This window comes from Photobacterium aquae (assembly GCF_001029445.1).
Taxonomy (GTDB): Bacteria; Pseudomonadota; Gammaproteobacteria; order Enterobacterales; family Vibrionaceae; genus Photobacterium; species Photobacterium aquae.
Genome location: NZ_LDOT01000023.1, coordinates 115,344 through 230,686 on the forward strand (window position 1 = coordinate 115,344; position 115,343 = coordinate 230,686).

The 115,343-nt window shown below is 46.1% G+C and carries 103 protein-coding genes, 1 pseudogene and 2 riboswitches (1 of these 106 only partly in view); of the genes and pseudogenes, 69 read left to right on the forward strand and 35 right to left on the reverse strand.

Annotated elements, in window-relative coordinates; genetic code table 11:
- Positions 1-71 precede the first annotated feature (71 nt).
- The gene (locus ABT56_RS15875; protein WP_169753939.1) at positions 72-1,961 is read left to right on the forward strand and encodes a leucine-rich repeat domain-containing protein; all 1,890 of its coding nucleotides are present in this window, start codon (positions 72-74) and stop codon (positions 1,959-1,961) included.
- Positions 1,962-2,065: 104 nt separating this feature from the next.
- On the opposite strand, the gene ABT56_RS23315 is transcribed toward ABT56_RS15875, so the two are convergent.
- Positions 2,066-4,900, reverse strand: a complete 2,835-nt coding sequence (locus ABT56_RS23315) for a leucine-rich repeat domain-containing protein (RefSeq protein ID WP_053062523.1) — start codon at positions 4,898-4,900, stop codon at positions 2,066-2,068.
- Between the two features lie 244 nt (positions 4,901-5,144).
- On the opposite strand from ABT56_RS23315, the gene ABT56_RS15885 reads away from it, so the two are divergent.
- Entirely contained in the window at positions 5,145-5,552 is a 408-nt protein-coding gene (locus ABT56_RS15885) for a VOC family protein (RefSeq protein ID WP_047879866.1), read from the forward strand.
- A gap of 90 nt (positions 5,553-5,642) precedes the next feature.
- Here ABT56_RS15885 and ABT56_RS15890 read toward each other — a convergent pair whose 3' ends face one another.
- Positions 5,643-6,644, reverse strand: coding sequence for a GGGtGRT protein (locus ABT56_RS15890; RefSeq protein WP_047879867.1), 1,002 nt, complete (start codon positions 6,642-6,644; stop codon positions 5,643-5,645).
- A gap of 76 nt (positions 6,645-6,720) precedes the next feature.
- On the reverse strand, positions 6,721-7,413 hold the full coding sequence (locus ABT56_RS15895; RefSeq protein ID WP_047879868.1) for an iron-sulfur cluster assembly scaffold protein: 693 nt from the start codon (positions 7,411-7,413) through the stop codon (positions 6,721-6,723).
- Between the two features lie 120 nt (positions 7,414-7,533).
- Positions 7,534-7,625: riboswitch (Fluoride riboswitch) on the reverse strand.
- Positions 7,626-7,886: 261 nt separating this feature from the next.
- Between ABT56_RS15895 and ABT56_RS15900 the strand changes: the two genes are divergently transcribed.
- Positions 7,887-8,273, forward strand: a complete 387-nt coding sequence (locus ABT56_RS15900) for a hypothetical protein (protein WP_240478332.1) — start codon at positions 7,887-7,889, stop codon at positions 8,271-8,273.
- 43 nt (positions 8,274-8,316) lie between these two features.
- On the opposite strand, the gene ABT56_RS15905 is transcribed toward ABT56_RS15900, so the two are convergent.
- Positions 8,317-8,640: a hypothetical protein gene (locus ABT56_RS15905; protein WP_047879869.1), complete on the reverse strand. Its 324-nt coding sequence runs from the start codon at positions 8,638-8,640 to the stop codon at positions 8,317-8,319.
- Positions 8,641-8,657: 17 nt separating this feature from the next.
- Positions 8,658-9,371: a class I SAM-dependent methyltransferase gene (locus tag ABT56_RS15910; protein WP_047879870.1), complete on the reverse strand. Its 714-nt coding sequence runs from the start codon at positions 9,369-9,371 to the stop codon at positions 8,658-8,660.
- A gap of 343 nt (positions 9,372-9,714) precedes the next feature.
- Here ABT56_RS15910 and ABT56_RS15915 point away from each other — a divergent pair, with 343 nt between their 5' ends.
- The 5 genes from ABT56_RS15915 to ABT56_RS23320 all read left to right on the forward strand — a co-directional run bounded on the left by ABT56_RS15915 (position 9,715) and on the right by ABT56_RS23320 (position 16,285).
- On the forward strand, positions 9,715-12,087 hold the full coding sequence (locus ABT56_RS15915; protein ID WP_047879871.1) for a Lon protease family protein: 2,373 nt from the start codon (positions 9,715-9,717) through the stop codon (positions 12,085-12,087).
- 229 nt (positions 12,088-12,316) lie between these two features.
- Positions 12,317-13,075: a glycosyltransferase family 2 protein gene (locus ABT56_RS15920; RefSeq protein WP_047879872.1), complete on the forward strand. Its 759-nt coding sequence runs from the start codon at positions 12,317-12,319 to the stop codon at positions 13,073-13,075.
- Positions 13,075-14,343, forward strand: a complete 1,269-nt coding sequence (locus tag ABT56_RS15925) for an LssY C-terminal domain-containing protein (RefSeq protein ID WP_047879873.1) — start codon at positions 13,075-13,077, stop codon at positions 14,341-14,343. Before ABT56_RS15920 ends, ABT56_RS15925 begins: the two co-directional genes overlap by 1 nt.
- A 120-nt stretch (positions 14,344-14,463) precedes the next feature.
- Positions 14,464-15,387 (forward strand): DMT family transporter, encoded by a 924-nt coding sequence (locus ABT56_RS15930; protein WP_047880024.1) that lies wholly within the window; start codon positions 14,464-14,466, stop codon positions 15,385-15,387.
- 478 nt (positions 15,388-15,865) lie between these two features.
- Complete coding sequence (locus ABT56_RS23320; protein WP_053062524.1) at positions 15,866-16,285, forward strand: pentapeptide repeat-containing protein; 420 nt, start codon at positions 15,866-15,868, stop codon at positions 16,283-16,285.
- Between the two features lie 22 nt (positions 16,286-16,307).
- Here the strand turns inward: ABT56_RS23320 and ABT56_RS24525 are convergent.
- Positions 16,308-16,568: pseudogene (locus tag ABT56_RS24525) on the reverse strand (transposase); the annotation flags it as partial.
- Positions 16,569-16,885: 317 nt separating this feature from the next.
- Between ABT56_RS24525 and ABT56_RS15945 the strand changes: the two are divergent.
- The 4 genes from ABT56_RS15945 to ABT56_RS15960 all read left to right on the forward strand — a co-directional run bounded on the left by ABT56_RS15945 (position 16,886) and on the right by ABT56_RS15960 (position 19,038).
- Positions 16,886-17,323 (forward strand): hypothetical protein, encoded by a 438-nt coding sequence (locus tag ABT56_RS15945; protein WP_047879874.1) that lies wholly within the window; start codon positions 16,886-16,888, stop codon positions 17,321-17,323.
- A gap of 311 nt (positions 17,324-17,634) precedes the next feature.
- Entirely contained in the window at positions 17,635-18,087 is a 453-nt protein-coding gene (locus ABT56_RS15950) for a hypothetical protein (protein WP_047879875.1), read from the forward strand.
- A gap of 267 nt (positions 18,088-18,354) precedes the next feature.
- A complete protein-coding gene (locus ABT56_RS15955) occupies positions 18,355-18,699 on the forward strand; it encodes an antibiotic biosynthesis monooxygenase family protein (protein WP_047879876.1) in 345 nt (114 codons plus the stop codon).
- Positions 18,700-18,732: 33 nt separating this feature from the next.
- Positions 18,733-19,038, forward strand: coding sequence for a hypothetical protein (locus ABT56_RS15960; RefSeq protein ID WP_047879877.1), 306 nt, complete (start codon positions 18,733-18,735; stop codon positions 19,036-19,038).
- Here ABT56_RS15960 and ABT56_RS24620 read toward each other — a convergent pair.
- Both ABT56_RS24620 and ABT56_RS15965 read right to left on the reverse strand, forming a co-directional pair.
- Positions 19,024-19,236 carry a transposase gene (locus ABT56_RS24620; RefSeq protein WP_420835130.1) on the reverse strand — a complete coding sequence of 71 codons (213 nt, stop codon included), beginning with the start codon at positions 19,234-19,236 and terminating at the stop codon, positions 19,024-19,026. The two genes, ABT56_RS15960 and ABT56_RS24620, sit on opposite strands and share 15 nt — an antisense overlap.
- Positions 19,233-20,393: an aminotransferase-like domain-containing protein gene (locus tag ABT56_RS15965; RefSeq protein WP_047879878.1), complete on the reverse strand. Its 1,161-nt coding sequence runs from the start codon at positions 20,391-20,393 to the stop codon at positions 19,233-19,235. The genes ABT56_RS24620 and ABT56_RS15965 overlap by 4 nt, the downstream gene beginning before the upstream one ends.
- A gap of 122 nt (positions 20,394-20,515) precedes the next feature.
- On the opposite strand from ABT56_RS15965, the gene ABT56_RS15970 reads away from it, so the two are divergent.
- The 3 genes from ABT56_RS15970 (at position 20,516) to ABT56_RS15980 (ending at position 23,444) form a co-directional block, all read left to right on the forward strand.
- Entirely contained in the window at positions 20,516-21,439 is a 924-nt protein-coding gene (locus ABT56_RS15970) for an AraC family transcriptional regulator (RefSeq protein WP_047879879.1), read from the forward strand.
- Between the two features lie 158 nt (positions 21,440-21,597).
- Positions 21,598-22,302 carry an NAD(P)H-dependent oxidoreductase gene (locus ABT56_RS15975; protein ID WP_047879880.1) on the forward strand — a complete coding sequence of 235 codons (705 nt, stop codon included), beginning with the start codon at positions 21,598-21,600 and terminating at the stop codon, positions 22,300-22,302.
- Between the two features lie 188 nt (positions 22,303-22,490).
- Positions 22,491-23,444: a LysR family transcriptional regulator gene (locus tag ABT56_RS15980; protein WP_047879881.1), complete on the forward strand. Its 954-nt coding sequence runs from the start codon at positions 22,491-22,493 to the stop codon at positions 23,442-23,444.
- 76 nt (positions 23,445-23,520) lie between these two features.
- Here ABT56_RS15980 and ABT56_RS15985 read toward each other — a convergent pair whose 3' ends face one another.
- A complete protein-coding gene (locus ABT56_RS15985) occupies positions 23,521-24,330 on the reverse strand; it encodes an SDR family NAD(P)-dependent oxidoreductase (RefSeq protein WP_047879882.1) in 810 nt (269 codons plus the stop codon).
- 283 nt (positions 24,331-24,613) lie between these two features.
- On the opposite strand from ABT56_RS15985, the gene ABT56_RS15990 reads away from it, so the two are divergent.
- The 3 genes from ABT56_RS15990 to ABT56_RS16000 all read left to right on the forward strand — a co-directional run bounded on the left by ABT56_RS15990 (position 24,614) and on the right by ABT56_RS16000 (position 29,345).
- Positions 24,614-25,153 carry a redoxin domain-containing protein gene (locus tag ABT56_RS15990; protein WP_047879883.1) on the forward strand — a complete coding sequence of 180 codons (540 nt, stop codon included), beginning with the start codon at positions 24,614-24,616 and terminating at the stop codon, positions 25,151-25,153.
- Between the two features lie 408 nt (positions 25,154-25,561).
- Positions 25,562-27,193, forward strand: a complete 1,632-nt coding sequence (locus ABT56_RS15995; RefSeq protein ID WP_047879884.1) for a methyl-accepting chemotaxis protein — start codon at positions 25,562-25,564, stop codon at positions 27,191-27,193.
- 520 nt (positions 27,194-27,713) lie between these two features.
- A complete protein-coding gene (locus tag ABT56_RS16000) occupies positions 27,714-29,345 on the forward strand; it encodes a methyl-accepting chemotaxis protein (RefSeq protein WP_047879885.1) in 1,632 nt (543 codons plus the stop codon).
- An 80-nt stretch (positions 29,346-29,425) separates the two neighbouring features.
- Here ABT56_RS16000 and ABT56_RS16005 read toward each other — a convergent pair whose 3' ends face one another.
- The 3 genes from ABT56_RS16005 to ABT56_RS16015 form a co-directional block, all read right to left on the reverse strand.
- A complete protein-coding gene (locus tag ABT56_RS16005) occupies positions 29,426-29,716 on the reverse strand; it encodes a putative quinol monooxygenase (protein ID WP_047879886.1) in 291 nt (96 codons plus the stop codon).
- Positions 29,717-29,887: 171 nt separating this feature from the next.
- Positions 29,888-31,081: an MFS transporter gene (locus ABT56_RS16010; protein ID WP_047879887.1), complete on the reverse strand. Its 1,194-nt coding sequence runs from the start codon at positions 31,079-31,081 to the stop codon at positions 29,888-29,890.
- A 187-nt stretch (positions 31,082-31,268) separates the two neighbouring features.
- Complete coding sequence (locus tag ABT56_RS16015) at positions 31,269-32,465, reverse strand: MFS transporter (RefSeq protein ID WP_047879888.1); 1,197 nt, start codon at positions 32,463-32,465, stop codon at positions 31,269-31,271.
- 99 nt (positions 32,466-32,564) lie between these two features.
- Here ABT56_RS16015 and ABT56_RS16020 point away from each other — a divergent pair, with 99 nt between their 5' ends.
- The 7 genes from ABT56_RS16020 to ABT56_RS16050 all read left to right on the forward strand — a co-directional run bounded on the left by ABT56_RS16020 (position 32,565) and on the right by ABT56_RS16050 (position 40,230).
- Entirely contained in the window at positions 32,565-33,344 is a 780-nt protein-coding gene (locus ABT56_RS16020; protein WP_047879889.1) for an AraC family transcriptional regulator, read from the forward strand.
- Positions 33,345-33,441: 97 nt separating this feature from the next.
- A complete protein-coding gene (locus ABT56_RS16025) occupies positions 33,442-34,119 on the forward strand; it encodes a DUF6933 domain-containing protein (protein WP_047879890.1) in 678 nt (225 codons plus the stop codon).
- A 41-nt stretch (positions 34,120-34,160) separates the two neighbouring features.
- Positions 34,161-35,042 carry a LysR family transcriptional regulator gene (locus ABT56_RS16030; protein WP_047879891.1) on the forward strand — a complete coding sequence of 294 codons (882 nt, stop codon included), beginning with the start codon at positions 34,161-34,163 and terminating at the stop codon, positions 35,040-35,042.
- 230 nt (positions 35,043-35,272) lie between these two features.
- Positions 35,273-36,133, forward strand: a complete 861-nt coding sequence (gene yghU / locus ABT56_RS16035; RefSeq protein WP_047879892.1) for a glutathione-dependent disulfide-bond oxidoreductase — start codon at positions 35,273-35,275, stop codon at positions 36,131-36,133.
- Positions 36,134-36,528: 395 nt separating this feature from the next.
- Positions 36,529-36,741 carry a transcription antiterminator/RNA stability regulator CspE gene (cspE, locus tag ABT56_RS16040; protein ID WP_047879893.1) on the forward strand — a complete coding sequence of 71 codons (213 nt, stop codon included), beginning with the start codon at positions 36,529-36,531 and terminating at the stop codon, positions 36,739-36,741.
- A 424-nt stretch (positions 36,742-37,165) separates the two neighbouring features.
- Complete coding sequence (locus tag ABT56_RS16045; protein ID WP_047879894.1) at positions 37,166-38,281, forward strand: sugar ABC transporter substrate-binding protein; 1,116 nt, start codon at positions 37,166-37,168, stop codon at positions 38,279-38,281.
- 74 nt (positions 38,282-38,355) lie between these two features.
- Positions 38,356-40,230, forward strand: a complete 1,875-nt coding sequence (locus tag ABT56_RS16050; protein ID WP_240478333.1) for a GGDEF domain-containing protein — start codon at positions 38,356-38,358, stop codon at positions 40,228-40,230.
- Between the two features lie 44 nt (positions 40,231-40,274).
- On the opposite strand, the gene ABT56_RS23325 is transcribed toward ABT56_RS16050, so the two are convergent.
- Both ABT56_RS23325 and ABT56_RS16060 read right to left on the reverse strand, forming a co-directional pair.
- Positions 40,275-42,758: a leucine-rich repeat domain-containing protein gene (locus ABT56_RS23325; protein ID WP_053062526.1), complete on the reverse strand. Its 2,484-nt coding sequence runs from the start codon at positions 42,756-42,758 to the stop codon at positions 40,275-40,277.
- 11 nt (positions 42,759-42,769) lie between these two features.
- Positions 42,770-45,571 carry a leucine-rich repeat domain-containing protein gene (locus tag ABT56_RS16060; RefSeq protein ID WP_047879896.1) on the reverse strand — a complete coding sequence of 934 codons (2,802 nt, stop codon included), beginning with the start codon at positions 45,569-45,571 and terminating at the stop codon, positions 42,770-42,772.
- A 343-nt stretch (positions 45,572-45,914) separates the two neighbouring features.
- Here ABT56_RS16060 and ABT56_RS16065 point away from each other — a divergent pair, with 343 nt between their 5' ends.
- Entirely contained in the window at positions 45,915-46,943 is a 1,029-nt protein-coding gene (locus tag ABT56_RS16065; RefSeq protein ID WP_047879897.1) for an HlyD family secretion protein, read from the forward strand.
- 4 nt (positions 46,944-46,947) lie between these two features.
- Positions 46,948-48,486 (forward strand): DHA2 family efflux MFS transporter permease subunit, encoded by a 1,539-nt coding sequence (locus ABT56_RS16070; protein WP_047879898.1) that lies wholly within the window; start codon positions 46,948-46,950, stop codon positions 48,484-48,486.
- 163 nt (positions 48,487-48,649) lie between these two features.
- On the opposite strand, the gene ABT56_RS16075 is transcribed toward ABT56_RS16070, so the two are convergent.
- Complete coding sequence (locus tag ABT56_RS16075; protein ID WP_157037876.1) at positions 48,650-48,943, reverse strand: hypothetical protein; 294 nt, start codon at positions 48,941-48,943, stop codon at positions 48,650-48,652.
- 315 nt (positions 48,944-49,258) lie between these two features.
- Here ABT56_RS16075 and ABT56_RS16080 point away from each other — a divergent pair, with 315 nt between their 5' ends.
- The gene (locus ABT56_RS16080; protein ID WP_047879900.1) at positions 49,259-49,783 is read left to right on the forward strand and encodes an RNA methyltransferase; all 525 of its coding nucleotides are present in this window, start codon (positions 49,259-49,261) and stop codon (positions 49,781-49,783) included.
- Positions 49,784-49,970: 187 nt separating this feature from the next.
- Positions 49,971-50,117, forward strand: a complete 147-nt coding sequence (locus tag ABT56_RS24015; RefSeq protein ID WP_157037877.1) for a hypothetical protein — start codon at positions 49,971-49,973, stop codon at positions 50,115-50,117.
- A gap of 185 nt (positions 50,118-50,302) precedes the next feature.
- Here ABT56_RS24015 and ABT56_RS16090 read toward each other — a convergent pair whose 3' ends face one another.
- Positions 50,303-51,205: a LysR family transcriptional regulator gene (locus ABT56_RS16090; RefSeq protein ID WP_047879902.1), complete on the reverse strand. Its 903-nt coding sequence runs from the start codon at positions 51,203-51,205 to the stop codon at positions 50,303-50,305.
- A gap of 120 nt (positions 51,206-51,325) precedes the next feature.
- On the opposite strand from ABT56_RS16090, the gene ABT56_RS16095 reads away from it, so the two are divergent.
- The 6 genes from ABT56_RS16095 (at position 51,326) to ABT56_RS16120 (ending at position 56,598) form a co-directional block, all read left to right on the forward strand.
- Entirely contained in the window at positions 51,326-52,264 is a 939-nt protein-coding gene (locus tag ABT56_RS16095; protein WP_047879903.1) for a universal stress protein, read from the forward strand.
- A 29-nt stretch (positions 52,265-52,293) separates the two neighbouring features.
- Complete coding sequence (locus ABT56_RS16100) at positions 52,294-52,737, forward strand: phosphate-starvation-inducible PsiE family protein (protein WP_047879904.1); 444 nt, start codon at positions 52,294-52,296, stop codon at positions 52,735-52,737.
- A gap of 224 nt (positions 52,738-52,961) precedes the next feature.
- Positions 52,962-53,735 carry a molybdate ABC transporter substrate-binding protein gene (modA, locus tag ABT56_RS16105; protein WP_047879905.1) on the forward strand — a complete coding sequence of 258 codons (774 nt, stop codon included), beginning with the start codon at positions 52,962-52,964 and terminating at the stop codon, positions 53,733-53,735.
- Positions 53,735-54,421, forward strand: coding sequence for a molybdate ABC transporter permease subunit (gene modB / locus ABT56_RS16110; RefSeq protein WP_047879906.1), 687 nt, complete (start codon positions 53,735-53,737; stop codon positions 54,419-54,421). The genes modA and modB overlap by 1 nt, the downstream gene beginning before the upstream one ends.
- Positions 54,421-55,506, forward strand: a complete 1,086-nt coding sequence (modC, locus tag ABT56_RS16115; RefSeq protein ID WP_047879907.1) for a molybdenum ABC transporter ATP-binding protein ModC — start codon at positions 54,421-54,423, stop codon at positions 55,504-55,506. Before modB ends, modC begins: the two co-directional genes overlap by 1 nt.
- Positions 55,507-55,941: 435 nt before the next feature.
- The gene (locus tag ABT56_RS16120) at positions 55,942-56,598 is read left to right on the forward strand and encodes a CAP domain-containing protein (RefSeq protein ID WP_047879908.1); all 657 of its coding nucleotides are present in this window, start codon (positions 55,942-55,944) and stop codon (positions 56,596-56,598) included.
- Between the two features lie 105 nt (positions 56,599-56,703).
- Here ABT56_RS16120 and ABT56_RS16125 read toward each other — a convergent pair whose 3' ends face one another.
- The 3 genes from ABT56_RS16125 to malT form a co-directional block, all read right to left on the reverse strand.
- On the reverse strand, positions 56,704-56,985 hold the full coding sequence (locus ABT56_RS16125) for a hypothetical protein (protein WP_047879909.1): 282 nt from the start codon (positions 56,983-56,985) through the stop codon (positions 56,704-56,706).
- Positions 56,986-57,151: 166 nt separating this feature from the next.
- On the reverse strand, positions 57,152-57,835 hold the full coding sequence (locus tag ABT56_RS16130; RefSeq protein ID WP_047879910.1) for a DUF4336 domain-containing protein: 684 nt from the start codon (positions 57,833-57,835) through the stop codon (positions 57,152-57,154).
- Between the two features lie 29 nt (positions 57,836-57,864).
- Positions 57,865-60,573, reverse strand: coding sequence for an HTH-type transcriptional regulator MalT (gene malT, locus ABT56_RS16135; RefSeq protein ID WP_047879911.1), 2,709 nt, complete (start codon positions 60,571-60,573; stop codon positions 57,865-57,867).
- Positions 60,574-61,172: 599 nt separating this feature from the next.
- Between malT and ABT56_RS16140 the strand changes: the two genes are divergently transcribed.
- The 3 genes from ABT56_RS16140 (at position 61,173) to glgB (ending at position 68,098) form a co-directional block, all read left to right on the forward strand.
- Positions 61,173-63,632: a glycogen/starch/alpha-glucan phosphorylase gene (locus tag ABT56_RS16140; RefSeq protein WP_047879912.1), complete on the forward strand. Its 2,460-nt coding sequence runs from the start codon at positions 61,173-61,175 to the stop codon at positions 63,630-63,632.
- A gap of 84 nt (positions 63,633-63,716) precedes the next feature.
- On the forward strand, positions 63,717-65,900 hold the full coding sequence (gene malQ, locus ABT56_RS16145; protein ID WP_047879913.1) for a 4-alpha-glucanotransferase: 2,184 nt from the start codon (positions 63,717-63,719) through the stop codon (positions 65,898-65,900).
- A 53-nt stretch (positions 65,901-65,953) separates the two neighbouring features.
- On the forward strand, positions 65,954-68,098 hold the full coding sequence (glgB, locus tag ABT56_RS16150; protein WP_047879914.1) for a 1,4-alpha-glucan branching protein GlgB: 2,145 nt from the start codon (positions 65,954-65,956) through the stop codon (positions 68,096-68,098).
- Positions 68,099-68,953: 855 nt separating this feature from the next.
- Here the strand turns inward: glgB and ABT56_RS16155 are convergent.
- From ABT56_RS16155 to ABT56_RS16165, 3 genes are all read right to left on the reverse strand, one after another.
- Entirely contained in the window at positions 68,954-70,114 is a 1,161-nt protein-coding gene (locus ABT56_RS16155) for an MFS transporter (RefSeq protein ID WP_047879915.1), read from the reverse strand.
- A 781-nt stretch (positions 70,115-70,895) separates the two neighbouring features.
- Positions 70,896-72,221, reverse strand: coding sequence for a serine hydrolase domain-containing protein (locus ABT56_RS16160; RefSeq protein ID WP_047879916.1), 1,326 nt, complete (start codon positions 72,219-72,221; stop codon positions 70,896-70,898).
- Between the two features lie 338 nt (positions 72,222-72,559).
- Positions 72,560-74,221, reverse strand: coding sequence for an AMP-binding protein (locus tag ABT56_RS16165; protein ID WP_240478334.1), 1,662 nt, complete (start codon positions 74,219-74,221; stop codon positions 72,560-72,562).
- 539 nt (positions 74,222-74,760) lie between these two features.
- On the opposite strand from ABT56_RS16165, the gene ABT56_RS16170 reads away from it, so the two are divergent.
- Positions 74,761-75,222: a TetR family transcriptional regulator gene (locus tag ABT56_RS16170; RefSeq protein ID WP_047879918.1), complete on the forward strand. Its 462-nt coding sequence runs from the start codon at positions 74,761-74,763 to the stop codon at positions 75,220-75,222.
- 66 nt (positions 75,223-75,288) lie between these two features.
- Positions 75,289-75,501 (forward strand): hypothetical protein, encoded by a 213-nt coding sequence (locus ABT56_RS16175; RefSeq protein WP_047879919.1) that lies wholly within the window; start codon positions 75,289-75,291, stop codon positions 75,499-75,501.
- 74 nt (positions 75,502-75,575) lie between these two features.
- Here the strand turns inward: ABT56_RS16175 and ABT56_RS16180 are convergent, their stop codons facing one another.
- Positions 75,576-76,379, reverse strand: a complete 804-nt coding sequence (locus ABT56_RS16180; RefSeq protein WP_047879920.1) for a M48 family metallopeptidase — start codon at positions 76,377-76,379, stop codon at positions 75,576-75,578.
- Between the two features lie 123 nt (positions 76,380-76,502).
- Between ABT56_RS16180 and ABT56_RS16185 the strand changes: the two genes are divergently transcribed.
- The 4 genes from ABT56_RS16185 to ABT56_RS16200 all read left to right on the forward strand — a co-directional run bounded on the left by ABT56_RS16185 (position 76,503) and on the right by ABT56_RS16200 (position 79,039).
- Positions 76,503-76,937: a hotdog fold thioesterase gene (locus tag ABT56_RS16185; protein WP_047879921.1), complete on the forward strand. Its 435-nt coding sequence runs from the start codon at positions 76,503-76,505 to the stop codon at positions 76,935-76,937.
- Positions 76,934-77,170 carry a DUF3389 domain-containing protein gene (locus ABT56_RS16190; RefSeq protein ID WP_047879922.1) on the forward strand — a complete coding sequence of 79 codons (237 nt, stop codon included), beginning with the start codon at positions 76,934-76,936 and terminating at the stop codon, positions 77,168-77,170. Before ABT56_RS16185 ends, ABT56_RS16190 begins: the two co-directional genes overlap by 4 nt.
- A 273-nt stretch (positions 77,171-77,443) precedes the next feature.
- Complete coding sequence (locus tag ABT56_RS16195; protein WP_047879923.1) at positions 77,444-78,337, forward strand: phosphotransferase; 894 nt, start codon at positions 77,444-77,446, stop codon at positions 78,335-78,337.
- Between the two features lie 78 nt (positions 78,338-78,415).
- Entirely contained in the window at positions 78,416-79,039 is a 624-nt protein-coding gene (locus ABT56_RS16200; protein ID WP_047879924.1) for a putative ATP-dependent zinc protease, read from the forward strand.
- A gap of 58 nt (positions 79,040-79,097) precedes the next feature.
- Here the strand turns inward: ABT56_RS16200 and ABT56_RS16205 are convergent, their stop codons facing one another.
- The 3 genes from ABT56_RS16205 to ABT56_RS16215 form a co-directional block, all read right to left on the reverse strand.
- Positions 79,098-79,913 carry a DUF2797 domain-containing protein gene (locus ABT56_RS16205; protein ID WP_047879925.1) on the reverse strand — a complete coding sequence of 272 codons (816 nt, stop codon included), beginning with the start codon at positions 79,911-79,913 and terminating at the stop codon, positions 79,098-79,100.
- Positions 79,914-80,034: 121 nt separating this feature from the next.
- Positions 80,035-82,407: a fatty acid cis/trans isomerase gene (locus ABT56_RS16210; protein ID WP_047879926.1), complete on the reverse strand. Its 2,373-nt coding sequence runs from the start codon at positions 82,405-82,407 to the stop codon at positions 80,035-80,037.
- A 229-nt stretch (positions 82,408-82,636) separates the two neighbouring features.
- Positions 82,637-83,086, reverse strand: a complete 450-nt coding sequence (locus tag ABT56_RS16215; protein ID WP_047879927.1) for a DUF3069 domain-containing protein — start codon at positions 83,084-83,086, stop codon at positions 82,637-82,639.
- A 241-nt stretch (positions 83,087-83,327) separates the two neighbouring features.
- On the opposite strand from ABT56_RS16215, the gene ABT56_RS16220 reads away from it, so the two are divergent.
- The 19 genes from ABT56_RS16220 to ABT56_RS16305 all read left to right on the forward strand — a co-directional run bounded on the left by ABT56_RS16220 (position 83,328) and on the right by ABT56_RS16305 (position 99,046).
- Complete coding sequence (locus ABT56_RS16220; protein WP_047879928.1) at positions 83,328-84,275, forward strand: GGDEF domain-containing response regulator; 948 nt, start codon at positions 83,328-83,330, stop codon at positions 84,273-84,275.
- Between the two features lie 378 nt (positions 84,276-84,653).
- Positions 84,654-85,325, forward strand: coding sequence for a YceH family protein (locus ABT56_RS16225; protein WP_047879929.1), 672 nt, complete (start codon positions 84,654-84,656; stop codon positions 85,323-85,325).
- Between the two features lie 95 nt (positions 85,326-85,420).
- Positions 85,421-85,705, forward strand: coding sequence for a GIY-YIG nuclease family protein (locus ABT56_RS16230; RefSeq protein WP_047879930.1), 285 nt, complete (start codon positions 85,421-85,423; stop codon positions 85,703-85,705).
- Positions 85,706-85,800: 95 nt separating this feature from the next.
- On the forward strand, positions 85,801-86,340 hold the full coding sequence (locus tag ABT56_RS16235) for a YaeQ family protein (protein ID WP_047879931.1): 540 nt from the start codon (positions 85,801-85,803) through the stop codon (positions 86,338-86,340).
- Positions 86,341-86,377: 37 nt separating this feature from the next.
- Positions 86,378-87,025, forward strand: a complete 648-nt coding sequence (locus ABT56_RS16240) for a YdcF family protein (RefSeq protein ID WP_047879932.1) — start codon at positions 86,378-86,380, stop codon at positions 87,023-87,025.
- Between the two features lie 571 nt (positions 87,026-87,596).
- Positions 87,597-87,806, forward strand: coding sequence for a Flp family type IVb pilin (locus ABT56_RS16245; protein WP_047879933.1), 210 nt, complete (start codon positions 87,597-87,599; stop codon positions 87,804-87,806).
- A gap of 37 nt (positions 87,807-87,843) precedes the next feature.
- The gene (locus ABT56_RS23675) at positions 87,844-88,251 is read left to right on the forward strand and encodes a prepilin peptidase (protein ID WP_169753941.1); all 408 of its coding nucleotides are present in this window, start codon (positions 87,844-87,846) and stop codon (positions 88,249-88,251) included.
- Positions 88,252-88,261: 10 nt separating this feature from the next.
- On the forward strand, positions 88,262-89,083 hold the full coding sequence (locus ABT56_RS16250) for an RcpC/CpaB family pilus assembly protein (RefSeq protein WP_047879934.1): 822 nt from the start codon (positions 88,262-88,264) through the stop codon (positions 89,081-89,083).
- Entirely contained in the window at positions 89,083-90,417 is a 1,335-nt protein-coding gene (locus ABT56_RS16255; protein ID WP_047879935.1) for a type II and III secretion system protein family protein, read from the forward strand. The genes ABT56_RS16250 and ABT56_RS16255 overlap by 1 nt, the downstream gene beginning before the upstream one ends.
- A complete protein-coding gene (locus ABT56_RS16260; protein ID WP_047879936.1) occupies positions 90,414-90,887 on the forward strand; it encodes a hypothetical protein in 474 nt (157 codons plus the stop codon). Before ABT56_RS16255 ends, ABT56_RS16260 begins: the two co-directional genes overlap by 4 nt.
- Before the next feature lie 3 nt (positions 90,888-90,890).
- On the forward strand, positions 90,891-92,132 hold the full coding sequence (locus ABT56_RS16265) for a CpaE/TadZ family protein (protein WP_047879937.1): 1,242 nt from the start codon (positions 90,891-90,893) through the stop codon (positions 92,130-92,132).
- Positions 92,129-93,397 (forward strand): TadA family conjugal transfer-associated ATPase, encoded by a 1,269-nt coding sequence (locus ABT56_RS16270; RefSeq protein WP_047879938.1) that lies wholly within the window; start codon positions 92,129-92,131, stop codon positions 93,395-93,397. Before ABT56_RS16265 ends, ABT56_RS16270 begins: the two co-directional genes overlap by 4 nt.
- A gap of 3 nt (positions 93,398-93,400) precedes the next feature.
- Positions 93,401-94,309 (forward strand): type II secretion system F family protein, encoded by a 909-nt coding sequence (locus tag ABT56_RS16275; RefSeq protein WP_047879939.1) that lies wholly within the window; start codon positions 93,401-93,403, stop codon positions 94,307-94,309.
- A complete protein-coding gene (locus tag ABT56_RS16280) occupies positions 94,309-95,154 on the forward strand; it encodes a type II secretion system F family protein (RefSeq protein ID WP_084722337.1) in 846 nt (281 codons plus the stop codon). The genes ABT56_RS16275 and ABT56_RS16280 overlap by 1 nt, the downstream gene beginning before the upstream one ends.
- Positions 95,155-95,160: 6 nt before the next feature.
- Entirely contained in the window at positions 95,161-95,877 is a 717-nt protein-coding gene (locus ABT56_RS16285; protein ID WP_047879941.1) for a tetratricopeptide repeat protein, read from the forward strand.
- A gap of 5 nt (positions 95,878-95,882) precedes the next feature.
- Positions 95,883-96,368: a TadE family protein gene (locus tag ABT56_RS16290; protein WP_047879942.1), complete on the forward strand. Its 486-nt coding sequence runs from the start codon at positions 95,883-95,885 to the stop codon at positions 96,366-96,368.
- A complete protein-coding gene (tadF, locus tag ABT56_RS16295) occupies positions 96,349-96,903 on the forward strand; it encodes a tight adherence pilus pseudopilin TadF (protein WP_053062528.1) in 555 nt (184 codons plus the stop codon). Before ABT56_RS16290 ends, tadF begins: the two co-directional genes overlap by 20 nt.
- Before the next feature lies 1 nt (position 96,904).
- Positions 96,905-98,398, forward strand: coding sequence for a TadE/TadG family type IV pilus assembly protein (locus tag ABT56_RS16300; RefSeq protein ID WP_047879944.1), 1,494 nt, complete (start codon positions 96,905-96,907; stop codon positions 98,396-98,398).
- Between the two features lie 6 nt (positions 98,399-98,404).
- Complete coding sequence (locus ABT56_RS16305) at positions 98,405-99,046, forward strand: OmpA family protein (protein ID WP_047879945.1); 642 nt, start codon at positions 98,405-98,407, stop codon at positions 99,044-99,046.
- Between the two features lie 140 nt (positions 99,047-99,186).
- Here ABT56_RS16305 and thiD read toward each other — a convergent pair whose 3' ends face one another.
- Positions 99,187-100,014, reverse strand: coding sequence for a bifunctional hydroxymethylpyrimidine kinase/phosphomethylpyrimidine kinase (gene thiD / locus ABT56_RS16310; RefSeq protein WP_047879946.1), 828 nt, complete (start codon positions 100,012-100,014; stop codon positions 99,187-99,189).
- Between the two features lie 70 nt (positions 100,015-100,084).
- A riboswitch (TPP riboswitch) is annotated at positions 100,085-100,197 on the reverse strand.
- A gap of 170 nt (positions 100,198-100,367) precedes the next feature.
- Positions 100,368-100,931: a PhnA domain-containing protein gene (locus tag ABT56_RS16315; protein ID WP_047879947.1), complete on the reverse strand. Its 564-nt coding sequence runs from the start codon at positions 100,929-100,931 to the stop codon at positions 100,368-100,370.
- Between the two features lie 232 nt (positions 100,932-101,163).
- Between ABT56_RS16315 and ABT56_RS16320 the strand changes: the two genes are divergently transcribed.
- On the forward strand, positions 101,164-101,643 hold the full coding sequence (locus tag ABT56_RS16320; protein WP_047879948.1) for a hypothetical protein: 480 nt from the start codon (positions 101,164-101,166) through the stop codon (positions 101,641-101,643).
- 171 nt (positions 101,644-101,814) lie between these two features.
- On the forward strand, positions 101,815-103,053 hold the full coding sequence (locus ABT56_RS16325) for a trypsin-like serine protease (protein WP_047879949.1): 1,239 nt from the start codon (positions 101,815-101,817) through the stop codon (positions 103,051-103,053).
- 71 nt (positions 103,054-103,124) lie between these two features.
- On the opposite strand, the gene ABT56_RS16330 is transcribed toward ABT56_RS16325, so the two are convergent.
- Together ABT56_RS16330 and codB are read right to left on the reverse strand one after the other, a co-directional pair.
- Positions 103,125-104,411: a cytosine deaminase gene (locus ABT56_RS16330; RefSeq protein ID WP_047879950.1), complete on the reverse strand. Its 1,287-nt coding sequence runs from the start codon at positions 104,409-104,411 to the stop codon at positions 103,125-103,127.
- A 12-nt stretch (positions 104,412-104,423) separates the two neighbouring features.
- Positions 104,424-105,665 carry a cytosine permease gene (gene codB, locus ABT56_RS16335; protein WP_047879951.1) on the reverse strand — a complete coding sequence of 414 codons (1,242 nt, stop codon included), beginning with the start codon at positions 105,663-105,665 and terminating at the stop codon, positions 104,424-104,426.
- 777 nt (positions 105,666-106,442) lie between these two features.
- On the opposite strand from codB, the gene ABT56_RS16340 reads away from it, so the two are divergent.
- Positions 106,443-107,105 carry a response regulator transcription factor gene (locus ABT56_RS16340; RefSeq protein ID WP_047879952.1) on the forward strand — a complete coding sequence of 221 codons (663 nt, stop codon included), beginning with the start codon at positions 106,443-106,445 and terminating at the stop codon, positions 107,103-107,105.
- A gap of 39 nt (positions 107,106-107,144) precedes the next feature.
- Here ABT56_RS16340 and ABT56_RS16345 read toward each other — a convergent pair whose 3' ends face one another.
- Both ABT56_RS16345 and ABT56_RS16350 read right to left on the reverse strand, forming a co-directional pair.
- Positions 107,145-107,408 (reverse strand): Lpp/OprI family alanine-zipper lipoprotein, encoded by a 264-nt coding sequence (locus ABT56_RS16345; RefSeq protein ID WP_047879953.1) that lies wholly within the window; start codon positions 107,406-107,408, stop codon positions 107,145-107,147.
- Between the two features lie 184 nt (positions 107,409-107,592).
- Complete coding sequence (locus ABT56_RS16350; protein ID WP_047879954.1) at positions 107,593-108,189, reverse strand: SCO family protein; 597 nt, start codon at positions 108,187-108,189, stop codon at positions 107,593-107,595.
- 778 nt (positions 108,190-108,967) lie between these two features.
- Between ABT56_RS16350 and ansB the strand changes: the two genes are divergently transcribed.
- Positions 108,968-110,029, forward strand: a complete 1,062-nt coding sequence (ansB, locus tag ABT56_RS16360; protein ID WP_047879956.1) for an L-asparaginase 2 — start codon at positions 108,968-108,970, stop codon at positions 110,027-110,029.
- 78 nt (positions 110,030-110,107) lie between these two features.
- On the opposite strand, the gene ABT56_RS16365 is transcribed toward ansB, so the two are convergent.
- The 3 genes from ABT56_RS16365 to ABT56_RS16375 form a co-directional block, all read right to left on the reverse strand.
- A complete protein-coding gene (locus ABT56_RS16365; protein WP_047879957.1) occupies positions 110,108-111,019 on the reverse strand; it encodes a polyprenyl-phosphate transporter in 912 nt (303 codons plus the stop codon).
- A gap of 117 nt (positions 111,020-111,136) precedes the next feature.
- A complete protein-coding gene (locus tag ABT56_RS16370; RefSeq protein ID WP_047879958.1) occupies positions 111,137-112,429 on the reverse strand; it encodes a sensor histidine kinase in 1,293 nt (430 codons plus the stop codon).
- A gap of 2 nt (positions 112,430-112,431) precedes the next feature.
- Complete coding sequence (locus ABT56_RS16375) at positions 112,432-113,106, reverse strand: response regulator transcription factor (protein WP_047879959.1); 675 nt, start codon at positions 113,104-113,106, stop codon at positions 112,432-112,434.
- 140 nt (positions 113,107-113,246) lie between these two features.
- Between ABT56_RS16375 and ABT56_RS16380 the strand changes: the two genes are divergently transcribed.
- Both ABT56_RS16380 and ABT56_RS16385 read left to right on the forward strand, forming a co-directional pair.
- Entirely contained in the window at positions 113,247-114,263 is a 1,017-nt protein-coding gene (locus ABT56_RS16380; RefSeq protein WP_047879960.1) for a glycosyltransferase family 2 protein, read from the forward strand.
- A protein-coding gene (locus ABT56_RS16385) for an ArnT family glycosyltransferase (RefSeq protein WP_047879961.1) crosses the window boundary here: on the forward strand, positions 114,253-115,343 show its 5' portion. Its footprint extends 400 nt past the window's final position; 1,091 of the gene's 1,491 nt are visible here — the first part of the coding sequence; it begins with the start codon at positions 114,253-114,255; its stop codon lies off the right edge, out of view. Before ABT56_RS16380 ends, ABT56_RS16385 begins: the two co-directional genes overlap by 11 nt.

A 115,343-nucleotide genomic window follows, 5' to 3' on the forward strand; every position in this document is an offset into this window, starting at 1 on the left:
TATGAATCCCCTAAGTAAGATTAAAATGCAGAGTTATGCATATGATCTATACGCTTAAATTAAGGACAAATATGAGACTCTTTAAATCGTTTCCTGGTTTTTTGGTTATCGTCAGTTTGATGGCGTCACCATGTCAGGCGGGAACGGAAAAAATATTGACGTTGAATGAGGAGCAAACAAGAGTCATCACTGTTGATGTCGGGCAGTTAAGAACGCTGACTCTCGATGATGTCACGTTCCATGCTAGCACGGGGACTATCGTTGAATATCGTTCAGAGTATAAAAATATTATCATCCCGGACACCTTAAATAATGTCCCGGTTAAACGAATTAGCCGGAAAGCTTTTTTTAATAGTGGGCTAACAGGCCTGATATTACCTGACTCACTCGTGAGCATAGGTGCTTATGCATTTGCTGAAAATGATTTGATGGATCTGGTGATTCCCACATCCGTTACTGAACTTGGTAAGTTTAGTTTCTCTGATAACTATTTAACCCGTCTTTCACTGCCTGATTCGCTTACGGAAATTGGCTATGGGGTATTCGACAACAATGCATTGTCAAGTGTAGTGATACCAAACTCAGTGAAAAAAATTGGTCGTCGTGCGTTTTCTCAGAATGGTTTAGAGCAATTGCATATTCCTGATTCGGTGGTAACCATTGGAGAGGAGGCGTTTAGGGCCAATGAACTTGTGAGCGTTAAGCTACCGCATTTTGTTACAGACATTGGTAAAAAGGCTTTTGCAGAGAATGAGTTGACGGAAGTGGTGTTGCCGAATAGTTTGACGTTGATTAAAAGTCGTATTTTCATGGATAACCCGCTTGAGCATGTGGTGCTTCCGAATGCTGTTACAGAGATTGACGATGCAGCATTCCATGGCAATAAACTTGTCAGTATCACAATTCCAAATACGGTTACTCGTATTGGTAATTATGCTTTCGCCGCGAATAAACTTACTCAGGTCATTATTCCTGATTCCGTAACTCGCTTGGGAGTGAGTGTTTTTTCCTATAACAAGTTATCTTTGGTTTCATTGCCCAAAACACTGTCAGCGATCCCTGAAGAGGCGTTTAGGCATAACGTGATTACTAAGATAACATTGCCTGATTCCATCACAACGATTGGTGAACGGGCCTTTGCAGAGAATAAGTTAGCGGAGATCAACCTTCCACGCTTAGTGACGTCTATCGGTGAAGAGGCATTTGCCCATAATGCGCTAGCGGGTGTGACTATTCCAGCGTTAATAACGGTCATTCGTAGGGGGGCATTTGCCGATAATGCTTTGGCTTCGGTATCGATTCCAAACACTGTCACCACGATTGAGCACGAGGCGTTTATTAATAATGAGCTAACCACCTTGGTTCTTCCCAATTCGATTAAAGAATTAGGGAGTTATGCATTTGCTAAGAACAAACTAAAGAGCGTGACATTGCCTGATGATTTGCGTGAAATTCCGAATAATTTGTTTTTTCGCAACCAGTTGACGCAGGTGGTGATCCCTGAAACGGTGAAGGAAATTCACCATGGTGCATTTTTAGAAAATGCGTTAACCGCGATAGAGATTCCAGACTCGGTGACCGAAATCGGCTCTTCTGCATTTAGAGGGAATGCGCTTACGAGCGTAGAGATCCCAAGCTCGATCTCGGAAGTTGAAACGCAGGTGTTTTCCAAGAACAAGCTCAAGCGAGTGATATTGCCTAATTCCTTGAAAACGATCGGACAGAGCGCTTTCTCTTATAATGAATTAACAGAAATATCCATTCCAGACTCTGTGATTACCATTAAGCAAGAGGCCTTTAGGAATAATGCGCTAGCCAGTATCACCATTCCTGATGCGGTAGAGACCATTGGTCGTGGGGCGTTTAGAGGGAACAAGTTAACCACGGTAGCTATCCCTGCTTCAGTGACTAATATGAATGATTATGCCTTTGATCGTAATGTTGCGGTCAGTAAGCAGTAACATGATTCCAACAGTAGAAGCGGGATGATCATATCCCGCTTTTGTGTGTTTTCGTACTTTGAATCGTGGATCTTGTGGTGTGTGGGCGCTAAATGACGTGATATTTAGGCGTCTGCACCATCAAGAATGACACAATCTGGAAATGCATCGCGAAAATCTTGCGGTACAGTCACAAGGTCATACTTGGTTTGGTAGTCACCGAAAATGTCGGGCTGACTTGCACGTCTAAAGTCGAGCTTTTTCAGTGACTTCAATTTGTATAATATCGCCGGAAACTCATAGAAGTGATTGTAAGATAAATCAAGCTCTTCAAGTTTGGTCAGTTTTTTTAGGCTGGCGGGCAATTCCGACAGGTGATTGAAACGCAGGCTTAATCGAGTAATGTCAGTATAATGCTCGAACCCTTTTGGCAAGGCCCCCAGATTACAGTTCTCAAGGTTAAGTTCGCGAATAGTGCGTTCTTTAGGTAACCATGTTGGTAATACCGTTTTTAGATCTGTCACATAGCCATCAGTTAAATAATATTGTGGCCCTTGGTGACAATCTTGCCGTTGTTTCTCATTGGCATTTGCGAGCACGAGGTGAAAACCGCATCCTCGATGCCAATTGAGCGTCTCGCCCTCAACTAAATCATTAATCGCATCGACACGTATTGGCGATTCTTCGTTACGAGGCAATTCTTTACGAGATAAAAGGTATAACAAACCATCACCATGATGATGGAAATATTCGCGAGAAAATGCCAAGCATAGATCTTCACCCCAATGTTTCACCCGTCGAGACAACCGCTTATAAAATTCCCCCTCACCAGCAGGCATGCCTACATCGTTCAAGTCACGTACGTCATGGAACATCACTTTGTCGTGAACGGCCTTCTGGAACATCCCGCAGCCTTTGCCTTTGAGTAACTCACGCATTTTATTGCGAAAGGCTTTATCTGCACTGGTTTTTAGCACATAAAACATCGGCATTAACATCTCATCGGTAACACCACCTTGCTCGAGCATCGCAATAGCTACCAGATGGGCGCTCTGATCCGGTGAGCGCAGCATGGCGATAATATTATCGATCATGCCTTGCTCGCTTGATTCAGGCTGTTGCATAAACTTGGGGGCTTGGTGCTCAAACCACTCATTCAATGCCGTGTCATCAATGAGGGTATGAATAGCGTGATCAATTTGAGCGGTGGCGACAGGATCCTTACCGATCACTACATGGGTTACTTGATCGTCGAGCTGCTTGGCAAGGGTGAATTGGTATTCTTTGGCTTTTTTATTGAGTTCTGCCTGCTTAAGGTAGCTCTTGCCACAGATAAACAGTCGGCTATTGGCATCCAATGGCTTTGCTTGCAGGTTGCGTTTTGCCTGTTCACCAAGCCATTTCATTGTACCGGCATGCAGGGGTTTATAGCCTGCTTCCAAGAAGGTTAGATGCAATAGCGGATCGTCACAGACTAGCTGTGCAAGATTGGTTGTGTTGTAAAGCAGGGTGAATAAACGCGATTTGGTTGCATCTGGTAAATCGCTTTGCTGGAGAATACGGCTTTCATCAACTAGCTGTGCACCCCTGCGTGCCATTTTAGCCCGTTTAAGGGTAATGTTGTGTGCGTATAATCGTCCGTGTAAGTGCCTTAACATTTCAATCGGTTGCGATTGTGGGTGCGGTTCTAGTTTGACGGATTTTAAATCGGATACGGTGAGCAATTCATTAAACGTCATCTCTTTCGCAGCATTCGATTTTGCGTCCATAAAAATATAGGCGTACTTGAGATCGCTCATGGATGAGAGATCCCCCAAGCCAGAAAGGGCACAGTTGGTTAATGTTAAGTAGCATACGTTTTGGTGTGCTCGCAATCCGGCTGGAAGTTCAGTACCCACAGCTTTGTCGATAGATAGCGAAACGAGCGATTGCATCTGAGGCCAAATGTCGCTATTCATCGCCTGGCCTGTTATTTCTAAGTTTCTAAGCTGGGGGGCTGCGGTAAGTGCGCCAATGTTGGCCAAACTAAGCGTTGGCGCAATAAGTTTTTCAAGATCTGTGCATCGAGTGAGCAGAGGATGTAACGTCGTATAAGCGACGTCTTGCATCAGAGTCAGTTCGTACTTGATTGTCTCGATGCCTGACAAAAACGCAGGGGGGATTTCGCCAGCCATACCCGGAAGAGACAACGAAAGATAATTTATATGCTTAAGATCCGGATATAGATTTTCGGGTATGACTTTTCCGGCTAAGTGAAAGTTGAATTTGTCGCATTCAACCAGCCCATTGATTTGAATCTCGCAGCCTTTTTGGAGCGACTTAATGCCGAAATCCAGACGTTTCATCTTTTTGGGTGATTCAATCTTCGTTTCGCCAAGTTTGTGGACTTGCAGTAACAAACTGTCAAATTGGCGAGGCATTTTGTATGTTAATGAAAGTGGTGCTTTGCTTTTGGGTTGATTGATATTGAGGTGTTTCAGGCGATCACATAGTGAGAAATCAAGATTGACGTTGTCTACATCCACTAAATTCAATGACAGTTGATGTATTCGAGGTATTTCTTCTTTGGGGATGGCAATATCACCAGACAATACCGTTACCGAAAGTACTTTGTCTTGGTATCGGCTTAAAAATAACCCTAGATCTGCGCCATTATTTAAAATGGCATCTCCAAGCATATTGGTAATGAGGGGCATTTCGTCCGTATTAAGCCCCGTCAGGTCAAGTGCTGCATCTGTCGCTAGTTCATTTAAGTTAGGGAAGGCACGGAAAAAATCAGCATTGAGAGTGCGAGGCGCACACGTCACGCGGTCTAAAATCTCCCTGACATTCGGGAATGCAGCGCCAATGTCGCTCCACACAGGTTGCTCTGCTGTACCAAAATATTCAATGGTTTTGATTTTTGGGTTGCAGACGAGGCCATCAGCTATGAGTGCATCAGTGAGTTTTATTTTAGTCATTTTGTACCGTGCAGTTATTATAAAATTTAAGTGGTAGATGTAAGTTTTATTACTCTCATAATTACATGTCGGTAACAAAATAAATATTGAGACAATAAAGCAATCGAGGAACATTATAAATAATATAAATATTTATTGGGATAGACCATCAACGTAAAGTTGTTCTATCGTGATGGCGGTGGATATTGAATTCTTGCGTTATCTTGGATTCTATATGAAATAGATTAGCTAATAGGTTCGTATTATGAGTAAGTCAGTCCAGCAACAAATCGGTAATGTTGCGCTTGTTGTTGAAAATTATGATGATGCCATTGATTTTTACACAAAAAAGCTACAATTCACGCTGATTGAGGATACCGATTTAGGTGGAGGGAAGCGGTGGGTACAGGTATCACCGCCAAATTCAAACGGGACGAATTTGCTATTGGCCCAAGCGAGTACAGAAGAGCAATTGAAGTCAGTAGGTAATCAAAGCGGTGGCCGTGTCTTTTTATTCTTGCAGACGAATGATTTTTGGCGAGATTACGAACACATGAAAGCAAATGGGGTGGTATTTAACGAAGAGCCGCGTGTCGAGGAATATGGCACTGTTGTGGTATTCCAAGATCTCTATGGCAATAAGTGGGATTTGCTGCAACTCAAGTCTCGTTGATTTTGGTTCGAAATATTCCCCCTCCAACTCCCCCTTGATCTTGAAAAGAAGGGAGAGTCAGAGTCGATTTTCTAGGGAATCAGTCGCCTGTTATTTCTGCGCTTGTTCGATGGCTACAGCAACGGCTACAGTCGCACCGACCATCGGGTTGTTGCCCATGCCGATCAGTCCCATCATTTCAACGTGGGCTGGTACGGATGAAGATCCGGCAAACTGGGCGTCGGAGTGCATCCGCCCCATAGTGTCTGTCATACCGTATGAGGCTGGGCCCGCAGCAACGTTGTCTGGGTGTAGGGTACGGCCTGTACCGCCACCAGAGGCAACAGAGAAGTAGGCTTTGCCCGTTTCGAGGCGTTCTTTTTTGTAGGTACCTGCTACTGGGTGCTGGAAGCGGGTCGGGTTGGTGGAGTTGCCGGTAATTGAGATGTCGACATTTTCCCGGTGCATGATCGCAACGCCCTCGCTCACATCATCAGCTCCGTAGCAGTTGATCTCGCCGCGTGGGCCTTGGGAGAAGCGACGTTCTTCGACAACGCGCAATTCGCCGGTGTCATAGTCATACTGGGTTTGTACGTAGTTGAAGCCGTTGATACGGGAGATCAGGTAGGCGGCATCTTTGCCTAGGCCATTGAGGATCACGCGCAGCGGCTGTTGGCGTACTTTGTTGGCATTAAGGGCGATTTTGATTGCCCCTTCGGCGGCCGCATAGGATTCATGACCGGCAAGGAAACAGAAGCATTGGGTTTCTTCGCTGAGCAGGCGTGCGCTCAAGCGGCCGTGGCCAAGGCCGACTTTGCGTTGGTCTGCAACGGATCCCGGAATACAAAAAGCCTGCAGGCCTTCACCGAGATAGTCTGCGGCTTGGGCGGCTGTTGTCGCGCCTTCTTTTAGGGCAATTGCCGCACCCAGGACATAGGCCCAAGACGCATTTTCAAATGCAATCGGCTGGGTTTCCTTGACGATCTGGTATGGGTCTACGCCTTGCTCCTTGCAGTATGCCTGAGCCTCTTCGAGTGATTGGAAACCGTACTTTTCCAGTACTGGGGTGATTTGGTTAATGCGGCGGTCGTAGCTTTCAAATAGTGCTGCCATGATGATGTCCTCGATAAATCGTTGTCGTTAGCTGGCTTGGTGACGGTGTCACAGTCAATGATGCAGGTTGCACATCTCACTCATGGCGCGGGTCGATAGTGCGAACCGCTTCGTCGAATCGGCCGTATTGGCCCGTAGCCAGTTCCATTGCTTGCTCGGCGGGCGTACCTTTACCGATGGATTCCATCATTTTCCCAAGATTGACAAAGCGGTAGCCGATGATTTCGTCGTTTTCATCGAGGGCCAGTTTGGTGATATAGCCTTCCGCCATTTCCATGTAACGTGGCCCTTTGGCGCGTGTACCGTAGTGGGTGCCGATTTGGCTGCGTAGGCCCTTGCCTAAGTCTTCCAGCCCGGCGCCAATTGGCAAGCCGTCCAGTGAGAAGGCGGTCTGGGTACGGCCATAGACGTACTGAAGGAAAATTTCACGCATTGCAACGTTGATGGCATCGCACACCAAGTCGGTGTTGAGTGCTTCGAGGATAGTTTTGCCGGTGATGAGTTCAGAGGCCATTGCTGCCGAGTGGGTCATGCCTGAACAGCCGATTGTTTCGATAAGGGCTTCTTCGATAATGCCGTTTTTCACGTTCAAGGTCAGTTTGGCTGCGCCTTGTTGCGGGGCACATGTGCCAACACCGTGGCTGACACCGGAAATGGCAATTACATCTTTCGGGCTCACCCAGCGGCCTTCGACAGGGATAGGGGCTGACGCATGTTGTGGGCCACGTTGGATCGGACACATATTTTGAATTTCAGTGGAATATTGCATTGCTCTTGCTCTCAGTGTCAGCTTGAAATAGTGAGCAAAGAATGGGGGAGGATATACGAACGCTAACAACATTCCGCTTTGTTGATGAGAACAAAGACAGATCCCCGGCCATTCAGTGCCGTGTTGCTAGACGTCATTATCCTTTTTGAGCAAATGGCACAAGGCCGATCAAGAAAGGCGGTTAAAGGAGGAACATCATCTCCCGCCAAGCGGTAGGGCGCTTGGCATGGTTGTGGGTATTGCCGCAACCGATGGATAAACTATACGCCAAATTATGAAAAATGAACGTGTAATAATGGCAATACTAGATTGCATTATTGAGTGACGGATACGGAAGTGCTGCATAACGAGGGGCGAGTTAATCAACCTGCGACGAAATAAAATTTGCCAAATCCTGACGTAGTTTTACATTAGCCGAACATTGTTTTTAATTTGGGGAGCTATCCTGAGCCCAATTGTTTAGGAGAGACCCTATGAAAAAATTTGCTATCGTCCATTCTGCCTCCCCTCAGAGCGTTCCTGCCACATCAGCAAGAAAGCCGAAGCGGGCGGTGGCAATGATTGTTGCGGCGCTGGTGATGTCGCTTGGGATGCCGGGCATAGCTGAGGCGGGTGGCCGTCATCATCATAAACACCACAAGCACAAGCATAAACACCATCATCACCACCACCATCATCACCATTACAAGAAGAAGGTTGTGGTCGTGCACAAAGAGCCGAGGCACCACCATTATCATCGAAGCCGTTTGCCGGAGATCGCGACATTTGCCATTATCGCCGGTGCAACATATGCCATTATTGACAATCACTACTACAAAAAACGTGGTGATAGCTATGAATATGTCGCCAAACCCCGCTAATACCGCTTTGCCATTGCCACCTTTGGGGGTGGCAATGAGAAAGTTACCAAACGAAGCATTTGAAGATAAGCAGGATCACGGTAACGGTGATCAGCCCTAGCCATCCCAATGTTTTGGTGACTGTTTCAGGTGAGTGTGAATTGAAGTGAGGGAATAAAATCGCCCCGAAGCTGATCATCGGAAGAAAACCGTACAGCTGGCCGAAATGGCTTGAGGTTCCTATGGGAAAGGGAGGGACAAGTGTATGAATGACAATGTAAATGCCATAGACTGCCATCGCCCAATAGGCTTCCCTGCGGGATGGATTGTCCTCGCCTGACCAGAAATAAAATCCGCTTAACACGAAAAGTGTAATAAAACTCAGCAACTCATCGCTCCATCTTATCAATGGCTGTTCGCGGTATAGGTTGAATAGTAGATATCAACCTTTATCGGCAAAAGCGCATTGATACCCCCAAGTTTTTCTACCACGGATGCAAACGCACCCTGTTGGCCGAAGTGCTGGCAGAGTTGCTCATAGCGGGTAGATGAAGAAAATAAGATATGTGCGAGCTGCTGTGCATTGACATCCAGCGTTAATTGGCTGGTTATGATCTGACGTTCAACAAGTGTTTTGTAATCACTCAGGTTGATGGCGTGATCATAGTTGGATGGGGTTGCTGCAGTCTCGATGCCTAGCAGAGACATATATTCGCAGAGCAAAACCTCGAAATCGTACACAATGACGGTGGCATTGGCGGCGCAGACCCGCTCAAGCTCCGTCACTAAGGCATCGGACTTGGCATAAGAGAGCGAACCGGCGAAGGTGACGACATCGGCACAATGGTCGGGTAATGGTAGGTGTTCCCCTGAGCCCTGTGAGTAATGGATGCCATCTGCGGGCTTAGTTTGATCCAGCATATCTTGGCTTGGATCGACACCGTAAACGTTTTGGCAGTAGTGGCTAAGCGCAACGGTTGAAATGCCCGTTCCACAGCCAATATCAACGCCGCAGGCAAGGTGCTGTCCGGCCAGGATCTCGTTGAGGATCATCTGGTGGAGCGGTGGCCGATAGGCGGCATAATGCTGTGAAATTTCGCTGTTGTATTGTTCGCTCATGGGCTTCCGTCCTTGTGATCTGCTTAATTAGCGGTTTGGTTTTATCTGCATGATTTTAAGTCTGAAAATCACCAAGTCAAACGGTTAGCCATCAGGTATTTCGAGCCAAGGAGCAAGTGGCTTGTGTGCATTGCTTATGGGTAAAGTGCTGGGACTTTGCCAAGGGAGAATAAAGATATTCGTATAAGAAGTCTTGAGAGCTGTGAGTTGCGTAAATATGGTTATAAAACCACCAAACACGGTACATTTTGATGCTTGCGGCAGTAAACATCGTTTAAGTCACTAAAAAATAATAACAAGCTGGTTACACTGGTGATAAGTACCTGTTTATGGAGGGAGCCATATGAGTATTACATCGCTAGGCAGTGACAAACTGTATCGCGCTTCTGAGTTGAATGGCTTGCCCGAAGACTGCAAGTCAACCAAAAATCTAACCCCGCTTGATGAGATCGTCGGTCAGGAACGTGCCCAGAAGGCCGTTGAGTTTGCCATGTCGATCAAGGAGAAGGGTTACAATATCTATGCCATCGGCCGTAATGGTTTGGGTAAGCGAACCATGGTATTGCGCTACCTGAACCGCCATGATCCTAACGGTAATGGTCACCCCCTTTATGATTGGTGTTACGTGGCCAACTTTGACGAGCCTCGCAGCCCTCGTATTCTGACGTTGCCAGCTGGGCATGGTCAGGCATTTAAAAAAGATATCGAAAAGTTGATGACCCGTCTGGTCAAGGCGCTGCCAATGGCTTTCGATAACGAAATGTATTTCAGTCGTTCGGAAACGCTGAAAAATCAGTTGGCGGAAAAGCAGCAAGGGGCATTGCTGTCGTTGACCAAGGAAGCACAGGAAAAAAGTGTGAGTCTGTCGGTAACGCCAGCAGGTGATTACCAGCTAGTGGCGCTTAACGGAGAGCAGCCGCATACCGAGGAGTCGTTTGCCCAACTGACCGCCGAGCAGCAGAAGGCGTTTGAAACAGTCATCAATGACTTGGAATACAAGCTGCGTGGCATTGTTCGTGAGCTAACAGAGTACGAAGAAGAATTCTCTGACAAAATTCAGAAGCTCAACGAAGAAGTTGCGCTGGATGTAGTTACCCACTTTATCAAGCCGCTGCTTGAGAAATACAAGCCGTTGCCGGATGTGAAGAAGTACCTCAAGGCGATGCAGGCTGACATTCTTGATAATCTTGAAATCTTTCTTGAAGAAAGCGAAGAGCAGGTGGCACTGGCCTATGCTGCCCTCGATAAGAAGATGCCTCGGCGCTACCAGATCAATGTGTTGGTCAATCAGGGCGAAGAGCAGTTTCCTATCGTGGTGGAGGAAAGCCCCAACTACCACTCTATTTTTGGTTATGTCGAAAATGCGACCTTCAAAGGCACGGTGTTTACCGACTTCTCTTTGATTCGAGCGGGCAGCCTGCATCGTGCCAACGGTGGGGTCTTGCTGATGGATGCGGTGAAGGTGCTTGAGCGGCCGTATGTTTGGGATGGCCTTAAGCGTGCGCTGCGTTCGCGCAAGCTCAGCGTCAGCTCGCTGGAGAAGGAAGTGACCCTGTCCGGGACGATTTCTCTCGATCCTGAGCCGATCCCGCTTAATGTGAAGATCATTTTGTTCGGTGACTACCAGACTTACCAGTTGTTGCAACACTATGATCCTGAATTTAGCGAGCTGTTCCGGGTGACTGCAGATTTTGAGGATGAGATGCAGCGCACTGATGAGTCGGAGGCGCAGTACGCCAAGTTTATCTCCAGCATCGTAAATGATAACAATATGTTGCACTGTGATCGCAAGGCGATCGCCAGGATCATCGAATACAGTTCGCGCCAGGCCGATGATCAAAACAAATTGTCGTTGCATTCGGCCGATATCGCCAATCTGCTGCGCGAATCCAATTACGTTGCTAAATCCTCCAATGCAACCATGATCCGGGCGACCCATGTTGAGCAGGCGTTGCAGAGCCAAGAGAAGCGGGTCAGTCGGCTTAAAGATCATGTCATGCAAACCTTCACTAATGGTACGACGCTGATTGACACTTACGGTGAAGTCGTCGGGCAGATCAATGGCCTGTCGGTGATTTCAACGTCCGATTATCAGTTCGGTGCTCCGAACCGGATCACGGCAACCACGGCGTATGGGGCTGGTGGGGTATTTGATATCGAGCGCAGCGTTGATTTGGGCGGGCGTATTCACTCGAAAGGGGTGATGATTCTATCGGCATACCTTGCGTCGATGTTCGGCCGTGAGAACCGGATCCCGCTGACGACGCATATCACGTTCGAGCAGTCCTACGGGGGCGTTGATGGTGATAGTGCTTCAATGGCCGAGCTGTGTGCGATTGTTTCTGCCTTTTCACAGGTTCCTCTACGTCAAGGCGTGGCCATTACCGGCTCGATGAACCAGTTTGGTGCCGCCCAGCCAATTGGTGGGGTGAACCAGAAAATTGAGGGATTCTTTGATGTGTGCAGCATCAAGGGGCGTGAGTCTGGTCAAGGGGTGATTATTCCGGCCTCCAACGTACATAACCTGATGCTGCGCAAAGACATTGTGGAAGCGGTTGAGCGCGGTGAGTTCCATATCTGGGCCATTAGCCACGTCAAGGAGGCCATCTCGATTTTGACGGGCCAGCCAGCCGGTGAAATGGCACTGGACGGCAGCTATCCTGTAGATAGCGTATTGGGACAGGCTCAGCTTAAGCTCAATGCGCTAAGGCGTTAGTGGCTGGCGTATCGATCGCACTGGCTGAATATTATTGATAGAAAATCCCGGCATTGTCCGGGATTTTCTTATTTTTATCCGTCCTGTTTTGTTTTCAACATACTGAAAATAAAGGGCTCGGTTGGCGTTTTAAAAGAGTGAACAGAATATGAATATCAGCCTCAAGAAAGGTTAATACACCGTATCGTATCGTTGAGGGTAACAAAGCACAGAACACTGGGAGAAGCTCATGATTAGTGTCGTAATTATTACCCTGAATGAAGAAAAGCGTATTGGCCGTTTGTTGGAGGATTTGTCTAACCAGACGTACCGTGATTTTGAAGTGGTTGTAGTCGATTCCAACTCCGAGGACAAAACCTGCGAGGTTGCCCGTGGGTTTGGAAAGGCTTTTCAAAACTTGATTGTTCACCGTATGGATGGCCGTGGTACATCGCTCGGCCGTAATACGGGGGCGGAACTGGCAACCCATGAGCGCTTGTTGTTTCTTGATGCCGATGTGCGGTTGGCGCCGGATTTCCTCGCTAAGGCCATGCATCAGTTCAAGAAGAAACCGCTGGAAGTGGCAGGTGTCTATATGAATGGTGATGAGCTGGCATTGGGTTACCGCTTGGGTTACGGCCTGTTCAATGCGGGTTTGTTGGCAACATCGTTCTTTTTCCCGACAGCGGTAGGTGCGTGCATCTTTTCAACCAAGCATGCCCACCAGAGAATCGGTGGTTTTGACGAGAAAATAGTGCTTTGCGAAGACTGCGATTATGTTAGACGCGCTTCCCAGACGTTCAAATTCCGGATGCTGCCGCTGACATTCAGTTTTGATCCGCGCCGCTTGGAGCAAGAAGGTTTTTTCAGCATGGGGCTGACATACTTCAAGGCCAATGTCCGCCGCTTCTTCTTTGGTGAAATGCGCAACAACGAAATGGATTACAAATTCGGCCATTATGAGGATCAGACCAAGAGCACAGCGGAACAGCAAGGCGGAGCGGCGTAATGCTGTCTTGGTGGGTACTGTTTGGCGGCGCCCTGTTGGACGCCGTCATCGGTGCGAATTTTTTTGTCCACGGCGAACCGTTTTTTGTGGGCGCTGGATACCTGCTTAGTACCGGGGTCTACTATGGGGTACCGGCGGTGTTGATCGGAGGCTTTCTGGGCGATCAGATCAGCTACATGATTGGGCGAAAGTACGGCATGCAGGGGCGGCGTTACGTTACGGCAAAGTTTCCCAAATCTCGGCGCGCTTTTGCCAGGGCAAAGCTGGAGCTCAACAAACGCGGGGTATTGGTGATTGCAATGGCAAGATTGCTGGGAGCCGTGGCATGGGTGATGCCGTTCTTGGTGGGATCCTACCGAGTATCTTGGGCCAAATTTACCTTGTGGTCGAGCATCGGGCTGGTAGTGGGCATCGGCCAGTTCATTGCGTTGGGCTACGTTGGCAGCAAGGGGATATCGTTTTTGCCGCCTTGGTCTGATATTCAGCTGGTTCTTCAGGAAAACGCCATATTACTGTTCGGTGTGGTGGTGGCTGTCATTTTCAGTGTGGTGTGTTACCGCCGTTTTCGCCGCCATAAGGCGAAGTTCGGGGCGATTGTTGCCAGCTGGCTATTGGTAATGCTTGGGGTGAATTATATCCACTTTTTCAACTCATCTGCCTACCAGTTTGATGAGCCGCTGGAGCCTCATACTCAAGTGGTGAGCTCGTTGGGGCAGCTCGACTACCATGTTTACTCTGGCCTGTCGGCGGTTTATGACGACTCACAGCCCATGAATATCGTATTAATTGGCGCATCGCCTCAACAGCTGATGAAGGAGCTGGGCTGGATTCAGAACAAGACCTTTTCGCGTGACGAGATCAGCTTCAGCGTGTACTTGGACTTGCTGCGTCGTCAAGAGCCCCCGATATCCGATCTTTATTGGAACAAACAGCCGCAGCGGTTGGCTTATCAGGAAAAAGGGGATTTAGTTAAACGCAACCATATGCGCTGGTGGTTCGCTGGGGTAGATGCTGTAACGCAGCAAGATATCTGGCTGGGAGCGGTGAGTTACGATAACCGTCTGGAGCTGTCTTTCTACAAAGGGATATTAACGGTGCTACACGGTATTGACCCGTATGTGGATGTCGAACGGGACAGGCTGGCCGAACGGGCGCAGGCGCAGGGATGGCAGGTTTCCACCTACAAGGTGAGTGAGCCGATTAACTTTACGCAGGATCACGAATTTTATACTGACGGTCATGTTGTAGTGATAAAAAATAGTGCTTGAGTGATTGTCACTACCGTGGGACTCATGGGAAGATGGATACGCCCAAGTTACCTTGCTTGGGGATCTCTTTTTTAAGCGCGGCTTGTCTGCCGTCGTCCCATTTTAGGAACTATTGATATGATGCAGGCAGAACGCCGTGCTGACCTCATTTTGCTCGCGACCACCGTACTGGCTGCCGCAGGATGGATTTTTTCGAAGGAAGCGATTGCCGGATTGCCGCCGTTTGGCTTTATCGGGTTGAGATTTTTTATTGCCTCTTTGTGTCTGCTACCCTTTTGCTGGCGCTCGTTTCGACATGTGAGTCGCTCGGACATCGCGAAAGCCATGGGGGTGGGGTGTTTGCTAGGTACCGCGCTCTTGATGTGGATTTATGCGATTTCAGCCAGTGATACGCTGGGGGAAGGGGCATTTATCATGAGTTTGTCGATGCTGTTTGTGCCTTTGGTAGGCTGGCCGCTGTTCAAGCAGGCACCGCCAAGAATCTTCTGGCTAGCGTTGCCTATCGCCGTGATGGGACTATTGATGCTCTCGTTAGGGGGCGGTAATGGTTGGCAGTTCTCCTTGAGCCAGAGCTATTTTATGGCGGCGGCCGTGATGATTGCCGTGCATTTCAATTTCAACAGCAAGTATGCCCGTCGCCTGTCGACATTGGTGCTAACCAGCTTGCAGTTGTTTGTTACCGGTTGCCTTGGTTTGTTGGCCTCACTGTTTTTTGAATCTGCACCTGTGAGTGTCAGCGCGGAGATCTGGGGTTGGTTCTTGCTAAGTACCTTGGTGGCAACCAGCCTGCGCTATGTGATGATGACCGCCGGGCAGAAAGACAGCAGCCCGGTTAATGCGGCGATTATTATGATTTTGGAACCGGTTTGGACGGTGGTTCTGAGTGTGGTGTGGTATGCCGAAGCCATGCCGGATTATAAGCTGATGGGCTGCGCATTAATCTTGACGGCCTTGTTCACCTACCGTGGTGCGCCGCTGATTTGGCGATATCTAAAACAACGCCGAGTTGTCCAGCAGCAAGAGCGTGAAACCCAGCAGGCATAATGAATAATGGGACAATCTGTTAATGCCATTATTGGCAGATTGTTCCTATCGTGTAACGACTGATTCTGCAAAACCAACCCTATTAAAATCACCTTGTTTCTAAAGAACCTTTCCTTGTCGGTTTTAGCGACATCCCTCAAGCCTCGTAGCAATAAACTGTATATAAGCACCGTTAGAATGTTCTATCCCGAAATATACAAAATTGATTCTCTATTAACGAGCCCCCACTGGCTCACTTTTGCCCTTGCTCTTTATTTAAAATTCTGATTTATATTAGTTTATTTTGTTGTCTTGTGTGTATATGAGATCTCGTTAAATCCGAGTTCTTACTTTGCGTGGGGCTAAAAAACGCTTCATGAGAATATGCATCAATGTTAAGTTGCTGAATATAAAGGATTGGATTGGCTGTGAGTTCTGTGGAAGAGCGTGTTTAAGCCGTGGTTTAAACGAGAATTCAGGGTAATAAGCTGTTAACCGTATGACTAAGAAGACTCGATTATCAATTCAAGATGATAGCGGCAATCATATCTTAACCTCCTATGTGGCGGTGCCTGGTTGTGACTATGAGGGTGCCGATTTATCAGGTTTATCTTTCATTGGGCAGAAAGGCTTACGTGGCCGATGCTTCAGGCATTCGATTCTTTACTGGGCTAATTTGTCGAATTCAGATTTTAGCGGATGTGATTTTCGTAATTGTGATTTGAGAGGTGCTATTTTGTCCGGTGCATTATTGACGAATTGTGACTTCAGAGGCGCGAAGCTGGGAAAAGACAATTTAAGTGGTGAAACCGAAGTTGATGGTGCGAACTTTGAAGGCTCACTATATGACAAAAATAGTGAGTTTCCTGAAGGGTTTAGTCCGAAATATGCAGGAATGCACTATCAAGTAAACGGTTAACAAACGACTATGGCGTCAATAGCTAATTTCTGGCGATGTTTTCGTTCCACATGACTCCATCTCGAATCATCGCATTTAAGATCACAACCATCTTCTTTATACACGCAATAATGGCGACTTTTGTCGGTTTCCCTGCATCGCAGACATCATAGTCATGTAGAGAGCACGGTGCGTACATGTGCTCGTCCCCCTGAATGACTCGCTTGCCTTTATAGCGTCCATTCTCTCGATTGATGGGGGCAATACCAATGAGTGCAGCGGCTTGTTTGTTACTAATAAGCCCATAAATAAACAAGACACCCATAGTTTTGTAATTGGAACTGCCGCAGGCTTCCATTCCGATAATGGCTGGCGGCAAGTTAGCAAAAATGTGAGTACCTTTGCTCGAGATATTGTTTTGTGGATCAGGGGGTTGCCATTGGCATCCTCGCCGTGGATACTGAAGTGTGGTTTAAAGAAAAGCAGGCTTAAAGTTGATATCGCAGATGGAGAAGAATAAGGGATAATGGCTTTCTAACGTTTTCTAGTGTAGTTGAGTCTGGCTGAGGGGTTTATGCCATTTGTTATACACGCATGATAATTTAATTTGAGGGAATAAAAGTGAGGCGTTGGAATGTATTTGGTTTCTTGTTATTGCTGGTATTATTAGTAAGTTTTTGCATATCAGGTATTTCAATTTTTAAGACACAGCAGTATATCGAGTTATTAACGAATAAAGAGCAAGCATTTTCTCTCTATGATAAAGCTAGAAATAATCCTAAAGCTTCACCTCAGGACTTGACTCGAGCGACTAAATTGATCTCAGCTGAACTATATCTTCTTGGTGTTGATAAGGTTTATTACATAGATCTACTAGGGAATGAGATTTTGTTTGAACCAACGGAAGCAGATGAAAAACAGAGAAAATTAAGGCTTGTTGAAAAAAATAAGGCAAGACATTATATAAAACGTCATCTTTGGCAAAATGCTTTATTTATGACGTTATTATTCGTTTATTTCTTGTTTTATAAACGTCGTAAAAATGCGTATAACAGATAAGGATGTGTGTAGTGCAGCCAATATCTGCATGAAGGGGCTGGTAGTAAAGTTGGCTACGATAGAAGAAAGTGAGCACTTTTGCCCGGGATATTGTTTTGTGAATCAGGGGAGAGGCGTTTGGTATCTTTGCCGTGGATACTAAAGGAATGATTTGGCTAAATCAATCCCATAGATAGAAAGTGACATGGTGGCCTCTGAACGTTTTTTTATTCAGACTCACTAGGTGTGGCAGAGTCTGGATGAGGGGGAGTCCATGTCATGCGTTATCTTTCTATTAACTATCGAGAAGTAAACAAAAGGCTAATCTAATAATGTCAAAGAGTTTTCTTATTGTTTTCACATCAAGTGTTCAAAAAGAGTTAATAAATGAGTTTGAAATAGATGAAGGATTAATCGCTTTACATAGAGAAGGAAGTTCAGTCTCGCCTTCCATTCGATTAATACCTACAGATAGAAACATCAACAAAGATATTGCACAAGATATCGTTGAAGGATTTCTAACGGATCAATTTAGTGTTATTGAATCAAAAATCATGGAAGATAAATATCATTATCATATGGAAGTTATTTTTCAGTTTATTTTTGAAGATTTTGTTCAAGTTACGCTATCAGGCTCAAATCTCTTCTATAAAGAAGGAGATGTGGAATATTTCTATAGTATTGAAGGTTGCTTCTGCAAGGCATTTGCTCATTCACTCACACAAAATATCAATACAGGCTTCCCTATATCTATTACTTGTGAAAAACCGACAAAAATTAGTTGACTTAAAATATCACTTTAAAGTGCAGAAATGTAGCAGGTAAGTAAATATAACAACACGCCCTGAAAGGCGCTGCATATTAGGATACCATGATCAGCAGTGTGGCCGAGCTTGATTAACTCCCGCACCCAGTAATGAGAACTGCCGCTGGCTTCCATCCCGACAATGGTAGGCGGTAAATTGACAAAGAACCAAGATGGCATGGAAAAAAGACTTTCTGTGCTGGAAAATGGTTAGAATAGATAAAATTATTCAGTTGGTTGGTAAGTTATGATTGCTGTTATTTTTGAAGTACAAGTTGCAGAAGGTAAAACTTCAGAATATCTGGATATTGCAAGTGAAATTAGGCCACTGCTTTCAGAAATTGAAGGCTTTATTTCAATAGAACGTTTCCAGAGTCTTACAAACAATGGCAAAGTACTGTCGCTATCTTTTTGGAAAGACGAAGCATCTATTCAGGAATGGCGTCGTTTAGAGGCCCATCGGTTTGCGCAAGTCAAAGGGCGAAGTGGAATATTCGAAAGTTATAGACTGAGAGTGGCGGGTGTTATTCGCGACTACAGTATGGACGAACGTACTGAGGTACCGACAGACAGTGTCAGAGTGCATGGATAGAGACTAAACATCATTGATGAAGTGGAGCCGTTTATGGGTGACTATGAGACGTTATTTGAATGTACAAGGCCAGAATTTATTTCTGAGTTAACAGTGAGCCGAGTAAAAGAACAGGGCATGATAAAGGTTCGTCTTCAGAGCGAAAACACTGTCCTTGAGCTGTTTGGTTTTGAGGATTTGGCTGATTCTATTAGTACTATGCTATCGGCAGAGAGAGTAGTCATTTCAGAAGAGCTCAATACTGGCAACAAAGAGTTTGGCACGATTAGAATCGAATGTTGGGCGGATGAAAGTTACTCAGAGTATTGGTGTGATAGTGCAAAACTAAATCCAATATAACGTTAAATTTTGGTGTAAGTAGCGTTGTTCGTAATTCCGCACCAGCCGTAATCTATTGGGCAATATATGCTGCACTATGAACCACAGGCATTTCACCATCGGCAAGGTGCGGATTTTCATTGTTTGTGTTTGGCTGTTATGGTCGCGAAAAGCGACCAGCCCATTTCTATACGATTGCTGTTTTAGCGTGATGCTCAAATAACCGCTAGCGTATTGTGCAGTACATCGGTAAGTCGTCTTACCGCTTCTTGTAATTCCTCGGCAGTTGCGTTGGTAAAGTTCAGTCGCAGGGCTGCCTGGGCTGGGTGTGCTTCGGGATAGAAGACAGGGCTGGGGACAACGGCAACACCATTGGCAAGCAGGGTTTTGGCGAGTGCAAATGTGTCACATTCTGGCAGGGTCACCCAAATAAACATACCTCCCTCTACGCTGTTCATCCCGCAAGTAACGGGTAGTTGCTGTTGCAGCGCGTCAAATAATACTTGGTAGCGGGTTTTGTACAGCGCACGGATCTTGTCGATATGTAAGCCAAAGTTATCATGTTGGAGCAAGCCGAGCAGCAGTGCCTGCATCGGTACGCTTGAATGGAGATCGGCCCCTTGTTTGACTTTGATCAGTGGGTCAAGGAAGGCAATCTTTCCGCTGACCGCACCAAGACGCAGCCCCGGTGAGGCGATTTTGGAAAAGGATCGCAGGACGATAGAATGTTCAGGGCAAAAATCAGAAACTAGCGGAATCGGGTTACCGGAAAAGCGCAGTTCGCGATAAGGCGCATCTTCAATAAAGGCCACATTGTATTTGATGCAAAGCGCTGCGACTTGCTGGCGGGTTTCTAGCGACCAGCATACCCCCGTTGGGTTGTGGAAGTCGGGTACCGCATAGAACATCTTTGGGGATTGCTGTTCGAAGCACTGTTCCAATTGCACAAGATCCGGCCCGTGGGCGTTTTGTGCAACGGTAACGATATTGGCGCTAACCAAGCCAAATACCTGCATCGCTCCAAGATAGCTAGGGGCTTCCATTACCACGGTGTCACCGGGGTTGATATAGGCGCGAGCGATAAGATCCAGCCCTTGTTGGGAGCCGGTACACATCATGACTTTATGGCTATCAGGCAGCGCGAAATGGTGCTGGAGGAAGTCAAGAAGCGGGCCATAGCCAGCAGTAGCCCCATATTGGAATACATTGGGCATCTCGGCCAGTTGTGTCAGCGTGGGTCTCATCAGGTCAATCGGGAAGGCTTGTTCGTCCGGCAGTCCGCCAGCGAGTGAAATAACGTTCTTGTTGCATGCCGCACTCAGGATCTCTCTGATATACGATGATTGGATTTGTTGTAGTGACTGCGCTATTTCCATGATGATTCCTGTGTTTGCATAATTATTTTACGAATAAGTATGAAACGATAGTACTCGTGATTGCGCGGAAATAAGTTGTCCGTTTATGCTGTAAAACATGTCCATTTATGCGATTTTGAAGTATGAGCAGGGAAAGCCAGTCACGACAGCATCAATCTCGGATCAACGATGTCCTTTTTTATATTCATCAGGATATAAGTAGGGCGCTGCCCGCCAGAGAGTTGGCGGATATAGCGGCCTATTCCGAGCAACATTTCCACCGTATATTCAAGCAAGTGGTGGGGGAGTCTATCCATCAGTATATTCGCCGTACCAGAATGGAGTATGCCGCTAATCAGCTGATGTTTGATCCCAAGTCTTCGGTTGCCGATATTGCCAATGACTGCGGATTTAACTCTGTATCATCGTTTAACCGTGCGTTCAAGGCGACGTTTACGATGTCTCCGGGAGAGTGGCGTAAATACGATTTGCAGTTGGCCGACAAGCCCTACCAGAAAGATCCGGACGTTGCCGCGGGCTATCTCCGAATGGCACACACGCCATTACCAGAGCCTAAAATTATGGAGGTACCGCCACGGTTAGCCGCTTATGTTCGCCACGTCGGCTACAATCGCTCCATCCGTTATGCCTGGTTGGTACTCAAGGCGTGGGCTGCCGAGGAAAAGCGATGTTTTTCTACCCAGTTTGGCTTGCATCATTCAAATCCGGCTTGGGTTGATTTGGACAAAAGTCGCTATGTGGCTTGCATTGAAATCGATCGCCCGCTTAAGTTGCGGGGTGTCGTTAATCAAATGGTTATCCCCGGTGGTTTGCATGCTGTATTTCGGTTAGAAGGGAGATACGGTGATTTATTGCCGCAAATTAGCAAGGTGATGGCGCAGTGGCTGCCTAAATCGGGGTTCAAGTTACGATCAACGCCCGCCTATGTCCATTATTTGCAAAACCACTTTATCCATGAAAGTGAAGTATTCGTTTTGGATTATTATGTACCTATTAGTTTTAGCGTGAACTCAGGTTCTGCTTACCATAGGAAAAAAGTACTATAATCGCTCGTATTTGCGCCACTTTGATAGGTGTGCTGATAGATTATGGAACAAAAGTTCCAAAGTAATTGGGTGCTGTGAGCCTTTTTCTGGGGGATGGATTTCGCCATGATAGCGCTATTGAAATAGACAACATCCCAAGGTTTACAGGAGTGCTTGCAATGACTGAAGCGACTAAAACAAACGATCTTCAAAAGCAAATTATCGACGCCTTCAACTTCCGTCATGCGACCAAGGTGTTCAACCCTGACCGCAAGATCAGTGACGATGAATTTAACACTATTTTGGAAGCGGCCCGTCTATCACCTAGCTCGTTTGGTTTTGAACCGTGGCAGATACTGGTTGTGCAGTCACCTGAAAAGCGTGAGCTGTTCCGTGACTTTAGCTGGGGTGCAAACGGTGCATTCAATGGAACGGCGGGCCAGTTGGGCACTGCGAGCCATTTTGTGATCTTCCTTGCGCATACTGACGCAACCATGAAGCACAACTCCGAATACCAACAGCAGTTCATGAAGGAAGTGAAGCAACTGCCGGATGACGTCATTGGCTTCATGAATCAGGCATTCCAGAAATTCCAAGAGCACGACTTCCATATCGAAGGCGAGCGACAGATCACCGATTGGTCAGGCAAGCAGGCTTATATTGCGATGGGTAATATGATGAGTGTTGCGGCTATGCTGGGTATCGACTCATGCCCAATCGAAGGTTTTGAAGTGGATAAGGCTACCGAGGTATTGGAGACACACTTTGGTGTTGATCCTAAGCTTTACCGCCCGGCGGTCATGGTTGCTTTTGGGTACCGTGCTGGTGAGCCAGCTTACGACAAAACGCGCCGTACAACTGAGCAGATGGTTAAGTGGTTCTAATCGACTAATATAAATACCCCCAGAAAAGGTCGGCTACGATGTAGTCGGCCTTTTCTTGTTTATGGCCTGCTATCTCGTCTTTGAGATCCTTGGTATGAGGCCCTGTTTGGGGATATTAAGGGAGTTGGCGTATTATGGAGAGCAAAAGCCAGTATCGACTGGATGATAGAATGTGTGGAGGATAGTGTTTGTCTTTAACTCAGCAGTTAGCCCTGTTTTTGGATGTTGTACAACAAGGTTCATTCAGTAAGGCCGCCGTAAAGAATGAGATGGATAACTCTTCGCTATCCAAGCAGATAAAAAAGCTAGAAACAGAATTGGGTGTGAGGCTGCTCAACCGTTCGACCCGGTCATTCTCCTTGACGCCTGCCGGAGAAGAGATTTTGGCCCAGACCTATACCTTGGTCGATACGTTGGGGCAAATCCGAAGTATTGCCGATTCTTACCAGTCGATGCCGAAAGGAATGCTTCGTATTACATCACCGGTGTTTTTCGGCCAGCAGTACCTCCAACCGGTTATTAGCCGATTTATGAAGATATATCCGGAAGTTCGGATCAACTTATGGTTGGATGATAAGAAAAACGACATTATTGCCGATCATTTTGATTTGGCATTTCGGATTGGCAAAATGGCTGATTCGAACTTAGTGGCAAAGAAAATCGTTGATGCCCATTATGCCTTGGTGGCCTCGAATGAATTTGTAGAGCGCTACGGGATGCCAGATAGCCCCGAAGCCCTCTCCCAACTTCCGGCTGTGATATATAGCAACGGCATTTTCAATCTGGATCAAATGGGCTTCATTGATGCAAGTCATGCCGAGGGAATTAAGCGCTATACCATGCAGGGTAACTACAAGGTCAGTGATTTGCGGGTATTAATGGACGCAGTCAGAGATGGTCTTGGCTACGGTATAATTGATGTGTTTTTCCTAGAGCGGACGCTCAAGGAGATGGGGCTGGTTCCTTTACTCACGGACTACCCGTTATCGAACATGGACAGCGGGATCTATGCCGTTTACCCCCATCGCAAACAAACGATGTTAGTTACCGAGTTTATTAAAGCCGTGCAGGCTTATATTGGTACACCGCCATTTTGGTTGGATTATATTGAAGAATATGGGCAATTGTACCCAAGCTCCTAGATAGGTGGCGTCACGGCCGAAGAAGCCTGGGCATCATTTTGGTTAACGCATGCAGTCAACCTACAAAGCTGGGTTGTTAGTTAATTAATGAGTCCAACTTTGCTTCTATGGCACTGACCACTTCCAATGCCTTGCGATCATCCAGAGCATCAGCATGGGGATCGCCAAATTGACCGATGTCGTTGTCAAAGTATTTGCCACCGGCATCGGCAAACTCGTCTGAAAGTGCGGCTCTAACTAGAATGTCCGCACCATCCTTGATATCCCCGCCTGTAATGCCAAAGGCATCTTTGACCATTTTGCTGCCCAGCAATGATTTAGGATTAACGGCAACGACCATCGGCCCATGTTGTTTTAGAGCCTCACCCATGAGTCGAGACCACATTGTTAATGCCAGTTTGCTTTGAGCGTAGGCATCGCCGTCAGCCATTGGTTGAAAATGGCTCAGAGCCTTCAGATCGACACTGGCTTGTGCGGCAGAAGAAAGGTTGATAACTCTGCCGCCTTCGCCGAGTAAGGGTAACAGTTCACGGGTTAGCAAAAATGGGGCGTAGGTATTAACAGCAAAGCGGCTATCCAAGCCGTCATCGGTACGGGGGGCGGGGATATTGAACACACCAGCATTATTGATTAGAACATCAATTGTCCCGAAGCGTTGGGTTATCTCCTTGATCATGTTATTGACATCTTGTAACTGGGAGAGATCTGCGACAATGGTTTCAATCTGGCTGCTATTGCCTATGGCTGATAACGCTTTTTCGACGTCGGCAAGCTTCGTTGGATTACGGCCATGCAGAATAACCAGATGCCCATCGCTGACAAGTTGCTTTGCTGTTTCGAGTCCGATGCCATCTGTAGCACCTGTGATAAGAATAGTTTTGGGCATGATATGTTCCTTAGTGGTTTTCTGTCATCGCTCTGTTGCGCATAGGTATTAGTCTAGGCAAAAGCTAGCCATATCTGTCTCTATTTCCCCGCAATGAATTATTAATTCTCAGTATATTAAGTTCATATGGGGAGAAGGTCGAAGAGAAACTGTTTCAATGAAACCTTGAGAATTGAAAGAGGCGGACGTTATGTATGGCTCGGGGATGACTTGAACAGTGGCAAAGCGCCGTCCACACTCATAGATTGATATCTTGTTAGGTGATCATTATGAGGGAGTGATTATGGCAATCTCAGCAAAGTTAAAAGCGGGTGACAGTTTCCCAACCATTGAGGCGACTTTGCTTGATGGTAATAAGGTGAGATTAGGCCAACCGCAAGGGGAGGCGACATGGCAGGCAGTTTTTGTTTACCGAGGGAAGCATTGTCCGCTTTGTACAGCGTATCTTAATGAACTGGAAGGTTACAGGCAGGCATTTTCTGATGCAGGGGTTGATATCTTGGCGGTTTCAGGTGATGCCAAAGAGCAACTGGAAGTACATCTAGAAAACTTGAACATTTCATTTCCTATCGCTTATGGATTGACAGAATCACAAATGAAAAGTTTGGGGCTGTATATTTCCTTGCCACGTTCTGAGCAAGAAACGGATCATAATTTTTCTGAGCCGGGATTGTTTGTGGTCAATGAGCATGGAAATTTACATGTGGTGGATATTTCGAATAATCCTTTTGTCCGCCCAGAGCTTGGAGCGCTGTCCAGAGGATTGGTCTGGATTCGCAATCCGGATAATAATTATCCTATTCGCGGTACGCTTGATTATTAATGAGTGTATTTTACCCGGTTGTTTAGTACCTATTACGATTAGTGATAGGTACACTTAGTTGTGAAAACTGCATAGTTAAACGTTTTTATGATCTTTGGATAAATGGATATTTGACGCATATGAGTAAAGTTGGCAATGAAATATTTATTTCATCGCCAATTTATAGGAAAAATTCTTATTTTATCCAATCTGCCGTGTCGTTTTTGACTCAAAATACTGTAATGAGAGCAATCGAGTGAAACATTTTGATACAAATTGGTATTATCTTGAAAAAACAATGCTATTATCGATAGGTTAATCACAAGATTTTTGCTTGAAAAATAATCAGCAATCTTAGTGAGAAAGCGTTTATTGCATTTTAATAATATGACTTCTTCTGCCAAGCCATATTTAAACGGAGCTTGATTCATGCGTTTTAATAACCTTTCTGTTGGTAAAAAGATAGGTGTCGGGTTTGCGATTGTCTTTTTTTCTGTTGTCGCTATGGGCATTTTTCTTGTTTCTGAAGTTACAAAGTTGAAAGAGAGTATATTGGTTTTTACTGATGCAACTTTGCCAAGCATTGTATTGGTAAAAGATATGCAGTTGGACTCCGAACATATACGCCGGCAACAGTTTTTTCTGGTCTCTAACGTAAATAATTCAAATATTGATCAGTCATTGAATGATTACGCGGAACAACTGGGAGATATGGCCAAGAAAGTCAAAGAATACCAAGATAGTGTTTGGGAAGAAGAGGATCGTCGTTTTTCTTCTGCTGTGACGAAAGCATGGCAAAATTATTCGTCAGATCAAAGTGAGTTCATAACGGCGATAAAGAATAAAAATATAACGAAAGCAAATGCGATGGTTGTTAATAGCCTTGATAGTTTTAATAGCTTAATTAAATCGCTGGATAGTTTGCTTGAATTAAATCAGTCTTATGTTCACTCGGATCGTAAATTGGTTCTAGAGCAGGTTTATCAAACCTATATGCTGACGATCGGAGGTATTGTCGCCATTATGCTCTTTACGATTTTTATTACGACACGAATTACCCGTCAGATTTGTATTCCTCTTAATAAAGCGAAGGATATGGCTGAGCGTATTGCGATGGGGGATTTGACATCTGAGTTGGATCGCAGCTTGCTAGGTCGTGATGAACTGGGACAGCTCTCATTGGCATGTATTGGGATGCAAGATAAGTTAAGGGACTTGTTGCACGAAATTTCAAGTGCTGCAACTCAGTTAGGGGCTGCAATTGAAGAGGTAAGTGCGGTTTCCGAGCAAACGTCACAAGGTATGAAGCAGCAGCAAGATGATATTATTACCATTGCTACTGCGATGAATCAGATGCAGGCAACCGTGAATGATGTTGCAGCTAATACAGAAGAAGCATCGAATTCAGCTAGCGCAGTGACGGATAGTGCAGTTCAGGGCGGTAATAATATTCGCCAGAATATTGATAGCATCCAAACTGTGGCTAAGGTGGTTGCTGATACAGAGAGTATTGTGACTTTGCTGGAGAAAGATTCAGCGAGTATCGGGATGGTCGTGGATGTGATTAATAGCATTGCAGAGCAGACGAACCTGTTGGCATTGAATGCGGCTATTGAAGCAGCCCGAGCTGGTGAGCAAGGCCGAGGTTTTGCCGTTGTTGCTGATGAGGTAAGAACTTTAGCGGGTAGAACACAGGCATCAACAACAGAAATAACATCGATTATTGAGCAGCTTCAGGCGCGTGCAGTAAAAGCTGGCGATGCAACAAGGCATAGTAGCCAGTTGATTAATGACTGCGTCTGTCAGTCAGAAGAAACCGGCAAGAATATTACTGAAATTGAAGAAGAAGTTCGTCAGATGGCGTCGATGAACATTCAAATTGCCAGTGCATGTAGTGAACAAAACTCTGTTACTGAGGACTTAGGCAGGAATGTTGAAAATATTAGCCTAGCATCTTCACAGATAGCATCAGGAGCAGATCAAACCGCTCAGGCTTGTGTCGAATTAAGTCAATTGGCGACAAATTTACAGGATAATGTTGGTCGATTCCGTTTGGTTTAAGTTTACTGATTGAAAATGAATGGACACCAGCTTCGAAAGAGGCTGGTGTTTTTTATGGGAACTTAAATTTCATTTTCAGTATCACTTTAATGTTTTGTTATTTATATCTATATGGTTTTCATATGACTGTTACATGCTAACGGCAGCCGAGATAGATAGAAAATTGAATAAAAAGTGAAGAAATACCCGATATAACCTAAAAATTATTCATGGAGGAATAATTTACACATGGTTATTTTAAATATGAAAAAAAGAATTCTTAAATAGGATTATAAAAAGTAGGAATATTTCCAATAAGATTGAGATTGCGTCATGATTATCTCAAAATGCGTGTTTTTATCTAAAATTGAGAACGTAAAGCGACACGTTATTGAATTTTCTTAAATGGGTAATTTGATTATTGCTACCTACATCACGAATGGGATGTTTGATAATTGAACAAGTACAAGCAAAAAATAGCATATGGCTCATTTTCTAGAATCTGACTGAAACAAAGTCATTGATTAACGGAGTTGAACTGATGCTTTTTAAGAACCTTTCGGTCGGTAAGAAGATCGGCACCGGGTTCGCGATTATCTTTATCGCAGTGATTGTCTTGGGTGCATTTTTGATATCAGAAGTAACAATGTTTAAAAATAGTGCGCTCGCACTCACCGATAAAACGCTGCCAAGTATCTTTCTGGTGAAGGACATGCAAAAAGACTCGGAGCATATCCGACGAGAGCAGTTTTTTCTTGTTGCCAACATTGATAATAAAAGTGTCGATAAGGTACTGAGTAATTATGAAGTTATGCTTCAGGAAATGGAGCATAAATTAGCAAGGTACAAAGATAGCCTGTGGGACGAAGAAGATGGAAGGTTGTTTGCTGATGTGAATACCGCATGGCAAATGTACTTGGCCTCTCAGAATGATTTCATCTCGGCGGTGAGGGCGAAAAATAGTGTCGAGGCGAACTCATTGGCGATGGGGAGCTACCGCGGTTTTAAAATGCTGAATGACTCGTTAGAGAAATTATTAAAATTGAATGAGTCGCAGACGCAAGCCGATCGCCAATCGGTGCTGGATCGTGTTGCTCAGGCTTACCTTCTGACGAGTAGTGGCGTTATCGTTATTATGATCTTTATTATTGTCATGACAGTCTTTTTGACCCGTCAGATTTGTACCCCCCTTCGGGCAACGATCAATATGGCAGAACGCATTGCCAAAGGGGATTTGACCTCTGAGTTGGATCACAGCTCCCTTGGGCATGATGAGCTAGGGCAGCTTTCTCTTGCCTGCGCCGGTATGCAGGATAGATTGCGAACGCTACTGCAGGAAATATCCGGAGCCGTCACCCAATTGAGTGCTGCGATTGAAGAGATGAGCTCAGTTTCAGAGCAGACGTCGCAGGGAATGAGGCAGCAGCAAGACGACATTACCATGATAGCTACTGCGATGAATCAGATGCAGTCAACGGTCAATGATGTCGCGGCCAATACCGAGCATGCATCCCATTCGGCCAATGCCGTAACGGAGAGTGCGGCTAAGGGGGGCGGTAATATTCGCCATAATATCGAGAATATCCAAAGTGTGGCTAAGGTGGTTTCTGATACCGAAACAATCGTGGCACTGCTTGAGAAAGACTCGGCCAGTATTGGTATGGTGGTGGATGTGATTAACAGCATTGCCGAGCAAACAAATTTGTTGGCACTGAACGCGGCAATAGAGGCGGCGCGTGCTGGGGAGCAAGGTCGCGGATTTGCCGTAGTTGCCGATGAAGTCAGAACGCTGGCAGGTCGAACACAGGCTTCAACAACGGAAATCACCACGATTATAGAGCAGCTGCAAACTCGAGCAGGGAAAGCGGGTGAGGCGACAAGGCAGAGCAGCCAGCTGATTAATGCGTGCGTTGGTCAATCTCAGGAAACTGGGCAAAATATCGCTGAAATTGAAGAAGAAGTGCGACAGATGGCGTCGATGAACATTCAGATTGCCAGCGCTTGTAGCGAACAGAACTCGGTGACCGAAGAGCTGGGACGAAATGTTGAAAATATCAGTCTTTCGTCGTCACAAGTTGCGTCAGGTGCTGAGCAGGCTGCGCGTGCTTGCGTGGAGCTGAGTCAGTTGGCCGCAAATCTACAGGACAACGTAGCTCATTTCCGCTTGGCATGATTGCGCATTAGGCTTCCCCTATAACACTGTTCTTTTTAGGCTGGTGTTATAGGGGGAGATGCGAGACTGTACCTGAAATACTAGTTAATTGGGGTCATTTCATTGACGACAAAGCTCTCGACTGCACCGTCGGTGGCTTGCAGATACTCAGCCAGATGCTGATTGTTCATGTGAGCCTGCCAGAGTTCGCGTGAGGCCCAGTTTTCGTAAAATAGGAAGTGTGCTGGGTTTTCGTTGTCTTGATGGAGGTCGTAGTTGATGCAACCGGCTTCTGCACGGGTGAATTCGATAAGTTTGAGGAGTTCGCTTTTGACGAGCTCGATACTGTCAGTTTTTGCGATAATGTTGGCGACAATGGTCAATTGGGTCATGGTATTTTCCTTTAAGTAAATACAGAATAAGTACCTTGAAGTCAGAGTTCTTCGTTGTTGGATGATTGCACTTGGATATAACCCAGTGTAGATGACTATGGTTGATGATCCTGAAAAAACCACCCGAGGCCATTATGGCCTCGGGTAGGTTTATTGATATTAGAGCGATAGTTAGAATGAAGCTGCTTGGTTGCCTAATTGGCGTTGCTGTATACGGTCGAGCCTTCCGCTAAAGCCGGTTAGTCCAAGGGCAATGAGTACCACAACGGCTCCGACCCAAGGGGTTTGCATCACTCCGGCTTCGGCGACGATGTGACCACCACCCCATGATCCCAGAGCGATGCCAACGTTGAAGGCTGCGATATTAAGCCCCGAAGCGACATCAATAGCATCCGGGGTATATTTCTCCGCTAGGCTGACCACATATACCTGTAGCCCAGGCACGTTGCCGAATGCAAAAGCACCCCATACCAAGATCGTCAGCACAGCTGTTATCGGATTGTGTGCCGTTACCGTAAAGGCGAGTAGAACCATCGCCAATCCGGAAAAAATGATTTTCAGTGCTTTGACTGACCCCATTTTGTCGGCCATCTTTCCTCCCCAGATATTGCCGACGGCAACAGACACACCATATACCAGCATAATGAGGCCGATGGCATTGGCGCTAAACCCTGATATATCTTGCAAAATAGGTGCAAGGAAGGTGAAGGCAGTAAACGTGCCACCATAACCCAATGCGGTTATTGCATACACCAGCAGGAGTCGGGGCTGGGTGAGCACCTTAAGCTGTGCCGACAGTTTCGTTGCTGGTGGCTGTTGTAGATTTTTCGGCACGAGGAAGGCACTACCAATCAAGGCAATGAGCCCCAGTAGCGCGACAACCAAGAAGGTGGCTTGCCAGCCAAATGTTTGGCCGATGTATGTTCCAAGAGGCACGCCTGTCACCAATGCTACGGTTAAGCCGGTGAACATAATCGCAATGGCGCTTGCAGCCTTGTCTTTGGCGACGAGTCCAGTGGCGATGGTTGCCCCGATGGAAAAGAAGACACCGTGTGCCAGTCCGGTCAGGATCCGCGCCGCGATCAATGTGCTGTAGTCTGGCGCCTGCCAGGCCAAAAGGTTACCCGCGACAAACAGAGCCATTACGGCCAGTAGGACATTTTTTCGTTTCCAGTTCCCAGTTAATGCCGTCAGTACCGGAGCCCCGATGGCGACACCTAGAGCGTAGAGGCTGACAAGCAAGCCTGCGGATGGTAGCGATACGTTTAGATCCGCTGCCATGGTGGGTATGAGCCCGACAATGACAAATTCTGTCGTGCCGATGGCAAAGGCACTGAGTGTCAGAGCGAGTAGTGCTAGTGGCATAGTTTTAAGCCCTCAAGATAATGAGTGCAGGGCATATAGCCGAGTAAGGCGCCCTGCGGAATGGGCGCATTATTGGAGATATTGCTTTTGCGAAAAACAGCGTTATTGGCAAATGACTTTTGTCAAAAATGACAGTTAAGCGCGTGTGGGGCAGTTACTAGGAAAGAGTGCATGCGTTGTTTGGTTGTTAGTGATGACGATCAGTAAGTGTCTTATTACTATGCTGAGATGTCTGAACATTTGTCATACGGGGCAAACTGACAGCTGCTGCTAACGAGAGCGCCGCGATACAAGAGAGGGTATGGTATAGGCCGATGAAGTGTCCGGTTGTCTGATAGGTTTGAGCAATTAGCCAGTAAGCGATAGGGCCAGTACTAAAGCTCAGAGTGTATTTCAGGGCATAGAGCCTTGCTCGCCATGATGAATGTGCATATCGGCCGATGAGCCAGTCGTTGACAGGGATTTGCGCGTAGACGAAGAATAAGAAACCGGCGAGTGATAACGTCAGTGACCATTCAGATGACTGTGCTGCCATTAGCAAAAATAGGCATTGACCTGCAGTTATGACCGTGAGGAGTATTCTGGTTGAAACCTTACCGATGAGTTCACCAATACCAATTTGGGCAATGGCTGCCACGAGAAAAATAACCGTACTCAGGGTACCGGTTTGATTCAAATTGGCATTGAAGGTGACGTTTAATATTTTCGGTAAGGCGGTTGTAGTGCTTTGGAATAAAAGACCGCCAGCCGCCGCAATAATGGCAATGATGGTGAACAATCTTAATGGCTGTGTAACCGTAGATGTATTTTGTTCCATTTCTGTATTGGTATTGGCTTTCCCTGACAGTCGCTGTGATGTCCATGCATAGACACCTCCCAAGAAGCAAGACAGCATACCCGGGACAAGAAAAGCATACTGCCAACCATAATGCGAGGTTAATAGCGCTGTTGTTATAGATGCACAGGCGAGACCGATATTGCCTGCCACTCCATTGACAGCGACTGCTCGTCCTTTGTTTCGGACAATCTGAAACAGTAATGCCATGCCGACAGGATGGTAGATAGAGGAAAAGAGGCCAATGGCAACAATGCCGAGTGCGAGCTGTTGGGGGGTATGTGCCAACGTCGTTAGAATGGCAGAGATCCCTGTTCCAAAGAAAAACAGTACCATCATTTTTTGATGGCCCCATCGATCGCCAAGCCAGCCTGCAGGTAAAGCGCCGAGGCCGTAAGCCAGCATGCCCCAGCTACCGAGCTGAAGAAGGTCTGCATAGTGAGTCTGCCATGCCTCGCTAATAGCAATGATTACGGTTGGGAAAATAAGAATGATGTAGTGATTGAGTGCATGGCCTAAGTTAAGCAAGGGCTGGTGGTAGTTGCGCATAGTGGTATCTCGATAATAGCGTGGATACGAGACAGTTTAATTGCGGCAAATTTGGCGTATAGTCACAATTAAGACAACTCTTTGCTCAAATGAGCCAATATGGAAAAACGAGATTTTGCGGTTGGCCGTCCCGATAAAGCTGTAGTGATAGCGAAATCTTATCCGGATGGTTACTTGATAGACTGGCATTATCATGATTTCTCGCAGCTTGTGTATGCCTGCCGAGGGGTGATGACGGTAGAGACGCAACGTGATTTATGGGTGATCCCTCCCCAGCGGGCGGTGTGGATACCTGCCGGGGTGAGGCACAAAGTCGTCATGCACGGGTGTGCGGAGATGCGTAATTTTTATGTGCGTCCCGATCTATATCCGCAGCTACCCAATGAAAGTACAGTGATATCGGTAACAGCTTTGCTGCGAGAGTTGCTTTTGCATTTGGCCTCGCCACAGGCCAAGACCTTATCTTCTGATGTACTGGACCGGCTGATAGAGGTGACACTGGATCAGTTTCTTGTGGCCCGTCATGTATCATTCAACTTGCCGGTTGCTTCTGATCCGCGGCTGAGAAAAGTGTGTGAGGCGATTGCAGAGAATCCTAACCATCAGGACTCCTTACTGCAGTGGGCGGAGAGAGCGAATGTGAGTAGTCGGACATTAAGCCGATTGTTCAGAGCTGAAATAGGGCTTTCATTTGTTGAATATCGCCAGCAAGCGAGGCTGTTTGCAGCGCTTATTTTATTGGCGCAAGGAATGCCTGTAACTCGGGTTGCCTTGGAGGTGGGGTTTACCAGTGTAAGTGCATTTAATCGCCTTTTTAAGCAGAGTTTTGCCGTCACGCCGGGGGCTTTTATGCAGATCGAATTATCTGAGGATCGTTGATCACACCTAAGTTGTTTTAAGTTTCAAGATTTAGACAACATGAGGGAATATATAACTATAAGTCGAAATAGCACTGAAGCGGAAAAAGGATGTTTCCATGTTGATATTCAATTGCACGAAAGCGGCGGCGGAATTTTTTAGCAAGATGCGCAAAGGCGTTAAAACGGGCCCCATTCAGCCAACCCCTGATGAACCATTGATAGGGCGTGTCGGTTGCCTTGACTCTGCCTGGTTGGTTCATGTTGTGCGCGTCTACAGTAAGCCAACTGTCATTGCGATGCATATAGAGACCCGTTACTGCATGTTTTTTAACTGCGTGCGAAAAGGAGACTCAGATGCATTCATCAATATGCTTCTAGAGAGGCTGATTAATAATATGCAGCGCCTTGGTGAGGCTGTGTCTGTGATGGATGACTCGACGCTTAATCCGATGGCTGACACATTCTTGCAATCTCACCGGGAGTGTCATTTTTATCTTCGTGGTGATCGGCGTACTCAAGGCAACCTTAACGAGGCGGTTTGGATGTACAAGTATCATTTGATGGAGATGGGCGATATTCCTCAAGGCGGCGAGCATGCGGCAATGCTCGATACCTTGATCAACCATCAATTACGTAAAGCATATCTGGGCAAAGACTATATTTTTCCAGATGAAGAGATGGTTGTGAGGTGGCTAGGTGACTATTGTCGGGTATCGGAGACGATGCAGAGTCAAGTTAGGCAGCGTTTTCGTTACTTGCGCAGAGAGGCTTATGATGAACAAGTTATGCATTGATTGATGGGTAGATATGGTTGGTTGCTTGAAGGGGTCAAAGTATGTTGACTCGATCTGATGATTTGTCGATTTTGCTGACGGTGGTTGATACTGGCGGTTTTTCTGCGGCCGCGCATGCTCTGGACATTCAGGTGGCCAAGGTTTCGCGGGCGGTAAGTCGAGTTGAGGCCCAATTGGGGGTGTCAATTTTAAATCGGACAACTCGACGGGTTGGATTAACGGAAGAGGGGCGTCAGTTTGTCGATGCCGTGCGGGATGGCCTGGCGCTTATTGAGAAGGCAGAAGAAGATCTGACATCCCACGGTGAGCGACCCAAAGGGCGTTTACGGGTGGATGCGGCAAGTCCGTTTGTTCTGCACCAGTTGGTTCCGTTGGTTCAGCCTTTTAAAGCGGCTTATCCGGATATTGAGCTGGAATTGACCTCGAATGAAGGCTTTGTGGATTTGTTGGAGAAAAGAACCGATGTGGCTATTCGTATCGGGCGGTTAACAGATTCGACCTTGCATGCTCGTCCGCTAGGTAAAAGTCAGCTCTATATTGTGGCGTCACCTGATTATTTGGCCAAGAACGGCTTTCCCGCTCTACCCGTTGATTTGAACCAACATCAGCTGGTGGGATTTACGGAACCCAAGATCCTCAATGACTGGCCATTGCAGGGAATGGGAACGATAACTCCAGCGTTGGTATCGAGCAATGGCGAAACGGTACGGCAATTGGTTCTCGCCGGAAATGGTATTGCTTGTTTGTCTGGTTTTATGGTGAAGCGGGATATTGAAGCTGGGCGTTTAGTGGCGCTGTTCGAATCGGAGAAACAAACTGATACTGGGCGTGAACTGGTTAATGCCGTTTATTATAAATCATCGGCAGTATCTAGGCGGATATCTGCTTTTATCGATTTTGCACAATCCAGACTGACGTTGTAGCGGTTGCCTAAGTAACCTCCGTTGCTGGTAGAACGACATATATTGAGGGACACACCCTAGTCGCTATAGCGCTTTCGGTTATACCAAGGATGGAAGGGGTTATTATTATGGATTATCAGGCATAAATCTTTGGATGGTTTTGCCAAAAATATCCGTTTGTGCCTTTGCTAATATGATGCAACATTTGGGTCGAGCCACGCCGACAGGCAATCACGAGAAGGATGATCAATATGGGTAGTGAATATGTACCGCCAAGTGTTTGGACGATGAACCCTGATATGGGTGGAGCATGGGCTAGCATCAACCGGCCCGAAGCCGGGGCGCGTTATGAAAAGGCATTGCCTGTGGGGCAACACCCGTTGCAGTTGTATTCGATGGGAACGCCAAATGGCCAAAAAGTCACAATTATGCTTGAGGAATTGTTGGCGCTGGGCGTGAGCGAGGCTGAATACGACGCCCATCTGATTCAGATTGGCGAGGGTGATCAGTTTTCATCTGGCTTCGTCGCGATTAACCCGAACTCAAAGATCCCGGCATTGGTCGATAACTCCCAGAGTGAACCGATTAATGTTTTTGAGTCTGGGGCTATATTGCTCTACCTGGCGGAAAAATTCGGACACTTCTTGCCTGCTGATAGCGAGCAGAAAACGATGGTGTTGAACTGGCTGTTTTGGTTGCAGGGAGCTGCGCCGTATCTTGGTGGTGGTTTTGGTCATTTCTATGCTTATGCCCCGGAAAAACTTGAATACCCGATAAACCGTTTTACGATGGAAGCTAAACGTCAGCTTGATTTGCTGGACAAGCAACTAGCACAACATACTTATATTGCCGGGGAGTCCTATACGATAGCGGATATGGCTATCTGGCCGTGGTATGGGAATTTAGTGTTAGGCCGCTTGTATGATGCCGCTGAGTTTTTGGATGTGGCAAGTTATCCGAATGTTCAACGATGGGCACAGGCGATTTCCCAGCGTCCTGCCGTTCTGCGTGGCAGGATTGTAAACCGCAGTTGGGGAGAGGAGTGGGAGCAGCTTCCTGAACGTCATAGTGCACAGGATATTGATGAGGTTTTGAGTCGTCAGCCTGACTAAGTGTGGAATGCGGGTATTTGATCGTTAGGGATGGAAGAAGCAGAGCGTAGGACGTGAAGGCTTTGCTTCTCACTTTTTTTAAATCTATTTGTTTGTTACATAAAGATTTGTGAGCAAATCACTGGCGAAGCGTATAACAAATCGCCACAAGGGCAAGACTTTCGATCTGACATAAAAAAAAACTTTACAATACCCGATACTGAGGTATTATCGACTTGCTCTGTTGTTCAGGGTTATTAATGAACCATCAAGTACAAGTAAACCCTCAGTATTCTTCACTAGTGTTGTTATTCTTTGTGTTTCCCTTAGCTTTATCGTCGCATTCAATAATTCAAGCCATCAGTGCATCGCATTATGCGATTACTTCATGAACTTAAATATATAAGGGACATCACATGTCTAACAAAACAACTGGTATCGTAAAGTGGTTTAACGAAGAGAAAGGTTTCGGTTTCATCACTCAAGACAACGGCGGCGCTGACGTATTCGTTCACTTCCGTGCAATCGCTTCTGAAGGCTTCAAGACTCTAGCTGAAGGCCAGAAAGTATCTTTCGAAGTTGAGCAAGGCCAAAAAGGCCCACAAGCTGCTAACGTAGTTAAGCTTTAATTTCGAGTTGGCGTAACTGGCTCTATGCCGGTTACGCCGATTTTCGTTTTTACCTTTCATCCTATCCTACCTACTTGTAAACACCTCATTTATTGCCGCATTTCTTCTGTTCTGTCCGATATTGTTTTTCCGTCTCCTTTGTCATCGTATTTCCAGTGTTTTTTGCAACATAATACGCCCGTTGTTATCACAAGTGATTGTTAGTCGGATGAATACATATTCGTTGATTGTGTAATTATAAGCGTATTTTTGAGGCTAACATTCGTATAAATCAAGCTGTTGATAGACAATGTGTATGCTTTTGAGGGAAAATGTAGAAATAGAATATTCATCTATCGCATTTTAACCTTGGCTAACCGTGATAACGATACTACTACTCATTGCTGTGATCTTTCCAACTTGGCTTTCTGCCCAAGAAATTCAAATGTGGAGCGGGATCGAATATTCGACGGTCGCTGAAATCAAGCGTCAGTTTGAATCTGAGACTGACAACACGTTGGTGATCCGTGAGTTTGACGTTAACAACATACGGTCAGAGTTATTGCTCGCCAAGCAGACAGGGATCACTGTACCTGATGTGATTTGGGTACCATCAGATTTTTTGGGGCTGCATAGTTATTTTGATCTGTCTTCTATCCCATCTAGCTGGATCGAGAAGAAAGAGATGGAGCACAAGGCGCTCGAGTTGGTGACAGTAGACGGTGCGATTTATGGTGTGCCGTTGGGGTTGGGTAACCATCTAGTTCTTTATGTTAATACTCAATTGACGCATAACGAACAGCCAACATGGGAGAGGTTGTTGGCCGCCGCCAAACAGGGGAAAACGGAGCTTGCGATGCAGCATCCGAACATGTATTTCCTGATGGCGTTTATCTCGATGTTTTGTGAGCATCCAGAGCACTACGAGCATTTAGTTACCGATATTGATAATCATGCCTTGGCTAAGGCTCTGACGTTTTATGGTTCGTTGGTTGATAATCATGTGGTGACGAAAGATAACACCCAAGATCAAGCGCGTCAGCAGTTTATCCGTGGCGAAGTACCATACTTGATTGATGGTGACTGGGCTCTAGGGGAGCTGAAACAACATTTTGGCGATGAGCTGAAGATCCGTGCATTGCCTACCTATAACAACCATACCATGCATTCTTTAAGTGGTGGCAAGGTTCTCGCCTTCACCAACGAGGCGATGGCGGATCCAGAAAAAAGACAGGCATTGAAAACGCTGACAGAGATTGTACAGCAACCTACGTTTATCAAAAATGTCATTATTAATCAGAATCTTATTTCCACTAACCACACAGTTAACTGGTTGTCATATGCTCAGTCGGCGACCTATTATGGTGCACTCTATAAAGAGCTGAAGCCGACATATACCATGCCAAGTACCGTGACGATGGCAGTGACATGGGAAGCGCTTATTCGGGGGTATAAACGTTACCGGGCCGGTATGCCTGCAGACAAAGCCGCGGTTTTTGTCACGCAATTTATCAAAAAACATACTGTTCAGATCGATAAGCGAAGAAATAACAAACCATGATGAGTTTGCGTAATATCTTGACCCTAATTGTCGTCTTGGGCTCCTTGTTACCAGCCTATTGGATGGGAATAAGTATGATTGAGAAACACCAGCATGATTTGCTGGTGGAAAAAGAGCTTAAGCTTGCCAATTCAACCAAGGGTATCCGAGATACGGTAGAGAAAGAGCTGCTGTTCAATGCCAATCTTACCCAATGGTATTCGAAAGATCGCTTGATGGTACAGGGGATGCATAATGTCCTCTATTCAAGCGTTGTTCGCCCTAAGATCGAGGATTTTGACGAACTTTCATCCAGCATTAGTGCCGCCTATATTATTGATAGAGATTGGCAGCCAATGTACGAAATTAACGGCTCTATGTATCATCTTGAAAAGAGCAAACTACTTGCCACTGTTCGGGGGGCTCAGGATCTTTATGAAAAAGGGCTGACGTTTCATACCTCATACAATGATGAGAATCTAGTTCTAGACGGTGGTCCGAGTGGTATTGTGTTTGTCAGCCCACTATTGCCTTACACTCTAGTGCCAGAGGCTTATTATGAGCCCCAAGGGTATATTATGGTGCTGGTGTCGTATGAAGATTTGGCAAAGCTTTCCCGTCCGTTTCTCTACCAGCAAGAGTCGGTGAGTTTTCAGTATGGGAAATTGAACAAACTCGGTTATAACGCCAATCGTTTCGTGACGTATTTGACCCTGAACAAAGAGGGTTTTGCTTCGCCAGTGGAACTGACCATCATTCACCGAATCTCTGACGTTGAGCGTAATAAAGAGCTGGCCCAGTCGAAAGAGCAGATGATCCGTATCATTATCGTGGCATTGTGTGTCACGTTGATTCTGGCGATTTTGGTTACGCGTTGGCTTATCCAGCCGATTAAGGAAATTGAGAAGGTGGTACGAAGTTTCAGACGGCAGATTCGCCCTGAAATTAACCCTCATAAATATCAATTTTCTGAATTTAAGCAATTGGTTAGTTTGATTGATTCATTATGGCAGCGGGTAACCAAGCAGATGGATCAGCTGGAAATCCGCAATACCGCGCTGCGCGAGGCAAATCAACAAGTACAGGATACTAACTTACAGCTGGCTGATTTTAATCAGCGTTTGGAAAACACTGTCGCAGAGCAGACCGCTGAACTCAGGGCGTCGCTTGCGCGGGAAGAGCAATACCAGTCTCGCTTGATGACATTGATTCATTTTTCCGCCGCACATACAGGGGTGAGCTACCACGATATTCCCAATGTCATTAACTCGGGCTTGGAAACATTGTTCCCGAATTATGGTATTCGATTCGGTTTTGCCAAACCTGATAGCCAAACGGTCATAACCCTGACGTCCAGTGAGGGTAATGAGCTGGGTTATTTTGATTGTGATGTACTTGCGCTGTCGTGTGACGATACGATTTTATTCGAATTGCTGAAGAAATTGCTGCATGCATGGCTTGAGCTAGAAGATTTTGCCCGCAGGGACAAGTTGTCAACCTGCCTCAACCGAACCGCTTTCGATAGTGATTTTGAACATGCGAAAGCAGAAATGCAGAACAAGAGCAGTGATTTTCTTGCTGTATTGATTGTTGATATCAATGGATTGAAAACACTGAATGACAACTATGGTCACGACCGTGGGGATACGCTTATTGTGAAGAGTGCCCAGTTGATCCGGTCTGCCTTGTCAGATCGCCAATATCTGTATCGAATTGGTGGTGATGAGTTCGCCATTGTTGCCCGGGAGTGTAATCAAGCCCAGCTTCGGCAACTGATGGCAGACTTGGCTCGTGTTCAAAATGGGCAGTGGATTGATTTGAATGATGATGAGCAATATCCACTGACGTTTTCGGTGGGCGGGGCGTCAAGCGAAACGGAGTCTCTCTCTCAGTTGATTTCCATGGCTGATAGTGACATGTATCGGAACAAACGAAAGTATTACGATATATCAGATGCCGCTATCCTATAAAAAATCCTCCCTTTTGATGGGGAGGATTTTTTATGCGGGATTGATTATACCAACTCGTCTTCTAGGATTTCGCATTCGGGGAATGCATCGCGGAAGGCCTGTGGAGCGCGGAGCGTTTCATAACCATGTTGGGTACTATAGCCGTGACGATATTCAGGGCGGCTACCTCGGCGCAGATCCAGTCGTTTGAGTTGTTTTAGCTTGAACAATACCTCTGGTAATTCATCGAAATGACAATAAGAGAGATCAAGCTCCTGCAAATGGTTCAGTTTGGCCAATGAGGCGGGTAGTGCCCGTAAAGGGTTGAAGCTGAGGTTCAGTCGCGTTACATGTGTATATTGCTCAATGTTTGTCGGTAACTTGTACAGCAGGCAGTTGTGTAAATTCAGCTCGGTGATCGCTTGTTGTTTGGGTAGCTCAGCAGGTAACCGAGTGTGCAGGCTGCTCAATTCACTGCTGGACAGATAAATTTCCGGTGCCCAATGACACTCTGTGCGTTCATTTTCACTACGGGCATTTAGCATGCGGGCAAAGCCACAGCCTTTGTGCCAATTGAGGCATTCCCCTTCAATCAGCTGCGCTATTGCCTTGTCTCGGATATCAGAATCTTCCTTATGGCTGAGTAGCCATAGCAGTCCATCACCAAAGCGGTTGAAGTACAGCAGGGAAAACGCATCGCACAGTGTTTTGCCCCAGCGTTTTTTCAACCCTTTGAGCTTTTTGAGCACCGGCCCTTCGCCGATTAGTTCGCCGTAGGTATCCGTACCACGCATTTTTCCATCGAAGAATACTTTGTCCTGTACCGCCAGTTGGAACTCGTTATTGCCAAAACCTGCAAGCAAGGCCTGAATCTGCTTGCGCAGCGATTTGTTGTCGGTTGTTTTTAGGATCAGGAATAGCGGCATTAGCATTTCATCGGTCACGCCGCCTTGTTCGAGTAGCTGAAGCGCAACCAAATGACTTGCTTCGTCAGGGGAACTCAGCATCTCCAGCATGTTTTCTTGCATAGGAGCAGCGGTGTCTTGCTGCAAGAATTTAGGGGCAGCATTGCTGAACCACTGGCTGAGGGCGCTATCGTCAATAATACAGTGCGTGTCTACATCGATAGTGGCTGTCTGTTTCGGGTTGTTCCCCAGCAGGATATGGGTGACTTTAGCATCCAGTTTCTTACTGATGCTAAAGCCCAGTTCAGCAGACTTCTCCTTTAACTCTGAAGCCTTGAAGCCGCTTTTGCCACAAAGAAATAACACCGAGTTGGCAGTCAAAGGCTGGCGGGCTATATCCGCGAGGGCGCGCTGACGTAGCCATTCTTGCGCCAGGGCCTTGAGCGGTGTGTATTTGGCTTCCATGAATGTGAGGTGGAAGCGTGCATCCAAGTCATCATTGGAGAGGTTTTTGGGCTTGTCGATGGCCATCAGCAGGTGCCAGTAGTGGCGTTTTTCCGCATTGCTCAATTCGGCGTTTTTCAGAATACCCCGCAATTTTTGCAGTTGATCGCCCCGGCTGATGTTGTTGAATATCCCCATTGTGAGTTCGATATGCTCAGGGAGGTTAATGAGATCCACAAGATTACTAACATCCTGAGGTTTGGCACTTAGCTCTATTTTCAAGGTCGTCAGTGCTGGCGCATTGGCCAGGCCACCTAGCTTGGGAGCTTTGAAAGGATTGCTCCTATCATAGGTGTGTAATTCCAATTCAAGGTGATTGAGGCTGGTGAGTTTGTCTATTTCACCCAGATCCGCAAGATTTGGGCTAAAGAGTGAGAGTCTTGTTAATTCTGGTAGCTCGGCGAGCCAATGTGGCAAGGTGTCTCCGACAAAATAGTTAAGCGTGAGCCAGTTAAGCTGCTTGCTGTATTGCAGGGCGTCAGGAAGACAGCCAGAAAGCACGGCGTAACCAAGGTTAGGTAGCGGTGAATCTAGCGTTACATTGGCGTGTAAGTGCAAATTAAGAGAGGTTACCGATGGTGGTAGTGATATGAATAGATCTCGCCCGTTACCCTCTTGTGGTCGGTAAAGGTCAAAATGGGTGAGGGCCTCACTTGGGTTGATGACCAGATGGGTTAAGTGTGCCTCTGGGCGTATCCTCAGGGATGTCAGTGATTGGCTGCGGGCTGTGGATAATGTGCAGTCTTTGCCGCAATAGCATATATCCAGCTTTCGGATAGCGGGTAGGCCGGTGAGTACCTCAAAGCTTGTTGCATCAAGAATATTGGCATTGTTGACTTCTTCCAAAGCCATCAAGTGAGGGATTTGCTCGGGCGTCAATATGAGAGGCAGCCTGGAGCACGAGAGCTGTTTTAGCTTGGGAAAGCAGGAAAACAGACCGGCATCAGGCCGGCGAGCATTTTCCTCCTCGCAATAGTAATTGAGATTTAGCTCTTCTAGGTTGGGGTACTTGCATGCCAATTCCTCCCATGCTGGGTGGCTATGGGTAAGGCGGTAGTACAGCGTAGTAACGTTAGGCTGTATGCCGCTATTCAGCGGCCAGTTTTCATCTTCAAGATAGTCGGTGATTGAGTTATTCATTATTGTGTTCATTACTGGTCTTGTAGGATTTCACATTCAGGGAAGGCATCGCGGAAAGCCTGCGGTACTGCCACAATGTGATAGTTGGCATCGTAACCGGTATTGAGATCAGGACTAGTGGCACGTCGGAAATCGAGTCGTTTGAGGTTCGTTAGCTTAAAGAGTACCTCTGGGAAGTGACGGAAATGGTTGAACGACAGATCCAGCTCTTCCAACTCACTAAAGGCGGCGACGCTCTCTGGCAGAGCCTTGAAAACATTACCGGATAGGCTCAGGCTACGAATATGACGGTAGTGTTCGATGCCTTTCGGCAGGTCACTCAGCAGGCAGTTCCCCAAATCCAAACGGGTGATATCGCTCCGTCCGGTTAGCTCTGCTGGCAGCTCAAATTTGGCGGCTCCAAGTTTGCCAAAGCGGTTGGCATAGTGTGTTGGATGCCAATGGTAGTTTGCCGGTTCTTTGTCGTGCCAGTATTGCATGATGGTATCAAAACCCGCGCCGCGCCGAAGGTCGAAAGTCCCGTTTTGGATCAGCGACTCCCAGATCGCCAGTAGCTGCGGGGTAGGTTTTTTCTGCATGAGTACATACATCAACCCCTCGCCATAACGGTCGAAGTAGCTCTTGGCAAACGCGTTACAGAGTGTTTCGCCCCATTTTTTGCGCTGTGCCTTGAGTTTCTCTACGAATTGCCCTTGCCCGTAGAAGTTGTTGTAGTCATCTCTTCCTCGAACTGAATGGAAGAGGATCCTGTCGTTGACAGCCAACTGGAATGCCTCATCGCCGTGGCCAGCAAGCAGTTGTTTGATCTGTTTGCGTAGGTTGTTGTCGGCGGTTGTTTTGAGGATCAAGAATAGCGGTAAGTGCAATTCATCGGTAATACCGCCTTGTTCGAGGAGTTGAACCGCGACTTGGTGGGTGGCTTCTTCCGGCGAGGCAAGCATAGCGAGAATGGAATCGCCCATTGTTTCATTGCCTTGCTGCTGAAGGAACTTCGGAGCCTGGGTGGTGAAATAATTCTGTAGGCTGGTGTCGTCAATGAGCGTATGGCGCTCGAGATCCAGTAATGAAATGTCTTTGGGCGCAGTGCCAATCAATACGTGGGTTACGTTGCCATCGAGCTTTTTGCTAACGCTAAAGCCTAGCTCAGTGGCTTTTGACTTGATTTCACCCGCTTTGATCCCGCTGCGGCCACAGATGAACAGTACGCTATTGGCATTGAGCGGCTTCAGCTCTTCATTGCTTTCCGCGAGCTGTCGCAGCCAGTTTTTATGCTGGGCTTTGAAGCGGTTGTATTTGGCTGCCATCAAGGTCAAATGGAACTCGGCTGGCATTTCCGGTAGTTCTCCCGGTTTATTGATGCCAAGCAGAGTATTTAGCCATTCTAGGCACTGCGTAGGGGGAAGCCCGCTGTCGCGCAGAATGGCCATTTCACTGACAATATGCGAGTGATGGATTGAAATCTCGACCTCTGGCGGCAATGCCAGCCATACCGGTTCGACATGCTTGGGGGTGATATCCAGTCTTAGCGCCTTGAGGCGTGGCAGGTGTTCCAAACCGTGCAGAGACGGGAGGTTGCAATATTCGTGTTCCCAAGGTTCGATCCAGATTGACTCCAATGAAGACATTTGGCTGATATCACCCAAGTCTGCCTTGTGACAGGCGAGCAGATTGAGCGTTTGGAGTGTTTGGTGGGTCGTGATTGCCGCTGGTAGCGAATTGCCGGCAAGCCCTCGCAGAGTTAGCTTTTTCAGTTGAGGAAGAGTAGGAAGTGCGCTGGCATCACCAATAGCGATATTCAAGTCGTTTAATTCTTGGCAGCCTGCGAGCCATTCAGGTAATCCGATTGCGTTTATATTGCCCATCCACAATTGTTTGAGCTTTGGCAGGTGCAGGTTCGCCAACGGGGCAAGATCCGTCTGTTCGCCATAGACAAACAATTCAGCAAGGGGCAGACCCAGTGGTAGCAGTGGGGCTTCGAGTTCGATATTGTCGAGCTTTAGCTGAAGTTTATGCATCTGTTTGAGATTGGCAAATAGCGCACTGGGTATGGGTGCACTCAAATTTTTGAGTTCGAATTTGCAGTGGGTGATATTGCTGATGTTAGCCAGCAACGAAGGGGCCAGATACCCGCCATGCTGCTCGATGGTTAATGACTCAAGCTGTACGTTAGTGGTCAGCATATCTGCAGGTAGTGCTTTATCCGTACTGATAGAGACTTGAAGTGCATTCAGGCTAGCCGGAAGACGAAGCGTTTTTATATCTGTAATGTTTGGTAGTTCGAACCTATATCCGTGCCCGCCGATATTCATCGAGAGTATTGCGGTGGCGGTAAGGTCGATATCTAGGGTTCGGCAGAGTGGGCTTAGGCTGATCTTTACTGTTTCGAGGCCTGAGTTGGCATCTGCATAGAAGGCAACGTCAACCGTGTCCAGAGTGATGTCCAATTGCTTTAATTGTGGCAATTGCCCAAGCAATGAGATGTTCTGGTTTGAGCATCGCTCAAGTTCCAGTGAGTATAATGCGTGAAGCATTGATGGGGTGACATCGGTGAAATCAGTATCCAGACCTTCGTCGGTATCGGTGATAAGGCATTCAAGTGAAGGGAATGCGTTGAAAAAGTCTGCATCAATGACCTGTTTGCCATTTGCACTGTCAAATTCTGCTATTTTGATTTTTTTGACATTAGGGTAAGCGGTGGCGATGGTTTGCCAGCTACCCAGAGGCTCATCCGTATCAATAACCAGATAATCGGTAGCGGGATGTACTTGGCTGAGAGCTTCGTCAACGCGAAAAGAGAGACGGGATTTTCCCATAGCGGTAAATGCCTTGTAGTTATAGTTAGCACAGGGGCGGAAACAATGATTGATGAATCTAACATTATATGGGTAATTATTTGAAAATTATACGCTTGTGAAATATGCCCGGTCTCTTGCTCCCGTCGGGGGATGGGAGTAGAAAGCGTATTCTGTACTACTAGTGAGGGGAAAAAAGTGCTCGCGTGGACGGTAATGGAATGAAAGATTGCATTATTAGTTCATGTTATTCGTTGTTGGTATTGTGATCTGGATCTAATATTTGTGAAAACAATAATATATTCAATCACGAGCGCTGAACGTTAGCGCGTCAGCCCCAAATGGCAACCAACTGGTTATAATAATGAGTGAAAATTCAACGCCTTCCCATTTTGTACGTAATTTAGCTGTTACATCCTTTGTGTTAATTATTCTGGCAGTACTGAGTTATTTCTACATTGAGCATCAAAAGAACTACCCAAGTACCGATGATGCCTATGTGCATGCCAACATTATCTACATTGCCCCGCAAGTCAGCGGAAAGGTGCTAACTACAAATATTGTCGATTACCAAAAAGTCAGCAAAGGTGATTTGTTGATACAGATCGATCCGGCCCCGTTTCAGGCTCAGTTAGACGAGGCACGCGCCGCCTATGAGATGGCCTTGCAGAATAATGCAGCGACTGATGATGCGATCTTGGCGGCGAGCGCCAATGTGAAAAGTGCTGTCGCACAGCTTTCTGATGCGCAGGCAACCTACCATCGCATTAAGGATCTGGTTACTAAACAATTGCTGCCTGCACAGCAACTTGATGACGTTCAGGCTAAGCTCTCTTCTGCGGAAGAAAATGTGATTGCGGCACGCGCTAAGATGTCGCAGTTGATCAAATCGCAAGGGGCTAAAGGCACTGAGGCTCCGGAAGTTAAGAAAGCCGCATCAGCGCTTAGCCAAGCAACATTGTCACTGTCATACACCAATATTTTCGCTCCTCGCAGTGGCAGCCTTGGTAAGTTGAGTGCGCATGCCGGTAGTGTGGTTTCACCGGGCCAGGCATTGGTACCGTTAGTTGAAGACAATACGTTCTGGGTACAGGCAAACTTCAAAGAAACTCAATTGGAGCGTATTACAAGCGGTATGCCGGCCAGTATTGAATTGGATCTGTATCCAAAAGCTGAATACCACGGCACTATTGAAGCCATTTCGCCGGCCAGTGGTTCTTCTTTTTCACTGCTACCACCGGAAAACGCGACAGGTAACTGGGTTAAAGTTCCGCAGCGATTCCCGGTACTTATCCGCCTGAGCAATGAGGCTGAACACCCTGATTTTCCTTTGCGTGTCGGGGCGAGTGCAACGGTAACGGTCGATACCGTTTCAAACCCTCAAGAGCAGTAAACATATGGCTGAAATTCCACACACTGCGAGTAACAATGATGACTCGCAGGTAATGAGTGAAGGCAGCCGTACCTTAGTGACATTGGCAGTGATGCTATCGGCAATCATGGTGTTGCTGGATATGACGATTGCCAATGTTGCCTTGCCGCATATGATGGGGGCTCTGGGTGTCACTTCGGATCAAATCACTTGGGTACTGACGTCCTACTCGATGGCCGAGGCAATATTTATCCCACTGGCCAGTTTCTTGGCTCTCAAGTTCGGGGTGCGTAAGCTCCTGCTGATGTCGGTTGTCGGTTTCGTCGTTACTTCGGCATTGTGCGGACAAGCGGATTCTATCGCCGAAATGGTAGTCTTCCGGGTGATGCAAGGGGCATTCGGTGCCTCGGTCATTCCGTTATCTCAATCCATTATGGTGCAGATATACCCGGCTAATCAGCGCGGTAAGGCGATGGCATTGTTCAGTGTCGGGGTACTTCTAGGGCCGATCCTTGGTCCGACATTGGGTGGGGTGATCACCGAGAATATGGATTGGCGTTGGATTTTCTACGTCAACTTGCCTATCGGTGCTATCTGTCTCGCGTTGATTTATTTCTTTGTCAAACTCGACGGCCGAGGTAAAACCAGCATTGACTGGCCGCTGGTGGTTGCCATGACAATAGGGATTGGCTTGCTGCAGATGGTGCTTGACCGAGGTAACGAGGACTCATGGTTTGAATCTAATATGATCCTGTTCTCGGCCATTATCAGTGCGATAGCTATTGTGTTTTTCGTGGCCCGATCCATTGTCACCAAGGGGGACATCGCGCCCGTTTGGTTGCTGCGGGACCGCAACCTTGCCATGTCGTGTATCGTGATGGCGGGTTTCTCAATGGGGATGTTCGGTATCACTCAGCTGCAGCCCATGATGCTTGAGCAGTTGCTGAACTACCCGGTTGAAACCACGGGTTTTGTGATGGCGCCTCGAGGCTTATCGTCGGCGATTGTCTTGCTATTGATAGCGAGATTTATCGATAGGTTAGATGCCCGGGTTCTGATTGTGATTGGACTTTCCTTGAATGCCCTGGGTACTTACTTGATGACCCAGTATTCATTGGAAATCAATATCTACTGGATTTTGTTGCCGAGTATCATTCAAGGCGCGGGCATGGGGTTGGTATTTGCACCGTTGAGCCAGTTGGCCTATGCGACATTGGCGCCGAAAGATACTGTGGGCGGGGCGGTGATCTATAACTTGTGCCGGACAATCGGCGGCTCTTTTGGTATCTCTATTGTGAATACCTACTTCTCGCGCACTCAGCAGCAGGAGTGGCATGCGTTAGGCGGGGCGTTGTCGCCAACTAACCCGGCGTTGCAACAGGCCGCTCAGGCTCAAGGTACAACCATTACCGATCCGGCGTTTTTGGTTCAAATCCAAAATATGTTGCACCAGCAATCTACGCTGACGGCCTTTGTCTACACGTTTGGCTTTTTGCTGATCTCATATTTGTGCCTGATCCCATTGCTGGCTCTGTTTAAGCCTAAGCCTAAAGTGGCATCATAGCGAGATCGCCAGCAAGGCAATAAATGGCCCTATGGTTTTTCTGTAGGGCCTATTTTTTTACCGAGTGCCGACGGGATGCTAACCCATAGTGTCCTAGATGGAAGAGTATCCTCAGGTATCTTGAGATAGCTTGGTTTTCACCTTGTTTATTGGGATTGGTTGTTTATTTGGATTGGGTCCAGCCTTTTAAGGCCCAAACCAGAGCTTTGGAAAGGAGTGAAAGCAAGGGCATGATCAGGAACGGTGATAAAATAGTCAGAATTACCGCAGGGATAAAATAAGGCCCATGATAATGAGTGAGCTTATAGCCGAAATAGCTCCATGACGCTAGGCAAACCGCGCCCATTAGCATACTGACATCGAGTACCCGCGCTATTTTCATTGCGATACCGCCGCCAATTAATACGCCGCAAACGGCCATAGCCAAATCGGCAAATTTCATTGTTAAAAGCATCATTGATAATTGTCACTATTATAATTGGATGATTGGTTGCTTAACCCATCGGGTATAAGTCCTTTATATCAGCGTCTTAGTATCTATGGTGATGCGTAGAAAGGCAATATATTGATTGAAATAACAATATACCTAAGTCACATCAAGATGACGCCTTCAGCGTGCGCAGAATGACATCCAGAAGGAGAGTTGGCACAGTCATCCTTGCCATGGGCGGGACTTGTTTTGCTGCGCCTTTTGAATTCGAAGTGGCTTTGGTAGAATGCCAAACCTAATCTGGCAGCCCTTGCCAGACAATGCAGATCAGAGAAACGCGACATGAAAGATACCCGCATAACCATAGGATTACTTAACCCGAAAAGCCCCGAGAATGTAGGAGCAGTGATGCGGGCTGCAGGGTGCTATCAGGCTGACGAAGTGAAATATACCGGCCAACGTTATGATCGGGCGATGAAGTTTATTACAGACACCAAAAGTGTCAGTCACACGATTCCTCTTTCAGGCGGGGACTCACTGCTGGATGATCTACCGGCGGATACGGAGATTGTATGCGTTGAATTGGCATTGGGGGCGACGCCGCTTCCTCAGTTCCAACATCCTAAGAAAGCCATTTATATTTTTGGCCCAGAAGATGGCAGCATTTCACAAGATATTACCGACAGGGCGGATCATGTTGTTTATGTGCCGACGGTTGGTTGCATGAATTTGGCCGCATCGGTCAATGTATTACTGTATGACCGTTTGGCTAAGTCTGAAAATATGGCACAAGGTGACGAATTGATTCGCAGCAGCCGTGATAACCGCAATAAACTTCGAGTGAAGAAGGTTGAACAACCCGCGTAATGAATGGATACCCAAGCTGATAAAATAAGCTTGGGTATTTTTTTATTATTATGCTGAAGGCTTTATTTTGATCGTGATTGGGAAAGCAATCAAGGTGAAAATGAAAGCATAGAAAATAGGCAGCAAGGCAACGCTGCAGCCCGCCAATACCGCATCCAGATCGATTGGATAGTGGCCAAAGATTCGAATGAGCCCGTATACCGTCGTTAATCCAGCGCTGATCCAGCAGATATACATGCAGCGCGTTGAGGTTATTGCGGCAGATTCTGATGGGCGAATGAAAAAAGCACAGAACGTCGGTAGAAACGTAGTGATGATTGATTGGCTATCATAAAACTGTTGCCATTCGGCCATATTAAGAAGATAGCCGATGGAAAAAATGCACCCGATCCAATAGAAAAGTAAACCAAGAAGTTTCAAAATTCACACCTGTTTTTATACAACCGTCATTAATAACGGCTTATTCGACGGAATTATATACCTAGGTTGTATTTGAATGCAGTATTTAGCGCGGAGGACTCAAATATTATCGGTAACATGCTTTATGAAAGCTTTGCTTAATGGGGTCTCATGGCGGTGCGGAGGTTTGACAATATGCCAGTAGGTGGTAATTGGAAATGATTTAACAGATAGCAGCTCAAATTGATTATCGATGCTCTCTTTGAGGGCGTATTCCGAAAGGATCGCTAACCCCATTCCCGCCATGACGCAATGCTTGATCGCTTCGTTGCTTTCGATAACCAGCTGCGGGTTAAACGTGATGTTGAGGGTCTTAAAATGCTGGTCAATAGCATGGCGTGTTCCAGATCCTAGCTCACGGGATAGCCATGGGTATTGGAGTAAAGATTTGGGTGAAATCTCTTTTTGCAAAGTCAGAGGATGGCCAGTGGGGGCGATGGGATATAAGCGATTGGGCAAGAAACGAGTGGCGAATGGTGGCATGTCTGGTTCAAGGTGACTAAATAGGTAGAGGTCATCGCGACCTTGCTGGTATCGGCTCAGGATTTTTTCACGGTTGGCAACTTTGAGGTCAATATCTACCAGCGGGTAGCATTGGCAAAAACTGCCTAGCAGGTGGGGGATGAAATATTTGGCTGAAGTAACGACGGCTACTTTCAATGTGCCAGCTTTGAGTTGCTTCAGGTCTGCAAGATCAATCTCCAGTCTGTCTAGGGTGTTGAAGAGTTCCTCACTGTATTTGGCTAGTATGTCGGCTGCCTGTGTAAAGACAATGCGCTTGCCGACTATTTGGTAGAGCGGCATATCAATTAAATCAGAAAGCTGTCGTAATTGGATAGAGACGGTTGGCTGGGTTAAATTTAATTGGTTGGCAGCCTTGGTAATCGATCCCGTTTCGTAGACCGTTAAAAAAACACGTAAGCTTCTGAAATTAGAGAGGCGTCGACGAAGATGCTGAGTCATAACCAGAGGTATAGATTTTTCTCAATACATACTATTTAAAGAATTAATTATACTTTAGACAGGTAATTTTGCATGGTTGCTTTAACCTTTTAGTCACATTGAACAGTGTAAGGAGGCAACATGAGTTTCAGTCCTATCCTTGTTCCTATCGCGCCTGAGCAGGCGCTCAATGATTCGTTCCATCAAGCGTTTAGATTTGCCAATCAGTGCGCAGCACAGGTAACGTTGCTGAGCGTGATAGAAGATCTTGCCGAGTTAAAAGAAATATCTCGTTATTCATGTACGACCCTTGATCTACTGGATAAGGCCACCAAGATATATCACGATGCACTCAAGGAGCACGTCCATGTGCTCAAGAAGCAATATCCAAACATCTGTTTCAATATCAAAATACGAATAGGCGTACCATTTATCGAAATTGTCAAGGAAGCGAATGCCAGTCATTCATCCTTGGTGATCATCGACTCCCACCGTGCCAACAAAACCGATGCATGCAAGCGTGGTAGTAATACTCTTCATTTGATGCGTAAATCCGCCGTGCCCATTTGGTCGATAAGTACCCATTCGCAACCTGTTAAGCAGGTTGTGGCGGCGATAGATTTGGCTAATCAGGACTATCAGGAATTTAATGCCAAAATAGTTGATTTGGCAGTGGAATTTTGTTCGGTAACTGGGGCTGAATTAACCCTTGTCCATGCATGGCGGCTTGAGTCTGAGGGTTTCCTTAGGAAGTGGAGCGGTTATGAGGACCTAGATATCGCCTTGCTGTCACAACAGATGCGCAGCGAGCGGCTTGAGCGTTTGAAGTCATTGCTGATCCCTTATGAAAATTCACCGATTGTGAAGCATATCAAGTTGCTCGAAGGTGAAACCCGTGAGGTGCTGCCCCGATATGTCGCCACAAGCGATACCGATTTGGTCATCCTTGGTTCATTGTCACGGACTGGAATTGCCGGCTTCTTGATGGGCAATACGGCTGAATCCATGCTCAATACCATGAGTTGTTCGGTGATCACATTGAAGCCAGATAGTTTCGTTTCGCCCGTGGTGGGGGAATAGGTGGATGAAGGTACGGGGAGGGGGTTGTTATGGAAATCGACAACAACGATCTATTGTCAAAGAAGTTGCAGGTGGTTATTCATCTCGCCGTACGTTCGTTATCTATTCTGATGGTTTTCGTCATTGTAATGGGCGTATTGGATGTCGCGTGGACACTATATCAACGATTGATTACGCCCCCTGTTTATATTTTGACTATCTCAGACATGCTGGCGACCTTCGGGGCGTTTATGGCGGTACTGATAGCCATAGAGATATTCATCAATATTACGATTTACCTTCGGGAGAGTGTCATTCATGTAAAGATAGTAATGGCGACGGCGTTAATGGCGATTGCCCGGAAAGTGATCATTATTGATGTGGAGCAGATGGATGCTACGTATCTATATGGTATTGCTGCGGTGGTCCTGAGTATGAGTGTCGGCTACTGGCTTATTCATTTGCTCCCCAGAAAGAGTCACCTTGAGGAATAATGGTGTGGTGCAGGTCTGTACGTGATTGAAACAATGACACGAACAAATGGCCTGCATCCCGTATTTTAATTGACCTAAACGGCAGGGGGCGCTTGGAAAAGGAGTTTGGACCTCGTTTTATTGCAGAAATAAGCACATATGGATGCAATGCTTATCTCGCGGTGTTTTCAGATAGCGTTATATACCTTACTATATATCGGCTTGAAAGGTATGAGGACAAAGCAATGAAATGTGGTTATGTAGGCAAGGTATTATGTGTGCTTGGGTTGGGATTGGCTTCTATGGTGACTCAGGCCGCCGAGACCGTTACTGTATTTGCTGCATCATCGTTGACTAACGCGCTAAATGAAGTGGCTGCGTTGTACGAGAAGCAGGCAGGGGTAAAAGCACGTATATCGTATGCATCATCGTCTACGCTGGCGCGGCAAATTGCTCAGGGGGCACCGGCAGATATCTATCTATCAGCCAACGAGCGCTGGATGGATTACCTGCAAGAGATCGATACAATCCAGCCTAAGACCCGTCAGTTACTGCTTGAAAACCACTTGGTCGTGGTTGCGCCAAATGACTATCCGAAAGATCATATTGAGGTGACAGCCGATTGGGATCTTGACCAAGCACTTGAGGGCACCCGACTCGCCGTGGGTGATCCGAACCATGTACCGGCAGGTCTGTATACTAAGGAATCGTTTGAATCCCTAGGGCTATGGCAGCAAGCGCTTCCGCTGTTGGCTCAGGCCAATAATGTTCGCTCTGCGCTACTGCTGGTGGAACGTAAAGAGGCGATGTTGGGTGTGGTTTATAAAACCGATGCCATGATTTCCCAAAAGGTAAAAATTGTCAGTGAATTGCCGGATAACAGTCATAGCCCAATTTCTTATCCTGTTGCTATTGTAAAAGATCGGGATATCGATACAGTACTCGGCTTTTATCACTTTATGCTGTCAAAACAAGCAGCAGAGGTGTTCGCCCGTTACGGGTTTGGAGAAGCGCATTAGTGTTAACGGATTATGAATTACAGGCATTGCTGTTAAGCCTGAAAATATCCGGTGTTTCGGTCTTGGTGAGTTTACCCTTGGGTATCGTCTGCGCTTGGTTGTTGGCTCGTTGCCAGTTTGTCGGCAAGTCGGTGCTTGATGGCTTGATCCATTTGCCCTTGGTGCTTCCGCCTGTGGTGATTGGCTACCTGTTGTTGGTTGTCATGGGACGCCAAGGTGTGTTGGGTAAGCTTTTTTATGAGTGGTTTGGTATTACCTTCAGTTTTAGCTGGCGAGGAGCGGTTATTGCCGTTGCCGTGGTTTCATTTCCTTTGATGGTTAGGGCGATACGCCTCGCTTTGGAGGGGGTGGATCGTAAATTGGAGCAGGCCGCTCGTACCTTGGGGGCAAGCCCGCTGAAAGTGTTTTTGACGATCACTCTGCCCTTGACGATGCCGGGGATCGTAACGGGCTCTATTCTTGCCTTTGCCCGTGCGTTGGGTGAGTTCGGGGCGACGATTACCTTTGTGTCCAACATTCCTGGTGAAACTCAAACAATCCCACTGGCGATGTACTCGTTTATCGAAACGCCTGGAGCCGAGGATCAAGCCGCCAGACTTTGTGTGATTGCCATTATCATTGCGCTGACATCGCTGTTGGTTTCTGAATGGTTATCGCGAATGGCCCGTCGTCGGCTGGAGGCTTAATGATCACGATTGATGTGAAAAAGGCACTGGGTGATTTGGATCTGGATGTTTCGCTGTCGTTGCCTATGCATGGGATCACGGCCATATTTGGTCGCTCTGGGGCTGGTAAAACCTCATTAATTAATATTATTAGTGGGTTAAGTACACCTGACAGCGGGGTGATCACGATTGGCTCGCATGTGCTTTTTGATAGCGAGCAGCAGGTCAATCTACCGCCTGAAAAACGTAAGATTGGCTATGTGTTTCAAGATGCCCGCTTGTTTCCGCATTATACGGTGAGCGGCAATTTGCGCTATGGCTGTAGCCAGCCCGATCCTGCCCAATGGGATAGTGTGGTTAACTTGTTGGGGATTGAACATCTTCTTAATCGTTATCCCGCATCATTGTCCGGAGGGGAGAAACAACGGGTGGCGATTGGCCGAGCCTTGTTGTCAAATCCGGATATGTTGCTGATGGATGAGCCTCTTGCCTCATTGGACTTGCCCAGAAAGCAAGAACTTATGCCGTATTTGGAGCGCTTGGCGAAAGAAGTCAAAATTCCAATCGTCTATGTTACCCATAGTCTGGATGAAATATTACGTCTTGCAGATCATATGGCGATGCTGAATCAAGGAAAGGTTTTAGTTTCAGGCCATGTGAACAGCGTATGGGGTTCACCGGAGATGCGACCTTGGCTTCCACCGAGGGAGCAGAGTTCATTGCTCAGTGCCAGGGTGAATTACCAACATCCCCATTATGCGCTAACTCAGGTGATGCTCAATCATGATGCGTATTTATGGGTTAAGGAACTGAAACGCCAGCGTGGTGAATGGGTGAGGGTAAGGATCCATTCTAACGATGTCTCTATTACCAAAGTTCGTCCTGAGCAAACCAGTATCCGTAATGTTCTGTCGGCACGGGTTGATAAGATCCACCCGGTCGATGATCAGCAGCAGGTGGAAGTGCGGCTTCGAGTGGGTGAGACGAATTTGTGGGCCAACATTACTTTATGGGCAGCTGATGAGTTGCGGCTACAGGTCGGCGATAAGGTATTTGCTCAAATAAAAGGGGTCAGCGTGACTCAAGATGATTTGGCTGCATTGTAAATTGGGAATAATAAATTTCTGCTAAATATATCCGTAATAATCCATATCCCAAGTCTTCAATATTATAAGAGTCGTATTATGCGGCTCTTTTATTTTTATGGTGGCAGTCCGTATTGACTATGTATACAGCCATTAGGGTTTGTGAACATCGACATAAATCAATGCAGAGTGATAATCTGTAATAGTCTTTATAAATCATGTTCTTATTGGTTTTATATTAGAGCTATGCCCTTTCGAATATGTCAGTATCGTGTCAGTTTGATTAAAAAACACCCGTTGCATATTGAAGCGTTCAGCCGGTAGTCAGTATAGTGTGCCCGCAAACATGACTGTATTACTATTATATATTACCCAGAGGAATGCCACTGCGATGACAGTGCGGGGCTTATTTTGCCTTTTATTCCCATCGGATAAACATCAACGGCTGGTTATATTATGAAACTCATTCCTATCACTGTACTGTTTTCTGCATTGGTTCTTGCGGGTTGTGGCGGAGGCGGTGGCTCTGATTCATCGTCTACGAACTCCACGGGCGGAAACAAGACGCCAACACCAACAACGCCGGATAACAGTGGTTCTGTAGATAGCGGTTCAGTAGATAACGGCAGTACTGATACCGGTAATACAGGTGATAACACCAATACTAACAATGGTGATGATGAGGTATTAGTTCCGGGCGAAACATTTGCCGAGAAAATGCTTTTTGCTGTTAACCAAGCGCGTAAGCAACAGCAAAATTGTGGTGGTGAAATCATGCCAGCCGTACCGGCGTTGACATGGAATACCCAGCTTGAAGATGCTGCTCAGTTGCATTCCATTGATATGGCCAATACGCAGAACATGAGCCATACAGGGAGTGACGGCAGTGATGCGGGTGAACGTATTTCTCGTACTGGCTACCAATATTCATCATGGGCAGAAAATGTTGCCTATGGTCAGGCTGACATTGATGCGGTAATGACGGCTTGGATGAATAGTCCGGGTCACTGTAAAAATATTATGAGCAGCAGCGTAACAGAGATGGGGGCAGGAATGGATATGGGGAACAACAACCGTAATTACTGGACTCAGGTATTTGCTAGACCACGCTAATGATTATAAAGGGACTCTGATGAGTCCCTTTTGTTTATATGCCCTGAAGATACTGGATCTTTAAACGAGAAAGCGTATCGAGGTCATTTTTTGAGGGCACGGTCTTTAATGAGTCTGGCTGAATCTTTTGGCCGCTTCTAGCTGGTAGGTTTGGATGTCATGTACCCATTGCGGTTTATTGATGACTTTAGCAAGTAGAATAGAGGGCATGACACAGCACAATAGCGGAATAGCGGTTTGGAAGTATGTTGTGGCGTAAGATACCTCGTTGGACAAATAATTAAACAGCCCAAGTATGCTGAAGATCACTCCGAGCATAACCATAATGCTTGAAATGACGAGGCCAAGGCCAAGAATATCTCTGACATATAATTTTGATGCGTTCATAATTCGATGTTCCAACAAGATTAATTGTCTGAAATATACGCCTTAATATTGAACTTTAAGTGACTCATATCACATATGAACAGGGTTGACTCGATAACTGGCGTTTTATTGATACAAGGCAAAATTGTATCAATTACAAGCATTAATGGATAATAGCGGGCATTAATTATGCTTTTAGTGCCCATTGAAACGCACGGTGAAGCACTTGTTTACCATTGGTTGGGATGTTCTTCCCATGAGCAAGGATAATTCGGTCGAAGGGCCAGGTTAGAATTTCCTGCAATGATTGTCGTAATCGTGTCTTGTTATGGAAGGTGATACGCCAGTACAGAGGCATTGATGGTTGGTAGTAGCAACCGTTCAGTACACCTAGTAATAGGGTCAGTGGGTGGCGGCTTTGGTGAAACCAAGCAAGGGTGTCGCCAACTATTAGGGTCTCCGAAATGGGATCACAAAAGATAACCTCTTCCATCCGGTCGCTCCCGCGAAGCAACGTTTGAAAAAGCTGATTGCGCCATTGGGGAGGGCAGTGGCTGCCGAGTGCATCGTCGAATGCGAGATCGGTGCGCTTTTGCTGAAGGCCGGGTGGGGCATAGAAATAGGCGTTGGGGTAGGCAAGCCACCATTCTGACAAGAATAGATGATGGTTCATATTCGGGCTGACAATGGCCGAAACTTTCCCTAGTTTGGTCAGCTCAAGTTGTATTTGGGTGGTAAGCTCAATGGGTGAATGGATCAACAATTGTTCGTTGTCGAGCTTTATCACAGTCATGCGTGTACCGACAGGAATGCCGCTCATTGTGAGCGGCATATCTTGGTACCAAAGGCGATCTTTGCACCATTCAATCATAGGTTATCCTTAACCTGATGGGCTCTTTCCTAGAATCCCATGAGTTTCAACAATTTTTCTGCTGTTTCAATGGCCTGTTGTCGGTTTGCAATATTAAGCTTCTGATATAAATTTCGGATATGGGTTTTGATGGTTGTTGAAGCCACATCCAACTCCGAGGCAATTTGCTCGTTGCTGTAACCGGTATAGATTAAACCAAGGACTTGCCATTCTCGCTGGGTAAGCGGACTGGTACGGATAAGCTCTGGTATATCCGGCAGGTTCAGCAGTTTCTCGACAAAACTCTCATCAAAGTGCACCGAGCGATTACGCTCCTTGCTCGTCATTTCCCTGAGTAGCTGACGGGCGCGGTGAAGTTCAAATTCATTAAGTGCTTTCGAGTCAACGAGCTCTTGCAGCAAATCGCAAATTTGGCTGCCGTCACACAGGAAGATGCCAATCATACCTGTACTGTTGGTTAGCGAGATTGCTTCTTTGAGCTGCGCTAGGGAACGTTCACGTTGTCCTTGCAACTTGCTCAAGATTGCTTGTATCACAAGGTTGCGATTTTTATCTGTGATCAGATTATGTTTCTTGCAACTTTCTTCAAGCATCGCAAATATTTTTTCTGCGCGTTCAAACTCTCCGAGATTGACACAGGCCCGGCCGATATTGCGCCATTGTAGTTGCTGAAAGTGGTTGCAGGCTCCGTCAGGTTGCTCGGCTTTTACTAGCCAGTTACGGATACTTTCCATGTTGTCGGTAAGTTGCCAGTAAAGCAGGTTGGCTAGATCGGTGTTGGCTCGCCAGTCGATATGATAGCAGGAACGATCCATCATGCTGTTACAGAGGTCAAGGTAACGAGCGGCCTTGTCTTGTTCGCCCCGGGTAATGGCGATGCGTGCCAGCATGGCATAGGCATGAAGCGATTTGGTTTCGTCGTAGGGCGCAAGTACTTCAAGACTTTTGTGGGCGGCTTCTTCCGCTTCATCCAAGCGGTTCCAGCACCATAGGATCTGTGCCCGTAAACGAAGGAGAAATTCATGGAGCGGCACTTGCTGGAGGTGCTGTTCGCGTACCAGTTTGAAGGCTTGGTCCAATAGTTCAAAAGCAGCTTGGGCATAGCCCTGTGCCAATAGAATTTCTGATTGTTGCAACAACGCCCATAGCGCCTGATGATAGACGTGGTATTGGCGTGCCATTTTTTCGGTCTGCTGCATCATTGGTAGGGCTCGGCTTAGATTGCCGAGGCAGTGGTGCACTTCTCCGACGACCGAGGTAGCGACAATGCGGCTGCGGTAGGTTGTTGACGGTAATTGCCCTAGCGCCTGCTCAGAAAGGGTCAGCGCTAGCTCCGGTTTGCTTTGGTTAATAGCGACTTGGGCTCGAAGTGCATTGAATTCACCAAGAATCGCATCATCCAGCGTTATATTACGCTTTTGTAACTCGGCTTCAGATTCGGTGATCATATCACCGACATCGTTATAGCGGTGCTGACTCTGTACGAGCCACATTCTCAATAGGCACAGGCGCGGGTTAGTGTAGAGTTCATCGTGACTGATGGCAGAGATGGCATCTTCGAGTAACTTCATTTCGCCGTGGTGGAACATTTCCCAGCCATAGTCGCAAAGAATATCGATGACGAGTAACGTATCTTCGCATTTTCGGGCATGAAGCAGTGCTTGCTGCGGTGAATTTTGTTTGAGCCAGGCTCGGGCTGCTTGGGCGTGTAGCTCCGCGCGCTGCTGTGGAATTTGGGCGTAGCGCTGGTGGCGGAGGAATTCGGCAAATAGGTTATGGAAGCGATACCAATTATTGTCGCCTTCAAGGGTATTGAGGAACAGGCCGAAGCGGTTTAAGGATTCCAGCATCGCCAATGCATCGCTACGGCCAGTAAGATCACTGACGAGCTGTGCATTGAACATATCCAGTACCGAGCAATGCAGTAAAAACTGCTGAGTCTCGTGATCGAGCTGATCGAACACTTCTTCGGCAAGATAGTCCCAGAGGTGGCCACGGTTGAAGCTGGCCATCGATTCAGCCGATGCCACAAGGTTGTTCGGGTTCTGCTGGGCATGGAGGGCGATGAGCTGCAAGGCGGATGGCCAACCTTCTACTTGGCGGTGCAGGGTACGAAGTACGGTTTCTTCGATATTGTCGCCGATTCGTTTGCTAAAGAAGCGTTCGGTTTCTTCCTCGTCAAAGGCCAGCAAATCGTTGTCGACCTCAATAAGGAGATCACGAATGCGCAGGTTGGCGGTTCCCAGCGGAGGCAGCGTTCGGCTGGTGACGACGAGGGTAAGGTTATCCGGCATGTTCTTGAGGAAGAAGCGGAGGCCATCGTGGATTTCGTCATTATGGATAACATGATAGTCGTCCAACACCAGATAAGTTTGTTCGCGGTAGTCGCTCAGTTCTCCGAATAACTCACTGAAGAGGGTGCTCAAGCAGGCAAATTGGCGGCGCTCGGCCATGGCTTGGGTACGTTGACAGCTGTTGTTAGTCGCTTTGTTGATTGCTTGCATAAGGTAATTGGCAAAGCGAAATGCATCGTTGTCGTTTTCATCTATGTTGAACCAACCGGTATGCGGGTGTTCATTAAGCCATTGGGCGGCCATGGTTGTCTTGCCAAAACCGGCTGGGGAGCGAAAAAGCACAAGGTGATAGAACGGTGCTTGCTCCAGCGTTTTTAACAAACGCGGGCGAAGAATGGCATTGTGAAGGCGAGCCGGTCGGGTCAGTTTAGAAGGTATCCACATAGTCTTAGCTATCTTACCTGTAAGGTTTCAGTTCCATTGTGCCCTACTACCTCAGGGATGAGTGTAGGAAAATCGTCATATACCCAAGCTACATCTAACGCGTTGTTTCCGTAAGAGTATATCTGTCTCTCATCAGGGCTCGGATTTGCAGACATAGCGATTCACTGCCGTTTGAATCCTATACCTTGAGGTAGCTTGGGTATATGACTAAGAGCGGAGAATATCTTGCATGAAAAGAATCTCACAACTTTTGATCTGGCCCATAACTTTACATTGGGCTTGAGTTAATTCAGCAAATCTCCGCATCTCACCCTTAGATTTATGAACTAAATCACACTTATTGGATCTTTCTAAAATAAATACTCACTCCATTGCACATAGAAATATACTCATTTTATATGCAGTGATTTGCATTTAAATGGTGATGATTTGCCTTCTACCCCCTGAAAACTTGCAGGTTGTCACAGAAAGTGAGGGGGTCTGGTAACTACGCCCCTGATACTCATCCCTCATCCTCCTTTTTCCGGGAGGATGTTTCGGATGATTAATGAAGGCAACATTAAACACAATTGGAAATCATCCTAGAGCGAGATTGAGCCATGTCTAAAAATGGTCAGACACAACAATTTGACAAGGCCGCTTTTCAAGCTGCCGTTGAGAAGCACCTTACGACAACCTATGCCGCAACAGTAGAGAATGCCACACCACGTAATTGGTATATGGCAATGGGCAAAGCACTGGCTGAAATCAGCACCGGCAATCTACTGGCGACCGAACAGCAATTGGCGTCAGAGAAAGCACGCAGTGTGAACTACCTGTCGTTAGAATTTTTGATTGGCCGCCTGACAGGCAACAACCTGATCAGCATGGGCTTGTATGAAGATGTGGCTGCGGCCATGGAAGAGTTGGGCCAGAACCTGACTGACTTGCTAGAAGAAGAGCGAGACCCTGCTTTGGGTAATGGTGGCCTGGGCCGTCTTGCTGCTTGTTTTATGGATTCGTTGGCTGCGCAGGAGTACCCTGCTGTAGGTTACGGTCTGCACTACGAGTACGGTCTTTTCCGTCAGTCATTTGTAGATGGTCGCCAAGTAGAAGCGCCAGATGCGTGGCGTGGTATTGAAGGCTACCCGTGGGAGGTCGTTCGTCCTGAACTGACTCAGCATGTAAGCCTTTACGGCCACGTTGAAGCCTATGTTGATGATGCGGGCAATAACTGCCGCCGTTGGGTTCCGGGTATGACCGTTGAAGGTATTGCGTGGGATTTGCCAATTGTCGGCTACGGCAACAACAGCGTTTACCCGCTGCGTCTTTGGGAGTGCCGTTCTTCTGCGCCGTTCAACCTGTCACGATTCAACGATGGTGACTATGTGGGTGCGCAATACCCAGCTTTGGAAGCGGGCAACGTAACCAAAGTGCTTTATCCAAATGACAATCACGATCAAGGCAAGGCACTGCGTCTGATGCAGCAGTATTTCCACTGCGCGTGTTCAGTTGCCGATATTCTTCGCCGCCACCTTGCGGCAGGCAACAAGATTGAAGATCTTGCAGCGCTGGAAACTATTCAGCTGAACGATACTCACCCAACGATTGCTATTCCTGAACTGATGCGTGTGCTTATCGATGATTTTAAGATGAGCTGGGATCAGGCTTGGGAAATCTGTTCGCACACGTTCGCGTACACCAACCATACTTTGTTGCCAGAAGCACTGGAAACATGGAGTGAGGCATTGATTCAGCAGATGTTGCCTCGCCATATGGAGATCATCTTCGAGATTAACCACCGCTTTATGTTGCAGGTTGAAAAAACATGGCCGGGTAACAATGAAGTGAAGCGTAAGCTGTCCATTATTCAGGAAGGCCCACAGCGAATGGTGCGGATGGCAAACCTTTGTGTGGTAAGTACATACGCGGTTAATGGTGTAGCAGCATTGCACTCAGAGCTTGTTAAGCGTGACTTGTTCCCTGAATTCAATGAGCTGTTCCCTGGACGTTTGACCAACGTGACCAACGGTGTGACACCGCGTCGCTGGATTAAGTACTGTAACCCAGGGTTGTCGGCACTAATCAGTGAGAAAGTTGGCGACGATTGGCCTGCACACCTTGAGAAGATCGCGGGCCTAGAGAAATTTGCTGATGACGAAGCGTTCCAGCAGCGCTATATGGCGGTTAAAAAAGAGAACAAACAGCGTTTGGCTGATTGGATCAATGAAAACATGGGTATCGAACTAGATACTAATGCGATTTTTGATATCCAAATTAAACGACTTCATGAATACAAGCGTCAGCATTTGAATTTGCTGCATATTCTGTCGCTATATCACCGTCTTCTGAATGATCCGACGTTCGATATGCATCCTCGCGTGTTTATCTTTGGTGCCAAAGCGGCTCCAGGCTATGCGCTGGCGAAAGATATTATTTTTGCCATCAATAAAGTGGCAGAAAAAGTAAACAACGATGAGCGCCTTGGCGGCAAGTTGAAGGTGGTATTTATCCCTGACTACCGTGTTAGCCTTGCGGAAATTCTATTCCCAGCGGCAGATGTCTCTGAGCAAATTTCAACCGCAGGCAAGGAAGCATCGGGTACCGGCAACATGAAGTTTGCGATGAACGGTGCACTGACCATCGGTACGATGGATGGCGCTAACGTTGAAATGCGCGAAGAAGTTGGCGATGACAACATTTTCATCTTCGGCTTGCTGGTGGACGAAGTACAAAAATTGAAGAACGAGGGTTATGACCCTTACCGTTATTACCATGCTGATAGCTTACTGCGTGCAGCTCTGGAGTTATTGAATACTGATGAATTCACACCAGGCCATCCTGGCCAGCTAGCGGCGATTCGCCAAAACTTGCTGGATGGTGGAGACCCATACCTGGTACTGGCTGACTTTGCCGATTACGTGAAGACTCACGAAGAAATCGATGCACAATACCGTGATCAGAAAACATGGGCCCGCAAGGCTATTTTGAACACGGCATTGATGAGCAAGTTCAGCTCAGACCGTAGTATTCGAGACTACGCCAATAACATCTGGAAACTTGAGCCAGTAAAACGCTAAACCACACTGTGGCAACAGTGTCTGAATTGATATCAGCAAAACCCTAACATCGTAGCGGCCGAAAGGCCGCTAACGGAGAGAACGATGAAAGACAATCAAGTACTAAAACAAGTTGCTGACCAAGTTGGTATTGCCGATAGCTATATCAGCGCTTGGGGAGATGAAGCGCGCGTCGATAACGAAACAATCGTTCGTTTGCTGGCGTCGCTAGGCTACGACACAAGTTCGGATGAAGCACTGCTGGAGTCTGCGAACAAGCATCTGCGCCCAGATGTTATGGCGCCGGTGAAGGTGATCCGCAGTGGCGAGCCTATGCATATTGAAATGCATCTGGGCCAGAGTGCTCGGATTAGCGATTTCAGCTGGCGTTTGGAAACCGAACAAGGTGACGTGCTGGAAGGCTGGTTGCAGTCTCAGTTGGTACAAGATGACCGTGCTGAAGGCGGGCTGTTGGTGTTTGCCCTGCCTGATAATCTGGCTTGGGGCTACCATAAACTGGAAGTGTACCGTAAGCGCCGTAAATCTCCGTTTGAAATGACCTTGATTGTCACTCCAACCTCTTGTTACAAGCAAGAAGCCTTGCTTAACGATAAGAAACTCTGGGGTACCAGTGTTCAGCTGTATTCAATTCGCACTAACCATAACTGGGGTATCGGTGATTTCGGCGATCTGAAACAGCTCGTTGCTGATGTTGCTGCCCGTGGTGGTGACTTTGTTGGCCTAAACCCGATTCACTCTCTATTTCCAGCGAACCCAGAAGGTGCGAGCCCATACAGCCCGTCTTCACGTCGCTGGCTGAACCTGATGTACATTGACGTGAGCTCGGTAAGTGAGTTTGCCCAATGTGATGAAGCACAACAATTAGTGGGAAGCGCTGAGTTCCAGAAGCGTTTGAACGCTGCTCGTGATGCCAATTGGGTAAATTACAGTGAGGTTTCTTGCCTGAAAATGGCGGTGTTGCCTTTGTTGTTCGCAACATTCCGTGAGCGCCATCTCGACAAGAATACGGCTCGTGCGCAGCAGTTTTTGGCATTTGTCGAAAAAGGCGGTGAGAGCCTGTTGCACCAAGCGGCATTCGATGCGCTTCATGCCGAGTTGAAGAAAGACGACGAGTCAACGTGGGGCTGGCCGGTATTCCCTGAGCAGTATCGTCACTTTGATAACCCTGCGGTTCAGAGCTTTATTAAAACGCATAACGAGCAAGTACAGCTATACATGTACCTGCAGTGGCTTGCTGATACCCAGTTGGCTGAAGTTAATGAATTGGCTCAGGAAAAGGGCATGGTTATCGGTCTGTACCGTGACTTGGCGGTAGGGGTTTGTGACTCCGGCTCTGAGACATGGGCGGATCACGGTGCACTTTGCCAAGATGTCAGCATTGGTGCGCCACCAGATATCCTTGGTCCTCTAGGCCAGAACTGGGGCCTTCCACCGCTTAACCCTGAGGTGCTACAACAGCGTGCCTACCAGCCGTATGTCGATCTATTGCGCGCCAATATGCGTAGCTGTGGTGCATTGCGTATTGACCATGTACTTGGTTTGCTGCGTCTTTGGTGGATCCCTAAAGGCGAGAACGCAACCAAAGGTGCATACATGTATTATCCGGTAGAAGACATGATGGCCATTTTGGCACTAGAGAGCCATCGCTACCAGTGTACGGTTATCGGTGAAGACTTGGGTACGGTACCGGATGAAATTGTAGACAAGCTGGCAACAGCAGGTATCCACTCGTATAAAGTTTTCTTCTTCGAGACAGCAGAAGATGGTGGCTTCTATTCGCCTTCGCATTACACCCAACAGTCAATGGCTGCTTTGTGTACTCATGATATGCCTACCTTGCGTGGTTTCTGGCACTGTGATGATTTGAAAATGGGCGAGGAGTTGGGCTTGTATCCCAATAAGGAACAGCTACAGGGCTTGTTTGATTCCCGTGCGGAAAGCAAACAAAAAATCCTTGATAGTTTGGCATGGCATGGTTATCTTCCTGAAGGTGTTGGGCATAATGCTGCATATGTACCTATGGACAGGAACCTTAGTGAATCGATGCAACTTCATCTGGCATCGGGCGCAAGTGCATTGCTGAGTTTGCAGCTTGAAGATTGGCTAGAAATGGATAAGCCGGTCAATATCCCTGGTACGGTTGATGAATATCCGAACTGGCGCCGTAAGCTATCGGCTTCTTTGGATGATATTTTCACCCGCCAGAACATTGTTGATTTGACTCGTCGCCTGACAGAAACACGAGAAAAAGCATCACACAATCAGTAATCAGGAGTAATGCGTTGGACACATTGAACGTGACACGCAGTGAGAAGGAATACGTGCAGCTCGAAAGGGCTGCATTTTCAGACCCATTTTCATTTTTAGGCCCACAGTACAACTCTCTAGATATCGCTTTGCGCGTATTTTTGCCGGGGGCAGAAAGCGTTGCGGTGCTGACTGGTAGCGGCGAGCGCCTGTCTCTGGAACGAGAAGGTGACAGCGGATTTGTACTGCATGGCGAGCGTGATTTTACCTCAGAGCTTTATCAATTAGTTATCTGCTGGCCGGAAGGTGAGCAGACTTTGTATGATCCCTATCAGTTCCACCGTTTGATCCCATCCTATTCTGTTGTGCAGGCGCCTGATCAAATGCATAGCGAGATGGGGGCTCAGCTAATCACTCTGAACCGAGCTGGGAAACCCGTATCGGGGGTACGCTTTTTGGTGTTTGCACCGAATGCTTCTGCAGTGAGCGTGGTGGGTGACTTCAATGGCTGGGACGGCCGCCGCCATCCGCTGCAGCGGCTGGACGATGGCCTTTGGGGACTGTTTGTTCCTGACTTGGAAGCCGATACCCGCTATAAGTTCGAGATTAAGGACAGTGCAGGCAATAGCCTGCCGCACAAGGCCGATCCATGGGGTTACCATTCTGAGCAATACCCATCTTTTGCTTCCAAGGTGTACGACCAGTCCAAGTATCAGTGGCATGATGGTGCGTGGCAGGGACGAGAGGTTACACCGAAGCATCAGCAACCGTTGTCTTTCTATGAATTGCATGCGGGCTCTTGGCGAACCAATGAGCAAGGCGAGTTCCTGAATTATCGCGAGCTTGCAGAGGTGTTGATCCCGTATTTGACGGAGATGGGTTATACCCATGTTGAGCTAATGCCGGTATCAGAGCACCCGTTTTATGGCTCATGGGGTTATCAGCCGATTGGCCTGTTTGCGCCAACTAGCCGTTACGGTACACCGGACGATTTCAAGTATTTTGTCGATCAATGCCATCAGGCCAATATCGGGGTTGTACTTGATTGGGTGCCAGCACATTTCCCGTCAGACGGGCATGGCTTGGCGAATTTCGATGGTACGGCACTGTTTAATGATCCTGACCCACGCCGTGGTTGGCATCAAGATTGGCAAAGCTACATTTATGACTACGGACGCGATCACGTTCGTCGTTTCCTTGTTGCCAACGCCTTGTTTTGGTTTGAGCACTACCATATTGATGGTCTGCGGGTCGATGCGGTCGCATCCATGCTCTACTTGGATTATTCGCGTGAGCATGATCAGTGGATCCCTAACCACGAAGGCGGTAACGTTAATTTCGATGCTGTTAGTTTGTTACGTTGGGTGAACGAGGAAGTTTATCGCCTCTACCCGAATGCGATGACTATTGCTGAAGAGTCGACGGCTTTTCCGGGAGTGACCAAGCCAACTAGCATGGGCGGATTGGGGTTTGGCTTTAAGTGGAATATGGGGTGGATGCACGATAGCCTCTCTTATATCAAAGAAGAGCCAGTGCACCGTAAATACCACCATAATACCGTGACCTTCCCGATGGTCTATGCCTTTAGCGAGAATTATGTACTGTCACTGTCTCATGACGAGGTGGTGTATGGAAAAGGATCGCTGCTCAACAAGATGCCGGGTGATGAATGGCAGCAGACGGCTAACTTACGCGCCTATATGGGATACATGTATGGCCAGCCAGGGAAGAAATTGAACTTTATGGGGGCAGAGATCGCCCAAAGTGCGGAATGGGCGCATGAAGGGCAGCTGGAGTGGCATTGGCTTCAGTATCCACGCCATAATGGTATGCAGGCGCTGGTTCGAGATTTGAACCATCTCTACACATCATTACCAGCCCTGTATGAGCAAGATTGTGATCCTGCCGGTTTTGAGTGGCGGATGCAGGATGATGCCGATAACAGTATTCTGGCTCATGAGCGATTCGCACTCAATGGTGACAAGGTACTGGTGGTAACTAACTTTACACCTGTGCCGCGATCAGGTTACAGATTGGGCGTGCCTGTTCCCGGCTGTTATGAATTGGTTCTGAATACTGACGATAGTAAGTATTGGGGGAGCAACGCGACAGTTTGCCTGACTTTGCCAACAGAAGAAGTAGAGAGCCACGGTTTGCCACAGTCAATTGCAATTGATTTGCCACCGTTGGCGACTGTTTTCTATCGTTTTGCCGGCTAATAGCCAGAAAATAAATATGAAAAGCCCGCGATATAATGCGGGCTTTTTTTATGACGGTCTCTGCAGAAAAGGATGTGGGGGAATATGATGTGCGAGATCTCTTACAAGTCGGTAGGAATATGGCGGTTTAATCATGGTGGAATAGCCATTAATTGAAATTAAAATCGTATTTTTTCAATGGCTTAACTTGGTGTTATATATGGTGGGATTATTGTGGTTGAAAAATGTGATCTTTGTCGATTGCCGAAAAATGTCAATCCTTTAATCTTACCCTTATCAGATGGAGCTGATGAATTGGAATAGAACAGCAGCCAAGGAGTGAGGCACCCTCAGGAAGAGGTCGGTAAATCAGGATGATTTGTCGAGCAGGGAGTGTAAAGGGAACATCGGATGGATCCGATAAAGTAAGTAGGATACTTGCTGGTAAGGATGACATATAGGGATCGCTTCAGGATGAGGCAACGGACACCTCCAGGATGGAGATGGGAGTCGTAACGGGATGTTGCGACGGGTCAAGGCGAGACCAATGGACTTATCCAGGACGGATATGCAAAGGAAGACGCTGAAGGACGCAGCTTGATCACGGAATGATGCAGGGAGCACCATAGTAGCGGGAATGCTGCATTAAAGACCAAGGGCGCGACGAAAGTCGCGCCCGTTCTTTTTTTGTATTCAACCCCTCACTCAGCCAACGATCATTTTTCTCCTTTTCTCCTTTTCTCCTTTTCTCCTTTTCTCTTGTTCTCCTTTTCGTATTAAGAGGTCGGATGTAGGTTGGTCTGAGCTTGTATAGAGTGGCGAAAAAAAGGCGGTATACCATAGGTATACCGCCTTTTTGTGTATCTAGTGGGTGATTTAGTGAGCCACGGCAGCCGGTTTGGTTTTCAAGCTGACAAGTAGCATATAAAGCGACGTAGCAAGTAGGATTCCGAAGAAGTAAGCCATAAGGCCTTGTTCTTGTCCCATGTAGAAATCAGCAGCAACAGGGCCCAAGGCTGATCCCACACTGTAGCAAAACAGCATGACTTGCGTTGCCGAAACAATGGACTGTGAGGGGATACCGTCACAGGCCAGGGTGATTGCGATAGGGTAGAGTGCAAATGCAGACATACCTAAGAGTGCCAGCGCAACAATTTGAGTCACGTAGCTTTGATCGACTAAGTACAAGCCCATCGCAAACACGCCTAGTAAGCACATGAGTGCCAGCAGGACAGTTTTTGACATGCGGCAGGAAAGTTTACCGACGATGGGTTGAATAACCATACCACCAAGTACTGTTGCGGCCATGAGCACACTGATTTTATCGTTACCACTGACTTCAGCTTTAAGGGCCAGAGGTAATAGCCCATAAATTGAGCCCATAACAATCCCTGAGACGATACAGCCAACAAAAGCAGGTTTGCTCAAGCCTAGGATTTGGCGCAGCGAGAGGCTGATGTGCTGTTCCACATTGGGCTTTGCACCTTTGGCGGCAATGGCTGGCAACATAGCAGCTAGCAATAGCCCAAGAACAACGGCAAAGGGGATCATTCCAGCTGTACCGAAAATACCAATGCCGAACTGCCCCAAGGTTGTGCCACCGTAAAGCGACGTCATGTATAGGCCAAGGTTTTTAGCGCGTTCTTCTTTGCTGTCACCAATCAGTAGCCATGACTCGATGACGACAAAAATCCCCGCGACCGCAATACCTGCGATAAAACGGCTGCCTAGCCATAGGTTGAGATCACCATTGACTGACATTAGCAAGACTGTTGCTGCAAGCAAGGTCAAAAAGGTCACAAAGGCCATGCGGTGACCGATGCGCTTAATCACCGGCTCAATCATCAAGGAGCCGATTAGTAAACCGATATAATAGGCACTTGCAAGCCAACTGGCTGCTTGTGTTGGCAGATTGTTATGGCCCAGTGCCAATGGCAAAAGGCTCATTAAATAGCCGGACGCAATTGCAAAAATGCTAAGTCCAGTAACCGGCACCCAGATACTAGAGCGCGCAGGGGTTGTAGCGACTTGATTCACTACCCAATCTCCAACAGAAATGTTTTTTAAGAATAAAGACGCGGCAGAAGAGCGCGCCCGCATAGGCAATAGCCGTATCCCAAACTATGGTGAGTTTGCTTGATAGCGAGAAGTACCAATATTTGGGGTGGAAAAATTGCATCGGCAAGCAGGATGAGAACCTGCCCGAAATGGGAATATGAGGCCAAAATCACAGTAGGTAAAATGAGAAAATTTTATGCGACAGAAAAGGTTAATTTATCTTTCTCTGGTGAGACAGAAATACCTTATGAAGGCTAAACAAATCTCGAGGCATTTACCAATGGTGGTTGATTTTATATTGCTGATATTAATTGATTTTTATGGCCTTTTTGATGTTCCTTATGTTTTGTGATGGTGATCATGTTTCGTGGGCTAAATGAAAAAAAACACAATTAAAGTGAGGTTGTTGTTCGTCATGATAAAAATAATTTTCCATTTGCGTAAAAAACAATCGCTTTGGTCTGATTTTAAAGGGCAGCACGCGCTGCTATTGTGCAAATATTCACCAACTTAGGGCGTGTGTAGTGGTATTTGCATCATTTCTTTAAAGTATCAATTGCTTATAACTGGTACATGTTATGCATTAGCCTATGAGGATACAGAAGGAGTGATGCCTAGATATGAGTTTGTGATGCGGTAAGAAAGAAAAAGCGGTTTGGTTCAGCGCTACACCTTGCTTGAATTCTGGAGTCAATCTTCAGTAGCGGGAAGATTGACTCTAGCATTCACAGTAGCAGGTGTAGTGCTTTTTTTTGCAGTATTAGTTAGTTATTCGTGCAAATCGGGATAGGTAGCGACCATCTCGAGAGAAGAAGATGATCTCTTCGGCAATTTCGTTTTGATTTCGTTTAATCCGGATCATATTGTCAATGCCATGGGCGACAACTCGGTTTTTATTTTCGATTGTTAATGGAATAGAAAATTGGTTCACTTTTGCCTGCAACACGTTATCTTGGAAAACGATCTGTAGCGGTATCCCATTACTGTCAAGGTAGTTTCCAACCACTTCTATTCTATGTTGCCAGCCATTTTTATCTTCTTTCGGTAGCTTCAATTTATGGTTTGGCGTTTTGTCTTTCATAATACGGACAATATCAGCAGCAAGCATTTCCAAGTTTGTGTTGAAAACGTTGCTCATTGCGATATAAACCGTATTTGTTTTGGGATGCTGCATTAGTAGCGCTTTGTAGCCATCGATCTTACCCTGATTGACGTAGTAAAACTCACCTTCGATCTCCTGCATGGTGAGACCTAGTTTTTGTTCATACATCATTTGCAGTGTATCGTGGCTTATGATTTGACCTCGACTGAGTGCTTGGTTCCACAGATAGAGATCGCGGGCGGTGGTTATTAGCTCTCCTGCGGAACCTGCACAGCCAACAGGGGTAATCTGTGCATCAATTAAGCCTGAGAGCTCGTAGGATTTCGCAAGTTGGACAGAAAGGGTTAGTTTTAGACTTGAGTCTTTAAGCCCGGCTGGTCGTATGATTTCTTTGGTTACATAGTCGCTATAGTTTTGCCGTGTGACTTTCTCAATAATCCCACCAAGTAAGTAGTAATTGGCGTGACTATAGTTGTACATCAGGCTCGGTGTGTAAACTTTTGAGTTTGCAACAATCTCATTGATGATGCTGTTTGATCGGCAACTTGATTTGTATTCACGCCAGTCAGTATCACGGTAAAGGCCAGATGTGTGATCCAGCAGCATTTTGATGGTGATATCACGGCCTTTATTTAGTTGTGGATAATATTTGGAAACGGGATCATTCAGATCAAGTTTCTTTTCTTCATAGAGTTTCAGGATAGCAACGGCTGTGAACTGCTTGGTGATTGATCCAACTTTAAATTGGTTTTGCGGATTTAACTCGCGCTTGTGCTTGACGTCGGCAAAACCAAAAGATTCTTCATATAAAATATTGCTGTCTTTCGCAATTAATACGTTGCCATTAAACCAACCGTATTGACGCTGGTGATTGAAATAGTCGTCAAGGTTAGTTTGTAGAGAATCGCTCGCCCATGTAGGCGTTGTGGTGCTGGCGAGAAGAGCAACAAGGCCCGCTATGGTTGTGCGTTTGAGTTTGATCATAAAGTTCAATGTGAGAATTCATTTTCCATATATATAGCAACAAAATTACCACTGGTTTCGCAACGACATAGTGTTAGATCGCAACTTGCGGGTAGTTGTGTTTAATTACTCGAGTCACTTAATGTTTTTTATAATATGCAATTACGGTTGCAATAATAAGTGAGAGGCGGTGCGGTTATCATTCGTTATCTTATTGTTATAAAATAATTTATTGATTTATCGGTTGGTAAGACGGTGGGTGAGGGCATAGATCTATTTTGTCTCTGGGATGAGGTTCTGAATCTATAGATCAATGGTAGGAAAAACGCCGAACAGAGGGTGTCCGGCGTTTTGTTGGTTTAACTCAGGTTATCTTCCCACTGAACAAGTTTATCTTTAGGCCAATGGGAACCTATATCGTGATATTTTTTCTCAAGCACGTGTCGTTTGATTTTCAATGTTGGAGTTAGAATGCCATTTTCGACACTCCAAGGATCCTCAATCATTAAGACCCCTTTGATTTTTGCGTGTGATTCGAGTTCCTTATTGATGGTGTCGATAACGCGTTTAGCGGTTTTCTCGTATCGCTCACGGTCAAAGTTTTGGAATTGGTGAGGAATCGCCAGCAAAATGGGGGCAGGTAGGCCCGAGCCGATGACACACATTAACTCAATATTGGCGAGCTCAAAAATACGTTTCTCAATAGGAACCGGCGATACGAATTTGCCTTTGGCTGTTTTGAATGTGTCGTTGATACGGCCTTGAATGGTCAGATAGCCTTCATCGTCAATAGAACCGATATCTCCAGTATGAAGCCATCCGTCACTGTCGAACATTTTCGCCGTGGCTTCTTCATTCTTGTAGTAACCAGAAAAGAGCCCCATGCCTCGGACAAGGATTTCTTCGTTGTCGGAAACCTTCACTTCTATGCCGGGCCCAGCATTACCAACAGTACCGATTTTATCGCTGCGGAATGGGTGATTGAGTGTGCTGTAAGCAAAAGACTCGGTCATCCCCCATGCTTCGGTGATCTTGAGACCGACATTCTCGTACCAGCGTAGTAAAGCCGGTGAGATAGGCGCTGAACCACAGCCAAGTACCCTTGCTTTGTTTAAGCCAAGCCCATCTGCCAATTTGCGTTTAATAACACCTGAGACAAACGGGATTTTGAGCAGGATATTGAGTTTTCCTTGGGGGAGTTTTTCAAGGATGCGCTGTTGGAACAGAGTCCATAGGCGAGGTACGGAAATAAACAGGGTTGGACGATGCATTTTGACATCATCAATAAAGGTATCGAGTGATTCTGGAAAGGCGACTTGCATTCCTGCGATAACAGAAGAGCCAAAGATATAGACTCGCTCTGTGATGTGGGCCAGAGGCAAATAGGAAAATAGGCGTTCACCGTCTTGCATACCGATGTGATCAACAAGGCGTTGAACTGACCATGAAAACGCGCCGTAACTCAGCATAGCCCCCTTGGGAAGGCCAGATGTACCGGATGTGTAGACGATAGACATAATGTCATTCGGCTGGTGGTTTGGACGTTCCTCACTTGGCTTATATTTGGCGATAAACTCGTTAAAGCCGTACTGGCATTTTGGTGCAGAAGGGTAATCAAAATTGACAGTAAAGAGGTCTGGCATGCCAGCCAGAACGGTATTGATGGCTTTACTGTCGTCAAGTTTACCAATAAGCAGGGCTTTGGATTCACTGTGAGTAAGACAATGCTCAACGGTTTCAGGGCCAGCGGTTGGGAAGATTGGCACGCTGATGTAACTGCCGAGCATTAATGCAAGATCGGTGATGAACCATTCGGCACAGTTTTTTGACATCAGCGCAATACGATCCCCTGGCTGGAAACCTTGGGCGCGGAGAGCACTGACGAGTCGCAGAGCTTTGTCTGCTACCTCGGCATAGGTGAAGTCGACAAATTGACGATTGATGATTTGGCGAAGGTAGACTTCGTTACTGCGTTCTTTTGCCCATTTCAAAATACAATCAGTCGGCAGTTGTTGAGTCATAAGGGAATCCTTAATGCGATCCGTTTGCAAAGGTAGAGTCATACAGCGATCCTTCCATGTTATCGTTTTGTTAAAATAATAGCTTTTGCACTGATTGGTCAAGCAGATTTATGACTGAATGTGCATAATCACTTTGTAATTACAGCAAAAAAAGCAATGGTCATACCTGTCAGTAACTAAGGTAGAACAAAATTTAAACAACTGCGTAGATTTCGTGTTTGTAACGTTTTAGTGCGGTGGATAACGATGTGTAACTGTTGCGAAATTCACCCATGGGATCGAATGAAGGGATTTATTGCGAGATTTGTCCTCATGTTTTGCATGGATGTGGATTTTATGTAAGATTATGCCTTGATAAAAAAGTGTTTTTGATAATAATTATCTAACAGGACGATATCCTGTATTTTGGTAGTGGTGGTGCAAATTTAGGCAGCTTGCCGTATTTGTGTATTACGAAATGAGAGCTAATTTGTCATCTTGTCTGTAAGAGCGTAACCTGCAGGCAGATACAATGAATAAGATAATAGAGTCAATTTTTTATGCCGAAGCGTAGTAAAGAAGATACCGAAATTACCATTCAGACAATCATGGATGCCGTGGTCGACCAAATTCTGACGTTGGGCTACGATAAGATGTCTTACACGACGTTGAGTAAGCAGACGGGGATTTCACGAACAGGGATCAGCCATCACTTTCCTAAGAAACAGGACTTTGCTAACGCGTTAGATGGTCGAATTTTCCGCCTGTTTGTCGAGCGTCTAGACCTAGATAATGGACTGAATACATTCAGTGAAAGCTGGATTGCCGCGTTGGATGATGAAAAATTTCGTGCAACGCTGCGACTGTTATTCCACCATATTGCATCAGCTGAAACGACCAGTGATTTTGCCAAGCGTGGTATAGAGCGGTTGTATGAACTGTGTGAAGAGCGTTTTGGTTCTGAAAGCCAAAAAGAATTAGAATGGCTTCTTGGTAAATCATTGATTAGCCTTGTTAAATAAAAATCTCTTGCAATATGTGTTCTTAATAATGCTTGTGTTTTCGTACCAGAAAGAAGGGCATGCTCTGTGTTGAAATATATCGTAATCGCTTTGGTTGGTCTTGGTGTTTATATCGGCATGACTTATAAGGATGATATTGAGGACTTGATGGATTCTCGTTCATTAGAAGAGGTCCATGATGTGTTCGAAGATATGTCAGACAAAGCGTCGGATAGCGCAGATTCGCTTTCTGAGGCCGCTGATAAGTTGAGTTCTAAGTTTGAAGAGCTAACAAACTGATTGTTAGTCATTGTACCAGATAAAAAAGCACCCACAGGGTGCTTTTTTTGTCACGAAGCCAAAGAGGTTATCGTTTAGTTTGGCATTAGTTTGCATTGTGGGTGCGGTGTGCTGGTATTGGGCAGTTTGGCTATTTCGGCTTTTAGATCATCGATACGTGTATCATGTGATGGGTGAGTTGATAGCAATTCTGGTGGCTGTTGGCCGCCTGAGGCTTTGGCCATATTTTTCCAAAGAGTAATGCTTTCTTGTGGATTGAAGCCTGCTTGTGCCATCAGACGCAGTCCCATAATGTCCGACTCAGATTCTTGGGCTCGGCCGTAGGGCATCAAAACCCCGTATTGGACACCTAGTCCCAGTCCTGCCATAGCGGCATCATGGTATTGTGTACCGCTGATGGCGATGCTCGATATTTGCATGCCGACATTGGCCAATTGGCTTCTTGATAGCCTTTCGTTGCTGTGTTGCGCGAGAACATGGGCAATTTCGTGGCCAATCACGGTTGCCAGCTGATCTTGGTTGTTTGCGACGTTGAGTAGGCCAGTGTAAACACCGATTTTTCCACCAGGAAGGGCGAAGGCATTAATTTGCTTGCTGTCAAAAACGACGACTTCCCACTGTCCTGGTGTTTGAGGGCCGGAAAGGGTTGCGGTGAGCGCATCAGTGACACATTGTACGTAGTGCTGGGTCGCTTTATTCGTGCTGATTTTTTCTTTTTCTTTTAATTGCTCGAATGATTGAGCGCCAAGCTGTGACATATCTTGTTCTGAATACAGCAACATTTGCTGGCGTCCAGTTGGAGAGCTGCTGCAGGCGGTTAGCGTCAATGCTAATGCACCGCAGAGGGATGCGCTGATTAGGGGAAACTTACATCGCATTATTGCGTCCTTTCATGGTTGGTACTTGTTCTTGCTATCATACAGCAAAGCGTTGATTGGAGCAGTTTAGCTATACAATTTGGCTCGTATATTTGATGAAAATTCTTGAGGATCTCTATCGTAATGAGTATTTGGAAAAAAGCGTTTACTTTGGCTTCGCTTAATCAGACATCGAAGAATACGCTGGTTGAGCATCTGGGCATTGAATATACCGCGTTTGATGAAAATAGCCTGACGGCAGTAATGCCAGTGGAACCTCGGACTCACCAGCCCCTTGGTATGCTACACGGAGGTGCATCGGTGGTGCTGGCTGAAACGCTGGGTTCTATTGCGGCAAACATGTGTGTAGATATGGATAAGTATTGTGTTGGCCTTGATATTAATGCCAACCATATTCGGGCTATGCGCAGTGGTCACGTGATCGGTAGAACAATGCCTCTTCACTTGGGAGCGACGACCCAAGTCTGGCAAATTGAAATCACCGATGAGCGAGGACGCTTGGTGTGTACCAGTCGCTTAACAATGGCTGTAATGAAGCATAAGAAGAAAGAACTATGACAATCGTATTTTCACAAGGGCGAATTATTGCCAACCAACATGAAATTGTTATTCGACTCGATGGTTCGTCTCGGGTGACATTGCAGGCATCGGTTGATGATTGTCGTTTGATAGGCAAGGGAGCGAATGTGGTGACTGCTGTCGGTTCTGGGATCAATTGGTCAGTGAAACTTGATGATGAAAATCAATTGCAGCAGCTTGCGGCAGATGTGGGGATGGCAATTGATGGCTAATCTCCCCCTTATGAGCTAGTTTGGGGATAAAAAGCGCCGGTGAAGGCGCTTTTTTTGTATCCGTATCACAGGGTTGAGAGTAAAGCTAGGTCATAAAATGGTTAAAAAGCGGGAAAAATTAGGCTCATTATAAGGTTTACAGTAGCCATGAGGTCGGTGAAAAGGGTATGGTATAGCAAGAGTAAAGTACAGATTAATTCTAATAAAATCACAGGCTTGCATTATTCCGCTAAGGGATAATATACCTTGATAATATTGTGGTGAGAGGCGCCGATGCACAAAGAAAGATTAAAGCAGATTGCAGAGTTTGCTTATAAAACGATTTTTCGGCAAGCAGCCACGTTGAGCAAGATAGAACAGACTTTCTATGGCTGGGTGGTATTTCTAGGTTCAGGAAAATCCCGGGTTGTGGTTAAATTTTCCCGTGAAGTAGGGCGATTGGTGTTAGAGCTCGATGGATTGCAGCGCTTACGTAAGAGCGTGTCGTGCAAGGTTCCTGAAGTATTATTTTTTGGCCGTGAGGATGGGCATGATTACCTGATGCTGGAGTGGGTTGATGGCATGCCGGCTCACAAACTTCCAGCAACCCCGATGGCTATATCGGCCTTCAGAGATAGTTATGTAGATGTTTTGCTAGAAATGCATGAGCATAGCGCAGAAGGATATGAGATCCCTAAGCAAGGCTTTACGGATTCATTCGACTCTGCATTTGAGCATTGGATGTCGCCGGTTTACCGTTATGTAATGAGTGAGTATTCCCCTTTTACGCCGCATTTGCGTGAAATATATGGCCAGTTGTGGGAGTCTCGTGCTGACATTTTGTCTGAACTAAAAGGGGCTCCATCCTTGATTCATGACGATTGCCATATTGGCAATGTGTTATTTGATCCAAAGACATTCAAGGTCTCTGCTGTGCTAGACCCTTGTGATGTCGGGTTTCGTCACCGGGAAATGGATCTTTTTCATTTGTATGATGTTCGCCCAGAACTGGGTTTGGTCGAGCATTATTGTAAGCATGTAACCTTGGATGACGGCTTCGAGTTGCGGCGCTGGTTTTTCAGTTTGTGGGACGATGCAAAGCATAGTCGTAATATGGGCTGGTTTGACGCGCAATGGCTTGAAGGAAAGGTGGCAAAGATGCATCAATACCGCCCTTTTAGTCAGTGATGTCCATATGATTATGTATTTGGGCTAGTATGGGTATAAACGGTTGTAAATACATAAGGATATTGAGGGGGCCTTGCGATGAGAATAACGTTGCTATTAGCGGGAGTGGTATTGCTGGGAGGTTGTGCCCAGCAATCGGCCCAAAAGACAGACTCCCTGCCTGATGTGAATGAACCCGTACAGCCGGAGGTTGTTGTTAAACAACCTCCTGTTGATCCCCCAGCTGTAGAACCTGTGCCTGAACTCAAGCCTGAGCCGAAACCCGAACCCAAGTCGGAAGCAAAACCTAAGCCGCAACCTATCGTTACTAAAACTCAGGATGGTAAATTAATTCTAGGGCGTGAGGAATGGGTTGTTTTAGCGTCAACCAAAAAGCCAGTCAAGGCGACGGTGGATAATAGTCGTTCGTTGTCGTCTATTGGGGTTGCTGATGTACAACCTTTTGAGCGTGATGGAAAAGACTGGGTTAAGTTCAAAGCGGCAGGGCAAAACCTTGAGCTTCCCGTTGAAAGATGGAGCAAGGAAAAAGGCAGTGACGAACGCCAACCTGTGGTTAAGTTGAGAGCACGTCTTGGGGATCTCAATGAACTAACAGAGTTTGCCCTGACGGCCGGGAAAGGTATTGTTCTAGGCGTTAATTTTATCCGCGACGTGGCTGTGTTTGATAGTAACCGGCGTTATGTACAGCCTAAAATAAAGTAGTATCCAGTGGGCTGTTTACATGACGATAAACAGCCCTTTATATCAATGGGTCATATCGTTATTCGTGTTCAGCCATAATTTCATAGCTGGTGAATTTACGAATATTGATGACTCCTGTGTCAAAGATCAGATATTGGCCCTTAATACCCAAGAGAGTGCCTTCGACGACAGGATCTTTATCAAAATTGTGCGAGCTAATCTTTGTCGGGTAGTTATCTACCGGATAGTGAATATCGACAACGGATTCATCTAGCCGCTCAATGGCGTCATTGCCAAACTCTTCGATAAGTTGTGCAAGCCTGGTTTCGATTTGTGGCATCAGGCTATTAGCCTCGTGTTTTAAATCGAGTGGTGTTGCACTTCCTTTCAGCATCGCCCGCCAGTTGGTTTTATCTGCGACTAATTCGGCAAGAGCAATTTCCACCAGGCCAGATAGCTGGCGAGTTTTTACCTTGAGAATAGGTAATGCCTGTGTGGCACCTTGGTCAATCCAGCGAGTAGGGAGCTGGGTGTGACGGGTGATACCGACTTTGAGGCCCGAGGTGTTAGAGAGGTACACATAGTGCGGTACCATGCAGTTGTTATCTCCCCATTCTGGTTCTCGGCAGGTGCCTTTGGCATAGTGGCATGTTTCTGGTTTCATAATGCACATATCACAGCGTGCTAGTTTTTTCATGCACGGGAAACAGTGCCCTTGCGAATAACTTTTCTTGGTTTTCTTACCGCATGCATCACAATATATGTTGCCAGTAAAGGTGAGTCGGAGGTGTTTGCCGATGAGTGGGTTTAGAGATAGTTCCTGCTCACCTACAGGCAGGGCGTAGTTAACGACATCGCTTAATGACGAGGTCATCTTACGGAGAGTTCCTTGCATGACTTTGCTCTATATTGTTTTAGGTATTGATATATCTTAACAGCCTTGGGCTGCACCTGCCCACGGTTAAGAGGTGGTTGAGTAAAAAGCCCATTAAACAATGGGCTTTGTCGTATCGAGGTTAGCGGTTCTCTAGACGGTTATAATCTAGCAATCCAGCCTCAATCGGAAAGTTCTGCTGGTATAGCTGGTTTAGCTTGTCGCTGAATGACCAAAAATCAGGGTCTGTGCGTCGAACAGCATAGCGATCCATAAATTTGGTATAGTCGGCCTCGGTATATACCATTTTGATCTCGCGGGCCAGAGCAGGTAAGTCGCCTTCGTCAACCAACCAGAATGCCCCGGGGTAACTACCAAGGATGCCTTTTACTAATGTGACATTATCTTGGTCGTAGAGCCTGTTAGCCTCTTCGCTAAACAGGCTCGAGATATTTTTGTGGGCACTGTTCCGAACCAAGGTAAACAGCTGGGGAGCCGATGCTGGGTTGCTTGGCATGACCATGATGTAGCTAAGTTCCGGGAACAGCGTCGCTTGCCTGCCTTTTAGTTGGTCGATGTTATTCAGTGCATTGATGGCGTTGTTACCAAGCTCAGCCTGACGGTAGTCATAACGCGTGGAATTAACCGGTTTCAGTTTCTGTTCCAGCATCTCGAAGAGTTCTTGCTTAGGGTGTCCGGTAGTAAATTGGATGCCCGTCGGCTGGTCAAACGCATTGATGTCACCTTGTAGAAATTGAGTCAGGTGTTGATCTGCACCAAGATACCAGTCGGCCAGCTCGCTACGACGCGTGCTCGATGGCAGCAAAGACAGGAAGTTTGATTCGCCTTCCATTCGCAGGAAGTCCATATACATACGGGTGACAAGCTGGTGACCGAAGTTGCCGTACACATCGAAGCCTGCAACCAGAAGATAGTGGATGCGCTCAAGGAGTGAGTAATCGAGGATCCAAGCTGTTTTGGGTGGTTTGCCGACTAGCCCTTTGGTTACCGTTGCACTGTCGAAATGGCGTAGGACGGTCAATGTCGCATTATCGTTGTAGCCATCACCATCCCAGACAAGGTCGGTTGTCAGGTGCTCACCGTTTTTGAATGTGTCAGCCATGAAAGCATTTTTGGCTCGTAGGAATCGACCTTGCTGCTTGGCATAGCTCATCCAATGGGTGAGCGGCAGGGTATTGCTCTCATGTTCGGCTGGCATTCTCAGGTTCTTGGCCTGATCTTGATAAAATGCGTCGACGCGCGGCGTATCGGCCATTGCTGGGTCAACAAAGAAAACCCAAAAACGGTCGTTGATGACATTAAGAGCCAGTTGACCTCGGCATACCGGCCCTTTGATAAAGCCCATAATTGTATTTTGTGCATTGTCGATCATAAAGCGATAGCGACTATCTACCGGCAATTGACGGAATGCTTCCATCGGGTTGGCAGCGAGTTCCGGTTCATATCCCGGAAGGGCTGCAACGGTATAGCTTGGCTTGAAGAAGAGTGTCTCGATCCGGGCCATTTTGGTCGGATTGAGGGCGTAAGGCATATGGGTCTTGTCGACAATTGTCTCGCGTACTTGCTGGAAGCGGTAATACACCCGCTCGACACCGGGATCATCGAAAGGACGCCGGGTCGCGATAATATCAATAGGTTTTCCTGGTGCCGTACGTGAACGAACCAGATTGAAAAAGACCGGAGTCTCCTCGTCGCTGAAATAAAGGTGAGCGACAAAGAGGTGCTCGTAAATGTAGCGGCTGACAAGCTGCTGTTTGAAACTGTCTCCATTGAGGAATTTTTCCCACTTGGACACTTTCGCCTGCGTTGATAGGGATGGTGGGGCAACGGCAGCCATCGGGGAGCCAGCACTGAGCCAATCCATCAATACCTTATTATCGGCATCACTGATTTTCGGCAGGCCGTATGGCATTCCCCACTGCGGGTAGTCATGTTCGTACTGGGCCATTTCTTCAATGGTCGGGCACTGTTGATTGCGATCAAGCGAAAAATCCCACTCATCGGCCGTGAGTACGGTTTGTTCAGGGAGAGGATGCGCCTGTTTTAGTTGCAGCATGCGTGCCATAACACCGGCTTGGGTGTTGGCCTCGGGAGACTGCTCGCGTTCATTGAGTACGGCATTGAATCCCTTGTCACGCCATTGTGCCGTTGATTGGGCATCAATGAACATTCGGGTGGTATTTGCCGCAATCAGGCGAGTGCCTTCGTACACTTTTTCTTTGTTGCTTCCTCGATCAATCCCTTCCGCTGAAGACAGTTTTAACTGGCAGGGGGCATCGTAGCAGGCATGGCAGACGACGCAGCGGTTCTCGATAATGGGTTTGACTTCAGTGAGGTAGTTGTTGGCCTGAAGCGTGTTTGCCGGGGCAATACGCTGCTGTGGCTCTGCTCTGCCGAATTGCTGGTCGAAATTAAAACCGGCATAGACGGCACAGCCAGAAAACAGCACGGTGAGCAATAGTATAAAAATACGCTTACAGTGTTTTATTGACATGTTTTATTCGTTATTTAAGGTAGAAAGACTAATTTGATCATGTTCAATTGTATACCGAAATGGAGAAAAATAGCTTGTATCGGTGCTGAATCTACCCGTTTTATGGGAAATGAGTCAGTAACGACTAATTATCGAAATTCAATTGGCGGTGATTCTCTTTACCCAACAGGAAAGATAAAAAAAGCCTGCCGAAGCAAGCTTTTGTTTTTGATTGAAAGAATCCTGCGTATTACGCGAAGATTGCTAGGAATTCACGCTTCATTGGTGGGTTGCGGCGTGCTTTCTTAAGTTGCTTACACATGTCTTTAACGCAGCTGTGCAGTACTTTGTCTAGCATTACGGCTTTGTATTCAGCAAACTCGTCGTCGCTCATATCAGCCGGTTTTTCTGTTTCTTGCATTTCGCCAAGGAAATCAACACCAGAGTAGCTTTGGCTTAGAGAAACAAGAGCGTGGAACTGCTCGAAGTTGTCCAATACGTTTTGTGCGCTGGCTGGAAGTTGATCCCAAGCTTCACGAGTTGATGGCTCAGACACTTTGTAAACATTGATCAGCATGTCGTGCAGTTCAGCAGGAACTTGCTCGAATTCAACCAGTTTGCGTAGTTCAGGAGAACAGTCGGCAAGAGAAAGTGTTACTTCTTCAACGTGAGTATTTTCGGTGTTTGTCATATCAGACATCGCTATATTCCTGTAGCGTAGATGAAAATTAAGGGGGTGAATGCTATAGCCCTGCCGGGAAATGTCAATAATAAGCTTATCATCGATTTTTTATCATTTGTCTCATCTTAGGTGAATAGGCGATAACAATATCTTCGTTGTCTCTATCACACTGTATTGATCATAGTAGTAAAGATTAGTAGGCACTGTTAATTGCTGTGCTATAACTATGTTAAACAATTTAAATCAATAGGATGCAGCAATGGAAGCGATGCGGATTTTACTGGTTGATGATGTCCATCTCGAGAGGATGCAATTGGCAATGCGCTTGCAACGTCTAGGCCATATTGTTGAGGCAGTAGCATCGGGGCATGAAGCCATCGCTCGCTACCCCGTATTTGACCCAGATCTGGTATTACTGGATGTGAGTATGCCGGATATGAGTGGTACAGAAGTTGCGCAGCAGTTGCGTATTAAGCATCCTGATTGGATTCCTATCATTTTTCTAAGTGGGCATGATGAGCCTGAGATGATCGACAAGGCAATTGATATGGGGGGCGATGATTATATCGTTAAGCCCGTTAACAAGATTGTATTGGCGGCAAAGCTAAAGGCAATGCAGCGTATCGCACATATGCGTCATCAGTTGAAGAAAGCCTCAGAAGAGTTGGAGCAAGCTAATGATCGGCTGTCACAGCAAGCCAATGAGGATGGCTTGACTCACCTAGCCAATCGCCGGATGTTGGATGCCAAGCTAAATGAGTTTATATCTTGGCATGGGCGCAGTAATTTGCCGATGACCGTCATTATGATAGATGTCGATCACTTCAAGCTTTACAATGACCACTATGGCCACTTGGAAGGCGACCGTTGTCTTAAGGAGGTTGCAAAGGCCTTGAAGAAGACCTTTAGTCGAGCTGGTGAGCTGGCTGCCCGTTATGGTGGGGAGGAATTTGTTATTGTCATCAGCCACTGCGATAAAACCCGAGCGGTACGAGAATGTGAACGTTTGAAGTCTTGCATTCAGGCGCTTGAAATTCCGCACTTGAAATCTAAAACCGCAGACATTGTTACCGTTAGCCAAGGCATGGTCTCGTGGGTACCTACAGGGCTTGAGACGGCCGAAAATATGTATCAAATCGTAGATAAAGTCCTTTATAAAGCCAAAGAGCAGGGGCGAAATCGATTTGTTGCCGCTGAGTTTACTTAACCCCATATTTTCCTAATCCGTTAGAACGTGTTCGCATGTTCTCCATGCAAGCTACCTTATTATTTGAATAAATAGAGGTAGCTTGGATGGTGGTGACGGTTTTGTTGCCTCCTTCTTCCTTACTCCGCATTTCTTTGACTCCTTCTTTTGTTTTGCTCTTGACCCCGGTAGTTTGCGGCTAACTTGGCAATAGCTGATTGTTTTACCAGCAACTAACGCCTTTAACGCTTGTTGTATTGTGATGACGTGATAATCTCCTTGTGCATGTACGCAGTGTGTCTTCAAGTGGGGGGCAAGTGATAGCGTGGTTACTTGCTAAACTGAGTGAATCAGTACCCAGTTGAATTCATAATGTCAAAATAGGGGTGAGGGAAGATCATGGATATGTGCTTTTCACAGACAGAAGTTCGAGTATTAGGTTGCTTGCTTGAAAAAGAGGTAACTACTCCAGATCAATACCCATTAACATTGAATGCACTGACAACGGCCTGTAACCAGAAAAGCAATCGTGACCCTGTCACGTCGCTCACAGACGCCGAAGTGCAAGACACCGTTGAAACGTTAATTTCCAAGCGAGTAATTCAAGAAGTTACTGCTGGCTTCGGTAGTAGAGTGTCGAAATACCAGCATCGATTCTGCAATACTGAGTTCAGTACATACCAGTTTAGTGAGCAGGAAAAAGCGACAATTTGTGTGTTGCTGTTGCGCGGGCCTCAGACTGCGGGGGAAATCCGTACGCGAACTAACCGTTTGTGCAAGTTTTCTGATGTCAAAGAGACTGAATCCGTTTTGGCTTCGTTGGCGGAACATAGCAAAGGACCTTTTGTTGTTCGCTTGCCGGTAGAGCCAGGGAAACGCGATCCTCGCTATATGCACTTGTTCAGCGGTGAGGTTGATTTGGAAGCCCTACAGCAGCAAGTTGCAGCAAGTCGTTCTTCTGCTGTTGCAGGCGCATCAAGTGAACGTATCGAGGCATTGGAAGAAGAGGTTGCATCGTTACGCAGCGAAGTTGCTGAGTTGCGGCAGATGATAGACTCTCTGCTTGCATAGAATTGTTAACTAAGCCCAGCATCGCTGGGCTTAGTTTTTTATTACGTTATACCCAAACTGCTGGGTGTAAGTCATTTTGGGAACAGACATTCCATATGGCGAAAGTAGAGGCAATTTGGTCGGTCTATTTGATTAGGACGAAAGCAAATCAACTGTACTGTGGGGTAACTACAGACGTTGAGCGTCGTTTCCACGAGCATCAGTCATCCGCTAAAGGCGCTAAATATCTCAAAGGGAAGGGGCCGTTGACGCTGGCTTGGACATTAGCCGTGGGTGACAAGCGCAAAGCGATGCAGCTCGAGTATAGAATTAAGCAGTTAAATAAGCAGGCTAAAGAAAAATTGGTTGTCGGGGAGATCCAGCCTCCTTTGTCAGTTTAGATAATAACGGCGGTAGAGTCGTTGTATTCGGAGCGGAATCGGCTCCGGAATCATTTGCGTATAACCTATTATGGGTTGGTTTAGGAATAACGAATATGGCACTTAAAGCCACCATTTATAAAGCGAACATGAACGTGGCAGATATGGATCGTCACGTATATCTCGATCAGGCACACACATTGGCTTGCCATCCGTCTGAAACGCTGCAGCGTTTAATGTTACGGTTGGCGGTATGGGGCTTTAATGCCGATGAAGAATTGGTTTTTACCAAAGGGCTATGTGATGCCGATGAGCCGGTGTTGTGGAAGAAAAATTACACTGACGATATTGAGCTATGGGTTGATTTGGGTCTGCCGGATGAAAAGCGCATAAAGAAAGCGGCACACAAAGCGGATAAGGTACTGATTGCTGCCTATGGTGATAATGCAGCTCCGATTTGGTGGAAACAGAACAAGACCAAAATCGAACAGTATGGCAATATTTCCGTTGTATTCTTTGATGATGAGACGTTAGCGCAATTGGAGGCCATGGTTGAGCGTACCATGCAGCTACAGTTGACTATCGAGGGTGAGCAAGGCTGGCTGAGCTGTGGTGAGCACAATTGCACACTTGTTCCACAATGGTGGTTGCGTTAAAACATTATTTCTAGATTAGCTGCAGAAGGAGTTTGCTATGTCATCAACGGCGCATGCCTTAGCCCAGAAAGTGTGGGACTACCACCAGTTAAACCATACGCTCGTACCAAGTGACGGCTTATTCGTGCTGTGCAGCAATGATTTGCGTGTCGCCGAGTATGCTGCTGAGCTGTATTTACAAGGATATGCACCTTGGATAGCCTTTTCGGGTGGCGTAGGGGCACTAACAGAAGGCCTATTTGATTGTTCGGAAGCTGAGGCATTTGCTGCTGTGGCTCAGGATATGGGGGTTCCGAAAGAGGCGATCTATATCGAACCGGCATCGACAAATACGGGTGAGAATATTCGTTTTACCCGTACTTTGCTCGAAGATAAGGGGATCAGTGCTGAGCGACTTATTCTGGTTCAGAAACCTTTTATGGAACGTCGGGCCTATGCCACTTGCCAGCGTTTGTGGCCGGAGCAAGCCGTTATTGTGACATCGCCAAGGATTAGCCTAGACGATTATCCGAATGAATCTCTCACTTATGCTGAGGTCATTAATGTGATGGTTGGGGATTTGCAGCGAGTTATGGATTATCCCCAAAAAGGTTTTTCGGTTAAACAAGATGTCCCAATAGATGTTTTGAGCGCCTATGAAAAATTAGTGGGCTTAGGCTTTGATGGTCATCTGATACAGTCATAGAGATGTTCGAGAGGGTGATATTTAGATAAGCTGCTCTCATCATTGAATTTGGTGAATACTTATGAATAGCACGATGAAAATCGTGCTTTTTTTTGCAAATATTTCTGTCATGTCAGTTTTTAGCGTGCGTAATGTAACATGGAGTTTTTGGGGTTATTTTGACTCCAGTATAGCAATTGAACAATTTCAACATGTGCTGCATGCATGGTTTGGTTGAAATTTGAGCATATAAAATGCAAGATAAAATTACTTTTGACGCGTGTGTCAGAAAATTGTCAATAAATGCCAAATTGTAAACCATTTATAATCAGTTACTTATCTATTAAACAGGTCGCTGTACCATATTTTGATAAGTGTAATTTGTTGTTACGATTAATGATTTTGATTTTACTCTTGATTTCTGATTTGATTATATTGCAGCGAAAGCAAATTCATACCACTAACAATATAATAATGCCTGAGTTTTACGTGGCTTAAATTAATATTAGTTTGTTTGTGATGTCATAATATTTGTATCTATAAGTATTGATGATAATTTCTATTTATAGAACAGCCTTTATAAGGAAAACCCATGCTAACTTCTGTATATGCAAAAGTTGATGCTTTTTTGTCTGCTTACAAAAATGATGAGCGCGGTGTTACTGCAATTGAATATGGCCTAATTGGTGTTGCTATGGCTGTTGTACTAGGAACTATTTTTGCGAAAGATGGTTCAGTTATTACCAGCCTGACAGAAGCATTTACAAAAATTTCTGATACGCTGTCAGACGCAAGTAAATAACCAATTTTCTCTAATGCTATATTTAATAACATTAGGGATGTTTCTTGCTTATATCAGCATAAAAGATATCTTCTATCGGAAAATAAAAAATACTGATGTATTGATTGTTCTCGTCTTATCACTGCTTTTGTGTGTGACTCAGCAAAATACAATTCATTCATATAGTTTTTTGATGATAGCGACGCTAACCATTTTGCTCGTTGCAATACATGCATTCGCAGCAGGTGATAGCAAGTTGGCAACGGCGTTGTCCGTTGCCATCCCTTTCTCTGAATTGTCGCTGGCAATTTGGGTAACACTGGTAGTTGGCGGCATTCTGGCATTGTTTTACTGGGTAAAGTACCGACTATATCGTCGTGCTGCGCGCGGACAGGATCCTGGTATTCCTTACGGGGTTGCTATTTCCATCGGGTTCTATCTTTCTCTCCTTTCCTCTTACCTATGAACCTGAATTTATGAGTTCTAAAGTTATTTTCTTTATCGCTTTCCTTGCTGTAGTTACTGGGTTATATGGTGTTTATGATGCACTGACACCAGTGCATCAATCTGAGCAAGCTGCACCGATTCAAGAGCAACCACTGCAGTATGTAACAATTTGGCGCAGTAAAGATAATCTAAAAAAAGGCCAAGCAATAAAAGCTGATGAATTGGTAAGAGAACAGGTTTTGCTTGATGAAGCCATTAAGTTTGGTATTAATTCAGATATTGAATTAGACTTTGCTCCAACCACATTGCTTAATGTTGATGTTCCGAAGGGAGCGTTGGTTTTTTCAGAATATCAAACGAAAAAAAATCAAGTTGGCTATCTGGATTTATTGGTTAGAAATGGGAAGACATTATATCCATTGCATGTGTCTACTCGAAATCTAATTAATGGTTATATCCATCCTGGTGATTATATTGATATTCTTACAATTAGTTCGCCAAGTGAAAACCTATCTTCTCAAAATAATCTCGTATCATCATTTGATGGTCTAGAAGCAAGACTATTCCTTTCTCATCTTCGAGTGATGAATATCGGCGATGAGTCCAACGATGTTGTGACGGCGAAGGCGGCAATGGAAACGGATGGGATGACAACCATCATCATTGAAGTCGATCCGGATGATATCGCACGTTTGTCATTGGCTCAAAAAACAACCCAGATTGAAATATATCGCAGCCAACACTACCGCGGTGCGCTTGATGCCGTCGTAAGTGATGTTATTAACAACTATAGCGGCGTTGTGGAGTTGCGAGGCTCAACCAATACGTCGAATTTTGGGGGACTGGATTGATGCTGCTACGAATTGTGTTGCTCGTTATGTGTATTGTTGCGCCGTTGACGGTTCATGCCGGTGATCGCTATATCACGCTTAACGATGCCCAAGATATCCATCTTCAACAGGATATTGAAAAAGTATTTATTAGTGCGCCGACCGTAGCCGATTATCAGGTCATAGATAAGCATACCTTGGTTGTGTTTGCCAAAAGTGTGGGGCAGGCTCGTTTGATTGCCTATGGCAATGATGGTCAAGTGCTGTTGTCCCAGCGTATTTGGGTTGATCTTGATCTGACTCAGATTCGTCGTCAGCTCCAGCTGCATTTTCCCAATTTGGCGATCAAACTTGAGTCGGTGGGGGAGCAGGTTGCCGTGAGTGGTACGGTTTACTCTGAACAAGAACGCGATGATGTCTACCGCACGGTGGCGACGCTGTTAAAGCGAGCTAAAACCGAGAGGTATGAAAAAACAGATAAGCTCGAGTTCCAAGATTCGGGGATGGAAGAGCCCGAAAGTATGATCTTTGCCCGCAACAATACATGGGAAGGCATTATCGAGCAGCTTAAAGTTGCCAGCGTACAACAGGTCAACGTGAAGATTTCGGTGGCTCAAGTCTCAGAAACTTTTGCTAAAACGTTGGGTACGGATTGGAGCACGCTGGGTGCCAGTGTGGGTCAGTTTGCCTTTGCCCGTTTTAAGCCTGCTGATCTCAGTACGCTGATCACCGCCTTGGCTGACGATAGTATGGCGCAGATTCTGGCTGAGCCGAATTTAACCGTATTATCTGGTGAGTCAGCCAGCTTTTTGGTTGGCGGCGAGGTGCCGGTGATTGTGACCTCGAACAATAACGTTAATATCACGTTCAAAGAATTTGGCATCAAGCTAGATTTGACCGCCAAGGTTATGAGCAATGAGAAAATTCGGATGCAGCTCGCACCCGAAGTCAGTGACGTGACGAAATATATCAAAACGGCCGGCATGGAAGTGCCTCAATTAGCGACTCGCAAGGCAATGACAACCGTCGAATTGGCTGATGGCGAAAGTTTTGTGCTGGGCGGGCTAATGAGCAGCAATGATTTGGAGCAACTGCAGAAAGTGCCGTTGATCGGCGATCTACCTATTCTTGGTGCTGCATTTCGTAAGTCTGTTACCGAGCGCAAGAAAACAGAGTTGCTGATTGTTGCAACGGTTAATCTGGTTAAGCCGGTCTCACCTGAGGCAATTCAGTTGCCCTACATCAAGAAGACCTCAACCCTGTCTCGGTTGTTTAATGTACGTAATACCTCCAAGGGTGATCAAGCAGATGCCTTGGCTATTGATCTTCTGTCTCGAGGGGGATTCATCGAATGAAAAAGTGGATTGGGCTATTAACGGTATTGTTGTGCAGCGGTTGTTCTGACGCCTTGTATCGCGAGCAGGGGGCCGAAGCCTTGTATGTACCAGAGCAACATACCTATACGGTCTCTTTGGAACACTCCAAAACGGATATTGCCACTGAGTTGGAAGCCATTGTGAAGAACGCGATGAAGACCGATCGAGGTGTTGAGGTTCGTTATGCCTATCGTACCGCACGAGGTAAGGCTCTTGCGATGGCGCAAACAAAAGTGTTGGCAGCAATGGGATTGGCTCCCAGTCAGTTTGCGGTGGTTTATGATCCTGCATCGGCCGGTGATCTGACGGTCATCGTCTCATTGGCTAAGTTGGTGACCGAGACCTGTCCGCCGTTGGTGCTGGGGGGGCACAATGTTCGACGAGATTGTTTTGTCGAATCAATGAGAATGAAGCAAGTTGCTTATCCGAAGCATGTTTTGGGGCACTAACCGATGTTCGATTTAGCGAAAGCCATTAGCAAAAATGTTGCACCTCAGTTGCCGGTCGTGAATGGCCCCAAAAGCTGTACCTTGATTTACCAGTCACAGGCATGCCTAGCGTTGGTTCAGGAAGTTTTCGTATTCGAAGGCTGGAATCCGCCAATGGTAGAGAAAGAAGCCTTGCGTTCTTCAGAGTTTGATAATTCCGGGCTTAATGAAATCATTATTCTTGAGCTGAACGAATCGGCTAATGTCGTTGAAGATGCTAAGCGTTTTGCTAGCCAGATCCCGACCCACAAAGGGGTGATCATTTTTGGCAAGGAAGATGCAATTTCGACGCTGCGCGCGCTTAAAGACATGGGTTTCTACTATGTTTTCTGGCCTGTCACCAAGCAAGAGTTGGCTGATTTCCTGTCGCATGTGAGCAAGAACCTGCAGACATTTTCTGGGGTGAGTAACCTTCGAAAAGCCAAACGTGTTGCTGTGGTGGGGTCCAAAGGTGGGGTAGGGACGACAATGCTCTCTACAGAAATAGCGTCGGTACTGGCTTCTGATGGCACAGATACGGTCTTGGTCGACCACCAATATGAGGACAGTAATATTGATGTAATGCTCTCTATCAAAGGGCTGAAACGGCACAATATTACCGAAATGACGATGCCTCTGCATGAGCTTGATGATGAAAGCGCAATCAGCTTTTTGACGAAGGTTCGTGCGAATTTGCGGTTGCTAGCCTTGGATGGCGGTGAGTCGGATTACCAATTACTTGGTTTTAATCGGACGTTATGTCAATTACTTGGTCGTAATACCAACTACATTATTGAAGATTTTTCTGCTAGTACAGGGTTTAGAACCGATCCTCTGAGTTTGGTCGAACACAATGATGTTGTCGTTGTTGTGATTGAGCCTTCCGTCTCTTCTGTCCGTAATGCGCGTCGACTGATTGAGCGAATTGCCAACCTTCAAATATCAGATACAAAAAAATTACGCGTTTTGACGGTTTTGAACAGTCACCGTCCTGATTCTGCCTTTGTGCTGAGCAAAGAAGAAGTTGCGGAATACCTAACAGTGCCGATTGATGTCTATTTGCCGTTTAGCCGTTCTTTGGGGCGTTTGATTTTAGAAGGCAAGCGGGCACACAAGCATGACCGCCAGATGCAGCAGAGCCTTGATGAGCTAGTCAGGTTGATCAATGGGCAGCGCAACGAAACCAAGAGTCGAGTCAGCCAGCTACTAAGGATGTTTAAACGATGAGTGCCAATAAGCAGCTTTATTTAGCTTTTCGCCAGCAGATTTTTGATGCGCTTGATGCAGAAGCCGTCCAGCAGATGGGGCGTGACGAGCTAGAAAAGCAAATTCAGAATGCGGTAGAGATCCTGGCGCGAGGAACTAACCGTCCAATTACCGCAATGATGCGTGCAGGCTTGGTGAAAAGCCTGCTTGACGAATTGTTGGGGCTTGGCCCGCTGCAGCCACTTATCGAGGATCAGTCGATCACAGACATCATGGTTAACGGTCCGGACAATATTTTTTTCGAGCGTAACGGTAAGTTGCAACGCTCGGATATTACATTCGTTAACGAGCCTCAACTGTTGGAAATTGCCAAGCGCATTGCGGCGCGTGTTGGCCGACGGGTGGATGAAATGTCGCCGACAGTGGATGCTCGCCTTGAAGATGGCAGCCGGGTCAATATTGTTATCCCGCCCATCGCGCTTGATGGAACCGCGATCTCTATCCGTAAGTTCCGTGAACAGAAAATTGGATTGGAAGAGCTAATCAGCTTTGGTGCACTGTCTTATGAAATGGCGCGTGTGCTGATGATTGCTGCGCGTTGTCGTTTGAATATTTTAATCTCGGGTGGTACTGGTTCGGGTAAAACAACGTTGCTTAATGCATTGTCGCAATATATCGATAATGATGAGCGTGTTATCACCATTGAGGATGCGGCAGAACTTCGCTTGCAGCAGCCTCATGTTGTACGCCTAGAGACGCGTGCCGCCAGCATAGAGAATACCGGTGCGATCTATCAGCGTGATTTGGTGATTAATGCCCTGCGTATGCGCCCTGATCGAATTATTTTGGGCGAGTGCCGTGGTGCTGAGTCTTTTGAAATGCTCCAGGCGATGAATACTGGCCATGATGGTTCGATGTCAACCTTGCACGCCAACTCGCCGCGTGATGCCATTGCCCGTGTTGAGTCTATGGTGATGATGGCGAACTTGAATCAGCCGTTGGATGCTATTCGCCGTACTATTGTTAGCGCGGTGCAGTTGGTCATTCAGGTTAACCGTCTTCGTGATGGTTCGCGTAAGATCACTAGTATTTCTGAGATCGTGGGTCTTGAAGGAGATAATGTCGTAATGGAGGAGATTTTCCGTTTCCAGCCTGATGACACCCACTTTAGTGAGAAAGTACAGGGGCAGTTTGTTACTCAGGGCATTATGCAGCGTTCAGAACTGATGAAAAAAGCACAGTTCTTTGGTTTGCATAATGAGCTGATGGCTGCGTTTAGGCAGTAAGCGATGTTCTTTTCCTTATCTTTGATTTTGTTCGGTATCGCCCTATATCTTTGGTGGGGCGGTAAGCGTGCTCGAAAAGTTTCATATTTTGAAGATATTAGCCAAGATGTTCCCAAGCTCGAATTTCAAGCAATAAATGTTAAAAGCCTGAACAAAGGCGGTCGGTTTCAGAGAATCAAGGATGAGTGCAGTCCGATCCTCGCCATGCTGGGAGATCGCGCTACGGTCATCATTACGGTTTTTCTCAGTACTGTGGTTATGGTGGCTTGGTACATTAACTCGCAATTGCTGCATTTGCATTCGCAGTGGGTAACCTTGCTGTTTCCTGTGGTAATGATTTGGATGGGGTGGGGCTGGCTGATCAAGAAACGCCGTAATGATTTTGAACGTAGTTTTCCTGATGCATTGAATTTATTGATGAGTGCGGTTACGGCCGGTGATAGCTTGATGCAGGCCATCAGTTATGTGGGTGAAAGTCTAGATAACGGGATAGGGCGTGAGTTTAAAAATATGGGCGAACGTCTGAAAATGGGCGAAAGCCCTGATGTTGTTTTTCAGCGTGCCAGCAAAAATTACCCTTATCCGGCTTTTTTGTTTTTTGTTGTGACAATGCGGGCCAATATGGCCCGTGGCGGCCAGTTGAAAAGCGTATTGGCTCGCTTGATTCGTGTATTGGTCGATGCACGTACGCTTGAAAAGAAAAAGATGGCGATGACATCAGAGGCACGTATCTCTGCCAAAATTGTCGCAGCCATTCCAGTGCTATTCATGGTGTTGTTAAACTATATTAATCCGGCAAATGTGGATTTTATATTGAATGACCCTCAAGGCCGTTATGTTCTTTATTATGTACTAGGCAGTGAAGCGATTGGTTTAGGCATTGTTTGGCTGTTGGTTCGGAGTGTGAAGTAGTGGCTATTTTTATATCTATTATATTGTTTGCTGTTGTTTTCGCTATTTTGTTCACTCGACATTATAAAAGTAGGCGTGCTAAGGCTAATGCGCGAGTCTATTTTAATATGCATCGTGAAAGCATGATTGAACGATTGAATATTATGCTGGTGCGTTTTGGACAGAAATACAGGAAGGAACTCGAGCAAAAATTGATTGATGCTGGTATTTATAATACCAATTTTGCTAAATATTATTTTCCGATAAAAATGTCAGTTATTGGAATGGTTAGTATATCTATTGTCATGAGTGATTTCTCTAGTAGTAATAAACTTGTGATCGGTATGCTTTGCATGATTGCCATTATTGTAATTCCGGATATGGTATTAGCCGCACGTAAGGCGGCATTGATCCGAAAAACATCGCAGCAATTGCCTTATATGCTGGATATGATGTCGGTATGCGTACAGACCGGAATGACCATTGAGGCATCGCTGGTGTATCTTGGTGCTGAATTGGAATCGTTCGATAAGGACTTGTGCTTTCAAATACGTAAAACATCAGATTCGGCCCGATTATATGGGCTCGAAAAAGCCCTCAATGATTTAAGCGAGAGGATCCCGACCAGTGAAGTACGTAGTTTTGTTCTTACTTTAATCCAAAACTTACAATACGGTACATCGATTGCTAATGTATTGAGTGATTTATCGGAAGATATGCGAAAGATGGAAGTGCTGACGATTGAGGAAAAGATCGGAAAATTATCAGCGAAAATGAGTATTCCATTGATTTTATTTATCATGTTTCCAATTGTTATTTTGATTTTGGCTCCTGGAATCATGCAAATGTCACTAGATATCGGATAATCGGCTATGAAAAAAAATCAGTTTGTCATTGCGACTATGGTGGTAGCATTATTGAGTGCATGTTCGTCTACCGTAGTACCTACTACAACCGTAACTGATATGACTAAATTGGGTAACACTCAAGGTGTGATTGAATATTACAAACAGCAATTAGTTACCCATTCTGACGATGAGTCTATTATGATTAAATTGGCTGATGCGTATTTTAAATCTGGAGATGTAGAGTCAGCATCATTTTATGTCCATCATGTTCTTGAAAAAAATCCACGGATTGAAAATGCTCAACTTTATGTATTGTTAGGTGATATATATAGTCGGCAAATGCAATATCAGAAGGCACTTTCTGCATTTGATAGAGCCTATGTAAGTGGTGATGCTAGTGCTGATTTACATATTCGCCGCGGTATGGCTTATACCGAGTTGAAACAATATTCTGACGCAGAAGATGAATTTAATGCAGCACGCCTTAACGGCGGTGATGATCTGACAATAAAGAATAATCTTGCGGTACTGATGTTAGCACAAGGGCAATATAAATCAGCCGTTGAGATGCTTATGCCTGTTTATAGACAGAACCCTAATAATCAGACATTGAATGTTAACCTTGCAATTGCATTGATAAAAGCAGGCAATAAGGACACTGCAATTGACGTATTGAAGACGATGTATGGCCACGAAGATTTGAATAAACTTGTGTTGCAAGTACAGCAGATGGGGCAATAAGTCTTATGAGACTGGCAAGGCAGAAAGGTGCTGCTACCATCGAGTTTGCACTTGGCGGGATCCTGTTGATGCTGGTCTCGTTCGCAGTTATCGAGGTTTGTTTTCGCATTTATGTCGTCAATGTGACGGAATATGCCTTACGAGAAACGATCCGTGAGACGAAAACATATCAAGGTAAAAGTAACTACGATCGCTATCAGATGCAGTTTAATCGTTTTTTATCTCAAGAAGGGACTTTATGGCATTTTTTGGTAGCCAAAGATCAATTTACTCTGTCTGCAAAATATTATAAGTCATACCGTGATTTGGTTGATAATCGAGCCGCGAGTGCGAGTGATGTTTCACCTGAGTATGTATTGGCAGATATAACCCTTTCTTATTATTACCAGCCACCTTTATTGGCTTTAGCAGATAAAAAAGTCACGATTTCGCGATCGATGTTATTGAACTTAGAGCATGAAGGATGGCCCGGTGAAGATATTGGTCGGTAAGCAAAAACAGCACGGGGCAATGGTTGTTGAGTTTGCACTGGTGCTGTTTATGTTGTGTGCATTGTTTGTTTTTGTTTCTGATCTTAGCCATCAGTTATTGGTGCGCTCGCAGCTTGACCGAGCAAGTTTTTCATTGGTTAACATATTGAAAGAACGCACTCGTTATTATGGGTCAATGGTTGATGGCAAGCCAGTACCTAGATTTGAACTGTCGCAAAGAGATATTAGTGATATGCAGAGATTGGCAGGGCGCTTGCTTGATACTCCCGTTGATGATGTCGCCATTAGTATTGAAGCTATCGTTGATAATGATATTCAGCCCGCTTTTACGAGTGCCGCGTTTAGGCGTCTGGGATGTGTGCCAGTGTCGTCGATGGTGTCAAATCGGGACTTGGTTCCCGTGGAAAATGGTAAGGCATATCCGCTATATCGAGTGACCTTGTGTTCGCCCGTTTCTTCGTGGTTTGCACCATTTATGGGGATGAAACGTAAAAATCCCACGGTCGTTTCTAGCTCAATTATGCCAGGCCGTTAATATGAATGGGTCATTTTATCGAGCACAAAAAGGTGTTGCCGCAATATGGTTTGCGATGTTGCTGGTGCCGTTAATGGCGCTGATCTTTTTGGCAATTGAAGGAACGCGGTATATTCAGGAAAAAAGTCGGTTGGAAGATGCCACCGAAGCCGCTGCTTTGGCGATTACAATTGCCGACAATAGGAGTAAAGCCAAATCCATGGCTGAAGATTATGTTCGGGCATATGTACGAGATATTGATGCCATCAATATAAAAACGGTTCGTACATTTCAAGATAGCAAGCCTAACATTGGTCAGGAAGAATATGTGCAATACAGCGTTGATGCCAGAACGTGGCAGCATACGTGGTTTACGAGTTCCCTTATTCCTTCTTTTTCGCCCGAGCAAGATATTGCTGGTCATTCACTGGCTAAGAAATATCCTCAGTATCTTGGCGATAGGGATGTCGATATTGTTTTTGTTTCTGATTTTTCAGGTTCAATGAACAGAAGTTGGCAGGGACGTTCGCAGTTGTTTTGGTTGAAGAATGCCATCAATAGGATTTCATCTAATATTTTGGTACCTGATCCGGATGATCACATTATCAAAAACCGAGTGGCCTTTGTTCCGTTCAATATGCGGGTACAAGACAAAATCAACAATAGGCTGATTTGCAATACTCAGCTTCGATATAACAATTACCGAAGCTCGGTGAGTACGCTGGATTACGAAGAAGTTGATTGGTCTTTTTGGGCACCATACAGTCTCAATACTCTTAAGCAATGTCGCCTGAATTCTCGAGATTGTCCTGGCTATTCAAGAACTACCAAGCATCATCGGCGAGAGGAAGCCAGACGAATCTATGATGTATTGTCTACTAACTCATGGCGTTTGATTGACCACCCGTATTATGTTGATTATTCGCAGACAGTTGCTGATGCATTTGTAAATAAAGTGGACTATGAACAACTGCATTATGACAGTTCAGAGAACTATCTATATAGCCAAAAGTATAACTGTTCGCGTGGTTCTGACGCATTCTGGACGATAGGATTGTCATCGTCTCAATCGGCGCTATATAGGGTGCAGCAGATGGGGGCAAACGGCGCAACGGCGGCCTATCAAGGAATTTTGCGCGGAGCGCAGGTAATGGCTGAAGGGCGTCCAAAAAGCCATGATCCAAAGGTATTGAAAGCATATCGAGAGCGCTTGAAGATGATCTTGATATTGAGTGATGGCGAGGAATCTCCATATCGAAATGTTCTACCCGAGTTAGTTAACAGAGGGTTATGCGATAAGATTCGTGCTGGTTTTAGCGATAGCGAACAGCCGCTATATATCGGTGTTGTCGGCATTAATTTCAATGCTAGCCATCAGAGTGGTTTTCAACGCTGCGTGGTTAATCCCGATGAAGATATTATTGATGTCAACGATGTTGATGATCTGATAGATAAAATTGAAGAGTTAATTAAAAAAGGTGCCCGTTCAAGCGGTATTACAAAACTGTACGGATAATTAAAAATGTTGAAAAAGTTATTTCCACTCGTGTGTTTATTACCATTGAGCTGCGTTGCCGCTAGTGGTGATGATCTGGCGATTGAAAGTTATTGTAGTACTGGTCAGTATGCCGTTGTCCATCGGGTCGAAATTGGGCAGGTGCAGGGTATCGGTCAGCATCGGAATGGTTTTTTGCAAATATCGGTCCCCAGTGAGTCAAAAGCCTTGAAGAAGGCATTGTTGGATGCTGCGCAGCCTCTGGGGATATCGGCCCAGTGCATAGAGTATCTTGATGGCAAGCAACTGCTAGTAATGACAGGCGATAAGTCTCTTCAGTCGTCATTACTTGGACGGGTCTATTTTGACTTTGACAATGCCCAGTTAACCCCATTCTCTAAACAAATTTTGGATTATGTCGCTCGTCAGTTAGCAAAATCCGAACAGGTTGTCGCATTGCAGGGCAATACGGATAATCGTGGTAGCCAAAAATACAACTACCAACTAGGTATTAAGCGAGCTGAGCAAAGCGCAGATTATTTGCATGGAAAGGGGATTCGATCACAGCGTTTGCTTGTAGAAAGTAAAGGTGAGCAGGCCCCCATAGAAACCAACGATTCCGAATTTGGTCGTGAGAATAACCGTCGGGTAGATATTATCTTGCCGTAATGATTTTGGGTTGATAATTCGTACGCATGAAAAAGCCAGCCTTTTTAGGGCTGGCTTTTTTATTGTCTATGAAAAGCCGTTGGGTTGCTGTGCAATAGTAAATGCTCATCCGCAGATCGATGCTGAATGAGAAGGTTTGTCTAGCTTGGTTTACCGTTGAAGGCAAAGAAGTGATGGACCGGCCCATGCCCGGAACCAATCTTCAAATCGTCAGCGTGTCTGAGCGCGTCTGTAATATATTGCTTGGCAAATTTGACGGCGATTGGAAGGGGATAGCCCTGGGCAAGAAATGAGGCAATGGCAGCAGAGAGGGTACAACCCGTGCCGTGGGTATTGCGTGTGGCAATTCTGGGTGTTGAAAGACGAATGACCTCATTGGGCAAGATAAGGAGATCAGTACAGCTTGCAGCTTGTTCTAAATGTCCGCCTTTAAGCAAAACGGATTTTGCACCCAATAGGCGCAGCGCATCAATGAGGGTTTCCATTTCATCTTCAGAAGTGGGAATTGGGCAGCCTAGTAGGGCGGCGGCTTCAGGCAAATTGGGGGTGATGATATCAGCTAGCGGTATTAGCTCAGATTGCAGGGTGGAAATAGCCGTTTGTTCAAGCAGCAAATCACCGCTGGTTGCCACCATAACGGGATCGATAACAAGGAACTTAGGTTGGTATTGCTGCAATTTGTTTGCAACGGCTTTTATGATGCGACTATCGCTAAGCATGCCGATTTTGACTGCTTGAATATCGAGATCAGAGAATACAGCGTCTAATTGTTGTTCGACAAATGAAGGATCGATTCCTAAGATACCACTGACACCTTGGGTATTTTGTGCTGTAAGGGCGGTAATGACAGAGCAGGCATAGCTGCCCGTAGCGGAAATTGCCTTGATGTCTGCTTGAATACCGGCACCACCACCACTGTCCGAGCCAGCGATAGTCAGTGTGATGGGAGTCTTGGATGGATTGGCCATGTCTACCTCGTTATTCGGCGTGGGTAGCGTGGCTTTTCTATGGGGGTAGTTGGTTTACACCTATAGAGGGAACAAAGTCATGCTAGTTCCCTACGCCATTATTAAATGGATCAGGTTCAACGGGTCCCACTCTTTGCGCTTGGCGGTGGTGGTCTCAGCCTTTTGGCTCCCCGACTAACTCTGTTTATATTAACAGATATATTCTTGAAAATTCAATTTGAGATAGATTCTTAGCTTTTGATCCACGTTGAGGTATCAAACTCATCATATTCAAAGAATGGCAAATAAAATTTGATGGCGTCTATTATAAAAAAACCGCCATAAAGGCGGTTTTTTTGGAAAGAGTCAGGCTCTTATTTCTTACGGCAATATTCAGCAATGATGAACATTGTCTGACCGTTTACTTTGCCTTGAATGTGCTTAGGATCATCAGTCAGGTTAACACCACGAACAGCAGTACCCTGCTTGATTACCATGCTTGAACCTTTAACTGGCAGGTCTTTGATGATAGTAACATCATCGCCTTTTTTCAGTTCAACGCCGTTTACGTCGCGTGGTTTGTCTTCGTCGGCTAGTAGGCCTTTTTCTGCCCACTCAATTTTGTCTTCTTCTAGGTACAGCATGTCTAGTAGATCTTGAGCCCAAGTTTCAGAAGACAGACGCTTAAGCATACGGTATGCCATTACCTGTACAGCTGGTTCTTGGCTCCACATGCTGTCGTTCAGGCAGCGCCAGTGGTTTTGATCTAGTGTTTCAGCATCTTCGATTTCGCTACGGCACTTTTCACATACCAGCACACAACTTGCAGCAGTTGAGTCTGGAGAGGCTGGTACTTCATATACTTTTAGATCATCAGTAGAAGAACACAGTTCACATTGCTCGCCAGCGCGCTGTTTTACGATTGATTCAATACTCATAGTTATTATCCGTAGATGTGTAATGGTAGAAGTTACCCATACAGGTAATTGTTCTGTTTATTATGCCATTAAATATAAATAATGGAAGGAATCAAGATCAAGATCACATTAATTAGCTATATTGTGTTCAAAATTCCAGCAGTTAACATTGTGTTTGTAATGATAGTGTGATGCAGGTGTGAGTGAAATGAGTCTATAATCTGAATAAAAATATTACTACATGAGGGATTATATGAAAAAAACATGTGTTTTTTTGTCATTGATGGCGCTATTCGGTTGTAACGATGATGATATGGAGGCTGCATTAAAGGGAGACACTCGGGTTTTTGCAGTTGATGGGGCGAAGGTGGATACCGTGCTCGTGAGTAAATATTACACGCTTGATGAGGCGGAAGCGTTGATCGTTATTCCCGATGAACTGCCGCGAGGTGATCTTGCCGGTTTGCAAAATTTGGGGGTAAAAGAAGAGGTTCAGTGTGGCTACATTGATACGACAGATGAAATTTGTTTTACGCTAAATGATTCAGCCAGTTGTTTACCAAGCGAGGTAAAAATGCTCGGTGTTAAAATCTATACGATTGATATTGAGAATATTGATGAAGCGGTAGATTTTGGTTTTTATCCTACCATTACCTCTCAGTTAACGGGGGCATTTATTGATTTCGATATTGAAAGTGCCCCTTGTCCATTAACAGGCAATGAGGTCATTTAAGTTCACTGTTAACAATGGGTTATGGAACTCGCATAGCACTAAAATGATGCAATGATGTAAGTTAACTCGAATGTGGGGCGTAATGACTCGCATTTTGTCATTCTTCTATCTGTGGTTTCTATAAGGGCTTGTTATTCTGCTCAGATTGAATGGATTCTGGAGTAGTTAGGAATGAAAAAAGCCCTTCTGGCCTTGGCGACCTCTATGCTTTTACCATCGATGATGGCAGGAGCATCGAATGTTACCCCTTATGTCGTTGGTGGTGATCCTGTAACCGATATCAGCAATCACAGTTGGATGGCTTCGTTGCGTGTTCTTCCTATGGATAATGCTCATAACTGTGGTGCGTCAGTCATTAGTGAAAACTGGGCATTGACAGCTGCCCATTGTGTCGTGAGTTATGATTCGAACTCGAAAAAGCACTTTGTAATTCAGCCGCACCAACTAAATCTTGCGGTTGGCTCACCAACGCTTGAGTTGACCGATGTTGGTCACCTTTATTCAATATCGCATGTCGTTGTCCATCCTGACTATTCACCGGGGGCTTTGGTTGAAGGTGACTTTGATGGTTCGCAAGAAGTGGTTAAAACTGCATTGCAGAATGATATTGCTCTACTGCGGGTTAGCCGTCCATTCCCATCGGATTCGGTGACACCGATTACTTTAGCGGCCCCAGATGTTGCCAGTGAGATCGATACCCGTTTGGCTCAGGAGTGGGATCCGGCAAACCGTGTTAAAAATAATAGGCTATCTGGATGGGGATTTGTTGATCCAGGTGCCAGTATTCTTCCTAATGAGCTTCAAGAGGCTTATTTGACCCATGTTCCTATTGCTGATTGTTTTGCCCTTATTGAGCAAGGTAATGGGATGCACGGTATTATAGCCAGCCCGTTCGATCAGACTAAGATATGTACTATAGCACCTGAGATTCGAGATGATATTGTGATTGATCCTGATGATCTGACCAATGAAGGGGAAGAGGAAGAGGATCAAGAGGAAGTGTTGGATGGTGATTACGGTGCTGACTCCTGCAAGGGAGACAGCGGTGGTCCGCTTCGCGCACAAGATGAGTTAGGTAATTGGGTTCAGGTTGGTATTGTGAGTGGTGGTGTGACAGGTATACCGACATGTGGTTCGGTTAATCGTCCATCATTCTATACTCGTGTTGGCACTTATTATAATTGGGTGATGCGAGTGATCGCGAAAGTGCCTGAGAATCCAATTTCGCCACCAGCTTACATCATTGAGCAGGATAAAGAGGCCAGTGGTAATGGATGTAATCCTAATGCAGATGGCATTTCACCAACGAACTGTGAAATGGGCAAATATGTTGATTCAAGCGGTGGCTCTACCGGGTGGGCATGGTTGCTAACATTGGCGGGTCTCGGGTTTATTCGACGTAAGCGCTAACCATCCGAGTTGCTTTTAAAAGAAACGGACGCATTTCAGCGTCCGTTTTTGTTTTGTGTTAAGTCGACGATTTAGCGACGAAAGGTGACAGGCTCAGCATTCTCTCCGAGATGAATATGAGTAACCGCTGGCTGCGTTTCAGCAATAATCTTGCCTTGGCGAATTGAGTAGCGAACAGGGACTTGGCGGCGAACGGCGTCAAAGCCGTTTTCTGCTGGCAGAATCAAAAGGTTGCCTGGCTTGCCCTCTTCGATGCCGTAGCGATCTTGAATGTTCAGAGTTCGCGCTGAATGAGTGCTGATCAGATCTAGCCCATTGTTGATTTGCTCATAGCCCATAACCTGACAGACATGGAGCCCCATGTGAAGTACTTGCAACATGTTTGCTGTGCCTAGTGGATACCATGGGTCAAAGACATCATCATGACCAAAGCAGACATTAATATTGGATGCTAGCATCTCTTTGACGCGCGTAACGCCACGTCGTTTTGGATAGTCATCGAAGCGCCCTTGCAAGTGGATATTTACCAATGGATTGGCAACAAAGCTAATACCCGACATTTTGAGCAAGCGGAACAGACGGGATGCATACGCGCCATTGTATGAATGCATTGCAGTGGTGTGGCTTGCCGTGACTTTATCACCCATCTCATATTTGTGGGCGAGTGCTGCGAGAGTCTCTACAAAACGAGATTGCTCATCATCGATTTCATCACAGTGCACATCAATGAGGCGGTCGTATTTACGTGCTAACTCAAAGGCAAAATGCAGAGATTCAATACCGTACTCACGGGTGAATTCAAAGTGGGGAATTGCACCGACGACATCTGCGCCCATTTTAACGGCTTGTTCCATTAATTCTTTGCCGTTAGGGTAGGAGAGAATGCCCTCCTGAGGGAACGCTACGATTTGAATATCAACCCATTCCTTCATTTCTTCTTTGACTTCAAGCATTGCTTTAAGGGCAATGAGCGTAGGGTCAGAAACGTCGACATGGGTACGGACATGCTGGATACCGTTGGCAATTTGCCATTTCAGCGTTTGCTTTGCACGGCGTTTGACATCTTCCACAGAGAGCATTGATTTACGTTCTGCCCAGCGTTCGATACCTTCAAAAAGCGTTCCGGAAATGTTCCAGTTAGGCTCACCGGCCGTTTGCGTGGTATCAAGGTGAATATGCGGTTCACAAAACGGAGCGATTGCCATGCCGTTTTCGCCATCCAAAATGACACCATCGAAGTGGAAGGCATCATCCATAGTTTTGATCGCTGTAATAGTTCCCTCTTCGATGAGGATTTGATGCAGGCCTTCCTTGCCACGTAGTGTAATGTTTTGAATTAGCATGTTTGTGCTTTGCATCGAGAACGATCCTTATGCATTTGCCGTTTGTTGGTTAGGTTTGCGGTTCAGTAGCGGGTTAAGTACAAGGTAGCTTACCGCGCCGCCGATAACGGCGTTGATAGGTACGACACCTGGCAGGAAGTGACCTGCTGCAACACCTACCGCAACACCCATGATTGCCGCCCAGTTAACTGTGTTGAATTCTGCGTTAGCAAAGTCTTTGTAACGATGACGGTTTTTCAGAAAATCTGCAATGATAATTCCGCCGATAGGAGGAATCGCCGCCGACAAGAAGGTTAGCCAGCCAACGAAGTTGTTGTACAGCCAAAGCGCACACAGGGTACCGATAAGGCCGTTTGCCATCGATAGGTACTTGCTGGACAGGCCGGTAATGTTTGAGAAACCCAGACCTGAAGCGTATAGCGCGTTGTCATTGGTTGTCCAGATATTCAAGCCGAGTACGATGATAGCTGGAATCAATAAACCTTGTGCAATCATTACTTCTGAGATGTCAGATTGGCCAGTTGCCGCAGCACCCGCAGCGCCAAATATAAACATCAGCGAATTACCGATGAAGAAGGCGATCATCGTGACCAGTACAGCTCCCATTGGCTTTTTGCCAAAGCGGACAAAATCAGCTGTTAGTGAGCCAGCAGAAATAAATGATCCGACTACTAATGCTAACGCGGTAGAAAATTCAATAGGGTTTTCCGGTGTAATGGTTTTGAGGCCTTCGATGCCCCCTGCACTGCCAACGGCTTCGAATACAGAGTAGCCACCAAGAATTGCGATGGCAGGAACAGCGATGGCGGAAAGAATCATGAGGGCGGAAATGCCGAAGTAGACTGTGGCGGTCATGAGTAGGCCGGAGACTAAAATAAGAATGTTAGTGTCGATGCCAGTCGCTTTTTGAACGGGAATAGCGAACATTGCGACCCCCACACCAAACCAACCAACTTGTGTACCGCCGAGAAGAAGAGAGGGAAGCCAAGAGCCTTTGGAGCCGAAAGAGAAACGAGCGAGAAGATGGGTGGAAAGTCCAGTGGAAGCGCCGATGTAACCGAGGAAGGAAGTGTAGATACCGAGGATGAGATTGCCAATAAGAACTGCGAGAAAGAAATCATTGAAGGAGAGTCCCGTTCCCAATGTTCCTCCTGTCCACATACTGGCTGAAAAGAAGGTTAACCCTAACATTACCATGGTTAAGGAGAGAACACCTTTGCGTGCCGTGCTTGGTACTGGACCAAGGCTGTAGTTGTTGTCGCTTGCCATTCTTAAACCTCTACATCTCGCTATTATCGTTATAAATCGCCTACCTTTTAGGTAAACGGCGCGTATTTTATGTTTTGTTTGTTTTCTGTCAATTATAAATTGATGCTTTTTGTTTGTTTTGATCTTTTAATTTTTAAAATCAATTGCTTAAAAATAAGGTTTTTTTGTTATCTTACGAATAAGTGTTGTTATTTTACGTGTTTTGAGTTTGGTTTCTGGTTTTAATCTGCGGTTTGATTTGATAGCGGTCTGTGCTGTCTGTTTTTTCATTATTGATTTATAGAGCTCGAGAAGTAAACGGTTGCGATTTCGATTTCATCTTAAGTGCGTGTTTTTGTGATATTTATTCTCATTTAAATCATATTTTTCTTTGGTAAATTACAGTTATGCTCCATTTTTGGGTTGAGATTGCTATTTTTGTATGTTTTGCAGAGAGGGTTTTGAACATCAGTAGTGTGCAGAATACGTTTTGTGAATATATTATGCTTTTTCTTATTAGCCTGTGGATAAGTGATTTATCCACAAAAGCTGTGAGTAACTCTGTGGGAAAGGCGTAGGGGCTATGAACCATGCCGCTTTCAGTAAAGTCAATACTTTATGATGCTAAAAGTGATGTAATCGTTTACGGTATTTGTTCTGAAATCCGTCATAGTTGGTTGGCTAGATATGATGGATGAGTTCGCTATCAACTCGTGGTTGTGAGCTTCTATTACTACTTGCTTGTACGCTGAGAATACATAGAATTACTATTTTCAATTCCCATAATATGAGAGTGTTTTGTCAAAGATTCTTGTCGTAGATGATGACCAGCTGCTTTGTGAGTTACTAGAAGAAGTGCTCGTTGATGAAGGCTATGATGTTTGCTGTGTTCATTGTGGTGATTCAGCATTACGTTACTTAGAAGAGCGGGGTGTTGACCTTGTTTTGTTGGACGTTATGCTGCCAACTATTGATGGGATGCAGGTTGCAAGACGTATCTGTCAACGTTTTGCAATACCTATAATGATGTTGACAGCGTTGGCTGACGAATCTTCATTACTTGATGGATTAGACGCTGGTGCCGATCATTATTTAGCTAAGCCTTTCCATGTGCCGGAGTTACTTGCTCGGATTAAAGCAATGCTGCGCAGAGTGGGGTTAGAAAAACAGCGTATTCATATGGCTCCTTCTGCGACTCCGATTTATGCTGAGCTTGATCGTGTTCCTTTGACTGGTACTGAAAAAGAATTGCTTGAATATTTGGTCAGCCATAATGGTATTGTGGTCTCAAAAGCCGAATTGCAAAAAGAAGTACTAAAGAAAGAACTCAGCCCGTTTGACCGAAATTTAGATATGCATATTAGTAATATTCGTCGCAAAATGGTGATGTCAGGTTTGTCTAAGAAGCATATCAAAACGGTAAGGGGATTAGGCTATAGTTTTCTGGAAACAGCCGGATAACGGTGGGGATAAAAAAAGAGGCGCCGAAGCGCCACTTTTTTATTTTCTATAGGAACTTGCAATGTTGTCAATACGCTGATTGGCGCGCATTGCTTCTTGATATGCAGCGTCAGAGGCTGCGCGTGCGTCGTTAACTGCACCTGCTAGTTGATCCTGCTGACTTTGCAGCGCACCTACTTGATCAGAGAGCATATCGACTTTATTTGTGAGCTGCTGCATTTGATCGACTTCATCTGAGCTAGAGCAACCTACAAGTGTTGCACTCAGAAGAATGCCTGCAAGGATAGATAATGAACGGTTCATTTTTCTTTCTTCTCCTTTGTTTGCCACTACAGACCGAGCGTTAAATTATCAGTCGGCAGAATTAGTATGGCAGATGTTGATGCATTTGCTGCTCGAACATTAATTTATCTTATTATTTTTCTCTCAAATATGAGAAAACCCGACTGAGCGGGTTTTCGCTGTTTTGAGTGTAATAATTCTGATATTAAGCTTTGTTTGAGGATGTTTGGAGCACTCGTGAAATGGCATCGACAAGAATATCAGGGTTTAGAGTATGTTGTACCTTTTCTATTAGGTCGCCGTTTGGGGCAAGGAAATAGAAGTAGGAGTTGTGGTCAACAGCATAGTCAAGAGCAGAGTCTTTGAGCTCGGTTCGGATGTAGAGCACACCGTATTTTTCAGCAAGAGCTTTAGTCTGGGCTTGTGTTCCTGTCATACCGATAATATTTTTATGGAAATATTGTGCGTATTGAGCACTTTTTTCTGGCGTATCTCGGTCAGGATCGAGCGTAATGAAAATTGGCCATAGTTGTGACAGTTGCTGAGGTTTGATTTTCTGTAGCGCCGCGGAAAGAACCGCTAGAGACGTTGGGCATACATCTGGGCAGTGGGTATAGCCAAAGTAGATGACACGTATCCGAGGATCCTTGGGATCGTATAGATCAACCGCCTCATTAGCCGTTTCCAAAAAATTCAACGGGTATTCCGGTCCTGTTTTCTCAGGATTGCTTCGGTCAACGATAAGGCTTGTTATAAGGCCGGCAGCAAGAGCTAGGGCAAGGATAATCCATTGATATTTCACTTTTCCATCCTCAATGAGATAAATACAGGTTCAAACTCATGCTCATGGTTGGAAGGGGTAATCGTCCCTTTCCATGTCATAGCATCTGATGTACAAAACGGTAATATTATCTGGCCATTATACCTATTATCTTGATCGGTACGGCTTAGTTTTAACTTATATTGTCCCATCATCATCTCATGGCCTTCGAGTATGAATTCAAGATTTTCAACTGAGACAGGGAGGGATGGCCATACCACGTCCACTTCAGTGGCGATCATAGGTTTGACGATATCGTGTGATAACCGTATGTTGATTTGGTCATTTATACAGGGGGTACGGCTGAGTTGGCAGTATGTATCGCTCTGAGGGGACTTGGTTGTGAATAAAATGTAAGATAGCCCCAGTATGATAGCGCTACTGGTTGATAGCATCGGCCATTTCCTTTTTATGCTCATTTTCATCCTTACTAACGGATTGCGATACTCAGATTACCGATGGTGTTTTGATATCCTATCATCTTGCTGTAGTTCTATCTTCGTAGAGCCTTTCTTTTGTGACATTGTTGTAATCTTTATGCTGTTATGTCTGCATTGTTAAATTAAGGGGGCTTTTGTTTTTGGTGTTTCGTGCTGTGTGGCCTGATGTTAACGGGTTACATCGTGATGATGTATCTGCAAGCTAGATCAAATTTTCTCTGCTTCATTTAGTGACAAAAACCACAAAAATATTATGTGTTTCGCATATTATTCACCGTAATTAAAAAATATTAAGATATATATCCAATAGGTGAAAAATTATGAAAAAGAGTGCGATTTCAATTGGTCTGCTAACTGCTGGTCTATGTTTTAGCTCATTAGGCTTTGCAGGTGATCTACCGAATATCAAGATTCTGGCAACAGGCGGTACAATTGCTGGTGCTGGTCAGTCAGCGACAGATTCGAGCTACACGGCGGGTAAAGTTGGGGTAGACTCCCTAATTCATGCTGTACCGCAGATGACAAAAATTGCAAACATCAGCGGTGAGCAAGTTGTTAGCATCGGCTCTCAGGATATGAATGATGAGGTTTGGCTGAAGTTAGCTAACCGAGTAAATGCTCTGCTAGCAAAAGATGATGTGGATGGTGTTGTGATCACCCATGGTACGGATACTATGGAAGAAACGGCATACTTCCTTGATCTTACAGTAAAAAGTGATAAGCCTGTTGTATTGGTAGGGGCAATGCGACCTTCAACAGCCATGAGTGCTGATGGTCCGGTTAACCTTTATAATGCGGTAGTGACAGCTGTGGATGCAGAGTCAAAAGGCCGTGGTGTATTGGTTGCGATGAACGATACAGTTTTTGATGCCCGCGATGTCACAAAGACTAGCACAACCGCTGTAGATACGTTCCAGTCGCCTAACATGGGTCCTCTTGGTTACGTGCACAATAGTGATGTGAAATACCAGCGTAGCCCTGAGCGCCACCATACAACAGAAACAGTATTTGATGTATCGAAAGTAAAAGCGTTGCCTAAGGTCGGTATTGTTTATAACTACGCAAATGCGACAGATTTGCCGGTTAAAGCGATGGTTGATGCTGATTTTGACGGCATTGTAAGTGCTGGCGTGGGTAACGGTAACATGTACCATACGATTTTCGATGGGCTGGCAAAAGCGAGCAAAGACGGTGTGATGGTTGTGCGTAGTGCCCGTACGGGTTCAGGTTCCACAACACTGGATGCAGAAGTTGATGATGCTAAGTACGGTTTTGTTGCGTCAGGTACTTTGAATCCACAAAAGGCACGTATTCTTCTTATGCTTTCTCTGACTCAAACTCAGGATTACAAAGAAGTTCAGAAGATGTTCCAGTACTACTAAGCCTATTTTCTCTATAAAAAAAGCCGCCAAATTGGCGGCTTTTTTATTATCTCTTACCTGGGATGGTTGCTGAGGCGCTTATTTTTCGGAGAGGCGCTCTAGTCCCCACACAAGCGCAATACCAAGGAGCATTGCCATGATAGCGTAGCCGATGAAGGCTGGTTGGCCGGTGATTTGTTCGAAGTGGAACGGAGAGAGGTTCTGTTCAAGTAGCGGAACTTGCTCGCCGCTTGAGTTGGTTCGCCAAGTTAGCGTCTCTTTCCAAGGCCAGATTTTGCTAAGAGTACCAATCATCAGGCCCGTAAGGAATGTTAAGGCGATATCACGATAGTGGCGCAGCACCCAAGATAAAACATGAGAGAACGAAAGTAGGCCGATAACACAGCCACTGGCGAAAAGTCCCAATGTGATGATATCTAAAGATTTTGCAGCGCCTAGGATAGGGGCATACATACCTAGCAGAAGCAAAATAAAGCTACCGGAGATGCCCGGTAGGATCATGGCACAAATAGCAATGGAGCCTGACAGAATAATATTGAAATAAGTTGGCTCCAGCGTCAATGGGTGCAGTACGGTGATGCCGTAGGCAAATACGGTACCCGCAATAACGGCAATAACGCGGCTTGCTCCCCAGTTTGAAACCTGTTTGAACATATGGATCACCGAGATGATGATCAAGCCGAAGAAGAAGGACCACAATGGAATTGGATGAGTGTGCAGCATCCATGTAATGACCCGGGCCAGTGTGAAGATACTGGTTAAGATCCCTGATAGGAGCAAGATCAGAAAGGTGCCGTTAATGTGTTCAAATGCAGCCTTAAAGCCATTTTGGCGCCAAATACCAATTAAGGATGGATTGATACGGCGGATGCTTTCAAGCAGTGTGTCATAAATACCTGTAATAAAAGCAATGGTGCCGCCTGAAACGCCAGGAACGACATCTGCCGCACCCATCGCCATTCCTTTAAGAAATGTAAACACTTTACTCATGATTGTCCGTTAGCGTTGAATAATAAACGAATGTCATTATACCGCGTTATGGTAAAAAAAAAGTTTTTCTATCAAAGCGATTAATATGCATCCCAAAACTTGTTTTTTATCTATTGGTTAAATATTGGGTGCTTCGTCTGCTTTAAATGTAATGCAGGCGCAGCACCCACCGCCTGGGTTGTCACGATGCTCGAGTTTCCATCCATACTTGCGGCAAATATCATTGGCTATGAGTAACCCCAAGCCATATCCGTTCACGCCTTTGTGAGAAGTCCCCAGTCCCATTCCTGTATCGCAAACGGTAATTTGATGTTGTGAAACGCTAATTTCAACAGATCCTTTATCTGTGTATGCAAAGGCATTTTTGATGAGATTTCCCAATAGAATGTTGAGGGTGTTCTCTGGGATTTTGAGAGTTACACCTTTATCTACAAGCACTTGCCACTCTATGTGTTTGTCTGAAGAGATGAGGTGGGTGTGAGCGAGGGTGATCTGAGTAATTTCGGTCTTGGTAATAGGTCTCGCAGTTAGTGCGTCGAAATTTTCCTCTCGGGTTAATGAGAGTAAGGTCGTGACAAAGTCATTCATTTCATCACTGGCATGTTGTAGGCGTAATCGCTGCTTTTCGATGAATGTAGGCTCATGTGACTGGCCGAGCAGGGAGGTAGCCCCTTTTATTACCATTAATGGCGTTCGTAGTTCATGGCTTGCATAGCGATTGAATGCTCGCTCGCGGTTGAGCAGCTCATCAATGCGGGACATGTAGCGGTTAAAGCTATCGACGAGTTGTAGCAGCTCGCGTGATACCGTACCGCTTGGCACCTCAACGGGAGAAAGATCATTTGCACTGCGTTGCTCCAGGTTATCGGCCAGTTCTGATAACGGGTGAGTGAGTCGTCCTGATACTTTTAGTACGACAAGCATCGTGGCAGTTAAGAGGATAAATGAGATTGCGAGCTGTTTTAGTTGATTATCTAAGATCTGTTCTTCGCTAATTTCAAAAATATCATCGTAATAGAGAAGGTAGAGATCTTCATTATTCTTGTCGTTTGTGATGCGGTTGCGTTGAATAAAGTACTCGGTGTCATTGTATTCATCGCGCTCAACCTCAATTGTTTTGCCATACGGCAAATCATCCGGTATGGCGAGATGATCCGGTAAGGATGCTTTCCCAACGAAGGCTTTGGTAAAAGGTGGGATGGCAAATTGCTCAAGATGTTGTTCAGCCAAAACCTCCATAGCAACCTGACGAGCGTGTGTCAGACGGTTATTCGCATTGAGCTGCTCAAAATCATCCAGCGTTGAATCCATCAAGGTAAAATGCAGCGTTAGGATCGCAAATGCAATCGCCGCAAAGTAGGTAAAGGTAAGTTGCTTGGCACTCTTGGCCTTATTGACGCTGACAGTCACGACTAGTCCTCTTTAACCAGTTGATAACCGACTTTCGGTATGGTTCGGATATATGCTTGCTTGAAGGGCTTGTCGATAATACTTCGCAACTGATAGATATGGCTGCGTAATACATTGCCTTCGGGCTCTTCGTCATCCCAAAGCGAGGAAACGAGCTCTTCTTTAGTGACCACTTTGGGTGAGCGGGTAATAAGGAGTTTTAGTATTTTGAACAGCGTAGGGTTGAGGGTAAAGGTGCAACCTTCTCTTTGGGCTGTGTGCGTATTGAGATCAAGTGTGAGATCGCCAAAGTGTAACGACGTTTGGGCCGTCTCTCCACTACGACGGCGAGTCAGGGCTTTTATCCTTGCCTCTAGAATGTCAAGGTCGAACGGCTTGACAAGATAGTCATCAGCGCCGGTTGCGAAGCCTTCGAGCGTATCCTCTCGTGTATCGCGGGCAGTTAGCATGAGGATCGGGGTATCGTTCCCTTGTTCTCGGAGAAGTTTGCATACGGTGAAACCATCCATTTTGGGCAGCATGACATCAAGGATGATCAAATCATAATGATTGCTCGATGCCAATTCTAACCCATGTACGCCGTTGCTGGCATAATCGAGGGCATGCCCTTTAATTTCAAAGAAATCGAAGATAACTCCGGCTATATCCTGATGATCTTCGACCAATAATAGTTTCATTGCGAACTCCGACAGTCGGCTTGTTAGCCTTAGGTATTCCCCCTATTTTGCCATACTAGCGTGTGAAAAAAATGTCAGTGACATTTTTCTCACAAGGTTATGTTTAGCCTGTGGTTATTTTCAAAAACGAGAAAATAACCATGTCATCTATTGCTATGCTGCCCCGCCGTCCGGATGAGGCCTACATTGTTCAGCCTTTTCTTAGCGTCATTGTTCCGATGTACAACGAATCTGAAGTTCTGGCAACTTGCCATGAACGGTTGTGCGATGCATTGGATCAGCTACACAGGCCATGTGAAATTATTTATGTTGATGACGGAAGCGCTGATAGCTCTTGGTCTTTGGCTGCGGCATTTACTTCGCCACACCATACAGTCAGGGCGGTGCGTTTGAGCCGCAACTTTGGTAAGGAAGCCGCGATGAGTGCAGGGCTTGCACAAGCTGCGGGACAGGCGGTCATTATTATCGATGCCGATTTGCAAGACCCGCCAGAGCTGATTCCGGAGATGGTAAGTCAGTGGCAAGCTGGCTTTGATGTTGTCGATATGCAGCGGAGCAAGAGGCACGGAGAAGGTTGGTTCAAACGATTTACAGCAGCAGCATTTTATCGTGTGATTAATCATATTAGCGAGGTGGATTTGCCCGCTAACGTTGGTGATTTTCGTCTACTTGACCAGCGTGTTGTCCGTGAAATTAATCAGCTGCCTGAGCGTACCCGGTTTATGAAGGGGTTATTTGCTTGGCCAGGATTCAAGCGTACTACCTTACAGTTTGAACGGGACTCTCGCCAGGCCGGTGAGACGAAATGGAATTATCGCAAATTAATGCACCTCGCATTCGAAGGCATTACTTCATTTAGTACTCGACCTTTGCGTATGGCTACGGTGGCTGGAGCGATGATATCTGTTGCTGCCATAGTGTGGGCTTTTATTGTATGGAGCAAGACCCTCTTATGGGGGGATCCGGTCGCTGGCTACCCGTCCATGATGATTATGATGCTGCTGATGGGTGGGATTCAGTTATTGTCGATAGGGCTGATGGGAGAGTATATCGGCCGGCTATTTATCGAAGCCAAGCAGCGACCGTTGTACGTGGTGATGGATGAAAGCGTGTCGGTTGGTTACGAGCAGAGCAGGGAGACTGAAGATGGGGTATAAGCATTCAGTTTCCACACTTGCTCGTACGGGGGGGTATTTGCTCTTCGGTTCATTGATCGTTCGTCTGATGACGTTGGGTATTTACCCGCTCATGGATACCACTGAAGCACGTTACGGTGAAATGGCGCGGATCATGTACGAAACGGGCAATTGGATTACACCGATGTTTGACTATAACGTGCCTTTTTGGGGTAAACCGCCCCTATTTGCATGGTTAAGCGCAATGGGGTTTGAGGTCTTAGGCGTTAACGAGTTTGCAGCTAGGGTACCGCATTTAATGGTGGGGGTACTCATTCTTTATCTTGTCTGGTATGCCGCGAAACGGACGCTCGGAGAGAGTATGGCATGGTTAGCGACAGGAGTCTTGGCGACCACAACGGCTTTCATCGTTATTGTTGGTGCGGTTATGACCGATACAGCACTGACTCTTGCTGTAAGTTTGAGCATGGTGAGCTTTTGGTTGAATTGGCAAAATAAGTCATCGTGGCATGGGTACTTGTTTTTTACTGGTTTGGCTATTGGCATGTTAGCCAAAGGCCCACTTGCCTTGGTGCTGGTGGGTATTAGTTTGACGATGTGGTTGTTGCCTGATCATCGTTGGAAGCGAATTCCCAATCTTCTGCCATGGAAAGGAGGGATTATATTATTCCTGTCGCTCACCTTACCGTGGTACTTAATTGCCGAATGGAAAACACCGGGGTTTCTGAATTATTTTATTGTGGGCGAGCATATTATGCGTTTTGTGGTTTCCGGTTGGGAGGGGGACTTATACGGTACAGCTCATAATGAAGTTAGAGGAACGATTTGGCTATTCTGGTTGTTGGCGGCATTTCCATGGGCGCCTGTCTTGCTCTATCAGGTATGCCGAAAGTCAAATCCAGCGACATTGAACACCATCATACCTGATGGGTATATTGGTTATTTGTGGTGTTGGATGCTCGCCCCAATGCTATTGTTTACCTTTGCAGGAAATATCTTGCCCAGCTATGTATTACCGGGGCTGCCAGCATTGGCGTTACTGGTGTGTGCATATCAGAAGCAAAAGCCGTTGGCGACTTGTGTCTATCGGCTGGGGGAGAT

Bases quoted from the DNA above. Each gene is read 5' to 3' on its own strand.
- ABT56_RS15995 (WP_047879884.1), top strand. From the start codon at position 25,562: ATGCGTTTTAATAACCTTTCTGTTGGTAAAAAGATAGGTGTCGGGTTT.
- ABT56_RS16180 (WP_047879920.1), bottom strand. From the start codon at position 76,379: ATGCGATGTAAGTTTCCCCTAATCAGCGCATCCCTCTGCGGTGCATTA.
- ABT56_RS15900 (WP_240478332.1), top strand. From the start codon at position 7,887: ATGAAAAAATTTGCTATCGTCCATTCTGCCTCCCCTCAGAGCGTTCCT.
- ABT56_RS16050 (WP_240478333.1), top strand. From the start codon at position 38,356: ATGATTGAGAAACACCAGCATGATTTGCTGGTGGAAAAAGAGCTTAAG.
- ABT56_RS15910 (WP_047879870.1), bottom strand. From the start codon at position 9,371: ATGAGCGAACAATACAACAGCGAAATTTCACAGCATTATGCCGCCTAT.
- ABT56_RS15955 (WP_047879876.1), top strand. From the start codon at position 18,355: ATGATTGCTGTTATTTTTGAAGTACAAGTTGCAGAAGGTAAAACTTCA.
- modC (WP_047879907.1), top strand. From the start codon at position 54,421: ATGATCACGATTGATGTGAAAAAGGCACTGGGTGATTTGGATCTGGAT.
- ABT56_RS15930 (WP_047880024.1), top strand. From the start codon at position 14,464: ATGCAGGCAGAACGCCGTGCTGACCTCATTTTGCTCGCGACCACCGTA.
- codB (WP_047879951.1), bottom strand. From the start codon at position 105,665: ATGGCAAGCGACAACAACTACAGCCTTGGTCCAGTACCAAGCACGGCA.
- ABT56_RS15915 (WP_047879871.1), top strand. From the start codon at position 9,715: ATGAGTATTACATCGCTAGGCAGTGACAAACTGTATCGCGCTTCTGAG.
- malT (WP_047879911.1), bottom strand. From the start codon at position 60,573: ATGTGGATACCTTCTAAACTGACCCGACCGGCTCGCCTTCACAATGCC.
- ABT56_RS16025 (WP_047879890.1), top strand. From the start codon at position 33,442: ATGTTGATATTCAATTGCACGAAAGCGGCGGCGGAATTTTTTAGCAAG.
- ABT56_RS15970 (WP_047879879.1), top strand. From the start codon at position 20,516: ATGAGCAGGGAAAGCCAGTCACGACAGCATCAATCTCGGATCAACGAT.
- ABT56_RS16015 (WP_047879888.1), bottom strand. From the start codon at position 32,465: ATGCGCAACTACCACCAGCCCTTGCTTAACTTAGGCCATGCACTCAAT.
- ABT56_RS16140 (WP_047879912.1), top strand. From the start codon at position 61,173: ATGTCTAAAAATGGTCAGACACAACAATTTGACAAGGCCGCTTTTCAA.
- ABT56_RS16010 (WP_047879887.1), bottom strand. From the start codon at position 31,081: ATGCCACTAGCACTACTCGCTCTGACACTCAGTGCCTTTGCCATCGGC.
- ABT56_RS16290 (WP_047879942.1), top strand. From the start codon at position 95,883: ATGAGACTGGCAAGGCAGAAAGGTGCTGCTACCATCGAGTTTGCACTT.
- ABT56_RS16245 (WP_047879933.1), top strand. From the start codon at position 87,597: ATGCTAACTTCTGTATATGCAAAAGTTGATGCTTTTTTGTCTGCTTAC.
- ABT56_RS16125 (WP_047879909.1), bottom strand. From the start codon at position 56,985: ATGAACGCATCAAAATTATATGTCAGAGATATTCTTGGCCTTGGCCTC.
- ABT56_RS16205 (WP_047879925.1), bottom strand. From the start codon at position 79,913: ATGCAAGGAACTCTCCGTAAGATGACCTCGTCATTAAGCGATGTCGTT.
- ABT56_RS16240 (WP_047879932.1), top strand. From the start codon at position 86,378: ATGTCATCAACGGCGCATGCCTTAGCCCAGAAAGTGTGGGACTACCAC.
- ABT56_RS16320 (WP_047879948.1), top strand. From the start codon at position 101,164: ATGAAAAAAACATGTGTTTTTTTGTCATTGATGGCGCTATTCGGTTGT.
- ABT56_RS24015 (WP_157037877.1), top strand. From the start codon at position 49,971: ATGAGCCCGTATACCGTCGTTAATCCAGCGCTGATCCAGCAGATATAC.
- ABT56_RS23325 (WP_053062526.1), bottom strand. From the start codon at position 42,758: ATGAATAACTCAATCACCGACTATCTTGAAGATGAAAACTGGCCGCTG.
- ABT56_RS16160 (WP_047879916.1), bottom strand. From the start codon at position 72,221: ATGATCAAACTCAAACGCACAACCATAGCGGGCCTTGTTGCTCTTCTC.
- ABT56_RS23675 (WP_169753941.1), top strand. From the start codon at position 87,844: ATGTTTCTTGCTTATATCAGCATAAAAGATATCTTCTATCGGAAAATA.
- cspE (WP_047879893.1), top strand. From the start codon at position 36,529: ATGTCTAACAAAACAACTGGTATCGTAAAGTGGTTTAACGAAGAGAAA.
- ABT56_RS16225 (WP_047879929.1), top strand. From the start codon at position 84,654: ATGGATATGTGCTTTTCACAGACAGAAGTTCGAGTATTAGGTTGCTTG.
- ABT56_RS15875 (WP_169753939.1), top strand. From the start codon at position 72: ATGAGACTCTTTAAATCGTTTCCTGGTTTTTTGGTTATCGTCAGTTTG.
- ABT56_RS16380 (WP_047879960.1), top strand. From the start codon at position 113,247: ATGTCATCTATTGCTATGCTGCCCCGCCGTCCGGATGAGGCCTACATT.
- ABT56_RS16275 (WP_047879939.1), top strand. From the start codon at position 93,401: ATGTTCTTTTCCTTATCTTTGATTTTGTTCGGTATCGCCCTATATCTT.
- ABT56_RS16185 (WP_047879921.1), top strand. From the start codon at position 76,503: ATGAGTATTTGGAAAAAAGCGTTTACTTTGGCTTCGCTTAATCAGACA.
- ABT56_RS15885 (WP_047879866.1), top strand. From the start codon at position 5,145: ATGAGTAAGTCAGTCCAGCAACAAATCGGTAATGTTGCGCTTGTTGTT.
- ABT56_RS16255 (WP_047879935.1), top strand. From the start codon at position 89,083: ATGCTGCTACGAATTGTGTTGCTCGTTATGTGTATTGTTGCGCCGTTG.
- ansB (WP_047879956.1), top strand. From the start codon at position 108,968: ATGAAAAAGAGTGCGATTTCAATTGGTCTGCTAACTGCTGGTCTATGT.
- malQ (WP_047879913.1), top strand. From the start codon at position 63,717: ATGAAAGACAATCAAGTACTAAAACAAGTTGCTGACCAAGTTGGTATT.
- ABT56_RS15890 (WP_047879867.1), bottom strand. From the start codon at position 6,644: ATGGCAGCACTATTTGAAAGCTACGACCGCCGCATTAACCAAATCACC.
- ABT56_RS16235 (WP_047879931.1), top strand. From the start codon at position 85,801: ATGGCACTTAAAGCCACCATTTATAAAGCGAACATGAACGTGGCAGAT.
- ABT56_RS16020 (WP_047879889.1), top strand. From the start codon at position 32,565: ATGGAAAAACGAGATTTTGCGGTTGGCCGTCCCGATAAAGCTGTAGTG.
- ABT56_RS16045 (WP_047879894.1), top strand. From the start codon at position 37,166: ATGTGGAGCGGGATCGAATATTCGACGGTCGCTGAAATCAAGCGTCAG.
- ABT56_RS15960 (WP_047879877.1), top strand. From the start codon at position 18,733: ATGGGTGACTATGAGACGTTATTTGAATGTACAAGGCCAGAATTTATT.
- ABT56_RS16030 (WP_047879891.1), top strand. From the start codon at position 34,161: ATGTTGACTCGATCTGATGATTTGTCGATTTTGCTGACGGTGGTTGAT.
- ABT56_RS16000 (WP_047879885.1), top strand. From the start codon at position 27,714: ATGCTTTTTAAGAACCTTTCGGTCGGTAAGAAGATCGGCACCGGGTTC.
- yghU (WP_047879892.1), top strand. From the start codon at position 35,273: ATGGGTAGTGAATATGTACCGCCAAGTGTTTGGACGATGAACCCTGAT.
- ABT56_RS15975 (WP_047879880.1), top strand. From the start codon at position 21,598: ATGACTGAAGCGACTAAAACAAACGATCTTCAAAAGCAAATTATCGAC.
- ABT56_RS23320 (WP_053062524.1), top strand. From the start codon at position 15,866: ATGACTAAGAAGACTCGATTATCAATTCAAGATGATAGCGGCAATCAT.
- ABT56_RS15950 (WP_047879875.1), top strand. From the start codon at position 17,635: ATGTCAAAGAGTTTTCTTATTGTTTTCACATCAAGTGTTCAAAAAGAG.
- ABT56_RS16305 (WP_047879945.1), top strand. From the start codon at position 98,405: ATGTTGAAAAAGTTATTTCCACTCGTGTGTTTATTACCATTGAGCTGC.
- ABT56_RS16300 (WP_047879944.1), top strand. From the start codon at position 96,905: ATGAATGGGTCATTTTATCGAGCACAAAAAGGTGTTGCCGCAATATGG.
- ABT56_RS16270 (WP_047879938.1), top strand. From the start codon at position 92,129: ATGAGTGCCAATAAGCAGCTTTATTTAGCTTTTCGCCAGCAGATTTTT.
- ABT56_RS16210 (WP_047879926.1), bottom strand. From the start codon at position 82,407: ATGTCAATAAAACACTGTAAGCGTATTTTTATACTATTGCTCACCGTG.
- ABT56_RS16200 (WP_047879924.1), top strand. From the start codon at position 78,416: ATGAGAATAACGTTGCTATTAGCGGGAGTGGTATTGCTGGGAGGTTGT.
- ABT56_RS16065 (WP_047879897.1), top strand. From the start codon at position 45,915: ATGAGTGAAAATTCAACGCCTTCCCATTTTGTACGTAATTTAGCTGTT.
- ABT56_RS16075 (WP_157037876.1), bottom strand. From the start codon at position 48,943: ATGATGCTTTTAACAATGAAATTTGCCGATTTGGCTATGGCCGTTTGC.
- ABT56_RS16365 (WP_047879957.1), bottom strand. From the start codon at position 111,019: ATGAGTAAAGTGTTTACATTTCTTAAAGGAATGGCGATGGGTGCGGCA.
- ABT56_RS16100 (WP_047879904.1), top strand. From the start codon at position 52,294: ATGGAAATCGACAACAACGATCTATTGTCAAAGAAGTTGCAGGTGGTT.
- ABT56_RS16195 (WP_047879923.1), top strand. From the start codon at position 77,444: ATGCACAAAGAAAGATTAAAGCAGATTGCAGAGTTTGCTTATAAAACG.
- ABT56_RS15920 (WP_047879872.1), top strand. From the start codon at position 12,317: ATGATTAGTGTCGTAATTATTACCCTGAATGAAGAAAAGCGTATTGGC.
- ABT56_RS16315 (WP_047879947.1), bottom strand. From the start codon at position 100,931: ATGAGTATTGAATCAATCGTAAAACAGCGCGCTGGCGAGCAATGTGAA.
- ABT56_RS16265 (WP_047879937.1), top strand. From the start codon at position 90,891: ATGTTCGATTTAGCGAAAGCCATTAGCAAAAATGTTGCACCTCAGTTG.
- ABT56_RS16080 (WP_047879900.1), top strand. From the start codon at position 49,259: ATGAAAGATACCCGCATAACCATAGGATTACTTAACCCGAAAAGCCCC.
- ABT56_RS16165 (WP_240478334.1), bottom strand. From the start codon at position 74,221: ATGACTCAACAACTGCCGACTGATTGTATTTTGAAATGGGCAAAAGAA.
- ABT56_RS16230 (WP_047879930.1), top strand. From the start codon at position 85,421: ATGGCGAAAGTAGAGGCAATTTGGTCGGTCTATTTGATTAGGACGAAA.
- ABT56_RS15985 (WP_047879882.1), bottom strand. From the start codon at position 24,330: ATGCCCAAAACTATTCTTATCACAGGTGCTACAGATGGCATCGGACTC.
- ABT56_RS16285 (WP_047879941.1), top strand. From the start codon at position 95,161: ATGAAAAAAAATCAGTTTGTCATTGCGACTATGGTGGTAGCATTATTG.
- ABT56_RS16215 (WP_047879927.1), bottom strand. From the start codon at position 83,086: ATGTCTGATATGACAAACACCGAAAATACTCACGTTGAAGAAGTAACA.
- ABT56_RS16345 (WP_047879953.1), bottom strand. From the start codon at position 107,408: ATGAACCGTTCATTATCTATCCTTGCAGGCATTCTTCTGAGTGCAACA.
- modA (WP_047879905.1), top strand. From the start codon at position 52,962: ATGAAATGTGGTTATGTAGGCAAGGTATTATGTGTGCTTGGGTTGGGA.
- ABT56_RS15965 (WP_047879878.1), bottom strand. From the start codon at position 20,393: ATGGAAATAGCGCAGTCACTACAACAAATCCAATCATCGTATATCAGA.
- ABT56_RS16005 (WP_047879886.1), bottom strand. From the start codon at position 29,716: ATGACCCAATTGACCATTGTCGCCAACATTATCGCAAAAACTGACAGT.
- ABT56_RS15925 (WP_047879873.1), top strand. From the start codon at position 13,075: ATGCTGTCTTGGTGGGTACTGTTTGGCGGCGCCCTGTTGGACGCCGTC.
- ABT56_RS16260 (WP_047879936.1), top strand. From the start codon at position 90,414: ATGAAAAAGTGGATTGGGCTATTAACGGTATTGTTGTGCAGCGGTTGT.
- ABT56_RS16190 (WP_047879922.1), top strand. From the start codon at position 76,934: ATGACAATCGTATTTTCACAAGGGCGAATTATTGCCAACCAACATGAA.
- ABT56_RS16170 (WP_047879918.1), top strand. From the start codon at position 74,761: ATGCCGAAGCGTAGTAAAGAAGATACCGAAATTACCATTCAGACAATC.
- ABT56_RS15895 (WP_047879868.1), bottom strand. From the start codon at position 7,413: ATGCAATATTCCACTGAAATTCAAAATATGTGTCCGATCCAACGTGGC.
- ABT56_RS16220 (WP_047879928.1), top strand. From the start codon at position 83,328: ATGGAAGCGATGCGGATTTTACTGGTTGATGATGTCCATCTCGAGAGG.
- ABT56_RS16060 (WP_047879896.1), bottom strand. From the start codon at position 45,571: ATGGGAAAATCCCGTCTCTCTTTTCGCGTTGACGAAGCTCTCAGCCAA.
- ABT56_RS16130 (WP_047879910.1), bottom strand. From the start codon at position 57,835: ATGATTGAATGGTGCAAAGATCGCCTTTGGTACCAAGATATGCCGCTC.
- ABT56_RS15990 (WP_047879883.1), top strand. From the start codon at position 24,614: ATGGCAATCTCAGCAAAGTTAAAAGCGGGTGACAGTTTCCCAACCATT.
- thiD (WP_047879946.1), bottom strand. From the start codon at position 100,014: ATGGCCAATCCATCCAAGACTCCCATCACACTGACTATCGCTGGCTCG.
- ABT56_RS16120 (WP_047879908.1), top strand. From the start codon at position 55,942: ATGAAACTCATTCCTATCACTGTACTGTTTTCTGCATTGGTTCTTGCG.
- ABT56_RS16325 (WP_047879949.1), top strand. From the start codon at position 101,815: ATGAAAAAAGCCCTTCTGGCCTTGGCGACCTCTATGCTTTTACCATCG.
- ABT56_RS23315 (WP_053062523.1), bottom strand. From the start codon at position 4,900: ATGACTAAAATAAAACTCACTGATGCACTCATAGCTGATGGCCTCGTC.
- ABT56_RS16095 (WP_047879903.1), top strand. From the start codon at position 51,326: ATGAGTTTCAGTCCTATCCTTGTTCCTATCGCGCCTGAGCAGGCGCTC.
- ABT56_RS16330 (WP_047879950.1), bottom strand. From the start codon at position 104,411: ATGCAAAGCACAAACATGCTAATTCAAAACATTACACTACGTGGCAAG.
- ABT56_RS16250 (WP_047879934.1), top strand. From the start codon at position 88,262: ATGAGTTCTAAAGTTATTTTCTTTATCGCTTTCCTTGCTGTAGTTACT.
- ABT56_RS16375 (WP_047879959.1), bottom strand. From the start codon at position 113,106: ATGAAACTATTATTGGTCGAAGATCATCAGGATATAGCCGGAGTTATC.
- ABT56_RS16070 (WP_047879898.1), top strand. From the start codon at position 46,948: ATGGCTGAAATTCCACACACTGCGAGTAACAATGATGACTCGCAGGTA.
- ABT56_RS16090 (WP_047879902.1), bottom strand. From the start codon at position 51,205: ATGACTCAGCATCTTCGTCGACGCCTCTCTAATTTCAGAAGCTTACGT.